This window comes from Desulfonatronum parangueonense (assembly GCF_054656975.1).
The window spans coordinates 2047672-2163014 of the sequence record NZ_BAAHXH010000003.1 but is presented as its reverse complement, the minus strand read 5'-3'; the positions used below and the strand labels follow the sequence as shown (position 1 = coordinate 2163014).

Genomic DNA, 115343 nt, shown 5'->3' with positions numbered 1-115343 from the left:
CTATCGAAAACAGTTTCTGGAAGACGTCAGCGGATGAGAGCAGATATCGACCATTGGTCGGGGCCATGGAAGAATCATTGGTAACTGCTCAAAAAGATCGGGCGACGAGGTTTCCTGTTCCCATCGACGCGGAGTTTCGTGACCAAGCTACAGGGGCCATATTCCAACCGGAACCTTACCCTGTGTGCGTTACACCGTTGCCGCACTGGGGTGCGGCGCTCCCAGGATTTATTCTGTTGATTGCCACAAGTTTTCGAGCAGTTACAATCATTGCATGTGGAGCGCAAAACGTTCGAGCCCCCGGCAGGCCGCGACCTGCCGGGGGCTCGAACGTTTGAGGTAGTGTAGACGATGGTTCGTGATTTTCCGCTCAAAGCCGGACACTATGTTGTGTATGCCTATCCTGTCTGGCGGCCTTGGTTTTCAAGCAGCCCGCGGAGCGACGGCTGTCTAAAACGGCGACAGCGGGTTCCTTCTTGGGAAAGGAGCGCCCGGATCAGTAATCAGTAATCCGCCCCCAATCCGTCGGCTGTGCGTCGAATTGCATTTTCCAGCGCCCGCTGCCCGGCGGCGATATCGCTGGTTCCCGCTTCAAAGGTTTCATATTCGGAGATATGGCCGGAGGACCAGATCAAGGAGCCGTCCACCATGCTGCGGAATTCCGTTTCCATGATGACAGTGGCGCGCTCACGCAGGGTTTGATCCTGCGCGCCGGAGAGTTCGGTGTCCGTGCTGTAGGCAATGATCCTCAAAATGACGGCGGCCTGGGCTTGTTCGCCGTCCACCCAGTTGATCATGGCGCGTCGGGTGAATTCGTCTCGAAATCTGGAGCGCAGATAGGGATCGATCCATGCCTCGAGTGTCGGATTATGCACTTCCTGAATGTAGATGTCCGTCACGTTCCGGGGCAAGGTGATGGGGGCGCTGGCGCTGAAATGATAGCCGCACCCTGCGATGAACAGGAGAAGGCCGATGATGGGAATGGCGAGGTTGCGCAACATGTGGTCGTCCTTTTGCGAGTTATGACTGTCTGAAACCGGTTTGTGCTGATTGATCATTTTGACCGGCTGCTCCGAGGAATCAATGGACTGATTGCTTGACGGCACGATCTAGAAGCTCAAGCCGAGCATATCCTCCAGGCCCTTGAGCGTAATTCGCAACTCAAAGCGGTCTTCGTCCGGAGTCTGGGAAACAAGGAAATTCAAAAAGTAGCATTGATGCACGAAGCCGACGCCGAATCGCTTTTCAATATCCTCTCTTGCCTGAAGATCTCTCTTCAAATCCGTGCTCAGAAACCAGCCCCGGGGGAGATTGATCAGGCCGCCAACCCGGAGAATCTCGCGCTTTTGCTGATTCTGGCGCCGGATGTCGTTGGTGACTTCGGACAGAAAATCAAAGCCGAAATAGGCCCAGCCCAGACCGGGATAATTGCCGCGGATAATGTGTTCATGCTCCGTAATCTTGTTGTCGTAGGGCGAATACCAGGACCTGTTCACCAGATCGACATAGCGGCCGGGCGAGAAGGTGACGTCCGTCCGAAGGTCCGTAAAGGGACGACGTTCGTATTGATCCAGCCGGTCGTCGCGTGTCGCCTCCTCGAAGTCATAGGCCTGATCGAAGCGAATGCGCAGGAAGTCCAGGTAGGTCGACCTGACGTGAATCCTGTCCCCAAGAGGTTCGTTGCCGTCAATCCCGGGACGTTCCACAACACGGTCCAACCGCCTGTTGAAGATGTTGTGCAAGGAATACGAGAGCAGATTGCGCTCGTTGATACGATCATCTCTTGTGAAAAAGGGATTGCTGTCCTGGTCCACATCGGGAATATACGAGTAGGACAGCTCGGGCTGGATCGTATGCTTCATCTTGGTCCACTGGGAATTGCCGATATTTTCCGCGACAGGCGAGACATTCCCGGGTGCTCCAAGATCATAGATTCCGAAAAGGGACGTAAAGGCATCCAGACGAAAGTCGGGGATGCCGCGCTCATGAAGATCCTTGGATTCGTTCACGCCTTCAGGCGAGTTTTCATGTCGTTCAATGGCGTAAAAGGTCTGTCGCCATCCGGCGCTGGGAGTCAGGGTTCCATAGGCGGTATTCCATGGCAGGCTCACGCGGGGCGCAATATCGACACGACCGCCCGTGGTGCCGAATTCGCGCCAAAAATAGACTGCCTGGTTGCGGGCTTCCAGTTCAAAGGGCGAAGTTCCAAGCTGGGTTTTATAGTAATCCAGATTCAGTTCCGGCAGGCGCTGCAATGTGGGATTTTCAGTAGAAGGCCGATTGTCCGTCCAGTAATCAAGGGCCTGTGTATAATGCATCCCGCCCCGGAATCCGAATTGGTTCCAGCTGCGGCTCAATTCAAAGGCATTGGTTCTTAAACGGGAGTCAATGTTGTCCATGCCGCGACCGAAATTCTGCAGCATGTTGTCATGGGTTCTTTGGTAGCCGGTGTAACCGTGCTTGAACTCGCGCAGGTAGTTCTGGTCGGAGACAATATCAACATCCAGTTTGGTTCTCCACAACGGGTTGAAAAGATAGCCGTCATGCTTGCCGCGGATCCAGTACCTGTTGCTGTTGGGTCTTGCCAGTCCGTCCCCCCGAAACTGCGGGTCCTCATCCGCCTCGGTGGGTGCAGTTTTCGAGTCGTGCAGCCAGTCGGCCTGCCAGACGCCTTTGGTGTCCAGATCGGTGAAATAGCGGTACTCAGCACCTGCCATTACGCCGCGTTTGCTCATCATGTTGGCGTAAAACGTGGCGTCTGTTTCCTCATCAATGGCCCAGTAATAGGGAAGGTTCAAGCCGGCGCCCAGGCGGGTGCTGTAGGAGGGCTCGGGAATCAGGAAACCGCTCTGGCGCTGGGTCTTCACCGGAAAAATCAGGTACGGGGAATACAGCACCGGCGTGTCCCTGATCTGAAAGCGGGTGTGCCACATGCGGGCATAACCGCCAGTGGTAACTTCCCCTTCACTGCTTCGGATGGACCACGCCGGAATCGGACCGTCGCAGGTGGTGATCTGCGCATCCCTGAAGGCGTACGTCTGTGCGCAACGCTTTTCCAGCAACTGGCCGCGGATATAGAAATGATCCTGGACCAGAAACATTTCGCCGTCCGTAACCCATCCGATATTTTGCTGCAGGTCGAAATCGGCTTCCTCGCCCACGAGAATGTCGCCGTCCCATTCAATTCTGACATTCCCGCTGAGATGGGCAAAACCGGTGTCCCGAAAGTATCGGATTGAGTCCGCCTGGATTCTGTTCAAGCCGTGGCGAATCACGACATTGCCCGTGGCCACGAATACCTGCTCTTGTCGCAGGCTTTCCACGTGATCCGCTTCCAATGTCCAGGGCTGATCCGGTTGGGTTGAAAATTCCTGCTGGAACAGCGATTGCGCCCCGGCAAGTTGGGGAATGGCAAGGAAAAGGAAGAGCAGGAGACAGATGATGCAGTGCATCCATCGGTCACGATGCGAGAGAAAGGATCCGGCTCGATGTGGACAGGGATGAGGTTTCGGCATGGGCGAAGGACTCCTTGGCGCAAACATGAAAAAAAGGCGCAAATATAAGGTAGCTGCTCAGCTCAAAGCGGAAAATGGATGGCTTTTCAAAAGGTGACAAGGACAACCTGGATTCACGCCTTCGTGGGAATGACTTTTCCAGTGCAGGCTCCTTGTCAGTCATACCCGCGAAGGCGGGTATCCAGCCTGTTTACTCGGATGAGCTGAAAAGTTGCATAATGAATTACTGAAGCAGAACTCCCTTAATCTCTTTCATCTATTGAGTAAAGAATACCCGTTGTATCAGCGAGCAAAAGCATACCGGCGCAGACAAGACGGCATGGATACGATTACTCGGCAAGATTTTTTGCCCGGCATCGTCCAATCGGGCGCATGCCATGATCAAATGGGCCGACGCATCAGGGCCCTGCTTTCAGGCGATCATGCCATGGAGGCACTCCGCCAATATCTTGTGACGCGGCATATGTCCATGCCGAAACGGTGAATGATGTTTCCGAAGGTCGAATGATGAATTGACTTCCGGTACGAGGTTCTTGTTTCCATGAGGGACATGGTTTAGAGAGATGTCACGTTTGTGTGGTCGTGGTCGAATCCGGGTGCTGTGTTGCCACAGCCAATGAATCAATACGCGTTGAAGGCATGGAGGCAAAGGTGAAGATGTTTCAAATGAATAGGGTGTGGTTGTTCCTCTTTCCGTTGCTCATTCTCGGGCTGATCAGTGCCGGTTGCGGCAAGAAAGGCTGGCCCGAACCGCAGGTCGACGAGGATCGCTTTCATTGGGGTCAGATCCAGCATCAGCGCCAAGGCGCATGCCTTGATGCCCGTGCCCTGGTACATGGAGCATCGAACAAACTGGGATTCGTGCACCTGGAGTGGATGCAACTGGAGTCCAACGAGGACTGCCCTGATTGTCCTTTTCAGCCCACAGGCCGAATTTTGTTGGGCGATGGATCCAGCGAATTCAAGCGTCAGAACGGCGTGATCCGGATATTGCTCTGTGAATGGGAACCGCATGCTTCCTATCGATGGCGGCTTGTCGGGATGAATGTGCATCGCGGACTGGGATCTGTCGAATCACCTGTCCAGTTTTCTCGGTGATCCGTAAGCAAGTCAGAGAAAGACCTGGGTGCCGGTTTTCGCCGGCATGACCTGTTCAGGACCGCCGCGCCCCGTGCGGCCCCTCATATCAAAAAGTAACTGCTCAAAAAAACTTGTGGCAATCAACGGTAAAATCCAGGGAGCGCCGCACCCCAGTGCGGCAGCGGTGTAACGCACTCAGGAAAAGTTCCGGCTGGAGCGTGGCCCCAGGAACTGAATCACGAAACTCCAGCCCGGCGACACTCCTTCACGGCAAACCTCACGCCCGACCTTTTTGAGCAGTTACATCAAAAACGCCCCGGTTCCAGTTGGAACCGGGGCGTTTTCACATTTGGAGGGAGGCCGAAATCAGAGGAATGGCAAATAGCGATCAAGCTCATACTGGGTGACCTGAATCCGATAATCGTCCCACTCCTTCTTTTTGTTTTCGATGAATTTGGAAAAGATATGTTCACCCAAAGCCTCCTTGAGCAGGGAGCTTTGTTCCATCACCGCCACTGCCTCCCCGAGGCTGCCCGGCAGCGCATCAATCTGATGAGCGGATCGCTCCGAGGTGGTCATTTCAAAAATGTCCTCTTCCACCGGATCCGGCAGCTTGTATCCTTCCTCCATGCCCTTGAGGCCGGCGGCGAGCATCACGGCGAAGGCCAGGTAGGGATTGCAGGCCGGGTCAGGAGAGCGCAGTTCCACGCGGGTGGCCACTTCCTTGCCCGGTTTGTACAGCGGAACCCGCACCAGGGACGAGCGATTGCGACGGGCCCAGGCCAGATAGACAGGAGCTTCATATCCCGGCACCAGGCGTTTGTAGGAATTGACCCACTGGTTGGTGACGGCGCAGAATTCCGGAGCGTGTTTGAGAAGTCCGGCGATGTAGCTTTTGCATTCCGCGCTGAGAAAATGCGCGTCATTGGCGTCGTAAAAGACGTTCCGGCCGTTCTTGAACAGTGACTGGTGCGTGTGCATGCCGCTGCCGTTCTGGCCGAAAATGGGTTTGGGCATGAAGGACGCGTAGCATCCGTGCCGACGGGAAATTTCCTTGCAAACAACCTTGTAGGTCACCGCGATGTCGGCCATTTGCAGGGCCTCGGCGTAGCGCAGGTCGATCTCGTGCTGGCTGGGGGCAACCTCGTGGTGACTATACTCCACCGTGATTCCCATCCTGTTCAAAGCGAAAATGATGTCCCGGCGGACATCATTGCCCAGATCGAGGGGCGGAGCATCAAAATAGCCTCCATGATCAATGATGGCGGGCTGCTTCGATGATTCAAAGAGGAAGAACTCCAGTTCCGGGCCGACATAGAACGTGTACCCTTTTTCCGCGGCTTTGCTCAAAATCCGTTTCAGCACATACCGGCTGTCGGCGACATAGGGTGTTCCGTCCGGATTCTTGATGTCGCAGAACATCCTGGCCACGGGGCGGTCCATCGGCCGCCAGGGAACAAGTTGAAACGTAGTCGGGTCCGGGATGGCGACCATATCGCTTTCATGGATTCTGGCGAAACCCAGGATAGACGATCCGTCAAACCCCATCCCTTCATCAAAGGCTCCCTCCAGCTCGCTGATGGTTATCTGGAAGCTTTTCAGCGTTCCAATGACATCCACAAACCAAAATTGAACAAAACTGACATTGTATTCGCGAACCGCCTTCATCACGTCGTCGGCATTCCGACAATTAAACACGGGCGAATCGATCATTGAAACCTCCAGATGTTAGAGTGGCGTGTCGAGAGCCTGACATTCAAGATTAAGGCCAACGCAGATGTGCTACAAGAGTCCGGCAATGCTTCGATGAACAAATTCTGGTCAAGTCAACAGGTCTGCCGAAAAATCACGGCAAAGCGGGACCTGTTTGATTGCAGTGAGGAATGCTGCTGAGTCGTTACTGAGAAAGAATTGAAATGTAACTGTTCAAAAAGGTTGGGCGATGATCTTTCCTGTGCAATGATTTCCACCGGCACGGAGTTTTGTGACCCAGCTACTGGAGCCGTGCTCCAGCCGGAACTTTGTCTGAGTGCGTCCCGCCGTTGCCGCACTGGGGTGCGGCGCCCCCTGGATTCCACCTGCTGATTGCCGCACGCTTTTGAGCTGTTGTAACTACTCAGCACAAGGTAATGCCGTTGCCGGAACAAGAGCGGACACAAATGTGCTAAAAATGTGCTGAGTAGTTGCGAGCAGTTACTGGTTATTTGCTGAAAAATTACGACCATTGATACAATTTTGTGAACTCGGGCATTGCACGGAGGCATTTTGTCGCCAAATTTGTCAATGGCCGAGTTTGGCGTCCGGCACACGCGAAGTGGTTCAACGTTCTCACTTTGAATCCGGCGAATCAGGAATGCCGAGTTTTTCCAGGGCGTCTGCCAGGGATTGCTCAAGTGCGTCGTCGGCGTGCAGGATGTGCGTGGCCGCGCACATGTAGAGCGGGCCACGCTGGATATTGCATTGCGTAAGTTCCTGTTCCAGCGGCAGGTCGGACAGGGGGGGGCGATCCTGCTGGGCGGCGGATGATGCCAAACGCTGGAGCAGTGTCGGGATCTTGGCCATCAGGTAGAAGGTCGTGCCGGACTGCTGAATTCGTTTCAGATTGTCCGGATCAAGGACGATACCGCCGCCTGTGGCGATAACCTGTCCTTTCTCATGACAAACTTCTTGCAAGACAGCGGATTCAAGGCGCCGAAAGGCTTCCCAACCTTCGGATGCAACAATGTCAGCAATGGTGCGGCCGGCTTTCCGGGTGACCATTTCATCGGTGTCCACGAAGGTCAGGCCCAGGCGCTGGGCCAGTAGCTTGCCCAGGGTGGACTTGCCGCTGCCGCGCAACCCCACCAGAAAAATGTTCTCGGTCCGCGGATCGAGAACCATGGTCTTTTTTCCGGAGTCTTGCCGGTGAACCATGGTCGCTCCGGAGTCGGCAATCGAAATTTTATCCTGGATGAATCTGCTCATACGGAAATGCTCCAATCCATGGGCATGGGATCGTCCAGCAAGGTGGTTTCGGAACATCTGCCGGGAAGGAGATGCAACGTCTTCTCGCCAACCTGAACGACCCTTTCCTCACCCTCGCGTCCGGAAATGGACACCCGCGCCCGGCCGTGTTCGAGTTCAACATCGTACCAGGTCCGTCGAAGCTGAAAACGGAAGGTCAGTTTCTGCCAGTGTTCCGGCAATCTGGGCTGGATGACCGGATGCGGACCTCCCAGGTGGAGCCCGGCGAAGCAGCGGAGGATGATATCCAGGGTGGCGGCCATCACTCCTGTATGAATGCCTTCCTTCGTGGTGCCGCCCTGGGTATCGTAGACGTCGCTTTTCATCGCTTCCACAAACCAGCGCCACGTGCCGGCATCGGAATGGATGTAGTAGGAAACCACGGCATGGACCACCTTGCTCAGGGTTGAGCCATGGCTGGTTCTCGGTTCATAGTAGTCGTAGTTTTTTTGTAGCAATTCCCGCGGATCATCCACCTCGTGGCCGAGTTCACGCAGGATGTGGGCCACCTCGTCCGGTTCCAGCAGGTAGTACATCATCAGTACGTCGGCCTGCTTGGCGACTTTGTAATGGTCCGGACTGTCGCCTTCGGCCTTGAGAATGCGGTCCATGCGGTGGATGTCGTAGTACCGCCGCCGATAGGCATCCCAGTCAAGCTCGTCCAGGTCCATGTAGCCGTCGAACTGGTGGATGATTCCTTCCGGAGTCATCAAGACGTTGAGTTTCCCGATCATGTCTCGCCACTTCTCGGTTTCCTCGATCCTGAAGTCGATCTGATCCTGAAGCTTTTTCAGGGTTGCGCCAGGGAGACGGTTCACAAGTTTCAAGGCCTGTTCCAGGAGCCAGACCACCATCACGTTGGTGTAGGCATTGTCCTTGAGGCCGGGCTCATCACTGCCGGGGAGTTCCTCGTGGAACTCGTCCGGGCCCATCACTCCTTCAATATGATATTTTCCGGTTGCAGGATCATGGGTGGCGATATCGGCCCAGAAGCGGGCGATCTCCAGAAGCATTTCCGCGCCGTAATCCCGCAGAAACTGTTCATCCTTGGCCAGTTCCACATACCTCCAGACATTGGCGAAGATGGCAATGGACACATGGCGCTGCCTGCGACTCAAGTCCGGATCCCAGGTCTTTCCCGCGGGATTGTAATGGATTTCCTGGGTTTCCTCGTCGCCTCCGTCGGCGGTCTGCCAGGGATACATGGCGCCCTTGAAGCCGTAGCTGCGGGCATATTCCCGCGCTCCATTCAGGCGGTGATAGCGATAGAGAAGCAGGGAGCGCGATATTTCCGGGAAGTGCAGATCGAAAAAAGGCAGGATGTAGATTTCATCCCAGAAGATGTGTCCGCGGTAGGCTTCGCCGTGCAGCCCCCGGGCCGGCATGCCGGTGAACAGCCGGCGATTGTGGGGGGAAGCCGTGACCAGCAGGTGGTAGATGTGCAGTCTGACGGTGCGCTGCACGAAACGGTCTCCCTGGATCCGGATGTCCGCCTTGTCCCAGAGCGCGGCCCAGGCCCGCTCATGGGCGCTCAGAATCTTGCCGAAGGACGTGTGCTTGTCGAGCAGCGTGGATGCGGCACTGCTCAGATCCTGCACGCCGTCCAGCGACGTGTAGACGGCGACGGTTTTTTCCAGGGCATAGGTCCGGTTTTCAAGGGCCTGAAACCGGAGTTCCTCACCGATTTCCGCATCGATCTTGAAAATGGAGCGCTCAGGAGTGAGTTTCTTGTTGTCCTCCAGGAGCCGGGTACGCGCTTCCATATGAATCTGATATCCGGATGCGCTGGTCTTGACCCGCAGGCTCAGCCCGTCGGAGGTCTTGCCGGAGTGGATCAGCTCCAGGTGTTTCGACGTCAGCTGGGAATACCTGGGCACGTTGGTGTTTTCGACGTTGCCGTCCAGACTGACGCGCATGGTGATGGGCGCGGAATAATTGATCGGCGTCAGTTCATAGCGCAACGCGCAAAGGTTCGGTTCGGCCATGCTGGCCAGTCGGCTGGACTGGATGCGGGTGATCAGGCCATGGACGTCGCGACAGATCATGGTCCGGTACAGCACGCCCCGGCGCAAATCCAGCTCCTGCTTGTAGCTGAGCAGTTCCATCTGCAACGGGCTGAGATACTTGCTGTTGCCGATCTTGAACTCCACGGGCAGCCAGTTCGGGCAGTTCACGAAATCATTGTTGAAAATTTCGCGACCGTGCACCATGCTCGGAACCCGGTTGAAGATGCCGGCCAGATAGGTGCCGGGATAATGATAAAAAGAGGCCCGCTCGCCCTCGAAACAGCCGCGGACCCCCATGTAGCCGTTGCCTACGGTGGTCAGCGTTTCGCGCAGTTTCTCGTCACCACGATCCAGGCCGGTATAGGAATGTTTCCAGCCGTCGTTTTGCAGGTCCTGCTCGAACCATTTGCGGATGTCTTCGGGACACGTCTCAGTGAGGTCGCCAAGTACCAGATCGGCCCCGAACTGGCGGAACATCTCCCCGTCGCCATTGGTGGCCAGGCCGATGATCATTCCGAAGTTTCCGGCCCGTCCGGCCCGAACCCCGGCCAGCGTATCATCCACAACGAGGCATTCGCCCGGGTAGCACCCCATGGCCCGGGCCGCCGCAAGCATCATGTCCGGTTGCGGTTTCTCCTTGAGGTTCTGCTCCTGAAGCATTTCCTCGTCCATGCGGACGTCGTACAATCCCTCAAGTCCGGCGAGTTTGAGTATGCAGTCGCAGTTCAGGCTGGAGGAGATGATTCCGATCAGAAAGCCTTCGTTCTTGAGCGATTTCAACAGCTCAACGGAAGCGTCGATGACTTTTGGGCCGTGAGTGTTCAGCAACTCCAGGAACAGGTCGTTCTTGCGCCGACCGAGCCCATGAATGGTCTGATCTTCCGCCTTGTCATCCGGCCTGCCGTAGGGAGGCTCGATGTTCCGGGACTTGAAGAAACTCAAGGCTCCTTCAAAGGCCGGTCTGCGTTCGAGGTGGTTCTTGTAGTCGCCCTGGGGATCAAAGGGGCGGAAGGGACGACCTTCTTTTTCGGCGTTGGATTCCAGAAAAGGATTAAGGGTTTCTTCCCAGGCTTTGGCGTGGAGATGGTCCGTGCTGGTGAGCACGCCCCCCAGATCGAAAATAGCAGCCTTCGGCTTCACACCGGTCATTGTTCCTCCCTGGTTTAACAGTGGTCGGCTTGATGTGGTCAGAAACAACGTCACGGTATCTTGGCGCGGTTTTCCCGCGCACAGACAGTTCACTGACGGCCGAATCCGTTGCATAGATCGGCAACCCGTTTGCAATGCAGATCCAGCATGGCGAGCCGCGCCATGGGCTCGGCGCGGAGTTGCCGATGTTTTTTGCGGCTATTCTGAGCAACGAAAAGACTCAGGTCAACCATATCGGCTCGTGTTTTCAAAATCTCCGGGTATCTATTCAACAAAATTCGAGAAGAAGATCTGGATAGGAGCGTTCACCGGTATGGCTGATGTGACACGGCTTGCTGCGACAAGTCATTCCGGCGAAAGCCGGAATCCAGTGCAGAAAAATGGTATTCAAGATAATTCGTAACTAGTCAACACATACTCTGTGGTCACTCGCCAGAACTGGATTCCGGCTTTCGCCGGAATGACGTATCATACCATGTCCTTTCCAAGTTAAGTCATACCGGCGAAGGCCGGTATCCAGTCTAATTTTCTCGGATGAGCTGAGTAGTTACCATAATTCAACATAATGTCCTGAACAGTAATCATTTCCGGATGATAAAGACACTCGGAACGGGAATTTCAGCGGAATCCCCTGGCGAAGCCAGGGCAATGCAAAGGTTGCCAGTCTGGCCGGTGATGGCCTATCGATCAGGCATCCGGGATGTTCATTTTGTCGGAACTTCTCAGCGCACCTGAAATGCTCTTTTTTCCGACAATCGGTATCGGTATCGCAAACGAGGTCGTGGCGGCGGCAAAATATGGATGTCCCCACATGGCTTTATTTAATGTCGATCCCGATAGCGATCCCACGACCCATCTCGATGCCGATGCCGACCCCGATACCGACCCCGATGCCGATACCGATGCCGACCCCGACCCCCATTCTTGATGCAAACCCGGCACACGGCATTATATTGATGGGTCGTTCTTTTGTAACTATTCAGCAAAATCCGCGAAAAAGATCTGGATACCGGCGTTCGCCGGTATGACTGTATAGATGCAGCTTGCCACGATAAGTCATTCCGGCGAAAGCCGGAATCCAGTGCAGATGAATGACCACCCTCCGGATGAATTGAATAGTTACAACCAGGTTAGCAATAGCGCCGGCGTTGGATGTTATGACTTATGCAGAACGGCTTGAAGCGACAAGTCTTTCCGGCGAACGCCGGAATCCAGTGCAGGTGAATGGCCAACCACCGGATGTTCTGAATAGTTACGTTCTTTTTTTGTAATGGAGGAACCGCTTTGTCCAGGACTATTGAACCACGCATGGTCTATGCTGACCAGCGTGGGCGAATTTTCGATCATCCCAGGCTGGGCATGACCTGCCGCGGCGGCTTGGAGATCCGTCAGCCACGACCCGAGGAACTGATTCCGCTACCGCAGGAGTGCGAGCTGTTTCTTTTGCCGGGAAGAAAAGCCATGGGCTGGGACAATGACCGGCAAGATGTCCAGGTTTCGGATCAAACCGCCGTGGCGGCCTTCGTTAGCCCCGGCCATACCCTGAGCGCTGTCTGCGCCTATGCGGCGGAAGCGGGGGCGCCGGTGTTGCCGCTGTTCGCCTATGGCGCCGTGGGCTTTGCCCGGGATCGCTTCTGGGTTTGCGCGAATAAGGTGGATCAGGATCCTCGGCAGCAGTTCTCCGGAATCGCTTCGCAGCGGATTCACGCCGGTGCGAAGCAGTGGCTGAAGACTTTCCCCGGCAATCGCCTGGTGCGCCATCTCGCCAATTGCGCGCTGGTTTCATCCTGCCCCGCGGCGCGCAATCTGGCCCTGGGTCGGTATGAGGCGCCTCTGCCCACATCGAGGACCTGCAATGCCCGCTGTCTGGGATGTCTTTCCCTGCAGCCCCGCGATTCGGGATTTCCGGCGACCCAGAACCGGATCGGATTTCGTCCGACCCCCGGGGAAGTCATCCAGGTTATGCAGCGCCATGGCCGGCGTGAGCCCAAGGCCATATTTTCTTTCGGGCAGGGGTGTGAAGGGGAGCCGCTGACCGAAGCCGACCTGATCGCCGAGGCGGTGCAGGGGTTTCGGAAGAGTGGAGGCGCGGGTACCGTCAATGTGAACACCAACGCCAGTTTGCCGAAGACGATTCCCCTGCTTGCCAAGGCCGGAGTCTCATCGATCAGGGTCAGCCTGAACAGTGCAATGGATGAAGCGTACCAGCGGTATTATCGACCCAAAGGCTACGCGTTCTCCGACGTGCGGGAAAGCATCCGTCAGGCCAAACAGACCGGGATGTTCGTTTCCCTGAACTATCTTTTCTTTCCCGGAATCAATGATACACGGCCTGAGCTGGAGGCGCTCACGGAACTGGTCCAAACCGAAAAGGTGGACTTCATCCAGTTGCGCAACATGAATCTCGATCCGGAACTGTATCTGGGACTGTACCCGGACATCAGGGAGGAAGCCCTGGGACTGCATACGTTCATGAACGAGGTGAAACGGCAAGCCCCATGGATTCGTTTCGGGTACTTCAATCCATATCTGGCGGAACGTTAAGCAGCTGTTCCACCAAGCCGTTTATCTTCTTGACTATTCGACAACGATACAATTGCCGATTTTTGGTATCGAAATCGGGGTCGGTATCGGTATCGGTATCGGTATCGGTATCGAAAGCGAAGCATGTGGAAGAGCATTCCAGTTTTTTCGCCCCCGATACCGATTACCGGAGGAAGGCACAGAGTAGAAGTGTCCTGAGCAGTTCCTTTTTTTATAACTGCTTCAATAGCTTGTGGCAATCAAGGGGGTACATGCTGGGAGCGCCGCACCCCAGTGCGGCAACGGAGTAACGCATTGATGACCAAGTTCCGGCTGGAGCTTGCCTCCATGAATTGGATCACGAAACGCAGCGCAAGTGGGAAAACTTGCACAGGAAATTTCATCGCCCGCCCTTTTAGAGCAGTTACTTTTCTTCCTGGTGAGCCATTTTTCGTGGAGCCTCCGTGGGCTCCACGTGTCAATCTTCAGCAGGGCTCAGAAGACGATCTGGACCTGCTCCCCGGTGCTGCCGTTGCGTTCGCGGAGTTCGCCGATCTGCCAGGCTTCATAATTCTGGGCATTGAGGCGGGAGATGATCTCCTCGGCGTGTTCCTTGGCCACGATCAGGAGAAACCCGATGCCGACGTTGAAGATCTGGTGCATTTCCTCCCAGGAAAGCCGCGCCGTCTGTTTGACCCAGAGGAAGTCCTGGGCCACGGGCCAGGAGCCGAACTGGATGGACGCGAGCAGCTGGCGGGGAATGATGCGGGGGATGTTGTCGTAGAAGCCGCCCCCGGTAACGTGAACCATGCCCTTGATGGGCAGGTCGCGCAGCAGGTTGAGCACGGGCTTGACGTAGATTTTGGTCGGACTGAGGAGGACGTCGGCCACGCTGCGCTGTGTGCCGGGAAACGTGTCCTGGCCCTGCAGTCCGGATTCGGCCAGCGCCTTGCGGACCAGGGAGTACCCGTTGGAATGAAAGCCCGACGAAGCCAAGCCAATGATCTGGTCGCCGGAAGAGGATCCGGAGCCGTCAATGATCTTTGTATTCTCGACGATCCCGACGCAAAAACCGGCCAAATCATACTCGCCGGGAGCATAGAAATCCGGCATTTCCGCTGTTTCGCCGCCAAGCAGGGCACATCCGGCCTCTTTGCAGCCCGCCGCGATGCCGGAAACCACCTGTTCCGCCTGTTCCAGGTTCAATTTTCCCGTGGCGAAATAGTCGAGAAAGAACATCGGCTTGGCGCCCTGGACGAGAATGTCGTTGACATTCATGGCCACCAGATCAATACCTATAGTTTCATGACGTTGAAAGGCACAGGCCAATTTGAGCTTGGTACCCACTCCGTCCGTGGATGCGACAAGGACAGGATCATTGAACTGGTTCATGTCGGGTTTGAACAGCCCGCCGAAGCCGCCGATATCGGAAACCACGCCTTTGATATGCGTGGAAGCGATGGCTTTCTTGATCCGGGAGACAAGTTGATTGCCGGCCTCGATGTCGACGCCTGCCTGCTGATAGGCTTTTGAACGGTGGGACATGGAACTGTGGCTCCTTGAAGTAATGGTCATGAATCAATAATCTTTATAACCTCAATACTCCGCCAACTCAAGGAAAATCATGAGCCGAGAAATGGAAGTGCGTTTTCAAAAGACAGAGGGAGCAGGTTTTGAAGAAAGGTTCAGGAATAGTTGCCATCGATTGTGGCCGCATCTCCTTTCTTTGCTGGTTGCCCTGTGCCTTCCCGGCCATTTGTTTACGGGATCCGTGTGGGCGGGGCAGACCGCGGGTATTGTTTCCGTCCAGACAGAGGGCGGCGTATACATCGGCCCGGGTATGAGATCCAATGACACCGTGATCCGAATCGGTCCATCCGGAGCTCAGGAAGGCAGGATTTACATGGACAGAAATCCCGGAACCGGAGATCGGATCTTCCATGTCGTTCCGCCCCCTGAGAGGGAGCAACCCCATGCCGTGATCTTCGGGCCGATGTGGATCTCTCCGGAGGTTGTCCTGCCTGTTCCAGGGTGTCCGGGAGATTTGCGAAAAAAACAGGGTGGTTTGAAGCATCCGGAAGTACATGGCAAGCCGAACCAATAAGTTTCAGCAAGGAGGTCGTATGGACTCGCCAATAGATGACAAAGCCATGCTTTGGAAGCCGTTGAAAGACAGCAAGGTCCATTGCCGGTTGTGCTCGCATTTTTGCGTCATTCCCGATGCAGGACGCGGGCTTTGCGGTGTGCGGGAAAACCGCGAAGGCGTTTTGTACACTCTGGTGCGCGACAAGGTGGCGGCGTTGCATCTGGATCCCGTGGAAAAAAAGCCGCTGTACCATTTTTATCCGGGCACAACGACACTGTCCCTGGGGACCATGGGCTGCAACCTCTCCTGTTCCTTTTGCCAGAATTTCAGCCTGTCCCAGCCGCCGCGGCAGGGCAAAGCCGTCAGGGGCGAGCGCGTCACGGCCGGGGAGGTCGTGGACGCGGCCGTCCGCGCCGCGGCATCAAGCATTTCCTATACCTATTCGGAGCCGACGATCTTCTTTGAGCTGGTTGTGGACGTCGCCGCCAAGTCCCATGAGAGAGGGTTGCAGAACATCATCGTCTCCAACGGCTTCCAGACCAAGGAATGTCTGGAGGTCTGGGGGCCGCTCATTGATGCCGCGAACATCGACCTGAAGGCCTTCACGGAAGACTTCTACAAGAATATTTGCGGCGCCGGCCTGAAACCGGTCCTGGACAACCTGAAGACCATCCACAATCTGGGCTGGTGGCTGGAGGTGACCACTCTGGTCATTCCCGGCCTGAACGACGATCCCGGCGAACTACGAGCCATGGCGGAGTTTATTCAGGGTGAGCTTGGGCCGGAGGTGCCGTGGCATTTGTCGCGGTTTCGTCCGGATCACGCCATGAACGACCGACCTCCGACTCCGCCGCAAACCCTGCGCAAGGCCTGGGAAATCGGCAAGCAGGCCGGCTTGCATCATGTCTATGTGGGCAATATTACCGGAGTCGCCGGGGAGCAGACCGATTGCCACGAATGCGGTGCGACGCTACTTCGCCGTTCCGGATTTGGTGTCCGAAACCTGGCGTTGGACAAAGGGGGGTGCCGAAACTGCGGCCGGAAGGCGGAGGGAAGGGGCATGGAGTCGATTTCTTTGGAGGGCACGACATGATCGTTGTCTACACCGGTGACGGCAAAGGCAAGACCTCGGCGGCCATGGGGCAGATCATGCGGGCAATGGGCCACGGCATGCGCGTGGCCTGCGCCCAGTTCATGAAGCGGGGAGGGGTTGCCGGGGAGCAGTCCGTCCTGGTCACCATGCTGGGGGAGGATTACCATGTCGGCGGATTAGGCTTCATGCGGGATCAGCGGGATTATTCCCGCCACCGCGATGCTGCACACGCGACCTTGAAATGGGCCGAGGGCCGACTTGCGGAACCGATTCAAATCCTGGTGCTGGATGAAATGCTCTACGCGCTGGGCGCAGGACTCATCGAGCAGCAAGAGGCGCAATCCCTGCTGGACGTCGCGAAAGCCAGGGAAATTCACCTGGTCCTGACCGGCCGGGGGCTACCCGACTGGCTGCGCGACCAGGCGGACCTGGTCACGGAACTGGTGGTCCTCAAGCACCCGTACAACCAGGGTCAGGCCGCCCTGCGGGGCATCGACTTCTGAGTCGCAAAAGAATTGAGATGTCCACGGTCCGATCAGGGAATTTTATAGATGCGTTTTTGCGTCTGTAACTATTCAGCACACGTTCTTTCTCCGGTAATCGGAATCGGGGTCGGGGTCGGAATCGATTTCGAAAACAATGGAGTGCCCTTCCACATGGCTTCGATCCCGATCCCGATCCCGATACCGACCCCGATTCCGAGCGAAACCCGACAACAGCATTGGTTTGCTGAGTAGTTACTTGCGTTTTTTTGTTTCGATTTTCGGAAAAAACTTGCTTGTTATGACATTATGAGTTAATTTCTGAGGTTTCGGGGCGTAGCGCAGTTTGGCAGCGCACCTGCCTTGGGAGCAGGGGGTCGGACGTTCAAATCGTCTCGCCCCGACCAGTGAAATCAAGGGGTTACGATGCAAATCGTGACCCCTTTTTTCGTGCACAGCATTGAGTTGGTACAGAAGCGGGGCCTTCTTTCTCCAAAATTATCCGACCCGCCGCCCATCCAGCGCGATCAAATTCCTTTCGGCCCGACTGAAGACCAAGCCAAGCTCATGGACGGTCATCCCGGATTGGCCTCGGTATTTCTCGCTGTAGCCCTTGGCCTGGATTTGCTCCAGAGCCGGATTGCCCTGGATTTTTGACTGTGACACGTGCTTTATTTCCATGACAAAGACTCTGTTTTCCAGAATCACGGTCAGGTCCGCCTGGCCCTGGTTGGTGATGTCCTCGGGGATGATTCGGGCGTTCAGGGAGGAGAAAAATGCGTAGAGCACCGAGGCGTAGTAGCCCTCGCAATCCAGCAGGTCGGTGTTGGTGACGTTGCGGTAGGGGATGGCCGCAAAGAGGCGGTGGATGATCCCGGCCAGGGCCGAGAGATCATTGACGGTGTCGGTCGAGACGAGGGCTTGATAGAGTTCCTCCTGCATGGAGAATTTGGGGGCGTCGATCCGCGTATAGCCGGTGATCAGAGCATCGCTTAACGCCAGGCGCACTTCCATGTTCGGGATGCGCAGCAGGTACAAAATCCTTTGCCGACGGCTAAAGCTCTCGGCGATGGTCAGGTACCCGGCCTGGAAGAGCAGTGTTTCGGGGGTGAGGGTGTCCACGTCAAAGGAGTTCAGGATTTCCTCGCCTACTTCGATCTGCTCCAGGTTCGGCAAAAAGTACCGTTTCTGCTGGAAGACCTTGATCAGAAAGCTCGGACTGCCGGTCTCGAACCAGTAGCTGCGGTAGACCTTGCCCTTTTGCAGAAAAAGCAGCACGTCAAAGGGATTGTAGACCGGTTCGCCCAGCCATTGATAGCCGTTATACCACCTGCGGAATTGTTCCAGGTCCACGTCGGCCAGATGGTCGGCAAAACTGTTTTCCAACTCCTGTTGAGTGTAGCCACAGATGGTTGCATAGCGCGGATCAATGGTCAGGTCATCCAGATTGTTCAGATCACTGAACAGACTGACCTTGGAGAATTTGCTGACCCCGGTCATGAAGATGCACTGGATGTGGGCGTCCTGGGGTTTCATCATGGAGTACAGGTTGCGCAGCCCCTTGCGCATTTCCCGCGCGACATCGGGATTTCCCAGATTGTCGAGGATGGGCTTGTCGTACTCGTCGATCAGGACCACAGCCCGGCGGCCGGTCTGAATATGGGCTTGGCTGATCAGATGCCCGAAACTGCCGGGAATGTCCTGGCCTGGGTCTTCCTTGATGCCCAGCAGGCGGGCGTTGTCCCGCAAGATGAGTCCAATGCGCCGGTCCAGCTCTTCCCGATTTCGGAGACTGCCTCCGCCGAAATCGATCTTGATCACCGGATGAACCGTTTCCCAGTCCCATTTGTCGTGGATGTACAGCCCCCGAAAGAGCGGCTCATTGGCTTCGAACAGTTGCTTGAGGGTGTCTAAAAACAGGGACTTTCCGAAGCGTCGGGGCCGGGAAAGAAAATAGCGGCCCGGTTTGAGGACCAGTTGGTGAACGTGCAAGGTTTTGTCCACATAGACGAAACCGTCGGTACGGATGGAGTCGAAGGTGTTGATGCCTACGGGTAAGTGCAGCATGGAGGCTCCTTTGTCCGGGTCCGGGTGGCGCGCAGGTGGAAGCAGGGGGTTCTTCAGCCTGCCTCGGCGCGGGTGAGAGGTCAAGAGCCGGTCCGCGGAGGAGGCGGTGTTACGAGCCTGTCCGGCCGTCGCGTCCCGCAAGGGCTGCGATGATGGTTTCGGCCATGTCCTCAATGGGTACGAGGCGTTCCGCCCCGCCCCGGAGATGGGCCTCCCGGGGCATGCCGAAGACCACGGATGTTCGCTCGTCCTGGGCGAAACAGCGCGCTCCGGCCCGGCGCATTCGCAGCAGGGCGTCAGCGCCGTCGGCGCCCATGCCGGTGAGTACCACGCCCACGGCGTTGGAGCCGACAAATTCGGCTACCGAATCGAACAAGGCTTCCACCGAGGGGCAGTGCCGGTTGATGGCCGGACCAGACGATACGTCGGCCAGATAGATGCCCCCGGATCGCCGGATCCGCAGATGGCTGCCGCCGGGGGCCACCAGGACCCGCCCCGGCATGATGCGATCTCCGCTTCTGGCTTCCCGGACCTCCATGGCGCTCAACGCGTTCAAACGTTCGGCAAAGGTGCGGGTGAATCCCTCCGGCATGTGCTGCACAACGACCGTCCCGGGAAAGGCGGCCGGCAGTCGCGACACGATTTCGCGAATGGCTTCGGTTCCGCCGGTGGAAGCGCCGATGGCCACCACCTTGTCCGTTGATTCGCTCAGGCTGTGCGCGACGATGCGGGGTGCGGGCCGTTCCGGTCGGCCTTGTTTCCATTGGCTGACATTGGCCCCGGCGGCGACTTTCACCTTGGCCCGCAGTTCGGCCATCATGGCATTGAGTCCGCGGGCGATATCGGCCTTGGGTTTGGCCACGAAATCCACGGCCCCGGCTTCCAGGGCGTCCATGGTGATTTGCTTGCCCTGTTCGGTCAGGGCGCTGACCATGACCACGGGCAAGGGATACTGGGGCATCAGCTTGCGCAGGAAGGACACGCCGTCCATTCTCGGCATCTCCACGTCCAGGGTCAGGACATCGGGGCGGAGTTGAATGATCATGTCCCGGGCCTGAAAAGGATCGACCGCGGCCCCGACCACTTCGATCGCAGGGTCTTCGGCCAGGCCCTGACGCAGTATTTCCCGCACCAGGGCCGAGTCGTCCACGATCAGGGTGCGAATTTTTCTATTCTTCATTCCTTTCTCCGATAGACTGCCGGCTGGATGTAGGCGAAGTCCGGATTGGTCCGGCCGATGGTTTCGGAGTGGCCGATCAGCAGATAACCGCCCGGCTCAAGGAACCGGGCGAACCGCCGGAGCAACGCCTGTCGCGCGGACAGGTCGAAATAGATCATCACGTTGCGGCAAAAGATCAGGTCAAAGGGTTGGCGAAAGGGAAAACGCTCGTTCATCAGGTTGAACCGCCGAAAAGTGATCTCGCGGCGCAACGGGCTCGCGACCTGCAGGCCGCCGTCCTGACGGCGGACAAAATACTTGCGCAGGATATGACGGGGAATGTTTTTTGCCTGCTCCGCGGGGTAGATGCCCAGCCTGGCCTTTTCCAGGGCTCTGGCGGAAATGTCCGTGGCCAGCAGTCCGGCATCCCATCGCGGGTACTCGGGCCCGAAATAATCGAGCATGGTGATCAGGATCGAATAGGGCTCTTCTCCGGTGGAGGCCGCGGCGCACCAGATTCTCAGATCCCGGTTTCCATTTTGATCTCCCCTGGCCTTCAGATGCGGGAGGATGGTTTCACGCAGAAACGTGAAATGATCCGCCTCTCGAAAAAAGAAGGTGTGATTGGTGGCAATGCGGTTGACCAGTTCGCCGAGGGTCTGGTCGCAGCCGCTGGATTCCAGGTGCCGACGATAGGCCCGGAAATCCGGAAGACCCATGTGTCGCAGCAGGCCCTGCAACCGTCCGATCAACAACGAACGCTTCTGGTCGGTCAGGTTGATCCCGAACCGGGACCGGATCAGGTCGCTGATGAAGCGGAAATCCTCTTCGCGCAACTCCAGGCAGGGAGGATGGCCTTTTCGCGAAACGCGCGATTCGGGGTGCTCGTGGTTCGCCTTCATTCCCGTCCGCCCTGCGCAGTGTCTGCCCAACGGCGGTGGTCCGGATACCAGTCCGTTGCGCGAACCCGCTCCACCTTGGCAACGACGGTTTCGCCCGTAGCGGAATGGAAGATCACCTTGCGCGCCCTGTTGCCGCCGACATCCTTGCCGACCAGAGGAATTCCCAGCCTCAAAAGCACTTCTTCGCCGACCCGCACGTTCCGTTCCGCAAGCTCGGGTTGGAAGCCCACGGCCTCCACCCGCTCGGCGCCGCCGTAGATCTGGGCTTCCATGGCTTCAGGACGGGAGCCCAGGTCCAAGAGCATCCGGGCCAGGGCCACGATGGCCGGCGCCGCAAACATGGCATTGGATACTCCGTTTTCGCGAACCGGAAGCAGGTAATGCCCCATTCCGCCACGGCCGGACTCCGGGTCAAACAGCGTCACCGCCACCCCGGAGGCCGCCACAACGGCCAGCCGGGTCGGTTCAAGAGGGACGCAGAGATGACCGGGAGGCAGAAAGCGGTGGTGGATTTGAATGGTGTGCATGGGCCGTTCTCCAGCAGTACAGCCTACTCCGCCATGGCTGCCAGCTCATCGTCACGCAGCAATCTGCTCACATCCAACAGGATCTTGACTGTCTCGCCGACCTTGCCCATCCCCAGAATATACCGGCTGTTCGCGGTCGGAGCCAGGCTCGGGGGCGGGGAGACGCTGCCGGGAGGGATTTCCCGGACCTCCTGGACCGTGTCCACGATCAGTCCGAACACGCTTCCGTTGATGTTCACCACGATGACGCACGTTCGTTCGTCGTAGTCCCGGGGCGGCATCTTGAAGCGCAGCCGAATGTCCAGAACCGGGATGACCTGGCCGCGGAGATTGATCACGCCGCGGACGAACTCCGGCATGTCCGGCACCTCGGTGATCTTCTGCAGACCCACGATCTCGGTCACATAGCGTATTTCGATCCCGTAATCCTCATGCCCGATGTGAAAGGTCAAATAGCGATGAGACAATGTGTCTTCATTCTCGTCCATGGTGTCGCGGGAAATATCAAAGGCTCCCATGATGGCCCCACCTCCGGTGTCGTGGTTGCGGCGTTGCTGCTCAGCCGGACCGTTTCCTCTCTCGCAAGGGTTTGCTGAAGGTAACTGTTCAGCTTCGTTCGGGCTTGTCTCGATTTTTCGGCCTCGCAACTCCTTCACCGGCTTCGTAACATCGAACCATTGCTCGAATAAACTCGAAATGGTGCTTCAGGCGTTTGGCAATGGTTCGATGAACGAATCCTGGCTCAGTCAGACAGGCGAGGCCGAAAAATCGAGACAAGCCCGAACATTCCGTGTCTGATCATGAAAAGTGCTGAGTAGTTACTGCTGAAGAGACACGGTGCGGCTAGAACTTCCCGAACTCCTCGTCGTCCAGCTTGATCTCCACTCCCGGATCGATCATGCCCGAGTGGCCCGATTGCAGGGATCGCCGGGTCGCCATGTCCCGTGACCGGGCATCGAAAGCCGAGCCGCCTCGGGACTGGGGCAAGGCCGGCGGCCGAATCGCACGGGAGGCTGGAAGCGCGACGTGATCGCCCAGCCGGAAGTGGGCCAGCATGTCCTGAAGCTCAAGAGCCTGGGCGGAGAGTTGTTGCGCGCTGGAAGCAGTCTGCTCGGCATGTGCGGAATTCTGCTGGGTCACGATGTCGATCTGCTCCAGGCCCTGGTTGATCTGGGACACGCCGAAGGATTGCTCCTTGCTGGCCGCGGCGATTTCGCCGACGATGTCCGCCGCCTTGGTTACGCCCTGGACGATTTCGTTCAGCACTTCCGCGGTCAGGTTGGCCAGCACCGCGCCATTGTCCACCTTGTTCCGGGAGGCCTCGATCAGCTCCGCGGTTTCCCGGGCCGCTCTGGCGCTGCGGGCCGCCAGATTGCGGACTTCCTCGGCCACCACGGCAAAGCCCTTGCCGTGACTCCCTGCCCGGGCCGCTTCCACCGCCGCGTTCAGGGCCAGCAGATTGGTCTGGAAGGCAATGTCGTCAATGGTCTTGATGATCTTGGCGATCTGCTGGCTGGAGGCATTGATTTCGGCCATGGCCGAGACCATGTCGCTCATCCTGGAGCTGCCTTTGGCCGCGGAATCCCGGGCGGAGGTGGCCAGTTGATTGGCCTGCTGGGCATTCTCCGCGGTCAGGGTGGCCTGGGAGTCGATTTCGGCCATGGAGGAGGTGATCTGCTCCAGGCTGGCCGCGGACTCGGTGGCTCCTTCGGAAAGGGACTGACTGGCCGCGGCGATCTGGGTCGACCCGGCTCCAACCTGCTGGGCTGCCTCATGCACGGCGGCCAGGGACTCGCTCATCTGGCGGACCATCTTTTCCATGGCCAGCCCCAGGGCGTCACGTTCCGAAAGCACGGCAACCTCGGATGTGAAGTCTCCCTCGGCGATCCGCTCGGCAATGCGCTGCTTCTCCCGCAGACTGGCAATCAGCCGGTTCAGCTCCATCGCTGTCCTGGCAATGTCGTCCGTGCCCTGGACGTCCATGGTCTTGCTCAAATCCCCGGCGGCCATGTCGCCGCAGATGGCACTCATCCTTCGCAAGGACATGCTGATGGCCCGCAGGACGAACAGTCCCAGAGCAACCGACGCGAGAACGGCCAGGGCCAGCAGGGCCAAGGTCGTGGTGAAATCCCGACTGCTCTGATCGACAAACCGGGTCGCCTGGCGCATGATCGCCTCCTGTTCCAGGTCGATGACCCGGCCCAGGGCTTCGATGTGGCGGGTAGCCAGGTCGTAAGTCTGGCGGTGGGTCATCGCGAACTCCTGCTCACCGTCGATCAGGGCCGCGGCCATGGTCGTGATTTCCATCCAGGATTCTCCGTCACGCGCATCATCCAGGCCCACCGCTGCTTCTCTGGCCAGGGCCAGGGCCGGGCTCTGCATGTTGGCCTCCACTGAATAGACCAGTCTGGCCACGAGGGTTCGCATGTCCTGATCCACGTCCTCCGGGGCGGTCACGCTCCGACCCAGGGCAGCCCGCAACAGCCCGGCGTTCTCCCTGGCCTCCTCCACGAGCATCAGGCTGGTCATCCGTTTGCCGAGCCCCCGGGCGGTCCGGGCTTCAGCGGTTTCGCCGGCCAGTTGCAAGGCGTCCCGGATGATGGACGTGTAACTCTCGATAATTTGTCCAGATTCCTGGGAGGCGTCAAAACCGCGTCTGGCGCTGCGTAGTTCAGCGATGATCCGTTCCGCGGCCCGGGGCGCGTCACTGGCAATGCCGGCTTCCCGGGCAAGCTCCTGGAATCTTGCAACAGCCGTGTCGGTCTGGGAGCGCTGTGCCAGGACATCCCCGCGATCCGCGCCTCCGGCAAGCGCCAGCACGGATACGCCCCGCTCGGTCTGGACTTCGCGGACCAGCGCCGAGGCGGAACCCAGGAATGAAATATTGCTGTGCATCTCCAGGAGGATTTCCCGGTTTTTCAGGGTGGAGAAGACGGACTGCCAGGACTGGATCACGAAAAAGGCTATGGGGATGAAAATAGCCAAGCCAAGCTTGATGCGGTAACTGAGGTGAAAAGTCATGACATCGCTCCATCACGTTAGGGGGGTGTTCATCGGGTGTCCGCCCATGCGGTCCTGCCAGTGACGTATTGTTATTCTCCACTCCGGGGCCGATCCTTGACCAGGCCGGGGATGTCCAGAATCAGGCTGATTTCCCCGTCGCCGAGGATGGTGCAGCCGGAAATGCCCGTGGATCGGCCCAGCAGTCCCGAGAGGCCCTTGATCACGGTTTCCTGCTGGCCGAGAATCTCGTCCGCGAACAGGGCGATGATCTCCCGGTCGCACTCCACCAGAATCAAAATCCCGTCCATCAGATTTCGGCTGTCCGGTTCCTTGCGAAAGCGTTCATGCAGACGCAGAACAGGGTGGAAATCGTCGCGGATGCGGACGCTTTCCAGCCCGTCCGGGGTGGTGATGATCCAGGATGGTTCCGGGCGCACGGATTCCCGGATGGCCTGGAGGGGGATGGTGTAGCGTGCCGTTCCCACCCGGACCAGCATGCCGTCGATGATGGCCAGGGTCAGGGGAATGCGCAGGATGAAGGTGCTGCCCTGGCCTGGACGGCTGCGGATGTCGATCTTGCCCTTGAGTTTTTCGATATTCCTTTTGACCACGTCCATGCCGACGCCCCGTCCGGAAACATCCGTGACCTGGTCGGCCGTGGAAAAGCCGGGCTCGAAGATCAGGCGGTAAACCCGCTCGTCACCCCAACCCTGGGCCTCTTCCCCTGCAAGGCCGTTCTCTTTGGCCTTGGCCAGAATCCGCTCCCGATCCAGGCCGCGGCCGTCGTCACTGATCAGGATCCAGACTTCCCCACCCTCATGCCGGCCTTCGAGGGTGATGGTCGCCTCCTCCGGCTTGCCATGGGACCGGCGCGACTCCGGCGGCTCAATGCCGTGATCCGCCGCATTGCGGATAATGTGTACCAGAGGATCGGCGATCTGTTCGATCAAGGTCTTGTCCACTTCTGTTTCCTCGCCGAGAAGCTGCAGGCGGATTATTTTGCCGGATTTCTGGGCCAGGTCGTGGACCAGGCGGATCATTTTGCGGAACGTTCCGGCCAGGGGAATCATCCGCGCGGACATGATCACGTCCTGCAGATCCCTGGAAACACGGCGGAGCATATGCGTGGCCCGTTCCAGGCTCTCGCTCTCCGTATGCATGACCACGGGATGCCGGGTGACCATGGCCTCGGCGATGACCAGTTCGCCCACGAGGTTGATCAGGGCGTCCAGCTTCTGGATATCCACCCGGATGTCCTGACGGGCGGGAACCTTGGCCGGAATGCCTTGAGTGGAAGTCCGCGATGCGGATTGGGAATCGGTGGAATCCGTCATGGCTGGAACGGCTTTCGGAATCGCATCCGGAGCCCTTTCCTGGCTCGAAGGGGCGTCCAAAGCCGAATCCGAGGAAAAATCCAGGGGAGTTTTCGAAGGAGCATCCAGGGACGTGTCAGGGGAATTTTTCAGGGACCGAATCGGAGACGTCACGGCAGCATCCGGAGAGTCATCCGGCGAGCCATCCGGAGAGCCATCCGGCGAACCGTCCAGCGGCACGGCCATGGTGTCGTCCAGCAGATCCAGGTACAGCTCATGGTTTGCAATTTCCCCGGTCCCGCCTTGGGCAATTCCATTGATCCCGGCTTTGAGCACGTCCAGCATCTTCAGCAACAGGCCGATCTTGCCGTGGGTCGGCTCGATGACGCCGCCGCGAATGGCGGCCAAGGCGTTTTCCATGCGATGGGTCAGCCGTTCCATGTCCGCGAAACCCATGAAGCCGCAATTGCCTTTCAGGCTGTGCAGGGCGCGAAAGGCCGCGGCCATGTCCTCTCCGCCTGCTTTATCCGTTGATTTCTCCAGGGCCAGCAGGGCCAGCTCGGCCGTTTCCAGGAATTCCTCGGCCTCCTGGACGAAAGATAGACGATGTGCCGGGCCGATGTCCGGTTGAGCCGCGGCGTGGGGTGCCGCGGCCGTTTCTTCCCGGTCATGTGCCTGGAGTGGCGCCGTGAGCGGTCCGGGCATGGCGTCCGGTGGGCCTTGCCTGGGTCTGGCGGAGGGAATGTCCGGTTCGTCCCCCAGGTCAATAATGATGGGTTGCTCATCAGCCGCGGTTTTTGCACGGCAGGGTGTCCTGGTCAGAAGGGAGATCAGGTCATGCAGGCGGCCTTTGATGGATTCACCCCTGCTTTCGGCGTCGGCGTCGGCATCGACATGGTTTTCCATGATTGCGGCCAGCAAAACGCGGATGTAGTCTATGGATTCGCAGAGGACCTGCACATGCTCGCCTTCCATGGAAGCCTTGCCCTTGCGGAACAGGTCCAGCAGGGTTTCGGCCTCGTGGGTGAGGGAGCTGATCTCGTTCAACCCGAGAAAGCTTGCCCCGCCTTTCATGGTGTGGAACAGGCGGAAGACGGCGTTCAGGGTCTCCGCGTCGACGCAGCGCAGATCCGTGCTTTGCGCCAGTTCGATCAGTTGCGGTTCGACCTCGTCCAGCAACTCGGATGTTTCGGCGACGAAATCATCCAGAATTTCCTTGTCCAGCATGCGGATGTCCTATGGCGTAGAGGTCAAGGGTTCGCTGTCTGTCGTTTGGCTCAGAAGAAAGCGGCAATTCTGACGGTAGAGCAGTTTCGAACGTTACACAGATTCCACCACGAAGAGCACGAAGGACACGAAGAATCAGGTTGCATCTTCGTATCCTCAGCCGTCCTCCGCCTCCAGCACAGCCTTGAGCCGGGCGAACTCCGTGGTCATGTTCGGTTGAATCGCACGAACGGCGGCCATGTTCCCGGCTCGGGCGGCTGTTTCCATGTTCTTGGCCACGGCCAGCAGGGCCTCTCCACTGATATTGGCGGCGGCTCCCCTGATGGCGTGAGCCAAATGAACAACCTGCTCGATGTTCTCGTTTTGCAGGGCCTGCTCCAGTTCCTTGAGGCGGCTTGCGGTGTTCTCCAGAAAGATGAGGCGTAGTTGGGCGACGATCTCGTGATTGTCACTCAGCCGTCGCATCAGGTCTGTTCGATTGAACACCAACGGAGTCCCTGAAGATGCAGCGGCACAGGGATCGTTTGTGGTCAGCGCTTCGTGAGCTTTCGGGGACGGCTGGCGGGATGCGATCTCAGGCATGTCATCCGGCGTAGCGATCCCGGCTCCAGTGTCCGATTCCAAGTCGAGGCGGCACAGCCATTTTGCCATCACCGCCCGGAGATCCTCCGGGCTCAAGGGCTTGGTCAGAAAGTCGTCCATGCCCGCGGCCAGGCATTGTTCCCGGTCCTCGGCCATGGCGTGGGCGGTCAGGGCGATGATCGGCACGCGTCTGGAGGGCTGTGAAGGTGAAGGCTGAGGGCCGGGACCGGAAACCTGAGGGGAAGATATTTGATCCCTGACCTCTGACCTCTGATCTCTGACCTCCACTTTCTGATCTTCCTCCGCGGCGCGAATGCGCCGTGTTGCCTCCAGTCCATCCATGATGGGCATCTGCACGTCCATCAGCACCAGGTCATAGGTTTGGTCTTGCAGGGCCTGAACGGCTTCCCGGCCGTTGGCGGTCACGTCGGCGCTTAGGCCCAGATTGCGCAGCATGGCCAGGGCCACCTCCTGGTTGGTGGGATTGTCCTCGGCCAGCAGGATCCGTGCTTCGGGAAAAGACATGGGAGCCATCCGCGATTCGGTCCGGGAATCCGTCGGCAGAGAGTCCGGGGGCGCTTCAGCATCGGCGACAGTCGCAAGTTCAACAGTGAACCAGAACGTGGATCCCTTGCCGACCTGACTGGAGGCGCCCACGGTGCCGCCCATCATTTCCGCCAACTGCCTGCTGATGGCCAACCCCAGACCGGTTCCTCCGAACTTGCGGGTAATGGAGGCGTCAACCTGAGTGAAATGCTGGAAGAGATGGCTGATCTTGTCTTCGGGAATGCCGATGCCCGTGTCCCGAACGGTGAAGCGAAGAAATGCGGTGTGCCGGGATGCCGGGATAGTTGAATCCCGCTTTCCAGTATCTTCTCTATTCTTTTCAATCCCGGCATTCCAGAATTCCAGCATCCCCGCATCTCCCCCGATCCTCTGAACACGTACCGCCACCTCTCCGGTTTCCGTGAACTTGATGGCATTGCCCACCAAATTGGTCAGGATCTGGCGGATCCGGGCCGGATCACCGACCAGCCGTTCCGGAACGCCGGGATCAGCTGAGCAGGTGAAGGCGATGCCCTTTTCTTCAGCCTTGAAGGCCATCATATTGCTGAAATCATTGAGCATGGATCGCAGGTTGAAGGGGATGGCGTCCAACTCCAGCCGGCCGGCTTCGATCTTGGATATATCCAGGATGTCGTTGATCAGGGCCAGCAGGGTCTCGCCGCTGAGCCGGGCCGTGTCCGCGTATCGGTGTTGGACCGGACTCAATTCCGTATCCAGCAGCAATCGGTTCATGCCGATCACCCCGTTCAGGGGCGTGCGGATCTCGTGGCTCATGTTGGCCAGGAATTCGCTCTTGGCCCGGGTGGCCTGTTCCGCGGAAAGCAGGGCGAAGTCCAGCTCCATGTTCTTCATTTCCAGCTCGTTGGCGTATTCCTGGAGCTTCATGGCGGCCTGCTTCTGCTCGGAAATGTCCCGGACCAGGGCCAGAATGCCGGATGCGCCTTCCACTTCCATCTTGCGAATGGAGATTTCCGCTTCATAGGTGGTGCCGTCCTTACGGAAATGGAGCATTCCGACAATGGTCGGATCGGCATCCAGGGGCAAGAATTGCCAAAGCTTCCGGACTGATTCGACTTGCGGATTCTTCGGATCGTGCAGGTCGAAAACGTTCATCCGCAGCAGTTCATCCCGGGAATATCCGCTCTGGGTGCAGGCTGCCCGGTTGACTTCCAGGAAATTGCCCTCCAGGTCATGGACAAACAGCATTTCCGTGATCTGGTCCACGATGGAGCGGTACTTGTGCTCGCTGACATGCAGCCGCTGCTCCGCTTCCTTGCGCTCGGTGATGTCCAGGGCCAGGCCGATTATTCCGATCACTGCACCTTCGTTGTCAGTGAGCTTCTGCTTGATGGTCTGGATGGTATGTTTCCGGCCATCCGTGAACGTGGCTTCTTCCACATTGTGTACAGGGCCATCGGAATGCAGGGCCTGCAGGTCTGATTGCCGGCAGGCCTGAAATTCTTCAGTGCTCATACTGGGCGAGGCAGATTGCAGACCGTAATCCTCCTCGCATTTGCGGTTGGCAAGCAGGAAGTTCTGCTCTTGATCAACCAGCCAGATGCCGATGGGCGCGTTGTCCAGGATGGCATTGAGCAGGGCATGCTGGCGGTGCTGTTCCTCCTCGGCCAGCTTTTGTTCGGTGACATTCAGGATGGCCCCATGCCAGAGCACGCTGCCGTCCGCTTCACGCTGGGGCGTGGAGCGGCCGGTAACCCAGATCATGCCCAGTTCCGGATGATTGACCCGGTACTCGCATTTCCAAGGCGACAGCCCTTCGGCGGATTCCTGGATGCTTTGCCGGACCCGCGCCAGATCGTCGGGATGCAGCCTCTGGAACACTTCGGAGCCGTCTTCGATCACGTCCTCCGGGGAGACGCCGTAAATTCCGCGAATTCCGGAACTGGTATAGGGAAAATGGGAACTGCCGTCAGGACGCAAGCGATATTGATAGATCATTCCCGGCAGATGTCTGGAAATCTGTTCCACTCGGGTCCAGGCTTCAAATTCCCGGCTTAGATCCCGGCAAATGCAGACCAGGCCGATGGTCTTGCCTTCCTTCGAGCGCAGGACCACCTTGGATTTGTCGATGAGCGTCCGTTTGCCGTCCGGGTAGTCAACCCACTCCGTGGTTTTGCTGGGCCGGCCGCTTTGCAGAATCTCCTGGTCCTGCCCCCTGTACAATGCGGCCATGTGGGAAGGAAAAAGTTCGTCGTCGGTCTTGCCGACAATGTCTTGCGCGGATCGACCGACCCGTCGTTCGAACTCTGGATTGCAGCCCAGGTAGACCCCGTTTCTGTCCTTGTAAAAGATGATGTCCGGTGACGAATCCAGAATGGCGTTGAGCAGCGTGGACTGTTCGCGCCAGGAATTGCGCATGTCCAGAAGCTGGCGGTTGCGCAGCCACAAGGCCACAGTGGCGGCGGTCAGGATGCTCAGGCCCAGAAACAGGGCCCAACCCGCCTGGCGATTGCGCTCCCGGAGCTCAGCCGTTTGCTTGAAAACCTGATCGGCCAAGGTTTCCTGTTGCAAGCGCAATGTCTCCAGTGCTTCGACACCCTCCGTGATGTCGTGAATGATGGAGAACAGGACAGTACGGCCCTGGATCGAAAACGGCCAGCTGGTGATCTTCACCGAGCGCAACTCGCCTCCGGCCAGACGATGCTCGAAGATGAAAGCGTTTTGTTGTTGCGTGACGGCCTGGTCCATCTGGTCCCGTACTTTATGAGCCGGCAGGATGTTGATGTCCTGAATGGACAGGGACCGCAATTCCAGCCCGGTATAGCCGTAGAACCGCTCCGCGGCCGCATTGGCGTCCAGGATTGCTCCGGTCTCCGCGTCAATGAGCAGCATCACCTCGGGATGTTCTTGAAAAAATCTGTAGGGAAACGCCGTTGCCCCATCCCCGGTCAGGTTCGGCAAATTTGGGTGTGGTTGGGCGGAAACAGGAACCGCAAGGCAGGAGAGGCAGAGCAACGTCAACAGAAGCGCGGTCATTGCCTGGCGGCGTATTCCATGGCGTGCAATTTCCCGCCAAGCGGTGTTCCGGGAATCGTTTACGGCTGTCGCGATGCGCCTGTGTCCTCGTTCTGAGCCGAAATGTGCTGTTTCCAGGGACTTCCAGGGTTGTTTCACGATCCGACCCCCGTCGCTTCCCGATCCGTCGCCAGGACGAGACGATTTCGTCCTTGCTGTTTTGCCTTGTATAGGGCGTCGTCGGCTCGCTTGAGCAGGTCGTCGGCGCTGGACGTATCGGATGCGAACGTCGCGGCGCCGATGCTGACGGTATAGGAAATGGACCCCCCCTGAACGTGAACCTGTTCCGCGGCAATGGTGTTCCGAAGTCGTTCGGCAATGACCTCCGCGCCGTGCACGCCGGTTTCCGGCAGGATCACGGCAAATTCTTCACCCCCGAAGCGTCCGGAAACGTCCGGCGTGCGCAGCGCCGAGTTGAGCATGCCCGCAAGATGCTCGAGGACCCTGTCGCCGGCGGCATGGCCGAAGCTGTCGTTGATGCATTTGAAGTGGTCAATGTCCAGCATCAGCAGGGTGAAGCCATGCCCGTAACGCCGGGCGCGCTCAATTTCCCGGTGCAGCAATTCCATGAACTTTCTGCGGTTCCACAGTCCGGTCAACTCATCGGTGGTAGCCAGGTAGCGCAGTCGGTCCTCGATCTGCTTGCGGTCCGTAAGATCCATGATATTGCCCACCACCCGGACAACGCGACTGCCCTCCCAGACCGGAGCGGCGGTCATGCGCACCCAGAGCCGGCGGTCGTCAATGCCGGTAAAGGGCATCTCCAGGTCAAAAGGATGGCCCTCCTGAATGCAGTGCTGGAGCGCGTCCCGAAATCTGCTGCCGTTTTCCGTTCCGCAACATTCCAGACATTGTTCCAGCAGGTGGGAGGAATCCGGACGGTTTGCCGGCTCCAGACCGTGGATGCGATAGGTTTCTTCGGTCCAGGACAAGGATTGGTCCACCACGTTCCATTCCCATCCGCCCACCCGGGCCAGTCGCTGCGTGGCGTTGAGCAGCCGCTCCCGTTCCAGCAAGGCCTGCTCGGCGCGGTGTCGGTCCGTGACATCCAGAAACATCAGGGCCAGCTGTCCGTTCTTGGGACGATAGGCCAGGATTTCGAACCGCTTGGAGAACTCCTCAAAATTGCTTTCATAGTGGATCGGCGTTCCCGTTTCCATCACCTCGATCAGGCGGTTCAAACAATCCTGGTCCAGGTTGGGCAGGACCTCGGTCATGGTCCGGCTGATGACGGCTTCACGGGTCAGCCCGGTCAGGGTTTCAAAGGCCGGATTGATTTCGACATATCGAAAATCGCAGGTCCGATTACGGGAGTCATAGATCGCCTCATACAGCGCAAAACCATTGAGCATGGCGCTGAACAGACTGCGATAGCGCTCCTCGGATTCGCGCAGGGCCTGTTCCGTGCGCCGAATGCGCAGGATCGCCTCGGTCCTGGCCAGGAGTTCGCGGGTGTCCAGGGGCTTGACCATGTATCCGTCCGCCCCGGCGAGCAGCCCCTGGGCCTGCTCCTCCGCTCCGGTCATCAGGCAGGACATCAGGATGACATAGGTGCCCGCCAGCTTCGGGTCCGATTTGATCTCCCGGCAGAAATCCCGCCCGTCGCCGTCCGGGAGCACGACATCCAGAAAAACAAGAGCCGGCGGTTCCATCCGGGCCGCGGCAAGCCCTTCGGCGCCGGCGCTGGATTTGCGAACAACATATCCGGCCTTGGCAAGAGCGTTTTCCAGGATCATCAAGACCATGGGGTCATCGTCGATGATCAGAATGGAGGGTGATGCAGCATCCGTGATGGTCATGCCGTCTCCTCTGCTCCAAAGGTAAGCGTCAGGTAAATCGTCGTACCCCGACCGGGTTCGCTTTCCACGGACATGGTTCCGCCCATGCGGCTCACCAGCCGTTGGGCCACGGTCAGTCCCAGCCCCGCACCTTCATACGGCCGGGTGGTGCTGCCGTCGCCCTGGGTGAATGGTTTGAAGATCCGCTTCAGGAGATCGTCCGGGATGCCCGGTCCGGTGTCCTGCACCGTGAACAGGACCCTGACGGTTCGTGAGTCTGCATTCCCTGAAGGAGTCTCCTCCGCCCTGCCGGGCGAACCCGGGGGGGAGTGAGGTTTTGGCTGAGGTTCCGGTTGAGGCTCGGGCACACGGGAAGGCGTCTCGGGAAGAGCGGTGTGGCCTTTTCCGTTCACCGTGTCCGCCGTGAGCAAAACCATGCCCTTGGTGGTGAATTTAACGGCATTGCCCACCAGGTTGAAGAGAATCTGTTCCAGTCCCATAACATTGCCCCGCATCCGGGGAAGACGTTTATTGATGTTGAGAACCAGACCGATCCCCTTGTTTCGACAGATCTCCTCAAACGTTTCGGAAATATTGCGAAACACGCCGTCTACCTTGAACAGGATCGGGTTTTCCACGAATTTTCCGGCCTCGATCCGGGAAAGGGTCAGAATGTCCGTGAGCAGATGGGTCAACCGGCGAGTGGATCCCTCGGCAAGGTTCAAATATTGTTGCTGCTCGTGATCCAGGGAGGTGATGCGCAACATCTGGAGCATGCCGTGAATGCCGTTCAAGGGCGTGCGAATTTCATGGCTCATGTTGGCCAGGAATTCACTTTTCTGGCGACTGGCCTCCTCCGCGGCCCGGCGGGCCTCAACCTGCGTCGAAATGTCCACGAAGCTCTCCAGCATGCAGGGTCGTTCATTGACCATCACCCGGCTGACGGTCTTCAGGATCGGCAGAGAGTCGCCGCTTGCGGTCAACAATTCGCATTCGGAGCGGTCCGCGTCCTGTCCGAGGACCATGATCGGGCACCTGCCCTTTTCACTCGGGCAGACGAACTCGTGGCAGACCTTGCCGATGATCTCGCCGCAGGATACCCCGGCCATGGCGCAGGCGGCGGGGTTTGCCTCGAGGATGGTGTAGGTTTCGGCATCAATGAGCAGGATGCCGCTGGGCAGGGAATCCAGGATGGTCCGCATTTCCGCGCGGCTGTTCTCCAGTTCCAGGCGGACCTTTCTGGCTTCGGTGATGTCGCGGAACACGGTGACCGACCCGACAATCTGGCCGTTTTCAACCACGGGGTTGGCCGTGACCTCAACGTGGATCAGTGTTCCGTCCTTGCGGCGGAAAATTTCCTGTCCCCGGAAAGGCCTGTTTTGCGACAAGGTTTGCAGAATCGGACACTGGCCGGTCATGAGGAGCGGTGGTTCGGTATGGGAATGGCTGTGGAACAATTCATGGCCGTTGGCCTGGATCAGTTCCTGCCCGGCGTAGCCCAGCAACTCCTCGGCCGCCGGATTGACGAAACTGATCAACCCCTGAGGATCGGACACGTACAGTCCCTCGCCGATGGTCCGGGTAATGGTCTGGAGGCGTTCCTTTTCCTGGATGGCTTTTCGGCGTAGCCCGTGCATGCGGAGAAAGGCTGCCGCAAGGAACAGCAGTAGAATAGTGGCCACGATAAGATTGACCTGGAAATGGCGCTGCATTGCGACCAGTTCCGGAGCTGGGCTGAAGGAGAGCAAAAACGCTGCGTTGCGGTTCTGGGTGTCCGGAATCGCGGTCAGGGTGGCCGCGAATCGACCATCCGGGCCATGGAGGGCGAAAGATCCGGATGTGCCGCTGTCCAGAACTTCTTCCAGCCCCGTGGTTTTGCTCAACCGGGGCATCAGCATGCGAGCGGTGGTGGAAAGCGGTGGGGGGGCATGGGGCAGTTCCCGGTGCGGATCTTCCTCGAACCAGAGCGGATGGACGGGGCTTGGAGCGTACAGACGCCGCTGTTCCTCGAAGAGCAGGTCATACACCAGAGGACCGTTGAGCAGAAAGGTGAATTCGCGACTCATGTCCAATTCGGCCATGGCCCGGCGCAGGGCCTCCAGGGGCTGGCTCAGTTCCACGCTGCCCAGATGCCGATCTTCAACCACGATGGGGAAGACGTTCCGGAACCCGGACACCACCTTTCCGGCTTCAAAACCATGAACCGAAATCAATTCCTGATTGGCGGTCCGAATGGAATAGCGTTCTTCCCAGAGGGAATCCCCGGAGTTCTGCGGGGCGTGAAAGCGGAGGAAACTGCGTCCGTCCGCGGTGTGAAAGTGCAGTTGCTGCACATCTCTGGAGGCGATCAGGGTCTCGTAGAACGGAAAGAGCAGGCGGTAAAGCCGCATTCGGGCTTCCGGAGCCCTGTCCGGATCTGCCTGAGCCATTTCCAGCAGGTTCAGCACCTTCGGCTGCATGAGGTATGAAATGAAGTAGGCCTGCATTCCGGTCTGATGACGCTGGAGCACGGATCGCCAGGCAATGTCCTGGGTCTGGGTGAGGGCCGTCAGAAAATGCGTCCGACTCTGGTTCCACTCATGGCGCAGATAGCCAAAAAGGCCCAGCCATATGACGATCACGACGGTTCCGATGATCCAGACCTGCCCGGAGGGAAATGTCAGGGGTCTGCCGAACATGCTTCCTCCAGAGAATTCTCGAACAGGGAAAACAGCGGTCCGTCACGGTCCCGGATGCTTGTCTGTCGGGTCAGCAGGACGTGCAGGCCGCAAAAGTCTTCCAGGTGGGCCGGGGTCATGCCCCAGCGGCCCAGCCCCACCCAATGGCGCAATGTCTCGGCCGGGATCGCGACAAGATCACGGGTCAGCTTCTCCAGGGTTTTCCGGTCCAAGGTGCGGCTGTTGGCCACGAAAACGAATTCAGGTAGCGGCTGGGTGCGCTCCAGGATGCGCAGCCCGATCTGGGCGTAGCTCTCGCCGTAGGACGCTCGCAACCCGCCCAGGGAGTATTCGCCGCGGATCACAGCCAGAGCCACGGCTTCGTGGCTCCCCAGATAGGCATGGGGCAGTTGGCCAAGGCTTTGTCCCATCTGCTCCAGAAGGATGGCCGTGGCCAGATATCCGCAGGTGGACAAGGGCTGGGTCAGGGCTATCGGCCCCTGATGCAAACTCAAATCCTCCGCTGTGTCCATGGCTGTGACCAGGGCGCAACTGTAGTCTGTCCTCCCGTCCCGGTTCCGAAAAAAAACCAGTGGTTCAGCCTGGGGAGCCATGCCCCGCAGGGTGACAAAGGGCAGCGGCCCCAATTGGACCAGATCAATTTCATCTTGAGCGAACAGCTCCAGGATGGTCGCATAATCCTGTTCATAACGAATCTGCACATTGCGCCCCAAGAGCATCGAAACGTGCTCCGCCAGGTTGCGGCTTTCGGCCACGACCCGTTCGGGATTGGTGAGCGGCAGCGGGGTGAATGTCAGGGGTGGGGCGGCATGTGCGAAGCACGGCGTGCCGAAGAAAAGCCACAAACATGTCAACAGAAGGGGCCATGACAATGGACTGGACCTAGAGGGAGCATCATGTCCGGCCTCGGCTTCGTACCCAAGACGCGTAACATTCCAGCTTCTCGCCCTGTCCTGGCACTCCCGGTGGGGCAGGCATGTGATCCGGAGGCAATATCGTGGTTGCTGTCGCATGATGTTATTCAAACCTCCTTCTCGGCCATTATGTCTACGGCGGCCTGTGCAGGGCCCAAATCTGCTCGTGTCCATAATGTCGCCGTATATGAGGCATTGTTGTGACAAACCGCAATGCCGACTCGACGACCGGCGATGCTTGCAGGGAAAAAGGCAGTGCTTGCCGGCTCAGTGCGAATTTGAATCCTGGAATATCGTTTGGCAGCGTTTGATTGTGAAATAAATATTTATACAATCATGCGGGGCTTCCGTCTGGATGCCCGCTTTTGTGGTATGACATTGTGGAAATGATTTGGCTCTTGCAGTATTATCGACGATGTTCGGATATCGGAGATCCAGGGCGTTTGATAGCCTGGAGTTTGCGAAGTAACGGAAAACGTCCAAAATTCATGTAATGCAAGGAGCGGAAAATAAGCAAGCGGAAGTGAAGAGCCGGGTGCGGATAACGTCTACAACCGATTTATTGATGTCGGAAAAGAGCAGGGCAGAGGGCGGAAGCCTGACTTTGGTGAATAGTACGAGCGGAGAATCATGCCTACGGACTGCCGCGGCCCAGGGCGGTATATTCATCTTGCGGCAAGAGGAGCCGCACCGGGGTGCGGCGGTCCCAAAAGCGAATACTTGTTGCAGCGGTCAGCCCTGCCAGTCTCCCATGTCCGGGGCTGAGCCGAAGCCAAGGGAGAGCAGAAAGCGTTCGTCTTCGCTCCATTTGGAGCGGATCTTAACCCACAGTTCCAGATAGACTTTGCCTTCCAGCAGTTCCTCCAGTTCCAGCCGGGCGCTCTGACCGATCTGCTTCAGGTTGCGGCCCTGTTTTCCGATGACCATGGCCTTGTGGCTGTCCCGCTCCACGAAGATCACCGCGTGAATCCTGGTCAGTCCGGGCTGGCTGGCGTCGTCCCAGTTCTCAATGTCCACGGCGGTGTGGTAGGGCAGTTCCTCGTGCAGGTTCAGGAACAGCTTTTCCCGGATGATTTCCGACGCCATGAACCGCAGGGGCACGGTGGACAGTTGATCCTCTGGGAAAAGTGGTAGCCCAGGAGGCAGGGCCGCGGCTATGCGGGTGATCAATGTTTCCACGTTCTCGCCGGTGGCGGCGGAAATGGGAAGGATTTCCGCTTCCGGCCAGATCCCGGCGATCTGCTCCATCAGGGGCAGCAGTTTCGCGCGGTCCTTGACCTTGTCGATCTTGTTCAACGCCACCAGCAAGGGGTGCGGCAGTCTGACCCTGGCGGAGCGCAGGGGCTGCAGGTCCTCCGGTAGGAGATGCGGCCGCTTGTCGTACAGGGCCGCGTCCAGGATGATCACCGCGGCGTCCGCCCGGGACAGGGCCTGCCACGCGGCCTTGAGCAGAAAGGAGTTCATCTTGCCCCGCAGACGGTGCAGCCCCGGCGTGTCCAGGAAGACGACCTGGAGACTGTCCCGGGTCAGGATCCCGGTGACCTGGTTGCGGGTGGTTTGCGGCTTGGGGCTGACAATGCTGACTTTCTGGCCCAGCACGGTATTGAGGAGGGTCGACTTCCCGGAATTCGGCGGCCCCAGCAGGGCTGCCCAGCCGGTATGGAAATCATTGGACTGAGGTGATTCCAGAGAGGTATCGCGGTCTTGGTCAATCATGGTGGAGTCTCTTGGGGTTTGTATTTGTGGCTTTCACTGGGCCGCCAGCCAGAGCAGTTCATCCAGCGTCGCGGCCATGCTGCCGAAAAGGCCGCCATGTCCCGGAAAGCGGCCGATGAGTTCCTTGCGTTGCTCGTGGAGACGGATTCGGGAATTGATCTGTGGCGAGTAGGAGGCCGTATGCATGGCCAGGCGCTCTCCGACCAGATAGGATTCCATTTTTTTGCGAAACAGACGCATCTGTTCCTGCAGTTCGTCGGCTGCCTGGTTCAAGCAGGTCTGGGCCCGCGGGTTGGGAGGCAGGGAGCGGATGGTTTGGACCTGGGCGTAGAGGGTCGTGAGCACGAAGCCCGGGATGCCCCGCCGCCAGCCCAGCAGCCAGGGGTAGCGCCAAAACAGCAGGAAGTGGCGCGTGCCCAGCCGGATGATCGATTCCAGATCCTCGGCCAGTCCGGCCAGACGCGGGTCGTTCCAGAGGACCTTCGTGCCTTTCAGATCCCATTCCGGTGCCGTCTTGGGTGTGGTCAAGGGTTGCCCCGAAAGCAAAGAAAGAATATGGCCCAGCCAGGAATTTGCCATTGGAGAGGCAGGGCTTTCCAGGTGCGCGTAACTGAGGATATACCGGCCTTGTCCCAGCGTGCCGGAAACCACGCAGGGTTCGCCCCGGATTAGTTCCGGGTCGAGATTGATGCCGTAGAGCTGTTCGCAGGAGACGCGCTCCTCCACGGCGATCTGCTCCAGGGGCAGGTCGGAAACCCAGAAATCCGGTCCCGGCTGAACGTAGGAAGCCAGAATCTCCACGCCGGGGCCTTGCGGGGCCGTGAACTGGGAGGGCCACCAGACGGGCAGGTGGATCAGCGGAGGGCAGTCCTCAGGGACCAGGGCATGCGGCCGCAACGGCGCCGCCGATACATAGCCGCTGAAGTTGGGCAGCCGTTCGGCCATGGGCTTGCGGCACAGAGGGCAGAGCGCCAGACCTTCGTTTTCCGGCAAGGCCAGCCCCGCGCCGCCGCAGATTCCGAGATAGGTTCCGCCGGCATGCAGGTAATCGTTTACGGCTCTACGGCCCTGGGATCCCAAGGCCAGGGCCTTGAGTCTTGCCCAGCCTCCAGGTACGAAGAGCGCGGCCGGGGGCGACTCCTGCAACAAGCCCCGCGCGATCTCGGCAGCCCGCACCAGTCGCAGCGGAACACGCCATGCGGCTAGGCACCGCCAGAGCAGAATGCCCCAGAACTGGGACTCGTCCCACAACATGTAAACAGGCCTCGGCTGTTCGCCGACAGAATGGGATTGATTCTTCAGCTCCATGTCGCATACGTATCAGGACCATCGGTCCGGGACAAGCAGACGCTCGCCGTCGACCGCGGCGGAGCGTAAAGTAGTTGTGCTGTCGTTTGTGAGAATTCGAAGAGCGCCATGTTAGAAATGCGAATGAAAATCGTGTAGGGGTTTCCGGAAGCCCCGCACTCCAGTGCGGCCCGGATTGGCGTGCAACACCCCAAGTGACGCGACAATTTCGCAACGTGCCGCACTGGGGTGGCCCGGGAGCGCCGCACCCCAGTGCGGCCCGGATTGATGTGCAACATCCCAAGTGACGCGACAATTTCGCAGCCTGCCGCACTGGGGTGCCAGCGCTCCCAGGGCGGCGACTTCACCGGAAGGCGCGGTCGCAGGTTGATGAGCATGACTACCAACGTAGGAGAGCAAGCATAATGAATGACACAAAACTGCCCAAGGGCTATGAACCCCGGGACGTGGAAGCCAAGTGGCTTGAATATTGGGAAGAGCAGGGCGTCTTCACCGCGCCGGCGCAGGCTGAGCGGCCGGCGTATTCCATGGTCATTCCGCCGCCCAACGTCACGGGCTCCCTGCACATGGGCCATGCCCTGAACCTGACCCTGCAGGACATCCTCTGCCGCTTTTACCGGCAGCAGGGCCATGACGTGCTCTGGGTTCCAGGGACGGACCATGCCGGGATCGCCACGCAGAACGTGGTGGAAAAGTCCCTGGCCGCCCAGGGCAAGAGCCGGGAGGAACTGGGCCGCGAGGCCTTCGTGGAGCGGGTCTGGGCCTGGAAGGAAGAATACGGCGGCAAGATCCTGAACCAGGTGCGCCGCCTGGGCGCCTCGGTGGACTGGTCGCGGCTGCGCTTCACCATGGACGACGGATTGTCCAGGGCGGTGCGGGAAGTTTTCGTGCGGCTGTACGAGGAAGGCCTGATCTACAAGGGCGACTACATCATCAACTGGTGCCCCCGCTGCCGGACGGCCCTGGCGGATCTGGAGGTGGAGCACGCCCAGGCCGAGGGCAAGCTGCACGCCATTCGCTATCCCCTGGCCGACGGCTCCGGAGATCTCACGGTGATGACCACCCGACCGGAAACCATGCTCGGCGATACCGCCGTGGCCGTGCATCCCGAGGACGAGCGCTTCGCGCACCTGGTGGGCAAGGAAGTCATTTTGCCCCTGGTGGGGCGCAAGCTGCCGATCATCGCGGACAGTTACGTGGACCGGGAATTCGGCACGGGATGTCTGAAGGTCACCCCGGCCCATGACATGAACGATTTTGAACTGGGGCGGCGGCACAACCTGGACGTGATCAAGGTCATCGACGACCAGGGCCGGATGAGTGCCGACGCGGGATCTGAATATGCCGGGCTGGACCGAATGGAGTGCCGCAAGCGCATCGTCCAGGACCTGGAGGAAAAGGGGTTCCTGGTCCGCGTGGAGGATCATCCGCACAGCGTCGGTCACTGCTACCGGTGCCGGGCCGTGATCGAGCCCTATGTCTCCAAGCAGTGGTTCGTGGCCGTGCAGCCCTTGGCAGCCAAGGCCCGCATGGCCGTGGAGGACGGACGGACGGAGATTCTGCCCCGGCAATGGGAGCGGACCTATTTTGACTGGCTGGACAACATTCGGGACTGGTGCATCTCCCGGCAGATCTGGTGGGGGCACCGCATTCCGGCGTGGACCTGCCAGGCCTGCGGCGAAATGATCGTGTCCCGCGACGATCCCAAAAGCTGCACCAAATGCTCCGGCAAGATTGTCCAGGAAAGCGACGTCCTGGACACCTGGTTCTCCTCGGCGCTGTGGCCGTTTTCTACACTGGGCTGGCCCGACGAGACGCCGGAACTGCGCAGCTACTATCCCACTTCGGTGCTGGTCACGGGGTTCGACATCCTCTTTTTCTGGGTTGCTCGGATGATGATGATGGGTCTGCATTTCCGTGAGGACGTGCCTTTCCGTCATGTCTACATCCACGCTTTGGTCCGGGACAGCGAAGGGCAGAAGATGAGCAAGTCCAAGGGCAACGTGATCGATCCGCTGACCATGGTCGATCAGTACGGCACGGACGCCCTGCGCATGACCCTGACGGCCATGGCCGCCATGGGCCGGGACATCAAGCTTTCGGAGGAGCGAATCCAGGGATACCGGTATTTCGTGAACAAGCTCTGGAACGCGGCCCGCTTCGCCCTGATCAACCTGCCTCCGGCGGAGTCCGCCACGGCGCTTCCGGCGTTGCCCGCTCCGGCGGAATTGGATGTGCGTCACCGCTGGATTCTGACCCGCCTGGAGCAGAACAAGCGGGATGTGGCCGCGGCCATCACCGAGTACCGGTTCAATGACGCGGCCATGGGCCTGTACCAGTTCGTCTGGCATGAACTCTGCGACTGGTATCTGGAAATGATCAAGCCGGATCTTTCCGCGGAAGAAGACAAGAACCGGGAAGACGCACAAGCCTGCCTGCATACCGTTTTGTCCGAGGTGCTGACCCTGCTGCATCCGATCATGCCCTTCGTTACCCAGGAGATCTGGAACTGCCTGCCGGGCATCAAGGAGCCCAACCTGGCAGCGGCGGCCTATCCGGTGCTGCGTCCGGAGCACGAGGACGAGCAGGTCCTGAGAGATATGGCCCTGATCCAGGAAATCGTGGTCAGTGTTCGCAATATCCGGTCCGAACTGAGCATTGGACCTTCCCTGAAGCTGACTGTTCTGGTCCGGGGTGCGGATGAGGCCGTCCTGCGCACCCTGGAGGCCAACCAGGACACGATCATTCACTTGGCACGGCTGGATAATTTTCAGATTGGGACGGAACTCACCCCGCCCAAGGCTTCCGCCAGTGCCGTGGTTCAGGGACTGGAAATCTTCGTGCCTCTGGCCGGAGCCGTGGATTTTCAGGCCGAGCTGGCCCGGCTGGAAAAGGAGCTGGCCAAGACCGCCAAGGATCTGGACATCGTCAGCCGCAAGGTGGCCAACGAGGACTTCATGGCCAAGGCCCCGGCCGAGGTGGTGGAAAAGGAACGCGCCAAGGCCAGGGATCTATCGGAAAAGCAATCCAAGCTGCTTGGACTGCGCACGCGGCTGCAGAGCCTGATGGAGTAGGTTCGCCGTTGCTGTCTGGAATGAAAGGACGTGCCGAGGCAGCTGCCCGGTTGGTTCAAGAAATACACTTCCGATAAGCGATGAGAGGCTTCATGGGGATGGTTGATTCGGAGGCAAGGCAACAAGACAAGTCATTCCCGCGCAGGCGGGAATCCAGGGATTGGCTTCTGGATTCTGGTGAGTAATTGAATGCCGAGTGAATACGATCAGGCAATCATCGCGAACGTCCGCCATAGTTTTCCGGACGTGCAGGCCGTGTATCTCTTCGGATCGCTGGGCACGGAATACGAACGGGAGGACAGCGACGCGGACATTGCCGTGTTGCTGCCCCCCGCCACGGCCAAAGCCTTGGGGAGTCTGGTCATGGCCGGATGCCGTTTCGACCTGGAGCGCGAGCTTGGACGAACGGTGGACCTGGTCAACCTGCGCTTGGCAAATACGGTTTTCCAGATGCGGGTGGTTGAAGAGGGACGGTTGCTTTTCGTTGCCGACCCATTTGCCGCGGCCACCTTTGAAATGCTGACCCTGTCCTTCTATCAGAAGCTCCAGCAGGAGCGGGCCGCCATCCTGGAACAGGTTGCAACCACGCAACGGGTGCTTTGACGCATGATCGACGACGTCGTCTTGAACAAGAAAGAGAGCATCGAGCGCTGTATCCGGCAGGTCAGGCGATACTACGCCCAGCCTTCCGGGCTGCCGTTTGACGAGGACTTTTTGAAACAGGATGCCATCGCCCTGAATCTGCAACGTGCAGCTGAACTCTGCATTGACCTGGCCAACCATGTGGTCCGGGTGAAGCGGCTTGGCATTCCCAGGCAAAGTCGTGACGGCTTCGACTTGTTGCGCCAGGCCGGCATCATACCGGAATCCCTGTCGCGCAACCTGCAAGCCATGGTCGGATTTCGCAATGTTTTGGTGCATGATTACCAGAAGCTTGATCTGAACATCATGCAGGACGTTATCAAGCATCGCCTGGGGGATTTCACGGAGTTCACGGTGCGGGTGATGGAGTGCGATTAAATCATAAATCAGGAGAACAAATGCCTAAAGTCTATCTGCTCGGCGCCGGTCCCGGCGATACGGAACTGATCACTCTCAAGGCCAAGCGCCTGCTGGAAACCGCGGACACGGTGGTCTACGATTATCTGGCCAATCCGCGGTTTCTGGACTGGTGTCGCCCGGACGCGGAGATCCTCTACGTGGGCAAGAAGGGTGGAGACCATACCCTGCCCCAGGATCAGATCAACGATCTGCTGGTGGAACGGGCCAAGGCCGGCAAGGTGGTGGCCCGGCTCAAGGGCGGTGATCCGTATGTTTTCGGCCGGGGCGCGGAGGAGGCCGAGGAACTGCTGGAGCACGGGATTGATTTCGAGGTCGTGCCCGGCGTAACCTCGGCCGTGGCCGCTCCGGCCTATGCCGGCATTCCCCTGACCCATCGCCGCTTTGCTTCTTCCGTCTCCTTCATCACCGGCCATGAAGACCCCACCAAGGCCGAGAGCGCCCACGACTGGGAAGCCCTGGCCCGAGGCACGAGCACCCTGGTTTTTTTCATGGGCGTGAAGAATCTCCCGGATATCGCGGCCAACCTGATCAAGGCCGGACGCCCCGGCACGACGCCGGCCGCCCTGGTGCGCTGGGGCACCACCTGCCGCCAGCAGTCCCTGATCTCCACCCTGGAGAACATCCCCCGGGAGGCCAAGGAACGCGGGTTCAAGCCTCCGTCGCTGCTCGTTGTGGGCGAGGTGGTTTCCCTGCACGACAAGCTGAACTGGTTCGAGGACCGGCCGTTGCTGGGCCGCGGGGTGGTGGTGACCCGGTCCCGGGAGCAGGCCAGCGAAGTGGTGGCCAATCTGGAAAGCCTGGGAGCCTGCTGCCACGAATTTCCGACCATTGCGGTGGAGCCCATGGAGGACGCCGCGCCGATCATGGACGCGGCTTCCCGGCTGAACCAGTACGACTGGGTGGTCTTCACATCGGTCAATGGGGTGCGGACCTTCTGGGACGTGCTGGAAGGCCATGGACTGGACGCCCGGGCCTTTGCCGGAGTCCGGGTGGCGGCCATTGGTCCGGCCACGGCCCAAGGGCTTGCCCAACGTGGCATCAAAGCAGACTTTGTTCCGGAAAAGTACATTGCCGAAGACATCGTCCAGGGACTTTTGGCCAGGGACGTTGCCGGAAAGCGGGTGCTCATCCCGCGAGCACAGGAAGCCCGGGAGGTGCTGCCCGAGGAACTGCTGCGCGCCGGGGCCCAGGTGGACGTGCTGCCCGTGTACCGGACCCTGCCGGTGGCCAAGGGCGCCGAGGATGTCGCGGCCGCGCTGGAAAGCGGAGAAATCCACTACATCACCTTCACCAGTTCCTCCACGGTGACCAACTTCTTCACGGCCATTGACGCTCAGCTGATCCAGAAACACCGCTCCGCGGTGCAACTGGTCTGCATCGGCCCGGTCACGGAGCGGACCCTGCAAAGCCACGGCTTTCAGGGCGACATCCAGCCCGAGGACTACACCATTCCAGCCATGGTCGAGGCGATCCTCGACCATGCCCGTGCGCAAAAGGCCGCGGCCTTATGACTCTGCCCCTGGGCGTGCTGATATCCGGAAGCGGGTCCAACCTGCAGGCTCTGATTGACCGCATGGAAGCCGGCGCGCTGGATGCGACCATCCGGATGGTCATCTCCAACAACCCCGCGGCCAAGGGCCTGAACCGGGCCAAACGCCACGGCATTCCGACTCTGGTTCTGCCCCACCAGGATTATTCGGACCGTCGCCAATACGACCTTGCCCTGACCCGGGCGCTTCAAGGCGCCGGAGTCCAGGCCGTGGCCCTGGCCGGATTCATGCGTCTCGTCGGTCCGGACCTGCTGGCCGCGTTCCCCTGGCGCGTACTGAACATCCATCCCGCGCTGCTGCCCTCGTTTCCCGGTCTGCACGCCCAGGAGCAGAGCGCGGCCTACGGCGTTCGCCTGGCCGGATGCACGGTTCATTTCGTGGACGAGAAGGTGGATCACGGCCCCGTGATCATCCAGGCCGCTGTCCCGGCCTTGCCCGGCGACACCGGAGACACCTTGGGCGAACGCATTTTGCGCCTGGAGCACCGCATCTATCCACAGGCCGTCCAGTGGCTTGCCCAGGGGCGGCTGGATGTCCAGGGCCGGCAGGTCCTGGTCCGGCCGAATGGTCATCCTCCGGCGGCCCTGGATTCGCTGCCGCCATGCCTGGTATATCCATCATTGGAAGAGGGGTTTTGAGAGACAACGCAAATGGTTGCACCATTTTGCCGGGAGACACTTTTCCGGATCAGGATTCCCTCTTGTGCTTGCCCGAATTCCCAAGAAACTTATATTTAATGCTGCATATGATTCTGTCATGAATTCGGAAGATTCATCCGTCTACCGATGATTATGCCGTTTCATGGATGCCGGGTTTGTCAATCCCGACCCAAGGAGGAGACGATGAGTTTTCAATTCGAACTCACCACCGCGGAGAAGGAGTATCTGCTGGAGTTGGCGCGGCTGAGCATTCTGCAATGCTTTGATGCCGGCGTGATCCTGCCGAAAAACGTCTCCGATAAGTTGAAAGAGCCGTATGGCGCGTTCGTGACCTTGAAAAAACAAGGCCAATTGAGGGGCTGCATCGGGCATATCGTCGGCGACCACCCCATAACCGAGACCATTGTCCAAATGGCCCAGTCCGCGGCCTTTCAGGATCCACGTTTTCCTCCCCTGGATCAGGAGGAGGTAGCTGAAATCGAAGTCGGCATATCCATTCTCAGCCCCCTGCGACCTTGCACTCCGGATGAGATCGTCCCTGGACGGCACGGGCTGCTGGTGCGCAGCGGCATGCACTCCGGGTTGCTGCTTCCGCAGGTGGCGGTGGAATATGGCTGGAACCGGGAAACTTTCCTCTCCCAGACGTGCCGCAAGGCCGGGATGGCGGCGGATTGCTGGCGGAAGGCCAATGTCGAGATCTTCTGCTTCGAGGCAGTGATCTTCTAGCCGTCGTGATCAGTGCATCTGCTCCTGCCGACGTAGCGTCGAGAATGCGTTATGTTTCGTCGACCATGATGCGCTGGTAACCTGCAACGTCGAAGAAGGACACGGCTTTGCCGCAGGGGATATTCTTGCTTGCATTTTTCCGCGTTCTGTTGTTAGGGAACTAAATCTTACAGGAAAGCTACAAGGCTATGTTTTCTCTGGGCGTTATTTCGGCAACTTCAAAACCAAACCAAGATCTTTGGATCCCATGCATCAAACGGCGTTTTCAACACACTGAAGTCGATGATGCGGTGCATGAAGGTCCTCTGACTACGAGTGCTGATTCAGGTAGCATTTTTTCATCGAGAGCCCTGACCCAACACCCGGAGTTACCCAATGCAGCTAGACAAAGCAGCAACGCCTTTGATTCTCGTGGTTGACGATGAATCCGTGAACAGGCTCATTCTGGAATCCAATCTCAAGAAATTCGAATTGCGGACCATTTCCGCATCCTCAGGTCAGGAGTGTCTGGAACTGGCTCGCAGGGAGAAGCCGGACCTGATCCTCTTGGACATCATCATGCCCGAAATGGATGGTTTCGAAACATGCCTGGCCCTCAAGAGCGAACAGGAATCAAGGGACATACCGGTCATTTTTCTCTCCGCTCTTACTGACAGCAGCATCAAGACCAAAGGTTTCGAGGCCGGGGGAGTCGATTATGTCAGCAAGCCCTTCGACTCCAGGGAACTGTTGGCCCGGGTGCGCACCCATTTGACCCTTCGCAACCAGGAAAAGCAGCTGCGACTGTATTCCGAAACGTTGGAGGACATGGTTGATGAGCGGACCAACAAGCTGAAGTCGGCTGAGAAGGAATTGCAGCGCAATTACGAAATGCAAACCGCTCTGAACCAGCTTTTGCAGCTTTCCCTGCAGGAACTGCCTTTGGAAAATCTGCTGCAGCAATGTCTGGAGAGTATTCTGGAAACGTCGTGGCTGGCATTGCAGAACAGGGGCTGCATATTTCTTCAGGAAGAGGCCGGCACACGATACAACATGTCTGCGCACAGTAACCTGCCGCCGATTATTCTGGATCGCTGCGCATCGATTTTACCTGGAGAATGCGCATGCGGGAAGGCCATCGAGGAACAAGAAATCATCGTTGTTCCGGATGACGCGCCGGCGCACAAGGCTCCGGCAAGCCTCATGCCTGATCCGCACAGTCATATTTGCGTACCGATCCGCTCCAAAGATTCGACCGTGGCCCTCATGAATCTCTACGCGGACAAAGGCCGCGGTTTAACGCAGCAGGATCTGGTTTTCCTGAAGGCCGTGGGCAGGACCCTGGCGCAGATTATTTTGTACAAGCGGACCGAACAACGGATTTTTCATCATGTGTACCACGAGCCGCTGACCAATCTGCCCAATCGTGCGGCCTTGCTGGATCGTTTGAACAAGGAAATCGAAAAGCTGCGCAGTGTCCCTGATTACAAATTTTCCCTGATCCTGGCCAACCTTGATCGCTTCAACCGGTTCAATGAAAGTCTGGGCTATGATCTGGGGGATAAGCTCATCCTTTCCAGCGCGCAGCGCATTCTGGTCAACCGGAAAGCGGAGGAGGAAGTCCTGCATCTCGGCGGCGACGGCTTTGCCGTTTTGATGAAGGATCTGAGCGAACCGGTTGCTCCCCTGCTCCTGGCGGAAAAAATTCTGGAGGCCCTCAAGCAGCCCCACCATCTGGACGACCAGGAACTCCAGACAACGGCATCCGCCGGAGTGGTCCTTTCCAATACGGGGTACGAACGGGCCGAGGATGTGCTGCGGGATGCGGACATTGCCCTGCACCAGGCCAAGAACAAGGGACGGGGCCGGTTTGAAGTGTTCAACTGCCTGATGCATCAAAAAGCCAGGCAGACCATGCAGATGTTCATGGATCTGCGCCTGGCGCTGCAGCGAAACGAATTCGTGCTGTTCTATCAACCCATCATCTGCCTGTCTTCCGGACGTGCCGAGGGGGTGGAAGCCCTCATTCGCTGGTTTCATCCCGCACAGGGGATGGTCAGCCCCGGCGAATTCATCCCTCTGGCCGAAGAAACCGGTTTGATTCTGCCCATCGGCCGATGGGTGCTTGAACGGGCTTGCCTGGACATGCTGCAGTTTGCCGAGGATCTGGGCTTTTCAGAACCAATGATGGTCAGCGTCAATCTTTCGGCAAAGCAATTTGCCCAGAAGGATTTGTTCGAACAGGTGGAGGCCATTCTCGAGTGTACGGGGTTTCCGCCGCAATGCCTGAAACTGGAGATCACGGAAAGCGTCATCATGGAGAACGCCGAGGCGGCCGTGCGCATTCTGGATCGCTTGAAAAAGCTGGGCATCAAGATTTCCATCGACGATTTTGGTACCGGCTACTCATCCCTGTCCTACCTGAATCGTTTCTCCGCAGACATTCTCAAGGTAGATCGCTCTTTCGTAAGCCGAATGCATTTGGGTGGAGAAAACCTGGAAATTGTCCGGACCATCGTCACCCTGGCCCAGGCCATGAAGATGATGGTTATCGCCGAAGGCGTGGAGACCAAGGAAGAAATGGATGCCCTGATCGCGCTCAAGTGCGAGTACGCTCAGGGCTATTATTTTGCCAAGCCGATGCCCCTGGACCAGCTTCGGGGCTCCCAGATGTTCGGTGAATCAGAGGATCGCAGAGGGCTCACAGCCGATAGACGCGGAAAACTCCCGGACCGTCGGGCGAGCAATGGCCGCCGGGCATCGGACTACTGCAAGGAAACCTGATTCGAAACACGACCAAGGGGGGCACATGCCGACAACCAAAGCCGTGGTTTTTGGTCTGTTTGTGGTTATCCTGACAACCTTGACCGGATGCGCCGCAAAGCACGCTCCGCCGCGTCCCGCCATTCCCGGCAGCGTTGCCGAGTCCATCATCCAGACCGCCATCGGCCAGACCGGACGAGCCTATGTCTGGGGAGGAAGCTCGCCGGAAGCGGGATTCGACTGCTCCGGACTCGTGACCTGGGTTTATGGGCAAAACGGCTTTCATCTGCCCCGGACCACCCGTGAGCAACTCCAGGAAGGGACGGCCATACCGCTGAACCAGCTTCAGGCCGCGGACCTGGTTTTCTTTCGCATCGGCAGGCGGGGTTCGTATCATGTGGGCATCGCCACAGGCCGCGGTACCTTCATTCACAGCCCCAAGCCGGGCAGCCGGGTACGCGAGGAGAGCCTCTTCGTCACCTACTGGCAGCAACGGCTGATCGGCGCCCGCAGAATCATTCCCGTCATGCAAGCCGCCGGGGAATAGCCGTCCACAGCATGGCCCTGGTCATCGGCCATGGTGGTATGCGGTTCCGACAGTGAATCGCTGAACACGGCCGTCAGCCTTCTCCATTCTCTCTTTTTCCCAGCGCCCAGTTCATCTGGCGGCAGACCCCCATCAAGACGTTGTATTCGTCCCGGTGCAGGCCCTTGCGGTGCCAGAAGCGGCGCAACCGGAGCATCCAGTAGTCCGGATTGTCTTGCGGGATGAAGTCGATTGTCGTGAGCAGCTTTTGCAACACGCTGAACAGCGCTTCCTGCTCCGCATGGGTTACATGGTCGGAGCGGGGCTTTATCGGCGTATCCTTCCGGTGCCTCCGGGCAGCCTGCAGGCATTCATAGAGCAGCACCAGCACTGCCTGGGCCAGGTTCAGGGAAACGCTGGATCGAGCGGTGGGAATGGAGATCAGGTGGCTGCAGGCCTCGATTTCCGCATTGGTCAATCCTCGATCTTCCGGGCCGAAAACCAGGGCCACCTCGTGGCCTTCCAGAAGCTGTTCGACGATCCGGGCGGCGGCCTGGGCCGGGGTGAGCAGCGTCTTGCGCCGCCCGCCCAGACGGGCCGTGGTTCCGTAGACCTGCGTGAAGGGGCCCAGGGCCTGGGAAAGATCCGGGACGGTCACGGCCTGTTCCAGAAGGTGTTCGGCATGCACAGTGGCCAGGGGCAGGGCCCGTTCATGGTCGTAATTGCGCGGATCCACCAGGATGATCCGCTTGCAGCCCATGTTCAGGCAGGCCCGGCCCACGGCGCCGACGTTTTCCGGATGCTTGGGGCGAAACAGGACCACGGCCAGTCGCTCCAGGAGATCGACGGCGGGATCTTCAGCCGGGGTCATGACCAGATGATGCGGCGCTTATACATTGAACCGGAACTCCACGATGTCGCCGTCCTTGACAATGTACTCCTTGCCTTCCAGCCGCAGCAGACCGCGTTCCTTGGCTGTCTTGAAGTTCTTGCAGGCAAGAAAATCCTCCCAGCCCAGCACCTCGGCCCGGATGAAGCCGCGCTGGATGTCCGAGTGGATCACGCCGGCGGCTTCCTGGGCGGGTTGCCCGGCTCGCAGAGGCCAAGCCCGGACTTCCTTTTCTCCGGCCGTGAGGAAGGTGATCAGCCCCAGCAGCTTGTAGACGCCGCCGACCACCAGATCCAGGGCGGACCGCTCCATGCCCAGGTCGCTCATGAAGGCCTGGCGCTCCTCCTGGTCCTGCAGCTCGGACAATTCCCGCTCCAGTCGAGCGGAAACCGCGATGTGCACCACGCCCTTGTTCTGTTCCTTGACCGATTCGGGAATGCTGAACTCCGCCAGCTTGTCCTCGCTCACGTTCCAGGCCCAGAGCACGGGCTTGGCCGAGAGAAACCGGAATCCCCGCAGTTTCGGCTGAGCCAGCAGGGCCTCGTTCTCGCGCAAAGGCAGTTGCCGGTCCAGATGCTCCTTGGCCTGGAGCAGGGCTGTTTCCTCTTCCGGATCGTGGAGGTGCTTGGCCTTTTTCTTGTCCTGGGCGATGCGCTCCAGGCGCTTCTCCACCACCGCCATGTCCGCGATGATGAAGTCCGTTTCCATGGCCTCCAGTTGTTCCCCGGCCAGGGCCCCGCCGGAAAAGCCGTCCAGCACGGCCAGCAGGCAGTCATGGGGCCGGACCTCGTTCAGCACCCGGTCGCCCAGGCCGCCGCCCTTGGCCCCGGCCGCGCCGGGCAGATCCAGAAGTTCAATCTCGGTGAAGGTTATTTTCGGTGGTTTGTACAGTTCGGCCAGGGGGGCCAGTCGCGGCTCCGGCACCTTGACCATGGCCCGGCCGGTCTGGGATGCCGCCGTGCCGGCCAGTGCCGCGAACAATTCGCTCTTGCCCGCTCCGGCAAAACCAATCAATGCTGTTTTCATGATCAACTCCGTAATGTTTGTGATGCAGATGCGGATTAGAGGCATCGGCAGGGATTGTCAAAGACTGGACGCAGGCCTGCCGGTAATGTCCGTTTTCTTGGATTCGACAAGCGGTTTGAAGATGGACCGGGCAAAGGGCACGGGGTGGGAATATGAACGCGCTTCTTGTGGAGGGACCGGGTAAGGCGTTACGAAAGGACCGTGCGTACAGCGGCTCGGGCGAAGAATGTCAGTTCAGGAAGCAGGATCGTCTCGGCGACGATCATCATTGTAAAATGTGAGGGTGATATCTTGGAAAAACGAGGATTACGAGGAATACCCCGTCTGGCACGGGCAGCGATTTGTTCGATGCAGGGACTGGGTTTTGCGTGGAAGAACCAGGAAGCGTTCCGCCTGGAAGTGCTCGCGGCCCTGGTATTGATTCCCTTGGCCTTCTGGTGGGGCGGCAATGCCGTGGAGCGGATTCTGCTCATCGGCAGCGTTGTACTGGTCATGATTGTTGAATTGCTCAACAGCGCCGTGGAAACCGTTGTGGACAGGATCGGCATGGAGGATAACGTCCTGTCCGGAATGGCCAAGGACATCAGCTCCGCGGCCGTCCTCCTGGCCCTGATCCTCGTTCCGGTGGTCTGGGGTTTGATACTGCTGGGGTGATCAGGGTTATCCCAAAGTAAGAATATTTCAGGTTCTTGTCCTTAAAATGCTTCCAGTCATGACCAGGATGGAACGGCTGTCTACCCCGCGGCGGAGCTTTTGGTACGGGAGGCCTGGGACGGAGAATGAAAAAAGTAGCGCAGACGTCGGCTGACGATCAGCGCCAGGAAGCGCATGGCGGTGGAAGGCCGCTGGTATGCGCGAGCCAGGGAGCAGCTGCGATTGAAGTAGTTCACCGGGATTTCGATTACCCGCTGTCGCTCCTGCAAAAGCTCGATGACCATCTCGGCCGAGAATTCGGGGCCCCTGGCGCTGAGGCGGTCCTGAACATTGACATAGGCTGATCGCCATATCGCCCGAAAGGTGCAGCCCACATCGGTGAGCCTGGCCTCCCGGTTCCACCAGAAGGTCTCCAACAGCTTGCCCAGAATAATGTTGGCCAAGCGAACCACCCCGCGCATGTGCGATCCCTGAACCACGAGTTTGCGGGTGGTCCGGGTGCCGATGACCATATCAGCCTCCCGCAGGTACGTTAACAGCTTGGCCGTGTCCCGGGCCGGAAAACTGTAGTCGGCCTCGGTCAGGATCAGGATGTCTCCATCCATTTGTCCCAAGGCGTACTTGATCTTCTCTCCGTACAGCACGTACTCCTTGGGACAGCGGATCACCCGCACGTCCGGATCGGTTATCTGCGCCTCCACCGAATTCTCGGCGGGGACTACCAGGTACACGGTATGGATTTCCTTGGCCTCACGGTATCGGTTCACGGTAAAGGCCAGGTTTTCCTCGTCTCCCTGGGCGTAGATCAGCAAATCGACCCGCTTCTCGTTGAACAGGCGACTGCGCTCGTTGAAGCGGGCTTGTTGCAGGGAGTCCCGGTCATTAATATTGACGTAGGTTCCTTCAAGCTCAAAATAGTCCAGCCGCTCACCCTGTTCCACCAGGCTTCCCAGGAAATTGACGAACTCCACGTATCCCGTCTTGGACCGGGCAAAGGCGTCCTCCAACAAGGGAGCAAGCCTGGGACTGAACAAAAAGGTTCCGCTCCCCATGATGTCGTTGTCGATGTGCTTCGGCTTTTCCACAAGGCCGGTGATGCGCTTGCCGTCCTTGTAAATGGCGTAGTTGCGCTCGATCAGGGACTGATCGTCCACTCGCTGCCCAGCGCAAACTCCCAGCGCGTCGCCCAGGTCGTAAGAGGCCAGTTCCGAATGGTTTGAGCCGAAATACGATTCGTCGCAAAGCATCATGCAAAAGGGGCCGTCCATGTATTTGCTGCCGAGGAAGACGGAATAGGCCAAACCTTTCTCCAGAGCCGTGTTCTCCACATAATGCAGGGAAACACCCAGTCGGGACCCGTCCCCGAAATATTTCCTGATTGTTTCTCCCAAATGGCCGATGACGATGGTGATCTCCGAGATGCCCATTTTGTCGCACATGATGCGGATGATCCGCTCAAGATTGGGCGTGCCGTTGATTTCCAACATTCCCTTATGAATATCGTGCGTGTACGGCCGTGCACGAACTCCCTTGCCGGCGGCGGGGATCAGACCCTTGAGTCCCATCCGTTACATTCCTCTTGTTTTGGTTCGAAGATAAAAGGCCATGATCAGCCACAAAAACTTTGTGGTTTCAGAAACGTGCTTCATTTTTGCTTTGCCGGTGGCTCGTTGCTCGAAGCGAACCGGGTAGTCGTGAATCATATACCCTCGGTTGGACAACCGGACCGCCAGTTCGAGCACGTGCTCGAAACCCTTGCGCTGGAACGTCATCCCCTGGATGCATTCGCGACGCAAAGCCTTGCAGCCGGTGTACAAGTCGGTGGTGTTTTGCTTAAAAAGCACGTTGAAGAGCATCGAAATGAGCTTGTTGCCGAACATCTTCACCGGGTTCATTCCGGCCTCTGAGGCATCGGCCTTGTTCAGCAGGCGGCTGGCATACACCACGTCGTGCTCTTGAAGCGCCGCCAGCAGGCCGGGAATGCATTCAGGAGGGTACTCGCAGTCCGCGTCGATGATCACGATTTGGGAAGCGGAAGTCCGGCGCATCCCATTGATCAGCGAGCCTCCGTAGCCTTCATTTTTCTCGTGCTCGATCAGTTGAACCCCTGGAAAGGAACGGATAATCGACACGCTGTCGTCCGTGGATGCATTGTCCACGAAAACCAGATTCATATCCACGCCCGTTCGGCGCACGCGTTCGAAAAACCTCGGCAGGGCCTCGGCTTCGTTAAGCACGGGGACAATTACGTCAACATCAGCCACCTTCATCCTCCTCGGAAAAGAATGAATCAAGTTTACATTTCGGGTAACTACTCAGCACTTTCAGAAGCGCTGGAGTCGCTGTTTACTTGTGCCCACAGGTAGCGGTTTTATATGAATATCACAAGGAACGGTCTTGAGGGCAATTTCTCCCCTTTCCAGCCAACGAAAATGGAGGTGTTCCGATGTTGCAGCTGAAATCTACGAACTTTACGGACATGAGCGAGATTCCCGTCAAACATACCTGCGATGGGGAGGATCTTTCTCCTGAGTTGTCCTGGAGCGGCGCTCCACCGGGCGTCAAAAGCTTCGTGTTGATCGTCGACGACCCGGATGCCCCGGACCCGCTTAATCCCCGGATGACCTGGGTTCACTGGATTCTGTACAACCTGCCGGCTGAATCGACGTCCCTGCCCGAAGGAGTGGGTGAAACAGATCTCCCGCAGGGAACGCTTCCCGGGCTCAACGACTGGAAAAAAACCGGGTACGGCGGCCCCTGTCCGCCGGTTGGCAGCCACCGCTACTTCCACAAGCTCTACGCATTGGACGTTGTCCTGCCGGACCTCAACAAGCCGCATAAAGCGGAGTTGGAGGAGGCCATGAAAGGACACGTTCTGGACAGCGCCGAGCTGGTCGGGGTGTATCAACGGCGGTAAGAAAATGGGTATGAACCCGGGAGCGGGCGCGCGTGCCGGATGGCGGTGGAGGGAGTTCAGGTGGACGATCAGTCTGTCGGCTGGAGTCGCAGGGACAATTCGCGCAATTTGTCCGAGAGCAGCAGAAACGTCTCGATTCGTTCGGGATGTCCATGGATGCGCCGCCAAAACCACTCGCTGAGGTAGAGCAGTTCGGCTTCGGTCAGTGCGGGCCTTGGGTCGCCCTCCTCGAAAACGGCTAGAAGATCCTGTCTGGCCTGTTCCCTGACGGCAATGGCCCGCATGATGCCCTGGGCCGCGGCATCGCGTTCCAGGCGTTCGTCCAGAATCCGGAGCTGATCTTCAGGCGCCTCTTGTTTGGCCCGTTCCAGTTCGGATTCGGCCTGCTGGTAGCGGGAGTGGGCGGCAAACGCAGAGGTCTGGCCCAGCAGCCACTGTTCCGTGAGCGAAATGGATTCGGGGTGCAGAGCGAACAGCTCCATGGCTTGGGCCAGAGCAGCGGCGGCGCCGGAGGCAAGGCGATAGAAATCCTGCTGTTCCGGAACCGTCAGCTCGCGATGTGCAAAAGTGTCGTCGGAGGCCGGAAATGCCCAGGTGGCGGATCGAAGGGCTTCGTCCAGAGCCTGTTCGAAAAAAGGATGAAAAATCATCCAGATGTTTTCTATGGCTTCCGGCTGGAGCAGATTGCTGAATATCTCCTCACGACCTTCCAGGAGTGACGGACTTTGGTGTTCCAACCCCACAAGGGCCATGCCGTAGCGCCGGTTCAAGCCGGAAAAATGGATCTGCAGGCGGCCGGTGGAGGAGGGATTCATTTCCGAGCCGGGTGGAAAGTATCCCGTGACGATCTGTTCGGCCAGATCGTCAAAAAATCCCATGGTGATATTTGTGAAGCCGATCAGCTCCGGTTCCGGTTCCGTTTCGTCAGGAACGTCCTCCGTGTCCTCAGGAATGACATCCCTTGGTTCGCTCACCTCTGGTTCAGGCTCCATCGGGAAGGGCGAAGGGGGCAGGAAAGCGAAGGGGGGAATCTGGTCCGGTTCCGTCGGGATGGAGGGAGCTTCAACAGTATCCGTGGGGGGCTGGTCCGCCGGCTCCCACAAAACGACCAGCACGGCGGCCAGGATAAGAATGCCTCCAATCACTACCAGCAGGGCTTTGCGCATGTCGCCTCTCCTGCACGTGAACGATCACTTCATGGCTTCATAAATCCGCATCGGGGGGATGTTCAACAGTTCGAACTCCGACTTCACCTGCTTGAAAAATTGCTTCAGATGTAAAAGCAGATGTTCGTCCTTCTGGTAGAATGTCTGGTAGGCCAGGAATTTTCCATTCTCAGCGAGGGTATCGTGGGTCTGCTGGATAATGTCCTGTCGGGTCTGCTGGTCGATGTAGGAGAAGGGGATTCCGGAAATGATGTAGTCCGGTTTGTTGGGCAACTGCCCGTTGACCAGAGCGCCGACATTCTCAGCACTGTCGTTGTACATGTGAATTCGCTGATCCCGGAATGATTTCTGGAGGCACTTGAACATGTCCTGGTTACGTTCGATGAGAACCAAATGTGCAGTGGGGTGCATCTTCTTCAGGAGGTACTCCGTAAAGACTCCTGATCCAGGACCGTATTCAACAATCACATTGGCTTTGGAAAAATCTATCTTCCTGCAAACCCGTTTCACGCCGAAGGGCGACGTGGGCGTGATGGAAGCGACGTTTCTGTCACGCAAAAAGCATTTGACGTAATTCATTGTACTCATGATATTTATGCGTCCATGGAAAGATGTGAATGAGCCGGCGAGAAATACCGGCGGAAAAGTGTATCATCCCGCGAAACAGGTACTGCCGGGCTGGGAAAAAACCCTGTTTTGCTTCGCGCCCGCAAATGCTATTGTGTTCATTCGGCATCCAAATGGCAAGCCCGAACATGAAAAATGTCGACGAGTCAGGATCTGGAAAACAGGTTCATGGCGGCATTTCTTTTTTCAAATCGGCCGTTAAGCGCTTTGGATTTGGGCACAACGCGTTTTTGATAAACACCATGACTGAAGAAAATCGTACGGCCTGCCTCCGTGAGCCCGCGCTGCTCATCTCCAAATTGAACTGCCAATTCGTCGGATTGTCATCTCAGACAGGTACTTATGGATGATATTGTGTTTTTGACTTTCATGTCAAAGAATGTTTTTCTTTGATTTTGGCAACTATTCAGCACATCCGGTGTTTGATCATTCACCTGTAATGGATTCCGGCTTTTGCCGGAAATGACTTGTGGCGCAAACCCGTTTTCATATCAGTCATGCCGGTGAACGCCGGTGCTAACGATATTCGGTTCTTCTTTTCAAATTTGACTGAATTGATGGTTTACTGGGAGAGCATGTTCTGACGCATCGAAGATCTGGGGTGATGAGGTGAACAACATATCGAGTATTGCCGATGAGATGGCAACGGAAATTCTTACAGAAGCCGCAGATACGTTTTTCGGTCAACGCAAAACCCTTGAAGAAAATCTTGCGCGCTTCAACTCCAGGGTGGAGCAGCTTGAAAGCGTGGGAAAACAGGCCCTGCAGATGCAAGGCGTGTTGCATGGAATCCTGTTGAACGAGACGGTAACGCAAGAATTTTACAGGACGTTGGAGCTTCCTGAACCCGAAACCGTGGAGAGTCTCCCGGCGGAGCTGGTGGCCCGGCACGTTTTCCGCCAAAGAGCTTGGACACTGCGCGGCAGATTCACCAAGCTGCTTTTGACCGTCTATAGGCAAACCCAGACCACTGTTGACGAATACCTGTACGGAAGCTACCGGGATGACCCCGAGCATCCCAAAAGAAAAATCGCCGTAACAGGATATAATAAACTGTTGGAATGGGCGGATGAGTTGAACAGGAACATCAACAAGCTGAATACGGAGCAGTCTGCAAGCGAAGTGTTGCATTTCGTCAAGGGCCTGGATAGGGAGACCTGCGCCATGGAAAAGGCCGCCGGAGCATCATGCGAAATGGGACGGGACAGGGGGATGCTGTTTTCGTGTATTGATGTTGCTTCACTGGGGTTGCCGAACTTGCCTGAATATCCTCGACTCCAGCGCGTGGAACCGCAACTGCGTCGATTCGCCCAGGACACCTGCGCAAATTGCGGCCCTGAAGTGGCGGCGCTGTTCAAGGAGTTGGGACGATATTGGCGGAAATAATCTTAACAGAACGTGTCTGATACAGGGAGGGGGCGTGACTGCTTTGAACAAGCGCAAGGGAATCATTCTCGCCGGCGGCTCGGGGACGCGGCTGTATCCGCTGACCAGAGCGGTGAGCAAGCAGCTGATGGCCGTGTACGACAAGCCGATGATCTATTATCCGTTAAGTGTGATGATGCTGGCCGGCATCCGGGAGATCCTCGTGGTCTCCACACCCGAGGACGGACCGGCTTTTTCAACTTTGCTGGGCGACGGATCGCAGTGGGGTTTGCGGCTGCAATATGCGACCCAACCTGAACCCGGCGGCATTGCCCAGGCGTTTCTGATTGGACGTGAATTTCTGGCCGGACAACCTTGCGCCTTGATCCTAGGAGACAATATTTTTTACGGCCATGGACTGACCGAGAAGCTGCGCCGGGCCATGACAACGGAAAAGGGCGCCACGGTTTTCGGGTACTGGGTCAGCGATCCCGAACGCTACGGCGTGGTGGATTTCGATGATAGCGGAAGGGCCGTCAGCATCGAAGAAAAGCCGACCAATCCTAAATCCAACTGGGCGGTCACCGGGCTGTATTTTTACGATCAGCAGGTCGTGGAGATTGCCTCCGGGCTGAAGCCTTCGCCGCGCGGAGAGTTGGAGATCACGGATGTGAACATGGTCTATCTGCACCAGGGTGAACTGCAGGTGGAGTGCCTCGGCAGAGGGCATGCCTGGCTGGATACGGGAACCCACGCCTCTCTGCTCCAGGCAGGCAATTTCGTGCAGACCATGGAGGAACGCCAAGGCTTGAAAATCGCTTGTCCCGAGGAAATCGCCTACGCCAATGGCTGGATCAGCGCGGAGGATGTCTTGAGTCTTGCCAGGCCGTTGCGCAAGAGCGGCTATGGGAACTATCTGGAGGCGCTTGTGCGGCGGGATCCGTTTACATTGGAAAGGGTGGCGAGCTAATGAACGTTATTGAAACGCCTCTTGCCGGGGTACTGCTGATCACCCCTCGCGCCTTCGGCGATGCCCGAGGTTTTTTTCTGGAGACATATCAGGCCGATCGCTATGCAGAGGCCGGGATTCATGCCGCATTTGTCCAGGACAACCATTCCCGGTCCAGCCGCGGCGTACTGCGCGGTCTGCACTACCAGATCGGCAGGCCCCAGGGAAAGCTGGTCATGGTGACGCGCGGAGCGGTTTTTGACGTTGCCGTGGACATCCGGAAAGGCTCTTCGACCTTTGGTCGGTGGTACGGCGTGGAACTCAGCGACGCCAATCATATGCAGCTGTACGTGCCACCGGGCTTTGCCCATGGATTCTGCGTGCTCTCGGAAACGGCGGACTTTCTCTACAAGTGCACCGAATATTATGCTCCGGAAGCCGAACGGGCCATCATTTGGAACGACCCGAACATCGGCATCGACTGGCCCATCGTTGAACCGAGCCTTTCGGCCAAGGACGCTGCCGCACCGCAACTGAAGGATGTGCCGTCGGAAGATCTTTTCTGAAGCCGTTGCACAGATGAAATCCAAAGGCCGGAACGCGTCAGCGTTCCGGCCTTTTTTTATTAATCCGCTCCAATGCAAATCCTCACCATCACGACTATCGAATAATCTGATGGAAAAGAACAATGCCCATTGGTGAAAACGATTGGACGGAATTCCGAAAAGTGGGATATGAAATGTCGCGACAAGTTCAATGATGTTTCAGCAATACGTCCTGGTTTCGTAACAGCTCAAGTAAAACGGCAACCAACGCAATGCAACTCTACTTCACCTGTCCCGTTCTGGCTTCCGGATTCTGGTCCGAGCAGTGGAGCGTTGGCCGGGATCTGCGCGTGGAAGGTTCCGCGGAGGGGGAAAGGCGTCTGTCCGGAACGGTCACCGTACCCTGCCCATACTGCAAGGCTGCGCATACATATCGGCCGGATGAACTGCCCTGCCCGCTCGAGGCCGCGCCGGAGAACGGAGCGTAGCGGTGCAACAATACATGCCGTTTTGTGCGGAAATTGCGAAAACATGACAACGTCACTTCGACCTTCAACCAGTACAAAGGAGTAGATGCATGTCTCGGGCTGTGAAGAACATTTTTGCCACGACCATCGGCATCATTGCCGTGGGCTCGGTCATCGGCGTGCTGGCCTCTTTTCTGCAAAACATGGGCAACCCGGCGAACATGGGCATTTGCGTTGCCTGCTTCGGGCGCGATATCGCCGGGTCCGTCGGCATGCACCGGGCCGCGGTGGTGCAGTACCTGCGGCCCGAAATTCTGGGGTTTGTCCTGGGTTCCTTTGGAGCAGCGCTGATGTTCAAGGAATTCAAGCCCACAGGCGGATCCGCGCCGTTGACCAGATTCGTGCTGGGCATGATCGCCATGATCGGCGCCCTGGTCTTTCTGGGCTGTCCCTGGCGGGCTATCCTGCGACTGGCCGGCGGCGACGGCAATGCCCTGTTCGGCCTGGCCGGGTTGGCGGCCGGGGTCTGGATCGGGACGCTGTTCTTCAAGCAGGGCTTCAATCTGGGCCGTAGCCAGATCCAGAGCTGGAGCGCGGGGTTGATGCTGCCTCTGGTCATGGTCGGACTGCTGGCGCTGCGCCTGATCTATCCGCCCATTGACGGCGAAGCGCAAAGCGGCGTGCTCTGGTATTCCCTCAGCGGACCCGGAGCGGCATATGCGCCCTTTGCACTGGCCATGGGCGCGGGCCTGGGGATCGGCTTTTTGGCCCAACGTAGCCGGTTTTGTACCATGGGCGCCATCCGCGACGTGCTGCTGTTCCGGCAGTGGTACCTGATGTTCGGTCTCATCGCCCTGCTTGTCGCGGCCTGGGTCGCTAATCTGTTTCTGGGTCAGTTCAATCCGGGCTTTGAAGGACAGCCCGTGGCTCATACCCAATGGTACTGGAATTTCGCCGGCATGGCCGTGGCCGGTTTGGCCTTTGCCCTGGCGGGAGGATGTCCCGGCCGCCAGCTGTTCATGTCCGGCGAAGGCAACAGCGATGCCGGGATCTTTGCCCTGGGGCTGATCGTGGGCGCAGCTGTGGCCCATAATTTCGGCTTGGCCAGTTCACCGGCGGGGATCGGTCCCAACGGCATGGCCGCGGTGATTATTGGATTTGCAGTTCTGTTGTTCATCGGTGTATCCAACTGCAAGCGATCCTGAAGGAGGATGTCGGATCATGACGCAAGTAATTGACGCACGTGGTTTTTCCTGTCCCCAGCCGGTGCTCCTGGCGGTCAACGCCATGGACAAGGCCGGGAGCGGAGCATTGGAAGTGCTGGTGGACAATGAAGCCAGCCGGGAAAATGTCGGCCGGGCAGCTCGCGGCAAAGGCTGGGGTGTCGAGGTTAATGAAGAGCCGGAGGGCGACTTTCGTCTGATTTTGCAAAAACAATGAATTATCTTAAGAAATTTTTCCACGGGATTACAAAAAAGAAAAAGGAGCGCGGCGTCTCGGAGAAAGGGCTGTTGCTGTACCACAGCACCGCCGAGGTGATCCGCGCCGAAACCCTGCTCAAGGAGGCCGGATTCGAGGTTGCGGTGAAAGGCCCGCCACCGGATTTGCGCCAAGGCTGCGACATGGTGATCGAGTTTCCATTGCTCCAGGAGATGCGAATCCGCGGGCTTCTGGAGGAGGCAGGCCTCGGCCCGTTGCGCGTGGCCGCGGCCCAGGATCATCTGCTGGAGCCGGTTTCCCTCTACCACGTCAAGGATTTCGGGGACCATCTGATGGTTCGGGCAGCGAACATGAAGATCACCCTGGACAAGAGGGATCGCCGGATCGTGAACGTCTCCGGCGGCGGATGCCCGGATGTGCCCTACCTCGCGGAAATGATCGTGGGAAAGACCCTGGAGGACGCGCCCGAGCCGCGCTCCCTGGGCCGGACCTTGTGCGGGTACTCCCTGCAACTTGCTTTCAATGAGATGCGCCGCCAATGTCCTGGTTGATCGCAGGCAGCGTGCCCCGGGCCGACTTCCCGCTGGTCTGGGGGGAGTACCGGCTGCAAGACAACGTGCTCGAAATCGGCGGGCAGAGGGTGAACGTGGCCCGGGGCACACCGGCCTTGATGGCTGTGGCCGCGGTCTGCGCGGAAGTGCTGGGCATGGAAACGCCGGAAGCGCTGCTGGCAGGCGATGTCGGCACGGGCGACGGCAGTCGTGCGTTGTACCAGCACCTGGCGGAGAATGTGGAACGTGCCGCGGGAAAAGGGATCACGTTCCATTATCTGCTCCCGGACATCTACTGGCACAATCAGGTTCTGTGGGGGCTGGAAGCGCTGTCTCCCGCTCCTCTTCTGGTCGCGGACGCCGGGTTCATGTACGCAGCCAAGATGAGCGGATTCGCCGGGCATTACGATCTGTTCACCCCGGATGCCGGGGAGATGGCCTTTCTGGCCGACGAGGCGGCGCCGCATCCGTTCTATACCCGGGGCTTTCTGCTCCAGGAAGAGGAGCGGGTGCCGGAGCTGATCGGGCTGGCCTATGCCGGAGAAAATGCGGCCAGGCACCTGCTGGTCAAGGGCAAGCGGGATTATGTTGTCGCCGCAGGGAAGATTGTCGCCGAAATCGATGCCCCGGACGTACCGGCCATGGAACCCATCGGCGGCACAGGAGACAGCCTGACCGGTCTGGTCACGGCCCTGCTGGCTTCGGGTCAGGAGATGACCAAGGCCTGCCGTACGTCGGCCCTGGCCAATCGCTACCTCGGCCTGTACGCCCAGCCGTCTCCAGCCCATGGAATTGCCGATCTGCTGCCCTTCCTGCCCAAGGCTCTGGAGCGGGCTTTGGTGGAAGCGGGAGAGTGAAGGACATGCGTTTACAATCGACTATCTTTTGATTCCGATCAAATTGCAGATTCAAGGCAACTGTATGATGGTCCCAGGCAAGAGGATCTCGGTTCAGCTTTCGCAAGAAAAGTATTCTGGTGCATCCAGTGTGGTTGGCCGGAACATAGGACCTGAATGCTTCAGACACAGGGACGATGAGGTGGATTTTTTGACAGCACAGCTTGCACGGCACGCCGGTGAGAAAAAAAAAGACTCGCGGAGCTTGGCTTGATATCAACTCAGTAGATGCATGCATCCAGAATAGCCAGGACTTCCGTCAATACTTCATTGGGAGCTTTTTCGATAAACCTTGCAGATCTGGATCGAAAATCTACTGACTTGACCTGTTCAACCATGATGAAGCCGGTCAGCATGCAGTTCGTCGGAATGGGAACATGGAAGGGATAGGGGTTGCGTTTTGTATTCGTCAGTGGGCAGACGATGGCTAATCCGGTGCTGCGATTGAACGTCTCTTTGCTGACAACAAGGGCCGACCGTCGCCCCTTTTGTTCATGACCTGACTGCGGATCAAAAGTAAGGGCAATGAAATCGCCTTGTCTGGGCACATGAGGAGACAATTTACCAAGTCTCCTTGCCGACAGGCTCCCCCCAGAATGTTTCCTGAGGCTTGCTATCCTCCGGAATTTGCGACACCAGATCTTCGATGCGGTATTTCCCGCGAATTGATCTCACGGGAGAAATGACGATGACATTATCTTTTACGGAAACGTCAACTTCATCACCTACGTTGATCTGAACATCATCAAGTACATTTTTTGGCAGACGCAAACCCTGACTATTTCCCCATTTCTGTACTTTTGTCAGCATATTTTGCCTCCTTGAAAAGGATATCCCATGGATATCCTCGGCCCTATCCGTTTGTCAAAATACATCTGCGACTGTTTAGGGCTTGGTAAAGTACTCTGCCGATGCCTGAAACCCTATTCCGCCTTATCCGGTTCCGCGGCTGTCTTGCTCTTTCTGGTCGCTTTGGGCTTGGCTTTTGCGGTTTTGGCCGCCTTGGTCGTTGTGGACTTGGCAGTTGTTTTTGACTTGGCCGCGGGAGTCTTTTTGGCTGGCTTTTCCTTTACCGGCGTGGGTTCGGAAAAGTCCGGGAGCGGTCCTTCCGTCTCTTCGGGAGCTTCTGCCACCTGGATGAAGTGGCGGCATTCCTTGACCGGGCAGGAGAGGTAGTTGCCGCGTTTCTCCGTGTACCGGCGCAGCATGATCGGAAAGTCGCACTTGGGGCAGGGCTGGGCCACGGGAGGTGCGGGCAGGGCCGTGGTGCATTCCGGATAGCGGCTACAGGAAAAGAACATCTTGCCGAACCGGGAACTGCGCTCCACCAGATCGCCGGTGCAGCCTTCGGCGGGGCAGGGCACGCCCGTGGAATAGGACTTTGTGTACTTGCACTTGGGGTAGGCCGCGCAGGCGTAGAAGCGGCTTCCGGTTCGCGCCTTCTTGAGCACCACGTCGCCGCCGCAGTCCGGACAGGTGCCCACCTTGACCAGTTCTTCCTTGGGCAGCTTCTCGATGGTCTTGATCTTGCCGCTGTCGTCCCGGGTGAAGTTGCCGGTGAACGAGCAGTCGGGATAGCCGGAACAGGCCAGGAAGGCGCCGGCCTTGCCGAACTTGACCATCAGGGGCTTGGTGCAGTCCGGGCAGGGCATGCTGGCGTCGATGCCGCCCTTGACCGCGGCCATGTCCTTTTTGGCCTTGTCCAGCACGGGATAAAAATCCCCGGTGAAGTTGCGCATCAACTGGACCCAGTCCTGCCGTCCTTCGGCCACCTGGTCCAGGGACTCCTCCATCTGGGCCGTGAAATCCACATCCATGAGCCGGGTGAAATGCTCGGCAAGCTGGTCGGTGACCACGTAACCAAGTTCCATGGGAATGAACTGGCGCTCCACCTGGGTCACGTACTCCCGGTCCAGCAGGGTCGAGATGATCTGGGCATAGGTGGAGGGGCGGCCGATGCCCTTCTCCTCCAACTCGCGGATCAGGGAGGCCTCGCTGTAGCGCGGCGGAGGCTGCGTGAATTTCTGCTCCTTGAGCACTTCCTGTAGGGCGAGGCGCTGTTCCGGAGTCAGCGGCGGCAGTTCCTGACTCTTCTCGGCCTCGGCTCCGCCGTAAACCGTGAGGTAGCCGGGAAAGATCAGCCGCTCGCCCTTGACCCGCCACTGGGTCTGGTCCGCGGCCACGGTGACCGTGGTGTCCCAGAACCGGGCCGGTGTCATCTGCGAGGCCACGAAGCGCGACCAGATCAGCTTGTAGAGCTGATACATGTCCCTGGGAAGATAGGATTGCACCATTTCCGGAGTGATGGTCACGTCCACGGGGCGGATGGCTTCGTGGGCCTCCTGGGCAGACTTGCGGGACTTGAAATATCGCTCCTGTTCGGGGCAGTAGTCCGGGCCGTATTTGTTCAAGATCAGCTCCCGGACTTCCTTGATGGCGTCCGGAGAAATGCGCACCGAGTCGGTCCGCATGTAGGTGATCAGGGCCTGGATTCCCCGGTCGCCGAGTTCCACGCCCTCGTAGAGGCGCTGGGCCAGGGACATGGTCCGCTTGGCCGGATAGGAAAAGCGCCGGCTGGCTTCCTGCTGCAGGGTGGAAGTAATGAAGGGCGGACCGGACTGGCGCTGGCGCTCCTTTTCATCCACGGACTCGACAATAAAGGATGCGTTGGTAACCGCCACTTCCAGTTCCCGGGCCTGTTCCGCGGAGCCGATGTCCGGCTTCTTGCCGGAAACCTTCCACAGGTCGGCCTCGATCACGACCCCGGAGTCGGTTTCCAGCTTGACCTTGAAGACCCAGTATTCCTTGGGCTCGAAAATCTGGCGCTCCCGCTCCCGGTCCACGATCAGCCGCAGGGCCACGGACTGAACCCGGCCGGCGGAGATGCCGCGCTTGACCTTCTGCCAGAGCAAAGGGGAGAGCTTGTAGCCCACCAGCCGGTCCAGAACCCGGCGGGCCTGCTGGGCATTGAACAGGTCCAGGTTCAGGGTCCGGGGATGTTCCAGGGCCTCACGCACTGCCCGCGGGGTGATCTCGTTGAACTGGATGCGCTTGATGCGCGGATTGGCGTCCTTGATCAGCTCGGCCACGTGCCAGGCAATGGCCTCGCCCTCCCGATCCGGGTCCGGCGCGAGATAAATCTGATCCGCCTGAGCGGCCAGCTTCTTGAGCTGGGAGACTACCTTCTGCTTGCCGGGAATGATCTCGTAGTCCGGAGCGAAATCCGCTTCCTCGTCCACGCCCAGAACCTTTTTTGGCAGATCACGCACGTGCCCGACGGAAGAGCCGACCTCATAGCCTGGGCCAAGGAACTTCTTGATGGTCTTCACCTTGGCCGGTGATTCAACGATGATGAGATTTTTGTTCATAATGATGAGGGCAAATACTCATCCCTCGGCGGCATGGCAAGCCCTTGGCTGGAAGACAGCAGGACAACTTCGTCCCTGATGATCTCCGCACTCGCATCAGTATTATTAATCGAAATCGCAATCGAAATCGAAATCGTAGTCGATTATTTTCATCATCTCCGTGATTTCGCCAAGCTCGATATGATGCTCGATTTCGATTTCGATTTCGATAAAGATAAATTATCCATATGCAAAGACAGGGAGACGGAATACAGGAAGCAGGTGGGGAGAGGCTTGGGTGACAGGGGGGCGAAGAGGGGGTAGGAACGAACGGAAGTTTGGATGGGGTTGTATGTTGTTGCCATCATTCACGTCATACGGAGCAGGGTCATGAAAATATTGATTACCGGGGCCGCCGGGTTCATCGGCTTCCATACGGTTCTGCGCCTGCTTGAGCAGGGGCATGAGGTGGTGGGGCTGGATAATATCAACGACTATTATGATGTTCGGGTCAAGTACGGGAGGCTGGAGCATTCGGGAATCGATCCGGCACGTATTGCCATGAACCAGCCGGTGCAGAGTGCAAAACATCCCGGATACCGTTTCGTACGCCTGGAACTGGAAAATGCCGCCGAAGTGATGAATCTTTTCGCTAGGGAGAAGTTTGACCGGGTGATGCACTACGCGGCCCAAGCGGGAGTGCGCTATAGTCTGACCAATCCCCATGCCTACATGCAGAGCAATTTCGTGGCCTTCCTGAATCTGCTCGAAGCCTGCCGCCATCATCCCGTGGCCCATTTTGCCTTTGCATCCAGCTCTTCCGTGTATGGCCTGAATCAGACCATGCCCTTTTCCGTACGCCACAACGTGGACCATCCCATCAGCCTGTACGCGGCCAGCAAGAAGTCCAACGAACTCATGGCCCACACCTACAGCTACCTTTACGGCCTGCCCTGCACGGGGCTGCGCTTCTTCACCGTGTACGGGCCGTGGGGGCGACCGGACATGGCGCTGTTTCTGTTCACCAAAGCCATTCTCGAAGACCGGCCCATCGACGTGTTCAACCACGGCCGGATGCAACGTGATTTCACCTATGTGGACGACATCGTGGAAGGGGTCGTCCGGGTGATCCACCATGCTCCCCAGGGCAATCCGGAATGGAACGGGAAGTCTCCGGACCCATCGTCCTCGCCCGCGCCCTGGAAGGTCTACAACATCGGCAATTCCGAAAAGGTGGAACTGATGGAGTTCATCGAGGCGTTGGAGGAATCCCTGGGCAAAAAGGCCCGGATGAATCTCCTCCCCCTGCAGCCCGGCGACGTGCCGGCCACCTGGGCGGACACCACAGACTTGGCCGAGGATCTGGACTACAAGCCGAACACCCCGGTCCGTGTGGGCATCCAACGGTTCGTGGACTGGTATCGGGAGTTCTTCAAGGTTTGAGCGGAGCGGGCGGTTCAATGCCAAAAATACGTTCAACCGGATGAACAAATAATTTCATGGAGTCTGTATGGCTGAATCTTGCGATCTTCTTGTGGTCGGCGCCGGGCCGGCCGGGTATGCCGCGGCTTTGGAGGCTGCTTCGCTGGGGCGGGACGTGGTGCTGGTGGAGAAGAACCTGCTGGGGGGAACCTGCCTGAACTGGGGGTGCATCCCCACGAAACTTTTTCTCGGAGCCACCCAGGCCATTGCCGAGATCCGGGCCCAGTCCCGGCTGCGACTGGGTGCGGGTGATTTCGCCGTGGACATGGCCGCGTTGCAGAAGCGCAAGACCTCGCTGTTGAATGCCACCAGACAGGCCATGATCAAGACCCTGCAGGCCGCGGGCGTGCGGCTGGTCATGGGGCGGGCCGAGTTGCATGATCCGGAGCATGTTCTGATCCACACCGTCGACCAGGGTGAAACCCGAATCCGCTTTCAGCGCCTGATCCTGGCCCTGGGCTCGGTTCCGAGCTGGCCGCCGCTGTTGCAGCCGGACGGAAAAAACGTGCTCACCTCCTATCATGTCCTGGACCTGGAGCAGGTTCCCAAAACACTGGCCGTGGTCGGGGCCGGGGCCATCGGCCTGGAAATGGCCCAGTTCTTTCAGCGCATGGGCTCCAGAATCACCTTGATCGAGGCGATGGAACGCATCGCGCCTTCGGAGGACCCGGAGATCTGCGCGCAGCTGGCCTCCATGCTCAAACGGCTGGGCATGGACGTCCTGGCAGGTACGGCCGTTACCGGGCTGGAGCGGGGGGAAGACCTGGTCCGGATTCAGCTGAGCGGGGAGCGGCATCTGGATGCCCGCAAGGTGCTTGTGGCCGTGGGCCGCAGGCCCAACAACCGTTTTCCCGGTCTTGAGAAGGCAATACCGGGGCATGCCGGCGCCGCGACAAGGCTGGAGACGGATGCCCACCTGCGGCTGACCGAACGGATCTACGCGGTGGGAGACTGCAACGGCCGCGTTCTGCTGGCCCACGCCGCCGAGGACCAAGGCCGATTCGCGGCCCGGCATGCCGCGGGAGCGGTCCAAAGGCCATATGCGCCGGGCGCGATCCCTTTTTGCATGTACGGCGATCCCGAGGTCTTCCGGGTCGGGCCGACACCTGATGAGGCGGTGCGCAGCGGTCTGGAATGCACGGTGTCCCGAGCAATGCTGGCCGCCAACCCGGTAGCCCAGGCCGCGGGCGCGCCCCATGGCTTGGTCAAGGTCCTGTGGAGCGGCCCGAAGGTGATCGGGATCAGCGCCGTGGGCCACGGCGTCTTGCATCTGACGGCCGCTGCAACGATCATGGTCGATCAGGGCTGGACAAAAGAGCAGTCGGAACAAATGATCTTCGCCCATCCGACCCTGGACGAGACGCTGAGACAGGCGCTGCTTGCGCCGCTGGAAGCCGTGCAGGGAAGCGGTTTATGGGCGTGAGGGTGAGCGAGCGGTTTGATGGATGGGGTTAAGGCAATTTTTCAGCCAAGACTTTTACAAGATGTTTTCTTACCTTTTTTGCAAGTTCCAGAGCAAATAATGCCTCTGACTTTGTAACTTCGTCATCAATGCCGGGATAGCGTGTCGTTACGGCGAAGGGCGTCAGTTGTTCCGCTTCATGTAGTACGGAAAAAATGTCTTCGCCGCAGAGCTGTAACAATTTTCTGATATTATGGGTATACGGAAAGTCAATGTTGTGGAAGACGAGATAAGCCTTGATGCATTTCTCTGCACATTGCTGAGCATGATATGCTATCAATCGATAGGGACAACTACTTGAAAGTTGCAATGCATGCTCTGCCAGGCGGAGATCTTCTTCAGCAAAAGTGATCCATTTTCGAGATTTAGCGGAGAGAACCTCAGGGGCGCTCATAAATGATCCGGCCTTGATCGACTGCGTGTTTGGCTATGGTGCCAGGAATGTTTTTTTCACTTTCATATTCATTTGGAGTAAGTATCAAAACATCAACGGCATGTTGCACATTGTCGAGCAGCCTGTTCATCTGGACCATCATTTGTCTTCGCTTGCCCTGAATATCGGTTATGACAAGCAGATCAACATCACTTTTTTCATCCGCGGCTCCTGTGGCCTGGGAACCAAAAAGAATGATTTTGGTAAGCGGAAATTGAGAACTCAGGGTGTTCCTGATTGTTTCCAGTTCATTGTCCGAAATGGTGACCGGCATCATGCGCCTCGTTTCAAATATTCATGTTGCCATGATCGGGATCATGGAGGATTTCTCAATCTGCTGAACTTAGCTTCGTTTTTCTCGCATGGGTCAAGTAAATTGTCAATTTTGTCTGAATCTTCTCTTGGGGCATGGATCGGTGTTCAGCCGTACCTTGGTCGGTCCACCTGCCCGAAACGCATAATGAGCCATAATATTTTGGAGGGATATGGATGTTTCAGACGATTTCACCGCTGATCCTGGCGTCCGGTTCGCCGCGGCGCCGGGAGTTGCTGGTCGGGTTGGGGATTTCTTTTGCCGTGCATCCAGCCGTGGAGCCGGAGCCGATGTTCGTGGCTGGGGATTGTCCGGAGGAGCATGCAATGGAAGCTGCCCGGTGCAAGGCCCGGGAGGTGGCGGTCGCGTATCCGGAGGCTGTGGTTCTGGCCGCGGACACCATTGTAGTCGTGGACGGGGACGTGCTGGGGAAGCCGGAGAATGCCGCCGTGGCCGTGGAAATGCTGCAACGTCTGGCTGGCCGTGAACATGTGGTGATCACGGGATGCTGCCTGCGGTTGCATGCAGGGAAACTCGAGCACTGCTTTGCCGTGCGGACCAAGGTCTGGATGCACGACTACGGCAGGGATGTTCTGGCGGCCTATGCCGCCACCGGCGAACCGCTGGACAAGGCCGGCGCCTACGGCATTCAGGAACGCGCAGGCTTTCTGGTCGAGAGAATCGAAGGCTCGTATACCAATGTTGTCGGTCTGCCATTGGCGGAAACCATGAGGTTGCTGTTGGATCAGGGCATCATCGAGCCGCAACGCATGCAGTGCAAGCGTGCGACGCATAGTTCGGGCTGATCTGCCGCGAACCCCGCAAACACCTTTCGCGCTCTTGATTCGGTTGAGGATATGCTGGTACTGGTCCGGACAACATATGGCCGAACAAATTCAGGCAAGATGAAATGATGTCGCCAAAACCCCACCAGGCCGGACCATCCAATATAAAAATGCATAGTTCTCCAAAGACAGCCGACATCCTCAGTTTTTCCGAGCACGGTTCCTTCTTTCACCAGGTCGCGGCAGTTATGGCGAGTCTTCTTCTTGTCATGTTGGTGCTGTGCATTCCGGCGAGTGCCTTCACAGAGGATTTGCCGCCCGTCCGTTCCGCCGCGGAAGTCGATTACCCGCCCTTTTCCATTGTCGACGAAGCCGGTCGTGTCGGCGGATTTTCCGTTGAATTGCTGCGGGCCGCCCTGACGGCCATGGGCCGTGACGTCACCTTCCGGACCGGGCCATGGGCCGAAGTCATGGGCTGGCTCGAACAGGGTGAAGTCCAGGTCCTGCCCCTGGTGGGCCGGACCCCGGAGCGCGAGCGGATCTTCGACTTCACGGTCCCCTACATGTCCCTGCACGGGGCCATCGTTGTCCGGGACGAAAACGACGATATTCGTCGCCTGGAAGATCTCGAGGGGCGGGATGTCGCCGTGATGCGGGGCGACAACGCCGAAGAGTTTCTGCGCCGGGAAGAGCGCGGCATCACGATCCACACCACGGACACCTTTCAGCAGGCTCTCCTGGAACTGTCGCAAGGCCGTCATGATGCCGTGGTCATCCAGAGGCTTGTGGCCTTGCGCCTGATCCAGGAAGCGGGGTTGGAGAATCTGCGTATCGTCCACACTCCCGTGCACGGATTTCGCCAAGATTTCTGTTTTGCCGTCAAAAAGGGGAACAGCGCCATGCTGGCCCTGTTGAACGAGGGTTTGGCGCTGGTCATCGCGGAAGGAACGCATCGGCGGCTGCATTCCCGGTGGTTCGCCGCCCTGGAGCTGCCTCCCAACCGGCGCATCCTGATGGGCGGGGACCACAACTTCCCGCCCTTCGAGTTCCTGGATGACAACGGCCGCCCGACCGGATTCAACATCGAACTTGCCAGAGCCATAGCTCACGAGATGGGCTTCGACCTGGACATCCGTCTCGGGCCGTGGGCGGGGATGGTTCAAAGGCTCGAGTACGGCGAAATCGATGTCCTGAGCATGTTCTATTCGGTTGAGCGGGAACGGTTGTTCGATTTCACCCTGCCGTTCATGGTCAATCACTATGTCAGCGTGATGCGCCGTGGCGAAGGCGAACCGCCGGCCACGTTCAGTGATCTTGCGGACAAGGGCATCGTGGTCCAGAAAGGCGACATCATGCACGACATTCTCGTGGAGCAGGGGCTGGAATCCCGGCTTACGCTCGTTGAGACCCAGGAGGACGTGCTGCGGGAGCTTGCCGAAGGAAAGCACGACATCGCCATAGTTCTCAGGATCGCCGCACTGCACTTTATCAATGCCCAGGGATGGACCAATCTGGAAATGGGCGGGCACTCCTTCCTGAGCAAGGACTATGCGTATGCCGTTCCCAAAGGGCATTCGGCTCTCTTGGCTCAGTTCAACGAGGGCTTGCAGGTCTTGCGGGAGAGCGGGGAATATCGGCGGATCCATGAAGAGTGGCTGGGCGTTTACGAAGAGCAGTCGTATGTCGAGTCGTTGCGGAACCTGTTCGTGGTGCTCGTGCCAATGCTTCTCCTGTTGCTCGGGTTCTTTTTGTGGTCCTGGTCCCTGCGGCGACAGGTCCGGATCCGGACCCGGCAGCTCCAGGAAAGCGAGCAGAAGTACCGCTCTTTTTTTGAAAACAGCCTCGATGCCATCATCCTGTCCAGCACCGACGGCAAGGTTTTCTCCGCCAACCCGTCGGCTTGCGCCATGTTCGGTTGCGGCGAAGCGGAAATTGTCACGGCCGACCGAGAGGGTCTGGTGGAAACGACGAATCCGGTGCTTGCTGGCCTGCTGGACCAGTTGCGCGAACAGGGCAAGGTCCGGGGGGAGTGGACGCTCCTGCGCAACGATGGATCGCCGTTTTCGGCGGAAGTGAGTCTGGCCTTGTTCCAGGACAGCCACGGCATGTCCAACGCCAGCATGATCATTCGTGACATTACCGAGCGCAAGCAGGCTGAAGCAGCCTTGTTCCGCGCCAAGGAGCAGGCCGAGGAGGCCAACAGGGCCAAGAGCGAATTCCTGGCCAACATGTCCCATGAGCTGCGCACGCCGCTGAACGGTATCATCGGCATGATGCAGCTTATGAAGACCACGAACCTGGATGCGGAACAGGCACAGTACGTGACCCTGGCCATGAAATCCTCAGACCGGCTGGCCCGGCTCCTGACGGACCTGCTGGACATCTCCAAAATCGAGGCGGGAAAAATGGAAGTTCGGGAAGTGGAGTTCAGCATTCCGGAACTGATGGCCTCCGTCTCGGAGCTGTTCACGGTCACGGCCATGGAAAAAGGGATTGATTTGGACTGGAGCATCGATCCTTCACTGCCGCGGAGAGTCATCGGCGATGAAATGCGGATTCGACAGATTCTCTTCAATCTGGTGGGCAATGCCGTCAAATTCACCAGCAAGGGAAAGGTGCAGGTCCACCTGGAGCCCCTTTCCCTGAACAACTGCATGAAGCCGCGGGTGCTGATCACGGTCGAGGATACGGGCATCGGCATCCCTGATGAGAAACTGGCTAATCTCTTCAAGCCGTTCTCCCAGGTGGATGCCTCGTATACCCGCAGTTTTCAGGGCGCCGGCCTTGGCCTGGCCATAGTCAGGCGCCTGCTGGAACTGATGAACGGCAATATCTGCGTGGATAGCGTTTTCGGCGAGAGAACGGCCATGCATGTCGTCCTGCCGCTCAAGTTGCCGACTGGGAGTCGTGCCGGGCAAGCAGAACCCTGATAGTTGCCGGCGGAAAATCCAGGACGGATGAAGATCATGTGGTGATTCCGGAATGTCATAAGGTCCGCAAGGAGCCGCCATCTATGCCATCACATCAACACGAAATCGAATCGACAGAGCCGGGTTCGATTATCCCTGTTTCGGGAGAGTCAGAATCATCCGGAAAATTTCTCTTGAGAGACCTGACCGAGCAGACAATCCTCCGGCAGGCCGCACTGGCCGGGGCACTTGTCAACGCACGGGGCGACCTGTTGTATCTTCATGGGCAGATGGGCCGGTATCTGGAACCGGTTTGCAGTGCGAGCGGCGTGAGCAACATCCTGAAAATGGCCCGCCCGGGATTGCGCGTTGATTTGGCTTCAGTTCTGCGTCAGGCGGACCTGAATCGGAGAAGCGTGCATGTCCGCGCGTTGAGGGTTCAGTTGAACAACAGCGTGAAGACGGTCCATTTGACGGTCCATCCCGTTGTCACGGAGTTCCTGTCCCGACATGTTACGAAATCTGCTGCAAACCCCGAATCACGTCTGTTCCTGGTCCTTGTCGAACCGGTGCGTGATCTGGAAGACGCAGGAAAGCATTCATCCAGCAAGTTTTTGAAGACGGAAAATGTTGAAGGCTTGGGCGTAGATAATTCAATGGAATGGGAGGCCAGAGTCTGGGTTGCCGTTGTTCAGCAGCAATTGGAGGAAATGGAGATAAAATACCGGAATGTCTTGACGGAACTGCAACGAACAAAGGCCGAACTGAAATCCTCTTTCGAGGAAATGGCTTCCGTCAACCAGGAACTGCAATACGCCAACGACCTGTTGAGGGCCTCAAAGAAAGAGCTGGAGTCGACCAACACTCAATTGCACATTTTAATTGCCAAACTGACCAGGGTCAATAACGATATGAACAACATGTTTGCCGGGACCGGCGTGGGCACGTTGTTCGTGGACATGCAGCTCCGCATTATGAGCTTTACTCCTCCCACAGCAAAGATCATCAATCTCATCCAGGAGGATATAGGGCGTTCCGTTGCGCATATTGCCACAAATCTGGTTGGCAATGGCAACCTGGTGGCGGATATCCGGGAGGTCATGGCTACTTGTGTGTCCCGGGAGATGGAGGTGCGGACACATGCAGGCAACTGGTATTTGATGATCATTCACCCGTATAACACTTTGGACCACAGAATCGAGGGCGTGGTAATTTCGTTCGTGGAAATCACGAGACGCAAGCAGGCGGAAAATGCATTGCGTGAGAATGAGCAACGATATCGACTATTGGCTGATCATGCGAGTCTTTTTGTCTATAAGATGAATAATATGGAAGGTCGTTACGAGTACGTCAGTTCATCTGCAACCAGTATCATCGGGTACGATCCGCAGGACCTGTACAACAACCCAAGGCTCATTGAGGAAGCGATTCATCCGGAATCAAGGAACTTTCTGGAGGAACAGTGGAGGAGTATTCAAGAGGGAAAAGAGCCTGATTGTTTTGAGTATCAAATCATTGGGAAAGATGGCAAAACTCGCTGGCTGCATCAGATAAACCATTTTCAAAAAGACCAGGATGGCAATATTATCGGGAACTTTGGGACAATTCGCGACATAAGCGAGCAGAAGCATGTCGAACTGGCACTCAGGGAGAGCGAGGAGAAATATCGTCTCCTGTTTAAGTCCATGCCGCTCGGTGTCGTCTATCTGGATTCCAACGGGTTCGTCGCCTCGGCAAACCCGGCTGCGGAGCGAATACTTGGGCTTTCCGCACACCAGATGGTCGGCATGTCAGTCGTGGATCCGCATTGGAAGATGATGACCGAAGGGGGGGTGCCGGTTCCGCCCTCGGAATATCCCGGCGTCGTGGCCTTGAGAACCGGCAAGTCTGTCGGCCCCATGATCAGGTATGTGTTTCACCCCATAAGGAACAGGCATGTCCGGCTGTCCATCACGGCCATGCCTGTTTTCAGGCCCGGAACAGAACATCCTTTTCTGACCTACATTTGCTTTGAAGAAGCTGCGAGTCATTCCTCAAAGCATGCCCCCGAAGCCTTCAGAGCATCCCATATTCAAGTTCATCCCGGATCCTGATTCAGCTCATCCGGATTCCTTCCAAGTCAGCCATGCCTCCCGGGCGCGCTGGGCCTGTATGGCCTTGCGTTTTGCCTTTTTCCCTCGGGCCTTGAGTTCCGGCATCAGGCCGAAGTTGACGTTGGAGGGCTGGAAGTTTTTGGTTGGCGTTTGCAGGTGTTGGAGGAGGGCTCCCAGGGCGGTTTCCCGGGGGGGCGGGGTCAGGGAGCGTCCCTGCAGGCGTGCGACGAGGGCGTGACCCAGCCAGAGGCCGCAGGCCGCGGATTCGACATAGCCTTCCACGCCGGTGATCTGGCCGGCCAGGAATACTCCAGGGCGGACCCGCAGTTCCAGGTCGGGCGTCAGGGTTTGCGGGGCGTTGACGTAGGTGTTGCGGTGCATGCTGCCCAGGCGCAGGAATTCAGCCTGACCCAGGCCGGGAATGAGCCGGAAGATCCGTTCCTGCTCCGGGTAGGCCAGTTTGGTCTGGAAGCCCACCAGGTTGAAGGCGGTCTTGTCCAGGTTCTCGGCCCGGAGTTGAACCACGGCAAAAGGCTGGGCATTGGTATGCGGATCAACCAGCCCAACCGGCTTGAGGGGGCCGAAGGCCATGGTCATCTCCCCGCGCTCGGCCAGGGTCTCGATGGGCAGGCAAGCCTCGAAGTGGATGGTCTTCTCGAACTCCCGGGCCGCGACCTTGCGTGCGCCCAGCAGTTCGGCATGGAAGCGGCGATAGGTCTCCTCGTCCAGGGGGCAGTTCAGATAGTCATGCTCGTCCGGGTTGTAGCGCGACCCCCAGAATGCAATGGACATGTCCACGGATTCCGCTGCGACAATGGGCGCAATGGCATCGTAAAAATAGAGGTGATCCCCTCCCACGACACGTCGCAGATCCTCGGCCAACTCCTCCCCGGCCAGGGGGCCGGCGGCGATGACCGTCAGATCCGCCCCGGCAAGGCGTGGATCGTCCAAAGATCGGACTTCCTCACGGACCAGGGTGATCAGCGGTTCATCCTGGATGCGTCGCGTGATCCACTGCGCGAACAGCTCCCGGTCCACGGCCAGGGCCTTGCCCGCGGGAACGCGGGTTGCCCGGGCCGCTGCCATGACCAGGCTGTCCAGTTCCGACATTTCCTGCTTGAGCAGCCCCACCGCGGCTTCCGGTTCATCGGAGCGCAGGGAGTTGGAGCAGACCAGCTCGGCCAGGTCGGAACTGGAATGGGCCGGAGAAAAGCGCAGGGGCTTCATCTCGAAGAGCCGGACCGCCATGCCGGCGCGGGCCAGTTGCCAGGCGCACTCGCACCCGGCCAGTCCGGCTCCGACAACCGCAACGGTTGGGGAGGGATTGGTTGGTATTATTGGCATTTTTTGTGGGTGTTGGTTTATTGGGTTTGTTGGGTTTGTGGGTTATTCGTGGTGGTATTTTTCCATTGTTCCGTCCGGATCGACCTGCTTGCAGGTCCATGATCCGGGTCGGATCTGGTAGCGGGAGACGATCCAGCTTTCGTGGTCGATGCTGTCCACATGGCCCTGCCCGTGCTCAGCCAGGGCCGAGGCGATCAAATCTAAATCCGGCTCCATGTCGAGGTATTTGCCTTCGTATTCCACTTCCAGGCGGTCATTGCCGTGCCAGACAAAGACGTCCGGATCAAGTTCGCGTTGCAGGCTCTTCTGCTTTTCCTGGTCAAATCCCTGAAAATGGCCATAAATGCGCATAGGAAATTTCATGGGCTCCTCATGCTGGATGAAGTGTTACGTGGAGTTAAAATCCCGCCAGGAGACCGGCAATCGGACGAGTTTTTTGGCCTTGTTCTGGAAAAGGACGTAGCCCTTGTCACATCCGTACAGGTAGAGGTCCCGGGTGATGGCCACGTCGTCCCGGCAATAGGCGATGATCTTGTCGACTTGGCCCAGCTTCCACCATTGCAGGGCGTCCATGCCGTTGGCTGACTTTTGGGCGTTCAGGGTGTGCCGGGCCAAGTGGTCCAGGGACAGTCTGTATCCCAGACGGTCATGGACCACTCTGAGCATGTCCAGGGTGGGCAGACCCTGGAAGTTGAACTCCACGCAGCCGCGCAGCACCTTGTAGTCGAAGTTGAGGATGTTGAAGCCGACCACCAGATCGACCTGGCGCAGCTTTTCCACCAGCTTCGGGATGTCCTGTTGCAGATAGTCAATGAAGGCGTCCTCGCGTGAATCATACAGCACGGCACAGCTCACGCCCATCTGGGCGACATTGCCCCACCCGCCGACTTCCTGGGCGGAACAGCAGGTTTCGATGTCCAGAACCGCGAAATGCCTGGTTTTGCGGCTTCTTGCACGGATGGCGTCTTGTGGGGTGATAGCCACGGGAGAGGGTGAAGTACAAAGGAGAGACGCCGTTGGTTTCGGAATGGTCTGAGCAGACTCGCCAGGATATCCGGTCCAATTTTCTCTGCATGTCGGGATAGCCTGCCCCTGCCCCTGTCCCTGCCCCGCCTCAGTCGTGCACGTTTTCATGCAGTCAGTTTTTCGGCAGCTGTGGAGATTGTAGGCGGAAGTCTGGGGCTGGGTGCCCGCCGTTGGTTGCGGAGGGCCTGGAATACTTGCTCGCGGAGCACGATCACGCAGGGCGTCCAGCACGGCCAAGGCGGCTTGCTTGTCGATGGGCCGGTTGCCGGAGCCGCATCGGGGGGAGTGGACGCAGGCCGGGCATCCGTTCTCGCAGGAGCAACCGGTCACGGCCTCCAGGGTGCGCAGGAGCATGGTTTCGGCCTGGGCATAAGCCTGGCGGGTCAGGCCGATGCCGCCGGGGATGCCGTCATAGACGAAGACCGCCGCGGATTGCAGGTCCTCGTGCAGGGGCGTGGAGATGCCGCCAAGGTCGTTGCGGTCCGTGAGGATGAGCAGGGGCAGAATGCCGATGCAGGCATGCTCCAGGGCGTGGATGCCGCCCATGAAATGCATCTGGCGGTTTTCCAATTTGTGGCGGACGCTTTCAGGGATGACCAGCCAGATGCCTTCGGTTTCGAAAACCTGCTCCGGCAGGTCCAACTCCACCACCTTGAGCAGGTTATGGCCCCGCAGGGCGCGGCGTTCGTAGGCCGGATAGCGCTGGGTGATCTCCAGGCGGCCGAAATGGATGGTCGTGTTCCAGATCGACTTGCCGGAATAAGTCTCCAGAATGCGGGTTGTCTTCTCGCTGCGGATGCGGGTGAAATAGTTGACCTTGGCCGGAAGCACGAAAACCGAGGCCGTCTCCAGATCCAGACGTTCCACAAGATAGGTCCGGCCCTGGTGCAGATAGATGGCTCCGGGGTGCGTTTCGGTGAAGGCCCGGTGCCAGTCCATGATCCCGATCTGTTCCCCGGTTTCGCCGTGGAAAATGAGCAGGCTCCTGCCGCTGCCGCGCAGGCTGACTTCCCGGTGCGGCGCATCCTCAGGGCAGATGTACTTGCGCCCGTCCGTGGTGCGCAACAGTCTGCCGCTTCGCAGCAGCGCGGCGACGCGATCCCGGGCATGGCTTTCTTGAATCAACGGCTCATCCGGATCCAGGGGCAGGTCGGCCGCGGCGCAGAGCAGGTGCTGGTCCATGATGGCCGGGTTCATGGGATTGAGCACCGCGGCTTCGGGCGGGCTGGAAAAGAAGACGTCCGGATGGCGCATGAAAAACTTGTCCAGGGGGTTTTCATGGCCCAGCAGGGCCACGGCGGATTCCCGGCCGCCCCGGCCCACCCGCCCGGCGCGCTGCCAAGTGGCCATGATCGATCCCGGATAGCCCACCAGGATGCACAGATCCAGATCCCCGATGTCGATCCCCAGTTCCAGGGCGCTGGTGCTGATCACCGCCAGGGTCCGGCCCGAAGCCAGGTCGGCCTCGATCCGGCGGCGCTCCCGGGGCAGGAATCCGGCCCGGTACACGCTGATCCTGTCCTTGAACTCCTTCAGGCGCTGGCCGGACCAGATGCCCAGGAGTTCGGTCATCTTGCGCGAGCCGGTATAGATGATCGTGCGCAGACCCTGGAGCAGGGCCTGTTCCAGGAGCACCAGGGCAGTCAGGGACGGGCCTTCGGCGGCGTCCAGGAAAACGAAATGCTTGCGGCCCCGGGGGGCGGAACTTTCGGAGATCAGGTCCGCATCCCGCCCGGTGAGTTCACGGGTCAGCTCCAGGGGATTGTGGATGGTTGCCGAGCAGCAGACATAGGCGGGGCGGGCGCCGTAGTGGGCGCAGATGCGCTCCAGCCGCCGGAAAACCCAGGCCATGTGCGAGCCCATCACTCCGCGGTAGACGTGGACCTCGTCGATGACCACGAAGCGCAGGTTGCGGAAGAAATCCCGCCAGCGATGGTGATGGGCCAGGATGCCCAGGTGGAGCATGTCCGGGTTGGTGATCAGGATCCGGGGCGGATCGCGCCGGATACGATCCCGGACCTGATTGTCCGTGTCCCCGTCGTAGATGGCCATGGTGGGCCGCCTGTCCGGGGGCAGGCCGCCGATCATCTCGCGCAGCGTATTGTGCTGGTCCTGGGCCAGGGCCTTGAGCGGGAAAAGGTAAAGGGCCCTGGCCTGCCGATCCCGGACCAGCGTCTCCATGACCGGCAGGTTGTAGATCAGGCTCTTGCCGCTGGCCGTGGGCGTGGCCACCACCACGTCCCGGCCCTCACGGATCCGGGCCATGGCGTCGGCCTGGTGGGCATACTTGCGTGTAACCCCAAGCGAGGCCAAGCAATTTAATAATTCTTCCGGACAATCCTGGTTCGCAGTCGCGTATTCGGGCTGCTGTGCGGGAAGGATCTGGTGATGGACAAGGCACTGGGCCGGTAGTCGCTCGGAATGACGCAAGCCCTGGATGAATAATTCGACGGGAGTGGCGACGGTCACGGAATAGTGGACATCCCGGCGAACCTGGGTTCGTGCAGGGGCAGGAGGATGTCGGCCAGGCCCTTGACCCGCAGCATCTGGTCGTATGCCAGGCAGGGGTTGATGTTCGTGCCGGGCGGGATGACCTCCATTTCCATGGCTTTCACGGACTGGGGCGGGTTCAGGTTCTCGTCGATGACGCAGAAGCCGGTGATGGCCGCCCGGCCGGCCTCGGTGTCCACGAGCACGGTCAGGCCGCCTTCGGTGTGGGCCGGGGTGTGCATCACGGAGATGCCGGGGAGAATTTCCCGGTCTTCGGCGACAACCTGGATTTTGCCGGCCTCTTCCACTTCCTCGATGAACTCCTCGTTGTAGCGATAGTCCAGGGGATGGGGGGCATGGATGCGTTCGAGTTCCTTGGCATGGGCGTAAAACACGGCGTTCACGCATTTATAGTCGTTTTCGCAGTGGTCATTGTGGAGATGGGTGTGGATGACGATGTCGATGTCTTCCGGTTTCAGGCCGAACTGGGCCAGCCCGTCCTCGAAGGTATGGATTCTGCCGCCGATGGCGTTTTCCCGGTCCTCGGACTGAACCGGACTCATTTCCCCCGTGTCGACGAGAACTTTTGGCTGTGATCCGGGAACCAGGGGTTCCAGGTACCAGACATAGATCGGGATGGTGTAGGGACTGCCGTGGGCGTGTTGGTAGGTCATCATTCCCTGGTCGAAAACCTTGGAACCGACGACTATGGGATGGATGCGCCAGAGGACTTTGTCATTCATGATCTGACCTCCTGAAAAGCAGGAAAATAATGCGTGCACCAGGAAAGCGTTCCGCATGCACATGAAGTTCTTGTACGCTTGAATGCGGCTGCGGGCAAATGCGCCAAAAGTCGCTCTTGCGATGCATCGCCAAGGGCTTATACTTGGGCCATGCAAAATTTACATCAGGATTCGAATCCCTTTGCACCGGACAGCGGCATGGCCCAAGAACTTTTCAGCGCCGAGGAACTGGACCGCTATGCGGACGTATTGATCTGGGCCGCCGAACTGTCCCGGGGCCAACCCTTCAAGACCAGCGAGACGATTCTCATCGAATATGATCTGCTGGCCCGGAGGTTGGTTGAGACACTCTATACCAGGATCCTGGAGCGGGGTCTGGTGCCGGTGCAGCATCAGCGGGCCACCGCAACGATGGAACTCAGTTATTTGAGCAATGCCAACAACAAACGCCTGCATGTCCTGGCGCCCGGAGAACTGGAGCGCAAGGGCGGCGTGAACGGATTGATCCGGATCCTTGCTCCCCAGTCGTTGACTCACCTGGAAACCATCGCTCCTGAACTGCTGGCCCGGCGTGAGTCCGCCAGGGCACGGCTGCGCGAGATGCTTTTTTTTCGGGAAGTTGCCCATCTTATGGGTCGGACCGTGGCTGTCTATCCCACTCCGGCTCTGGCTGACGCCGCGGGCTTGTCCCTGCTTGATTATGCCGCCCAGATTCGTAAGGCATGCATGCTCGGCAGTGATGATCCGGTACGGGATTGGAAGCGGTATTTGCGCAAGCAGGCGGAAACCCTGGCTTGGCTTAACGGGTTGAGCATCAAGCGACTGAAGGTGCAATCCCGCAGTGTAGACCTGAGCCTGCACCTGGGCGCGCACAGGCAATGGGTCGGGTTGACCGGGCGCAACATCCCGAGTTTCGAGATTTATACCTCACCGGACTGTCGGCTCACTGAAGGGGTCTTTCGGACGGATCAGGTGCTGTATGTAGGCGGTGTTCCCGTGGAAAACGTCCGCCTGACTTTTCTGCAAGGACGGGTGGTCCGGGTCGAGGCTCAAGGCGGTGCGGAGAGATTGCGCCGGTTCATGGCTTTGGACGACGGCGCCTGGCGGGTTGGAGAATTCTCCCTGACCAGCAGGGACCACTCCACCATTCATGGATACATGGCCACGACGCTCTATGATGAGAATATCGGGGGCATGTCCGGCAACTGCCACATCGCCCTGGGTGCAAGCCATCCGGATGCCTACGCCGGTGCGCCCGCGGATTTCACGCATTTTCGGCGGCTGGAACTGGGCTTCAACGAATCCACCCAGCACTGGGATCTGGTGAATACGGAGCCGAAGCGGGTCACGGCAATTTTGAACGATGGCTCCAAAAAGGTGATCTACGCGGACGGAGTATTCACGGACTGAGCCTTTTTCAGACGTTCCTCCCGGATGATGGTCAGAGCGATGTCCAGATCATACAAGGCCAATGGCGATGCACCCTTGCCCGCATACATGGCGGCGGCCTTTTCAATGGCCTCGTAGGGCAGCCAGTCGTGCTTTTCCCACACCTGGGGCTGTTCCGCGTGCCATAACCGGAATTCCACTTTTCCGGCCCGTTCACGGACGTACATGCGTTCTTTCTTGTTGGTCGGCGTCGGGTAATAATACAATCCTCGTGCATCCTGCATAAAAATCCTCTCCTTGGCGGTACTGCTCAGCTTGGGCCGGAAAAAGCAGCTTTCTTGAATTGGGACAAGCATGACCTGAATTTCCGCATTCGCGGGAATGACTTGTTTTATTATGTCGTCTCCAAGTCAGTCATACCTGCGGAGGCGGATATCCAGTTCGTTTTACTCATGAGCTGAATCGTGATTCTTGGCGTTGCGGAAAATGCACTATCCGAAGGCCGGCTCATGGGCAAGGGCCCAACGTTCAAAAGCCCCTCAAGAAGGGGCTTTTGAACGTTGCGGGAAAGTCGCTGATGTAAACTGCTACGCGAAGTGCGGGTTGCCTTGATTTGCCGCCTCGCAAACTCCTTCGCCGGCTTCGTAACGCCGAATAATTGCTCGTGCGTGGCTACTCTGCATAATGATGTTGCCGAGTTTGGTGTCGGAATAGGTATCGGGGTCGTATCGAAAGCGAAGCCATGCACATCCCAATGTTATCGGAACCGATTCCGACCCCGACCCCGAAATCCGGATGAAAGGCGCAGTGCTGAGTCGTTACCTGCTGATTAGATTACGTAGACTTTGGAGCCTGCAAGCATCGATCAGCTTTTTTCGACTCAGAGAGGCGCCAGGGGAGATTGATGCTGATCCGGCATGCGTCCCGGTCGTTCTCCGGGCATGCGGCCAGGCTGCATTCGATCCGGCCGATCTCCCGTCAATTCATCAGGCTGCTCTCCGGGCATGCGGCCGGGTTGGTCGCCAGGCATGCGGCCAGGCTGCTCACCCGGCATGCGGCCAGGCTGTTCATCTGGAAGCTGTCCAGGACTTTCTCCCGGGGACTGGCCCGGATGATCGCCCGGCAAGCGGCCGGGGCTTTCACTTGGCGTTTGGCCGGGAAGCTGGTCAGGTTGACGCTCTGGCTGTGGATCGGTCAACTGACTCAACAATGAAGCCGACTTCAGTTCATCCGTCAGGCCAGACCGAGGCTCGCCCTCGTGCTCAAGCTCGCCCGGGGTTTGGCGTGGTTCCCGAGGCACCTCGCCTGATCGTTCACCGGACTGATCTCCCGGACGCAGTCCAGGTTCATGTCCGGGCTGTTGCTGACCAGGCTGGAATCCAGGCTGCTGCCCGGGTTGATGGGCGGGTTGCTCTCCCGGAGCACCGGGCTCGATGGGCTCGCCCGGCTGTGTTTCTGGTTGTTCACGGAGTTCGTGCACGGGCGGTCCTTCTCCGGGTTCGGCGATCGGTTCTTCCTCTGGTGAAGGACCGCAAGCCGTGATCATGGCCAGAGCCAGACCGAATACCAACGCGGCATAAAGATTTTTTTTGTGCATCATGATTCAACCTCCTGAAGTCTTATTGAATTTCCTGCAGCTTCGCGATGAGCCTCTCACGAAGTTCCAGGTCCGTCTGCACCGCTTCCATGACCTGATTATAGGCAGTCAAAGTCAGATCATTGTCCTGAATTGCTTCCACCATGGCCGAACCAGCCTGTTCATGCAGGCGCTGGGAAGCCTCCGGGTCAGTCACGTCGGCCAGGGATTCTTGAAGCTCCACGCGGATCTCGTAAATTTCCGCATACGCCGCGGCGACTTTTTCCAGCTGCTCATCGCTGAACTCCTGGTTCTGTTCGGATTGCTGCGGTGTCGTAGTTTGCTGCGGTTGGTTTTCCTGATTGTTCTGGGCATGAACATTGAATCCAAGTGCCACCGCGAGCAGAACGATCAGTCCCAAAACAGTCATGATGGTAATGAACTTTCTCATAGTGATTATCCTCCTCCTGGAATTTGTCCGCGTGCTATTTGAAGTGTAGGACTCCTAGACTGAGCGTCAAGCGAAGGGATGCCCAGAAAACCCGTGTTTCAGCTCATCCGAGTAAAAGCGGACGAGGTACCCTCCTTCGAGGGCATGACTGACCCGAAGCCGGCAAGCCACCCGTGAGGGGGGAATCCCAGGTCATGCTTGTCGCAAGTTTTGGAAAGCCGAACCATTTCCCGCTCTGAAGCTGAGGAGTTTTGCTTCTGCAAAAGTAACTACTCAGCTCATCCGAGAAAAATCGGACTGGGTACCGACCTTCGCCGGTATGACTTAACTTGGAAAGGACGTGGTATGATACGTCATTCCGGCGAAAGCCGGAATCCAGCTCTGGCGAGTGACCACCGAGTATGTGCTGAGTAGTTACCTGCAAAAGTTGTTGAAGCAGTTGCCGATCATTGAAGAGTTTCTGTCTCGCGCGGCTTGCCAATCTTTGGTTTGATCTTATCTGAGCATTCACAGCGCAAAAAGAGCGATATGAACCAAAACAAGCTGACAGGAGCTGAATGAAATGCCTACTTTTGTAAATCCCGATAAATGTGATGGCTGCAAGGGCGGCGAAAAGACCGCCTGCATGTATATCTGCCCCAACGATCTGATGATCCTCGACGCGCAGGAAATGAAAGCGTTCAATCAAGAGCCGGATGCCTGCTGGGAGTGCTATTCATGTGTCAAGATCTGCCCCCAGGGCGCTATTGAAGCACGCCCCTACGCGGATTTCGCGCCCATGGGCGGCACCAGCATCCCCTTGCGCAGCGGGGACGCCATCATGTGGACCATCAAGTTCCGCAATGGAAACATCAAGCGCTTCAAGTTTCCCATCCGGACCACCGCTGAAGGCTCCATCAAGCCGTACGAAGGCAAGCCGGAACCAGGTGATCTGGAAAATGAACTACTCTTCACTGAGACCGAGTTGAAGAAGCCCGGCGAAGCTGTGAACAAGCAATATGAGTTCAAAGATGCCGAGCTGACCCAGTGCTGGTTTGAGCCTACCTGTGAGCCCGGCAACAGATAAGTTAGTTGTCGCACTGCCAAGATTATTGTAGTCTGAGAAATTGGAGCAATGATTATACTTTAAACAAGGTCCGATGAACGTGGTTCTGGTTTGACCTTGGATTCATCAACGAGAAGACATGCGAGGAGAGCAGGAAAATGGCTGAACAACGTTGTTGCCCGCATTGCGGAGTAACCTTGACGCCAACCATTGGCCCACCGGATTCCGGATGGGGTGAATTGCTGGTGTGTGAAAATAATGAATGCGTGATTTTCAGCGGCTCCAAGACGGATATCCGCTACAAGCCCAGTGACTCGCCCCTGGGGTGCCGTTATGCCGAGGATGTGGAAGGCGGTTACAAGTCCTTCAACATGCTCGCTTTTCGCGGCATGTAGAATGCATTGATCTTGCGCTGAAAACTCCCCGGGAACGTTGTTCTCGGGGAGTTTTTTTTGTATTGTCAGGCCATGGAACATACCCCCTCCACCCCCTGGCTGGAATGGTCCCGGGAGATTCAGGCCCTGAGTCAGACCGGGCTGGCCTTTGCCCAGACCCACTATGAACGCGTCCGCTACCACCGCCTGCTGGAACTGGCTTCGGAAATGGTTGCCAGTCGAACCTGCTTGAATCCTGATGAAATTCTGCGCACCTTCCAGGTGCAGCCGGGATATGCCACCGTCAAGGTGGACGTGCGCGGCGCAGTGGTTCATGACGACAGAATTCTGCTTGTGCGCGAACGGACTGACGGCCGGTGGGCCATGCCCGGAGGTTGGGCCGACGTGGGGGAATACCCGTCGGTGATGATCGCCCGGGAGATCCAGGAGGAAAGCGGATATGAAGCCAAACCGATCCGAGTTGTCGGCGTGTACGACGCCAATCGAGCCGGCCGGCCCATGGAATTCTTCCATGCCTACAAGGTGATATTTCTCTGTGAGCTGACCGGTGGCGCCGCGGCAAGCAGCGACGAAACCTCGGAGGTCGGCTTCTTCCCCTTTGACGACCTGCCCCCGCTTTCCGAGCACCGGACCAACAAGACGCACCTGCTGGAGGTCCGCCGGCACCTGGCTGATCCCACCCGCCCCGCGGCCTTTGATTGATTCAAGCTTGCGAGAGGTTATGAATTTCTCCTATAAGGCCAAGTCAGGAGCAGCTGCGACATGGATTCACGAATGACCTGGACGGCCGGGAGCCTTTGCTGCCTGCTGCTGGCTTTGACGCTAATCGGTGCGGCGGGATGTTCGGGCAAGAATCCCCACTACGATCCTGAAAAACCCCATCACACTCCTTCCGGATTCCAGAACAACTATCCCCATGGATGGCCCAGTCGGCTTGATTTTTGGAAATGGTTCGTCCAACGTCGAATGGATGGACTGCCCAGGGAGCCTTCCCTGGAACTGGCGCCGGTAGCGGCGGATCTGGCTTACATTCAGGGAAATCGCTCCGAAGCCGCCGCCACCTGGATCGGCCATGCCACGGTGTTGATGCAGATGGGCGGCCTGAACATTCTTACGGATCCGCATTTTTCCGAACGGGCCTCACCCGTCCAGTGGGCCGGTCCCAAGCGGTGGCAGGCGCCGGGGGTAAGCTTGGCAGAGTTGCCGCGCATTGACCTGGTGCTCATTTCGCACAGCCACTACGACCACCTGGATCTGGGATCGGTGCGCGCCCTGGCCGCCCAGGAGGGCGGTTCGCCGCTGTTCATGGTTCCCCTGGGATTGAAGCAGTGGTTTTATCGCAATGTGCCGGACGCCAGGGGCCGTGTTGCGGACCTGGATTGGTGGGATCGCCGGTACATCGGCAAGGATGCTTCCGGACGTGCCGAACTCGGGGAAGCACCCTCCGCCGGCATCGTGCATTTCGTTCCGGCGCAACACTGGTCGCAGCGTACTCTTTGGGACAGGAACCGGACCTTGTGGGGGGGGTGGGTGATGGAGCAAACGGATTTCGTCTTCTATTTTGCAGGGGACATGGGATATTCCCAGGATACCAAGGACATCGGCGATCGCTTCGGAGGCTTTGATCTCGCGGCCATTCCCGTGGGCGCTTATGAACCGCGCTGGTTCATGCACAACCAGCACATCAATCCGGAGGAAGCCGTTTTGGTGCACAACGACGTCTTGGCGCGCCACTCCCTGGGCATCCACTGGGGCACCTTTCACGGGATCACGGATGAACCCCTGGATCAGCCCATTGCCGATCTGGCCGAGGCACTGGAAAAGCACGGCTTGACGGAGTCGGACTTTTTCCTGCTGCGCCACGGGGAGACATGGCGATTGGAATGAAATGCGGGGGAGCGTGTGGGATGGTTTGAAACAGGTTGGCAGTTGACCGTAGACGTATGTCTTGAGCAACCCCATGCGGATGCATGGCCTGCCGTAGGGGCGGTTCGCGAACCGCCCCCCTACACACCGGCTGTATTTCCGTCAGAATGAACCACCCCGGCGTGTTTACGCCGCAAGTAGGGGCGGTTCGCGAACCGCCCCTACTTTCCCACCGGTGCCACATAGATCGCAAATTCTTCTTCACCATCAAGTTCGATGAGTTTGTCCATCTCCTCCTGGTCGTAGGCGGCCACGGCGCAGGTTCCCGCGCCGATGGACTCGCAGGCCAGATAGAGATTCTGGCAGACATGGCCCACGTCCATGAGGATCACCCGATGCGCGGTCAAGCCGTACCGCCATTCCATGCGATAGGGAATGCAGGCCCAGACAAATGTAGCCGCGGCATTGCCGACGAACTGCTGACCATATGCCGCCCGGGCCAGAGAGCGTTCCATGTCGGCAACCTCACGAACAAGGACGATTTCGTGTTCCACGGGCAGGTAGCGGTACAGCGCCGGCGGAACTCGTTCCACGTCGCGGATAAAGATATAGGTTTCAAAGCTGTGCCTGGCGCCTGCGGAAGGGACGGTACGCAGAGCCGAGCCCCGGCCAAGCATCTGGCGAATCCCCTGGGTAGTCCAAAGCAGAAAGGACAACTCCTCAAGACTCAACCCCGAACCTGAAAAATTGCGGCGGCTTTTACGCTGGGCAATGGCCTCGATCAGATGCATGCTGCCCAGCTCGGAGGGCCAGTCGCTCGGCCCGGGTAGCGAAATGCGAGGCGCTTCCGGATCAGCCGGTTTCTGCAGCGGTGGAGCAGGAATCCCTTTGTTCTGATGGGTTTGCGAGAAATCGGTCTGCTTGCGCAGCACGTCGGTCAGAAAAAGGCGGTGGGCGCGCAACCTGTCGTCAAGCATTGATTTCCTCCTTAACCGGCGTTTCTTCCAAAGCAAAGAACTGCTTGAGCATCAACCAGAGCCGTTCTTCCAGCTCGTCCAGCCCTCTGGCCTGCAGGGCGGAGATCAGGAGCAGGTTCCGTCCGTCGTGTTCGGCCCGTTCCCGCAACTCGGCCAGACGTTCTTCCGGCCAAAGATCAATCTTGTTCACCACCCAGAGCTGCTGTTTTTGTCCCAAGGCCGGATCAAAGCTGCCGAGTTCTTCATTGAGCAGGACAAAGCCGGCCCATGGGTCGTCCTCCAGGGAAATCTCCTCCACGCTGAGCACGTGCAGCAGGAAGCGTGTCCGCTCCACGTGCTTGAGGAACTTGTGTCCCAGGCCTCGGCCTTCATGGGCCCCGCTGACCAGGCCCGGAATGTCGGCCAGGATCAGTTTTTCGCCGTGTTCTCCCTGCATCACGCCCAGGTTGGGGCTGAGGGTGGTGAAGGGGTAGGGCGCGATCTTGGGCCGAGCCGCTGAAAGCGCGGAAATAAGGGTGGATTTCCCGGCATTTGGCAGTCCGATAATGCCTACGTCGGCCAGGATCTTCAGCTCCAGACGGATCCGCTTCTCTTCCCCCGCTTCGCCGGGCTGGGCAAAGCGTGGCGTGCGCATGGTGGCGGACTTGAAATGGGTATTGCCTTTGCCGCCGCGTCCGCCCTTGACCAGATGAACGGTCTGGCCTTCGACGGCCAGATCCGCAAGCAACTGCTTTTCGCCGTCCTCGTCCATTTCATACAGCTGGGTTCCCACAGGAACGTCGACGACCAGATCTTCCGCCTTGGCCCCCGTCTTTTCCCGGCCCGAACCGGGTTGTCCGTTCCGGGCTTCATAAAGACGCTTCAGGCGGAAGTCGTAAAGGGACAACAGCTTGGAGTTCCCCCGAAAGATCACGTCCCCGCCCTTGCCGCCGTCGCCGCCATCCGGCCCGCCTTTGGGGATGTATTTCTCCCGGCGAAATGAAACGCACCCGTGACCGCCATGGCCCGAGCGTACCGTTATTTCTGCTTCATCTACGAATCTCATGGTATTTCCGTATTGGACATTAAATGGTTGGTTGGCGGTTCGACGTGGGAAGGGTATTTAGGGCAATTCTACAATGGGGATGGTCGAGGCAGCATGTTGTCCGACGCAGGCCATGTCGTCGCCGGGGTGCTTGCATGTAACGTCAGCGAGCGCGAGCCGTCATGATATCCCGTAGATCCAGAGGTTCACCTCTGGACGGGTCACGGACAAGTGTCAGTGCGTCTTTGGGGCATTTGCCGACACAGACGCCGCACCCCATGCACTGCATGGCGTCCAGGACATATTTTTCACCGAGCCGGCGGATGGCGTGGAACTGGCAATTTTTGGCGCAAAGGCCGCACTGGATGCACCGGTCCTCCTCCTTGACGCCGACATATCCGGATGACGCCAGCATGGGCGTCCCGTTGCGTTGGGCGTTCATGGCTCCGCAGCAGCAGGCGCAGCAGTTGCAGATGGCGTAGAAACGACCGAGCATGACGTCCTTGAAAAAAGCATGGTGTACATGGCCCCGTTCATGTTCAGCCTGGAGGATGTCCTGGGCCTCCTGCCGACTGATCCAGCGGGCCTTGTCCGGATGGTGCTCGGCAATGAAGCTCGCAAAGGGTTCCCCGACAATCAGGCAGACATCCCGGGGGAGGCACGGCTTGGCGCTGGAGCTGCGGCAGGGACACTGCAGGGCCACAATTCGGTCCGGATGCTGCAGGACAATGTCCCTGGCCGTTGCATAGGGAATGATCTGCTCCAGGTCTCCAAGATCAATGTCCCGATTCACAGTGACCAGCTGCCTGGCGTGCTCCAGGTGAAGCACCTTGCCGTGGTACGTGTCGGCAAAGCTGACCTTGCGCCTTTGTTTGTCTGGAAGGGCCGTGTTTCTTGATTTCCGGAACAGGGCCGCCAAAGGTCTGAGAACCCGAACCGCGGGATGGCGTCCGGTGCCTATGGAAATATACAGCTCCGGCCAGCGTCCATATACATAGCCGTGCAGCCAGTTCCACGCGGAGTAGTTGGGTCGGGTCGTGAACTGCTCGTGAAAAGAACGGGTTGAGGGCTTGAGCAATCGGGAAAGCAGCTTGGATATGGCCATGGAGTCTTCAGGCTGTGTCTTTGGTTCCAGTGTATGTAAATGCATCAGCGTGCATTTTGTAAAATCGTCCCATGTCCGTGGCGATGGATTTGCCGCAGGGGCAGACCAGCATGCCGTCACGCTCCAGGATGTCGAACCGTTTGCTGATCCTGGCTTTGTGGCAACGCAGAACTTTTCCGGGGCCGATCTTTTTGTATTTCAAAAGCTTACATTTGCAGCCGGAACATTTGATCGTCAACACGCTGATTCGATTCAGGCGCAGGCCGGTGAACAGGATTAATGTGGGGACGAAGTCAGGGAGTGCCGGAATCCTCGGGCTCGAAGGAAACTTCGACCACCAAGGAACCTTCGGCCGTTGTGAAGGGAATGGCCAGAATGGGTGAGGAAGTGATGTGGCTGATCTTGTGCCCTTTTCCAACAACCACCACGGGGGTGGAGGCTTTCAGTTTCATTCCCTGTTTGACCAGATCCTGTCTGGCCTGCCCGGCGATCATGTTCGTCAACTCTCCTACGGCATCCGCGATATCGTCGTTGATGGTCGAGTAGCTTTCAGCCAGCATGTTGTTAACGATTGTAAGTATGACCGGTTCTTCCAGGGTCAAGGACATGACTCCGTCCGCGGAACCGGAAAAGCCTATGGAGCCGGTGACGTCGCCGACGGCTGAGCGGTTCCGGTTGATGTACGGCTTGCCGGGGGTGACATTGACCGATGCCATCATGCCCAGGACGCCGACCACGGCGTCCAGAAAAGGATTGATGAAAGAGACGTCGTAGCGCACAGCCATGAAAAGATGAGAAAGACGGCGGCTAGAGCAGGGCAGCCGTGATCTCTTCAAAGTGCCGATCGTGCAGTTTCATCAGCGAGGTGAGAGCATAGGGATCAAGCCCGAGCAGTTGCCAGTCTTCCCGGGTCATTCCAGGCAGAGCATAGAGCCCGCCGGAGGAAATTTCCGCGACATTGGCCATGATGTCGGCGAGCTGGACAACGGCTGCGCCTTTGCGGTCAACGGCAAGCTCCGGATGGTGATGATGCGCTATAAGGTCTTTCAAGGCTGAAGGAAAACCCCATTCCTCGAGAAGAAGCCTGCCCACGTCGGCATGATTATATTCCAGGATCGTATTCTCCGCCTCCACCAGCGGCACCATGTCCGTGCGGGCAAGAAGCAGGGCTTCCACGGAGGCGTAGGCCATGTTCTTGAAAATCACCAAGCGTCCCACATCATGGAGGAGCCCGGCTGTAAAGTATCGCTCCGAAGGCAATCCGAGTTTCAGGGCGATCAAATTCGCGAAAACGGCGCACCGCAGGGAGTGCCGCCAGAAAGTCCGCATATCCATGAGTTCCGGCGGAATGTTCTTGAAATAGTTGATCGTTGAAATCCCCAAGGCCAGGGTGGAGATTTCCTGGACGCCAACGAGTGAGACTGCCCGGGATACGGAATCGATGGTGGAGGAAAAGCCGAAGAAAGGACTGTTGACCAGTTTGAGCAACTTCGCGGAAAATCCAATGTCCGTGTTGACGACGTTGGCGATGTCCTGAGCCGAGCTTTTGGGGTTGTCCAGAACCTCCCGAATCTTGAAGTAGATGTCCGGAAACGAGGCCAGGCCCACCTCGTGACGGACAATTTCCGTTGCATTGCCGATGTCCTTGATGAAAAGATCCGACAGGTGCTCGACGTTCTTGGCCCGCAGGGCGCTTTCACAGGGAACCTCCCAGCCCGTTGAAATGGAGCGGGCGGTACGGTCCACGGCAATGTGGAAGAGTTCACTGAATGCTTCGTGATCAGGGTCGACATAGATGAAAAAGTTCCGGGCATGCAGTTCCGCCTGACGCGACGACTCTGTTTCAAGATCCATTTCCACGGGCAGTCGAACGGATACGGCGCTGAGTCCGAACTCCTTGAGAAGTCGAATCTGTTCTTCGCCCAACAAGACTCCCGATTCCAGAAATGTTGTTCCATCCACGCCGGGTATTTTCCTGGCCAGAATCATTCCCGGAACAAGATATTCCGTGCATACCCTGATCACACCCAACCTCCGTTCATATGAGAACAAAGCGCGGACCGCATCACGCAACCTTCCTGTACACGATGCCCCCGGGCTTGATCAGGGGCTTGAATGCACGGGAGATCTTGTGAATCGTCTCCGAGTGGCCGAGCACCAGATAACCTCCGGGTAAAAGATTGTCGTAAAAGCCAGAGATGACTTTTTGTTTCATCTGATCGTCAAAATAGATGATCACATTACGACAAAATATGATATGCGATCGCGGAATGCGCTTCGGGGCCAGCTTGTCGTTCAGATTGATCAAACCCAGGGAGACAAGTTTTTTCACTTTGGGATGGATTCGGTATCCGCTGGGTTCCTTGATGAAATACCGATTCATGATATCCTTGGGAGTGGTGCGCAGGGAATGTTCCCCATACAGACCAGCCTGCGCCTTGGCGATCATGTCCGGGGAGAGATCGTTGGCCGTGATGCGGACCTTCCAGCCAAGAATGGACATCCGTAACGCCTCGTGCAGCATGATGCCCAGAGTGTAGGGCTCTTCGCCGGAGGAACAGCCCGCGGACCAGATGTGCAGGGATTTGTCGTCGGATTGTTCGCGTTCCCGGATCACCTCTTTGAGCACGTTGGCTTCAAAGACTTCCAATTGCTTGACGTCGCGGAAAAAACTGGTTTCATTCGTGGTAATCTTGGAGAGGAAAAATTTCAGTTCCTCGTTCTTATTCGGACCGTGTCGCAAAAGCAGGGCGTATTCCTTGTAGCTGCGCAGCCCCAGATCAAGAAGTCGTGGGCCAAGACGGTTTTCCAGAAGATACTTGCGGCGTTCCGGTATATCTATTCCAGCAAGATCATAGATGAACCGCCGCAGTTCAGTGAACTCGTCGGCGCTGATGGGCGGCGTTTGGCGCAGAGTCAAGGGGCTTGATGTGCTTGGAGCCATTTGGCCTTTTCTCGAAATGGTGTGTGGCGTGAGGTGGGTCTCACGTGCGAAACGATGGGTGATTCTCTAGCAAAAGAGTATGTAAAAGAAAAGCGGTAACTATTCAGCACATACTCTGTGGTCACTCGCCAGAACTGGATTCCGGCTTTCGCCGGAATGACGTATCGTACCACGTCCTTTCAAGTTAAGTCATACCGGCGAAGGCCGGTATCCAGCCCGATTTTTCCCGGATGAGCTGAGTAGTTACGAAAAGCAGTGCAAAAAAAAAGTGCGACCATGAAGGCCGCACTTGAATGTACACGATCATGCAGCATGTTCGTGTTCAAGAATGGGTATGAAGTTACATTGTCGCTGAATCCGCCGGAACGATGTTGATCCTGGTTTTTACTTTGCGTTGGCGGGTGTAGCGTTCGAATTCAACAACGCCGTCCGTCAGGGCGAACAAGGTGTAGTCGCGGCCCATACCGACATTCTTGCCGGGATGGAACTTGGTGCCCAGCTGACGGACCAGGATGTTCCCGGCCAGGACCTGCTGTCCACCGAAACGCTTGACGCCGCGTCGCTGACCAGCACTGTCGCGACCATTTCTGGAGCTGCCTCCAGCTTTTTTATGTGCCATTGTAATCCTCCGTGGTTATGCCTGGATGGACTTGACCATGATTTTCGTAAATTCTTGCCGATGTCCCTGCTTCTTCCTGGAATCCTTGCGCCGCCAAAACCGAAAGACGATAATTTTCTTGTCTCGTCCATGCTCCAGGACTTCACAAGCCACCTTGGCGTCGGACACGTAGGGTTGTCCGGCCATGGCCTCGCTCTCATTGCCAACAAGCAGAACCTTGTCCAGGAGGACCTCAGCGCCGGGTTCGGCGTGAATGCGGTCCACCTTGAGGCTTACTCCCTCTTCCATGCGGTATTGTTTGCCGCCTGACTCTACGATTGCATATCTCATTATCGGCCTCCCAAATGCAGAAACAGCTCTCATATGCGAAATTCTTTTGAATCGTCAAGCGAATTTTTCATTCCCGACAGGTAACTACTCAGCTGAGGTCCAGGTTGCTTTGATTTTGCGGCCTCGCCAACTCCTTCGCCGGCTTCGTAACACCGAACCATTGCATGAATAAACAACACTCGTGCTCCAGGAGTCCGGCAATGGTTCGGTGAACGAATCCTGGCTCAGTCAAACAGGCGAGGCCGCAAAATCAAAGCAACCCGGACCACCCCTGCTTCAACTGCTGAATAGTTATCCCGATAGGTCAGGCCCTGGCCAGTACGAGCAGGTCCACGGACGCGGCTTCAGCCCGGAGCAGCGTCCTGGCGGCGGCATGCGCCGTGGCTCCTGTAGTCAGAATGTCGTCGACCAGAAGAATCGTTCGGCCGTGAACGGCTGCCTTGTCGGCCTGGAATGCCCCCTTCAGGTTCTGCATGCGCTGTGCTCGCGGCAAGGTGTGCTGGGCGGGGGTGTTGCGAATCCTGCTCAAGGCGGTGACGCTCAAGCTGCCGAAACCACCATGGGAGATGCCTCTGGCCAGTTCCAGGCTCTGGTTGAAACCGCGGGTGCGAAGCTTCCGGGGGTGGAGGGGAATGGGAATGATCAGGTCGTGGGAGGTTGCCGCCCCGTTCTGGAGCGAAAGGCGCAGTAAATCTTGCAACAACCGGCCCAGCCCGAGCTGGGCCTGGAACTTGAACCGCAGGACCATTGATTTCAGCAGATCATTGTATGGACCGTAGAAAAAGACATTGTCCCAGGGAGGCGGAGAAAGACGGCAATCAATGCACAGCGTCGGAGGCCCGGAGTCAACCTCGTACAGCTTCCCGCATCGCGGGCAATATCCTGTGATTCGCTGAACAAGCCTTGTTCGGCAGACGGCGCAGACATGGAGCTGGGTTGCGGACGTCTGGTCGGAAGATGGTTCATCTTTCAGTGCTCCGCAGACAGGACACCTTTTGTTCAGCGCTGGAAAACATTCCTGGACAAGCCGCGTTAGGCGGCTCAAAGAGAGGATGGCGAGCTGAAGCGGAGTCCGCCCCGGCGGCTCACTTATGTGGAAAGCTGCGTCCATGCACGAGAGCCGGCTGAGATCAATGTTTCCCGTGCGCCGGAGTGCTCACGCAGGTCGTTGACGTTGTCAATGCCGCGGAACACATGTTGTTCCTGGATATGAAAGTTAAAGGTTTTCAGGAAATACTTGAGGGTCAGCAAGGCGCCTTCAAAGAGGCGTTCGCCTTGGGGCCGACCGGCTACGAGGTTGATGATCGCAGGTCTGGCCGCAAGTTTTTGCAACACCGGGTCCTGGTTCTCCTTGCGCAGGTAATAGGATTGGCTGCGGTCGATCCAGGCCTTGAACTGGGCGGGAAGATGATAAAAATAGATGGGAGACGCGATGAAGATGCTCGGGGCGGCAAGCAACGCCTGAAACAGTTTCGCGCTTTGGTCCTGACCGGTAAGGTAGCACTCACCTCGAGGATCCTGGGCGCAGCGGATACAGCCCTGGCAGGGATGGATGGAAAATTCTCTCAAAAAAAAGAGCTGACAGCGACCCCCGGCCTGACGGATTCCTTCCCGGAAAAAGGCCGCTGCGTCATCGCTGTTGCCGCCGCTTCGAGGGCTGCAGGAGAAAATCGCTGGAGATGAAAAGTCGCCCATGGCGTATGGGGCGAAATCGTTCAAGGAGGGGCGGGAATCCGTCATGTCCTTGTTCCTCTGCGTCCGCGGCTAGTCTTCAAAGTATGGGTTTGTCAGCTGTTCTTCCCGAACGGTGGTGGCGGGGCCGTGTCCGGGGTAGACCGTGGTTTCCGGAGGCAAGGCGAAAAGCTGCGAGCGGACAGCATGAAGCAATGTCTCCATGTCGCCGCCGAAAAAATCGGTCCTTCCAATGGAACCGGCAAACAGGACGTCCCCGACGAAAACGGCCTTGAGGTCCGGAAAATAGTAGGAAAGGCTGCCCGGACTGTGTCCCGGGGTGGGCAGGATTTTGCACTGCAGGCCGATGAATTCCGACTCTCCCTCGCTGATGGTCTCGTATTCAAAGGAGTCCACCTTGGGCAGGCCCATGTAGTTGCCGCTGCCCAGACCGCTGGCCAACAGCGGCACGTCTTTTTCCGGAACGCGAATGGGGGCCTTGGTGGCGAGATGCAGGGCCTGGTTGCCGTAAAGATGGTCAAAGTGGAGATGCGTGTTCAGGATCTCCTGGATCCGGAGATTGTTGGACGACGCAAAACGAAGCACGGATTCCGGGGCGCCGCCGGGATCAACGACAAGAGCCTGCCCCTGGTTGGCGACAAGATAACAGTTGGTTTGCAGTGGACCCAGCGGGAATGTTTGTATGGCCGACATTATAAAGCCTCCAGTAAAAGTTCTTCCAGGGGGCGGCGGGATGATGCGCCAGGATGGGCCGGATGGCCGAGGGCGATGACCGCCATGATTCGGTATTCGTCAGGGTTCAGATTCAGAGCCTGGATCACCTGCTCCTCCTGATTGATGATTTCTCCAAGCCAGACGCCGCCCAGGCCCAGGCCGTGAATGGCCAGGAGCATGTTCTGGATGCAGGCGCCCGCGGCCTGATGATCCTTGCCTTCATGATACACGGCCGGCTTGTGCAGGAACACGGCGATGAGCGCGCCGGCATTGCGGACAATGGCTGCGTACTTGGTCAAACCGGCCAGGGCTTCCTGCCGCGGATCGTTCTTGCGGATGGCCAGAAACCGCCATGGTTGATTGTTCAGTCCGCTGGGGGCCCAGCGTCCGGCATCCAGGATGCGTCGCAGGTGCTCCGAGTCCACGGGCTGGTCCGTGAATTTTCGGACACTGCGCCGTTGGTGCAGGGCTTCAAATATGGTTGGTTCGGGTTGAGGCATCTGATCGTCCTCCTGAAGCTTCGTGCCGGCAGGTTATGGGAAGGTTTCCGACTGCCGCCAAATTATTGCGTAACTCCTCAGTCTTCCGTCGGTGTAACTCCTCAGCTCATCCTTGAAAAATCGGACTGGATACCGGCCTTCGCCGGTATGACTTAACTTGGAAAGGACGTGGTATGTATGATGCGTCATTCCGGCGAAAGCCGGAATCCAGCTCTGGCGAGTGACCACGGAGTATGTGCTGAAAGTTACCCGTCGGTTATGCCAGTGAAGGCGGGTATCCAGTCTTTTCGGCACTGTTTGAGCTGCGTGGGTCCATTATTTTTTCTTGCGATTCTCCTGGATTTTTTGGGCCGTGTAAGCGGCCAGCAGACCGCAGATAATGCCGTAAAACAAGGCCCTGCCGACATCTACGCCGAACCAGGTTGCCATCAGGCCAATGGAACCGCCGACAATCGCACCGCGCAGAACAGGCGGCAGTCCTTTTTGAGATTCGTTTGACATTAGTTCACCATCCTCTTTTGGGTCACGAATACAATCCTAAGCACAAAGTGGCAAGGCAGCGTAACAGCCCAGGTCTATCCCGCCTGATATGATGGCAAGCTGAGAGGGTTCTTGACCAAACACGGTTCCTGGTTGACTATGGAATCTTTTAGCCTTTAGTTACCATGGACTTCAGGAAGGGATAGGATGAAGGACTAGGCCGGTTTCTGACCATGATTTTCTTCGTCCGAATCTTTTTAGCTGTCTCGCAAGTTACCACTCCGTTAATAATTCGCTGTTCAAGGATAACCAATTTTTTTCATGAAACAAAATACGCCGACCATTCACCTGGCTGCTCCCGACATGAAACAGGCCTCCTCTCCTCCAGATGACGTCGAAACATCTCAAAATCATCGTTTGGCGAATTTTCTTTTCGAAGTGGGCATGCTTCGCAAGACGCCGCGTTCTGGATATCAGTTTCTCGGTTCCGGACAGGAAAACGTTGCCGAACATTCCTTTCGGACCACGGTCATCGCCTACGTACTGGCTTCGCTGACCGAAGGGGCGGATCTTTTGCGGACCATGGGCATGGCCTTGTTCCATGATCTGCACGAGACGCGCATCGGCGACTTCAACTATGTCAACAGGATCTACAATTCCCGCAAGACGCTGCTCGCAATGGAGCATGCCCTGCATGGGACGGGCCTGGATGACATCATGCAGTGGTGGCAGGAGTTGGAAGCGACAGAGAGTCTGGAATCCCGGCTCGTTCACGATGCGGACCAGCTTGACCTGATATTGAATCTGAAGCAAGAGCAGGACCTGGGAAACCCATATGCAGCAAAGTGGCTCGAATGCGCGCTACCTCGACTGCATACGGAACTGGCTCGCGACCTGGCCGCCGTAATCATGCGCACGGACCATACGGACTGGTGGTTCAAGGGGCCGGATCCTTCCTGGTGGCGCAAGGGACACAATCCGGATTCTTGCGAAGGGACGGAACAAGTCTCATGCGTGCCGAAGCCGCACTGAGTATGGCGAGTAGGCGGCCGATCCAGGATCCATTACGGTCCAGGAAGGATCCGGGCGCGATCCGAAAACTTGGTGTGCTTTCGAAGTTGCCGCCGTCATTTCATGTTGTTTCTCCGACTCCACTTAGGTTTTGAAAACGTAAAAAATATGAGCCGGGTATGACCAGTATCGTCGCAGCCATTGGCGGCTTGTTCATCAGCGTCTCCCGGGACAGCGGGCGAATGATGCTGTTGTTTCTGGAGTCCATGTCCTGGCTGTTTAGTCCGCCATGGCGCTGGCGACTTTTTTTCAAGCAGATGGAATTCATCGGCGTGAATTCCGTCTTCGTCGTCGCCCTGACGTCCCTGTTCACAGGCATGGTTCTGGCTTTGCAAACATATTACGCTTTTCGAATGTTTTCCGCTGAAACCCTGGTCGGCGCCACGGTCGCTTTGTCCATGGCCCGCGAACTCGGGCCGGTGATCACGGCCTTGATGGTCACCGGCAGGGCCGGATCGGCCATTGCCGCCGAGATCGGGACCATGCGCGTCACGGAGCAGGTGGACGCGCTGTCGGTGATGGCCATCAATCCTGTTCAATATCTTGTTTTGCCGCGGATCATGGCCGGAGTGATCATGGTTCCGTTGCTTACGGCATTGTCCGTTTTCATCGGCGTTTTCGGAGGATACTTGGTGGGAGTGCAATTGTTGGGAATCCACGGCGGCATATTCATGAACAAGGTATATGAATTCGTCACGTTGAGCGACTTGTACAACGGCTTGATCAAGGCGGCCTGCTTCGGTTTGATTCTCACTCTGGTGGGATGTTACAAGGGATTCTACACCAGCGGCGGCGCCGAGGGCGTTGGACGGGCCACTACCCAGGCTGTGGTTCTCGCGTCGGTGCTGATCTTGACCAGCGACTACGTGCTCACGGCATTGATGATGTAGCCATGACCATGGAACCGATTATCGAACTGTGTAATGTGCGGAAGAGTTTCGGCCGCGAGCACGTGCTGCGTGATCTCAGTCTGGCCATTGCCAAGGATTCGGTGAGCGTGATCATCGGCCGCAGCGGCGGAGGCAAAAGCGTACTGCTCAAGCACATCATCGGCTTGATGCGTCCTGACCAGGGACAGGTGATCATCGACGGTCAGGACATTGCCCGGATGAGTGAACGCGAGATGGCGCCCGTCCGGCGCAAGTTCGGGATGCTGTTCCAGGAGTCGGCCTTGTTCGATTCGATGAACGTGGAGGAAAACGTCGCCTTCCCTCTGTTTGAACACACCCGCAAGAGCCGAAGCGAAGTCATGGATATCGTGGCCCAAAAGCTGGCCGCGGTGGGTCTGAAGGAAATGGGCCACAAGATGTCGTCGGAGCTTTCCGGCGGGATGCGTAAACGGGTCGGTTTGGCCCGAGCCTTGGCCCTGGAGCCGAAAATCGTGTTGTTCGACGAGCCGACATCGGGCCTCGATCCCGTCATGGCCGCCACGATCAACGAACTGATCGTGCGCACCCAGGCCGAGTTTCATGCCACCTGCGTGGTGATCAGCCATGATATTCCCGCGGCCATGAGTACCGGCCACGAGTTGTTCATGCTGTTTGAAGGCAAAATTATCGCCCAGGGCACGCCGGATGAGATCAGGCAATGGGATGATCCCGTGGTCCAACAGTTCATTCACGGACGCGCCGAAGGTCCGATCAGCATCGTCTAACGTTCCTATTGTTCATAATACATATGTGGAGAAAGCGTGACACCCGGAGCTGAAATAAAAGTTGGCGTTTTTGTCCTGATCGCATGCGCGGCCCTGGCCTACATGACGCTGAGAGTTGGTACGGGAGTGTTCCTGCCGGGCGATACATACGAGGTGGATGTCCTTTTCGACAACGTATCCGGATTGCGGACCAATTCTCCCGTGGAGATCGCCGGCATCGACGTCGGTCTGGTGGATTCCATTGCACTGGACGGCCATCAAGCCAGGGTGACTCTGCAACTGCGCTCGCATGTCCGTCTTCATTCCGATGCGGTGGCCACGATCCGGACGCGCGGCGTGCTGGGAGACAAGTTCGTGGAAATACAACCTGGCGGCGAGCCTTTTCCCGTGGTCGAAGACGGAGGGCGCATCGCCAGGGGAGCTACGCCGGCAGATATGGATCAGATGTTCACCAAGGTGGGCGACATTGCCGACGACATCCGCGTCGTTTCCCGCAGCGCCGCCAATGTTTTCGGCGGCCCCCAAGGCGAGCAGGATCTGCGTTTGGCCTTTGAAAGTCTGCGCGACGCAGCCATGGGGTTGAATGCCATGGTCCAGGCCAATGCGGAAAGCGTGGACTTCATTGTGCGCAATTTTCGGGATTTCTCCGCTGATATGCGGGATATCGCCGGGACGAACAGGGAAGGCATTGACCGCATCGTGGCCAATCTGGAGACAGCCTCCGGGCAACTGCAGACAACGCTGCAACAGGCGGGCGACGTGCTGGCACGCCTCGAAACCGGGGAAGGTCCTCTTGCCAAGATGATCAATGATCCGGAGATGGGCCAGGACCTGCAGGGGACCATGGCCTCTCTGGAGAGCATCTCCCGCAAGATTGACGAGGGCCAAGGCACCCTGGGCAGGCTGATCAACGAGGATACGACAGCCCAGGAACTGGATCGGGCCCTGGAAGGCATAAACAGGTTCCTGGCCAAGCAGGATCAGTTCCAAACCTCTGTGGACTTTACCAGCGAGTACCTGGCGCGTCACGGCGAAACCAGATCGGCGTTGACCTTACGGCTGCAACCCGCCGAGGACAAATATTACCTGCTCTCCGTTGTGGACAGCCCCCAGGGGCGGCGGGAAAAGAAGGAAACCCTCACCGAGCGGTGGATCAACGGAGAGCGGACCACAATTCGGGAAATTGAGGACAGGTACTATCAAAGCAAGATCACCTTCTCCGCCCAGCTGGCCAAGCGCTGGGACAACCTGGTCCTGCGCGGCGGGCTGTTCGAAAGCACCGGCGGGGTCGGGGTGGACTACTATCTCTGGGACGATCGTCTGCAACTGCTTTTTGAAGCGTATGACTTCGACAAGGACGTCAATCCCCATCTCAAGGCCGGCGCCAAGCTCTATTTCCTGCGCAATTTCTACGCCAGTCTCGGCATGGACGATTTTGCCCGCAGCGATCGGCGATCCTTCTATGCCGGGCTGGGATTCTACTTCACGGATGAAGACCTGAAATACCTGCTGACCAGCGTGCCTGTTCCGAATCTGTAAACCTGAATGCACGTTTCCCTGTCGGGCTCCGTCAGGGCTTACTTGCTGAAGACCGTGCTCAATGCGGGCAAATACCGTAAGCGGGAGAAATTGATGAAACGAAAAAAAAATATTGCTGAACAACCCAATGAAAGTGAATCTTTGATTCGGGTATATGCTCCCTTGTTTCTGGCCACGGCTGCGGCCCTGCTGCTGAGCCTTGAATATTGGCTGCAACAGGCAGGATATCAGGGGTTGTGTCCTACGGCCGGATGTGCCGTGGTCGGCACCTATGTCAAATACGGCGAGATCACCTTCATCGGCATGGGCGTGGTTTTTTTCTGGATTCTGGCCGGCCTGTTGTTCCTGAGCAAGCGACTGGACAAGGGGTGGCTATGGATGCTCGCGGCAACCGTGTTGACCGCCGGATTGGCTTTTGACGGAGGAATTCTGGGTTTCCAGCACTTCGGAATCCAGGAAACCTGCATTCTCTGTTATGCAGTGGGAATCGCCCTGTTCCTGATTCTTTTCGCCTACGGCTGGATGCGGCGCTCTCTTGCCGCCGTGGTCATGGGCGTTGCCGTGTGGAGCGCGGCCTTCGCCTCCCAGGCGATGTTCATCTTTCCGGATAGAACCCCGGATTTGCGGGAGACCGTTCTGACGTCCTGGCGTGCATCAGACCAGCCCGGGCCGCAACTGTACTATTTTTTCAGCCTGCACTGCCCGTTCTGCACGCATGTCCTGAGCAGCCTGGCCGCGCATCCGCCCCAGGGGGGAGAGTGGCACCTGGTTCCCCTGGATACCCAGCCGGCAGACCAGCGCAAATTGGCCGCACTTCTGGACCATCCCCTCGTCGCGACAAATCCTTTTCAGGCCCTCCTGGACGTGGAGCGTGAACCGGTTCCGGACATGGAAATCCTGCCTGAAGCCGTCGCGGCCGCAACAAATGGCGCAGTGTTTCTGCGCAACAGCGGATACCGGGGAGTGCCGTTGCTGATCGTTCAGGAAACCCCGACCAGACGGGTGACATTGCAGGGTCGAGATCCGATTCTGAATTACCTGCTGGAAAAAAGGTTGGTCCCGTTCCGATTGTTCTTTTGAAACGCGATATGGTCCGGTAATTGCCGGCAACAAAAAAACAGGCCCGGAGGTTTCTCTCCGGGCCTGTTTTTTTTGTATTCATGCCTCAAGCCACTGGCTTTATCTAGACATCCAGCAGCATTTCGAGATCGTTGCGGGTGATGTTCTTCCAGACGTCCTGGCCGGGGATGATGGATTCGGCCACGTTGCGTTTCTGTTCCTGCAGCTTGAGAATCTTTTCTTCCACGGTGTTTTCGCAGATCATCTTGTAGGCAAAAACCTGCTTGGTCTGACCGATGCGGTGCGTCCGGTCGATGGCCTGGCTTTCCACGGCAGGGTTCCACCACGGGTCGTAATGGATGACGTAGTCCGCGGACGTCAGGTTCAGCCCGGTACCGCCGGCTTTGAGGGAAATCAGGAAGAGGCGGATCGAGTCGTCGTTGTTGAACTTGTCCACCTGCTCGAAGCGGTCCTTGCTGGATCCGTCCAGGTAGGTGAAGGGGATGTCGGTGGTCTGCAGCCAGCCGCGGATGATGTGCAGCATCTGGACGAACTGGGAGAAGACCAGCACCTTGTGGCCGTCCTCGACGATTCCGGTGGTCAGGTCCTTGAAGGCCTCGAACTTGCCGGAATTGATGTTCGTGCTCACGCCGGGCATGTCCAGACGCAGCAGTCTGGGATGACAGCAGATCTGGCGCAGCTTGAGCAGGGCGTCGAGAATGGACATCTGGCTCTTGGCCATGCCCTGTTCGTCGATGTTCTTCAGAACCTGATCCTTGAGCTTTCTGGCCACGGCCGTATACAGTTCCATCTGCTCGTCTTCCAGGGCGCAGTAGTAGACGTTCTCCACCTTGGGCGGCAGATCCTTGGCCACGTCGGCCTTCTTGCGGCGCAGGATGAAGGGCTTGACCCGCAGCTTGAGCTGTTCCAGGGATTCCTCGTCTCCGTCGCGGATGGGCCGGACGAATCCACTGTGGAAGGCATGCTGGGAACCGAGAAAGCCGGGCATCAGGAATTCGAACAAGGACCACAGTTCCAACAGGTTGTTCTCAATGGGCGTGCCGGAGAGGCAGAGCCGGAACCGGGCATTGAGCCGGCGGACCGATCTGGCGGTGATGGTGTTGGGGTTCTTGATGTTCTGGGCCTCGTCCAGGATGATGCTGTTGAACTCGTATTTCAACAACTCGTCCATGTCACGGCGGAGCAGGGCATACGTGGTGATGACCAGGTCCGATTTTTCAATCTGCTTGAACAATGGTTCACGATTGATGCCGTAGATCAGCAGCCGCCGCAGCTTGGGCAGAAATTTCTGGGCTTCCCGGTCCCAGTTGGGCAGGACGGACGTGGGCACGACGATCAGGTTCGGCCCTTCGTGCTTGTTGTTGATCATGTGCTGGATGAAGGCCAGGGTCTGCACGGTCTTGCCCAGACCCATCTCATCCGCGAGAATGCCGCCGAAACCATACTTGCGCAGGAAGTTGAGGTAGCTCAGGCCCTGGATCTGATAGGGCCGCAGGTCCGCCTGCAGGTCCTTGGGCACGCCGATCTGTTCAATGCTCTCAAAGTCCTGCAGCTTGATCCGAAGTTCCTGCCAGAAGCCGTCGGTGGTGGTTTCGGGAAGATCCTCCAGAATCTTGTCCAGGACCGGAGCCTCGAACTGCTTGAACTTGCGCTTGATGGGCTTGTCCGGATCGATCCCCAAGGTTTCCAAACGATGCCCCAGGGTCTTCAGCCATGATTCCGGAAGCCGGGTGTACGAGCCGTCCTTGAGCTGGACATAGCGTTTGCCCTGGGTCCATGCTTTCCAGATTTTGTCGATGGGAACCCGCTCGCCGTCGTAGTCCACGGAGATGTCCAGGTTGAACCATTTGTCCTCGGCCTTTTCTTCCTTGGTCTCCAGGATCGCGACCACTTCGGGATTGGCCAGGCGGACCTTGTAGCGCTTCAACCCCTGCTCGCCGAACATGCGATATTCCTGAATCATCTCCGGGTAGGCATCCAGAAGGAAGGTAATGGCGTCCTCCGGCTCCAGGAACCACATCTCCGGGCTTCTGGCCTGGAAATTCATGGTGGACAGCTTGTTGATCAGCGCCGATTCCTTCTCCTGCTCCCGGCGCAGAAGATAGGCTTTTCCGCCAACCTGGTAGCTGCCGGTCTGCAGATCCGGATTAGGTGCGTCCAGGGTCACTTCGCCGTGTTCCGTTACGTAGGTGTTCTGGATTTGCAGGGTCAGGAAGCTTCCTTCCTCGTCCATGAACAATTTGGGGTCATAGGTGGCTGGTACGAATATCGGCTGCATCCGCTCCAGGAAGTCTTCCTGGTCAATCAGATCCGACGAGGGGATCTTGGTCCAGACCCGATCCAGAAACTCGGCGATGTCGCCATGGGGGACAATGGGCTGCTGTTCCACCAGGTCCTGGACGAGTTGCGGATCCAGTCCGGTCTGAACGGGAAGGAACTGCTGCCGCCAGCAAACCCAGAGCGGGAACTGACCGTAAAAGTAGAGTTCCTGACCGGAGATGGAAAAGGGAGTTTTGCCTTCCCTGCCGAGAAGCAGATCGAAATTCAGACCATCCTCGGAGAGCTTCGGCCGGACCTGCAGGCGCAGGGTCTTGCTTTCCACGCGTACCGGTTGTTCCGTGTCCTCCCAGCGCAGATAGTATTCATTTTTGACCCCCCACAGGAACCATGTCAAAAGGCCTTGAGGAATGTCGACCCGGTGGCCGTAGTATTCCAGGTGCTGCCCGATCTGCTCCGCGATCTGCGGCAGTTCCGGCGAGAGGTCGGCCCATTCAGGGTTGCGGATCAATTGTTCCAGAGTGACCGGAACCATGACCTGGGAAATGCCCGATTTGTTCTGGCGGGCCCGGAAAAAGGCCACCTGCAGTCGTTTCGGCTCGGGAAAAAACTGCATGATGAAGTATTGCTTGCCCGGTTCCGGCTCCACGTCCATGGCGAAGAATTGACGGAACGTCTTGCGCCACTCGGTTCTTGGCTTGGGCATGTCCTCTTGATTGTCGCTTTGCAATGAGGATAGAAGATGGAGTGCCGTGGCCGCGACATGCCTGCAAACGCCGGAGAAGGAGTCCGGGCAGTTGCAGAAGTAGTTCGTGGTGGGATTCTTGAGGTTGATCCCGAGTTCGGCATTGTAGATCTGGAAATCGTCCGTTTGGAATTGGCCGGAAATGTCCCAGTGGTCATTCATTTTTTTTAAGGAAATCTTGTGGGCGCCGTCTTCCGAGATCAGAGATTGTGCTCCGGATGCGATGTATTCCGGGATATTCTCCTGAATGAAGCGCTGCAAGGCATTGCTCACTTCAATTTCTTCGTTCCGGTTCATTTTTGTTATAGAATCCGTCATAAACCTAATGTTCCTTGTAAAATTTCGATCATGGCCTGGTCATTCGAACAAGGTCCTGATTCGAGAATTGGTCCATTTAATCAAATCCACGGATTCTCGCAAGAGGCATAAGAAATTTTGGAAAGCTGATGGTTGGAACTGCTCAGCGTTTCTGGGTCATGCCGGACTGAACTGACTCGTTGTTGTTCCGAAAGCGTAGCCCTCAATTGAGGTTCCCGCACTTCAAGTGACCGGTCATATTTTGATGACGGATCCTGCCTCAATCAAATAAATGAGACCGTAAATCAAGGCAAAACGGACAAATCACGCGAGATGAGAATTGCTGACAATCTCGCAAATCAAGGGGAATCGGTCTCAAGTGAATAATTGCTTTTTTTGTGAACAGGCAGAGCCATGATTCGTATCCATGAAATTTTGGATAAAGTGTCCGGCTACATGTCCGAAGAGGACATGAACGTGATTCAGAAGGCGTATGTTTTTTCCGCCGCGGCGCATGCCGGGCAGACGCGCCTTTCCGGCGAGCCGTACCTTTTCCATCCTCTTGAAGTTGCCAATTCGCTTGCTGAAATGAAGCTGGACAAGGCTTCCATTGCCGCGGGTCTGCTCCATGACACCGTAGAGGACACCAAGGTCACGGTGAAGGAAATCGCCACGGAATTCGGGGACGACGTGGCGAAAATCGTCGCCGGAACCACCAAGATCAGCAAGATGAGCTTTCATTCCAAGGAGGAAGCCCAGGCCGAGAATATCCGGAAAATGATCCTGGCCATGGCCGACGACATCCGGGTCCTGATGGTCAAATTGGCGGATCGATTGCACAACATGCGTACCCTGGAGTTTCAAAAGAACATCAAGCAGCGACTGATCGCCAAGGAAACCCTGGACATCTACGCGCCATTGGCCAACAGGCTGGGGCTGTATCGCGTCAAGGTTCAGTTGGAAGATCTCAGCTTGCGGTATTTGAAGCCGGACATCTATCAGCAAATTGCCAACGGCGTCCAGCAACATCAAAGCGTGGGGCAGGAATACATCAGCAAGGTCCACAACATGATCGAAGAGTTGTTGCGGACCAACAAGATATCCGGCCGGGTCAAGGGGCGGATCAAGCACATTTACAGCATCTACCACAAGATGCTCCAGCAGGGCCTGAACCTGGATCAGGTATATGACCTGATCGCGTTTCGGACCATCGTGGGGTCAATCAAGGACTGCTATGCCGTCCTGGGGTTGGTCCATTCCTTGTGGAAACCGGTTCCGGGCCGATTCAAAGACTACATCTCCATGCCCAAGAAGAACATGTATCAGAGTCTGCATACAACCGTCTTCGGGCCGGATGGAGAACGCATCGAAATTCAAATTCGCACCGAAGACATGAACCGTCTGGCGGAGTATGGCGTTGCCGCTCATTGGCAATACAAGGAGGGAGGCAAGGGCAAGGACCGGGACGCGGACCGTTTCTCCTGGCTGCGCCAAATTCTGGACTGGCAGCAGGATCTCGAGAATCCTCGAGAATTCATGGCCTCTCTGCGCATCGACCTGTTCCAGGACGAGGTGTACGTATTCACGCCCCGTGGCGACGTGAAGGAACTGCCAGAAGGCGCCACGCCCGTGGATTTCGCCTATCTGGTGCATACCGAAGTGGGCAACCACTGCAACGGAGCCCGGGTCAACGGCCGACTGGTTCCGTTATCTACACCGCTGCACAACGGGGACACGGTGGAGATCATCACCGACCCCGGACGCCATCCCAGCAAAGACTGGCTGAAGTTCGTCAAGACGGCCAAGGCCAAGGCCAGGATCAAGCACTGGGTCCGGACGGAGGAGCGCGACAGGAGCATTGCCTTTGCCAGGGAGATTCTGGAAAAGGAAGGGCGAAAGGTCGGCGTGAATATGGCCAAGGCCCTGAAGGACGGTCGATTCGACAAGGTTGTGGAGGAACTGTCCTTCAAGACTCGCGAGGATCTCTTGACCGCCGTGGGCTATGCCCGGCTGACGCCCAGGCAGGTGCTGCACCGGATGCTGCCCACTGAGGAGCAGGCTCCCGAAGTACGGAGCGAAGCTCCTGCTTTGCCACATGAGCCGCCCAAACCGACCAAATCCAGGGGGATCAGCATCAAGGGCGTGGACGACGTCCTGGTGCAGTTCGCCAAGTGCTGCAATCCTCTTCCGGGAGATCCCATCGTCGGATTCATCAGCCGGGGACGCGGCGCCATCGTGCATACGGTGGATTGTCCAAATGTGGCCTATCTGGAACCGGAACGGATGCTGGACGTCTTCTGGGAGGGCGAGCCGGCAAAATCTTTCCCTGCAAAGATACGGATCATCTGCCTGAACGAACCCGGCGTGCTTGGAGAAATCAGCATGCTCATGGCCAAGGAGGCCATGAATATCGATTCCGGCTCATTCAGTTCCAGGCCGGACGGGAAGACGGAAATGCTGTTCCACGTGGAGGTCCGGGACTCCGCCCATCTGTACGGCGTAATCGAAAAGCTCAGCAAGCTGGATTCGGTGGTTGAGGTGATCCGCCTGACGGAGCAGTAATGATTGAGGACGGAATTTAACTCCTCATTCATTTGCGCTCCACATAAAGTAGCCAATCCGTATCCGAAGTCGCAATCGCAATCGAAATCGAAATCGAAAACGCAATCGCAATCGGCATCGTCCAGTAATGCTTTTTCTCGAGTAACTATCAGCAAAGTCTCAGAAAAAGACCTGGATAGGGCCTACGCCGGTATGGCTGATGTTGAAAGGGGTTGCTCCAATATGTCATTCCGGCGAAAGCCGGAATCCAGTGCGGTTTATGACCAAATGGATGATGTGCTGAGTAGTTGTTGTCTCGATTTCGATTTAGATTGCGATTGCGAGTCCATTGCGATTGTTATCTTGGAGCTGTTTCGGCGGGACGTAGATCAGAACTTCTGGAGAACTTTATAATCCGCGACTGTATCCACGTCTTGGAGTACCCCCGGGTCGTCCACCTCCACCAAACGAAGGCGGGCCTCGGGGTGTTCCAGGAGCAACCGTGCTCCCGTATCTCCTTGCAGGTCCATCACCCGAGAAAACCAGAGTTGAGGAATGCAGACGGGATTGCCGCGCTTCCCATTATGGCACGGTGCGATAAAGCTTTCGGGATGAGTCCGGAACATGGCGGTCAATGCTTTAAGAGTGTCATGGCGAACCAGAGGCTGATCTCCCAGGAAAACAAGTGCTCCGGCGATGTCGGATTCTAGGGCGGCCAGTCCGGTCCGCAAACTACGGGATTGTCCTTCATGCCAGTCCTTGGCATGGACAATTCGCAGGCGCACATCGATTCCGTTCAGCACTGTCGTGATCTGTCGTGCGTTGCTGCCCACCACGGCCAGAACAGGATCGCAAACCGCCAGGGCCTTGCGCACCACGTGGGCGAGAAGAGGATTGCCTCGGAACGGCAAGAGCAACTTGGTCCCCTCTTCACCGCCCATGCGCCGTCCGGCTCCGGCAGCCAGGACTATCCCGGCAATCTTGATGTTTTTCCGCCACATATCGATTCCATCAGGTAGTTGTTGCCAATTTCCTGGTAACTGCTCAAAAAGATCTGGCGACGAGGTTTTCTGTGCAACGATCCCATGGACGCGGAGTGTTGTGTCCAAGCCACGGGGGCCATATTCCAGCCGGAACTTTGCCCTTTGTGCGTTACCCCGTTGCCGCACTGGGGTGCGGCGCTCCCAGGATTTATCCTCTTGACTGCCAAAAGTTTTTGAGCAGTTACATTTCCTGACCCCAAACACCGGAGCCGTAAATGAATCTTTTGATCCGTGGAGCAACCGTGGTCAACGCGAATTGTTCGGCTCGGGCCGACGTGTCCATCCGCAATGGAAAAGTCGTGGGCGTGGGCGCCGATCTCGAAGTTTTGCCGGAAACCAAGGTGGTCGACGCCGGCGGATTGCTGGCACTGCCCGGCGGCATTGATCCGCATACCCACCTGGACATGCCCATCGCAGGTACCCGGACAGCCGACGATTTCGAGCAGGGCGGACGGGCCGCTTTGGCCGGTGGGACCACCATGATCATTGATTTTGCCATTCCCCGCCAGGGGCAGTCCTTTCTGGAGGCATACGACCGCTGGATGGATTTCGCCCGCACGGCCACCTGCGACTATTCGTTCCACATGGCCGTGACCTGGTACGACGAGAGTGTGGCCCGTGAAATGGGCGTTTTGGCCCATGAGCGCGGGGTGAATTCCTTCAAGCATTATATGGCCTACAAGGGTACGGTGATGCTCGACCCGGAGCGGATGCTGGACAGTTTTGCCCGGGCCGCCGAACTGGGCTGCATCTGCACCGTGCACGCGGAAAATGCCGAAATCATCCCTTTTCTGCAACGCAGGTTTTTGGCTGAAGGGATCACCCACCCCAGAGCGCATCCCCTCTGCCATCCAGCCTATGGGGAGGCCGAAGCGACTCAGCGGGCCATTGCCCTGGCCGAAGCGGCCAATGTTCCGCTGTACGTCGTGCACCTCTCCTGCTCCCAGGCCCTGGACGCGGTTGTGGCGGCCAGGAGTCGGGGGCTGCCCGTGTTTGCCGAGTGCCTTGGCGGCCACCTGGCCGTGGATGAAGCGGCTTATGAACAGGAGGATCCGGTTCTGGCGGCGCGGTACGTCATGAGTCCGCCTTTCCGGTCGGCCCGGGACCGGGCCGCGCTGTGGAAGGGACTGGCTATGGGCGATATCCAGGTCACAGCCAGCGATAACTGTTCCTTCACGGATGCCCAGCGGGCAAACGGCTTGACGGACTTCACCAAACTGCTCAACGGAACCCCGGGGCTGGAAGACAGGATGCGGGTGGTCTGGGACGGTGGCGTGGCCAAGAGGCTTCTGACTCCGGAGCAGTTTGTGGCCGTGACATCAACCAATGCAGCCCGCCTCTTCAATATCTATCCGCGCAAGGGCTGCATCCGCCCGGGCGCTGATGCGGACATCGTGCTTTGGGATCCTGATGCCCTGCATACGGTGAGCGCCCGGACCCATCATCATGCGGTTGATTTCAGCGTTTTCGAGGGCATGACCTTCCGGGGCGCTCCGGTGGCCACCTTTCTGGCAGGAGTTGAAGTGTGCCGGGAGGGGCGGGTCTGTGCCGAACCGGGTACCGGCCGCCATATTCCGCGGCCGGTCCTTCATTCCGGCTTCGGGGGCATTATGGACATGCTCCCACGGGATTGAACCGCCTGCAAAGGACGCCACTCTTGCCATGGCAGAAAAAAGATCTATTGATGATCTTCCCTGACAAGAGACACAAGTTTGCTTGATCGTCGTGACACGCGCGACGCAACCTTTGAACCCAATGCATGGGTGAGCAAAGAAGGAGAAAGTGGCAAGGATCCATGAACAGAGTTTGATTTCATTGGAAGTGCAACTGGAGTGGCAGAGCCGGGAGGCTCGGCATCAAGAGCTATACCTGGCCAGACGAGTCAATCTCTGGCGGGACATCTTTCCGTCGAGGATGCGAGAGGCTTTGTTGAACAGGGAGATTGGCGGCATAGTACGCCTGGAGTATGCAGCCGGAGAGGCTGTTCCGGGTTATGACCCAAAGCTTGTCCATCGGGTACCTCGTTCCCAATTTGCGCGTCAACAGATCCGCGGCCGCCTGATTTCTCTGCTGAAAGGCCGCCATTATCCCAGGGGGATGCTGGGAAGTTTGCCCGGAGTATTTCCTCAGAATTACCTGCCCGGTCGGATCATCGACCTGGATGATGCAACCATGACCGTCAACCTGAACCATCCCCTGGCTGGATACGATCTGTCAGTACAGGCCAAGATTCTGGACGTGGCGGACAAGGTGACCGAAACAGGCGGTCGCTTGACCTGCTGGATGGAAGAGTGGGCGGACAATGGTCCAGGCATGCAGGCCAGGCACCAAGGCCAGCCCACGCAGTTCGGCACGCCGGACGGCCTACGCCGCACGGACGAAACCGACGACGCCCAGTTCTACAAGGAACCGAGGATGGTCGGCCATCTTGACAGCCAGGCTGGCGAATTCCTGAAAGGGGTCTATGAAGGTGCGCTTCCGGAACAGGCCAAGGTTCTGGACCTGATGAGCAGCATGCAGTCCCACCTGCCTGACAATCCAGCCCTGCACGTGACCGGCCTCGGGATGAACGCCGCGGAGATGAGCGCCAATCCTCGACTTGCGGAGCACCGCGTCCACGACCTGAACGCAGACCCGGTTCTGCCTTTTGCGGATGGAAGTTTCGATGCGGTTGTCTGCAGCCTATCTGTTGAATATCTGGTTCGGCCCCAAGAAGTGCTCAACGAGTGCGCACGCGTGCTGCGACCGGGTGGAAAGCTGCTTGTTGGCTTCTCCAACCGCTGGTTTCCGGACAAGGCCGTTTCGTTGTGGATGGATCTGCACGAATTTGAACGAATGGGGCTCGTCCTGGACCATTTTCTTGCCGCCCAAGCCTTTCAGGACCTCCAGACCGTCAGCATCCGAAACTGGTGGCGGCCCGAGGACGATCCGCACATCAACACCACGACCACCAGCGATCCGGTCTATGTGGTCATGGGTACAAAAAGCTGATGGCTCAGATAGACGAAGATATCAGAATCGGCACTGCCTAAACACTGCTGAGGCAAATAAACGGGGGGCAACCTCCGGCCTCGGCAGTTTTTCGATTATGAATAACGATTCCCGATCCATGGGCCCCTGTCCCATCTGCGGGCGAGCCATGCATGACGGTCCCAGCGTGGACCGTCATCACTGGAAGCCTAAATCCCGCGGCGGCTCCAAGGCCGATCCGGTACATAGGATCTGCCATACCAAGGTGCACGGTCTTTTCTCCGAGCGGGAACTGGCCGCTTCCTACTCGAATCCCGAGCAGTTGCGGGATCACCCGGAAATGCGCAAGTTCATCAACTGGGTCCGGCGCATGCCCGCGGAATACGTCGGCAAGAATCATCCGCCACGCCGGTGCCGCTGACGGAGCGTCAGGATCGCGTTGGTCGCCGGCCGACAAGCAAGATAGATTGAGCCGGCGCGTTCGATATCCGCATAACCCAAATATCGAAACACGCCGGCTCCTGTTGCTCTCTGCAGCCGTCCAACATTCCCCGACAGCTGCTCAACTCGGAAAACCTTGCTCTAATACTCCGTGATCAGGTCAGGTCGAAACGGTCCAGGTTCATGACCTTGTTCCAGGCAGCGACAAAGTCTTGCACGAACTTTTCCTGCGCGTCGTCCTGCGCATAGACCTCGGCCAGGGCGCGCAAGCGCGAGTTGGAGCCAAAAACCAGGTCCACGCGGGTGCCGGTCCACTTCAGTTCGCCTGTCGTGCGGTCACGACCTTCGAAGGTGTCTCCGGCGTCGGACGTGGGCTTCCACGCGGTGCCCATGTCCAGCAGGTTGACGAAGAAGTCATTGGAGAGGGTTCCGGGCCGCGTCGTAAACACTCCGTGCTTCGATCCCCCAAAGTTCGCGCCCAGGACGCGCAATCCGCCCACGAGCACCGTCATTTCCGGCGCACTCAATGTCAAAAGCTGCGCCCTGTCCACCAGCATTTCCTCGGCGGAGACCGTATACATCTTGGGCTGGTAGTTGCGAAAACCGTCG

100 protein-coding genes and 1 tRNA gene (1 of these 101 running past the window's edge) are annotated in these 115343 nt (G+C 58.0%); 48 read left to right on the top strand and 53 right to left on the bottom strand.

Annotated elements, in window-relative coordinates; translation table 11 throughout:
- Nucleotides 1-503 precede the first annotated feature (503 nt).
- A complete protein-coding gene (gene lptE / locus ACYQ15_RS09915; protein WP_459937351.1) occupies nucleotides 504-1106 on the bottom strand; it encodes an LPS assembly lipoprotein LptE in 603 nt (200 codons plus the stop codon).
- Nucleotides 1107-1109: 3 nt separating this feature from the next.
- Nucleotides 1110-3515 carry an LPS-assembly protein LptD gene (locus ACYQ15_RS09910; RefSeq protein ID WP_459937350.1) on the bottom strand — a complete coding sequence of 802 codons (2406 nt, stop codon included), beginning with the start codon at nucleotides 3513-3515 and terminating at the stop codon, nucleotides 1110-1112.
- Nucleotides 3516-4181: 666 nt separating this feature from the next.
- Between ACYQ15_RS09910 and ACYQ15_RS09905 the strand changes: the two genes are divergently transcribed.
- On the top strand, nucleotides 4182-4613 hold the full coding sequence (locus tag ACYQ15_RS09905; protein WP_459937349.1) for a hypothetical protein: 432 nt from the start codon (nucleotides 4182-4184) through the stop codon (nucleotides 4611-4613).
- A gap of 348 nt (nucleotides 4614-4961) precedes the next feature.
- Here the strand turns inward: ACYQ15_RS09905 and ACYQ15_RS09900 are convergent, their stop codons facing one another.
- The 3 genes from ACYQ15_RS09900 to ACYQ15_RS09890 form a co-directional block, all read right to left on the bottom strand.
- Nucleotides 4962-6308: a glutamine synthetase family protein gene (locus ACYQ15_RS09900; protein WP_459937348.1), complete on the bottom strand. Its 1347-nt coding sequence runs from the start codon at nucleotides 6306-6308 to the stop codon at nucleotides 4962-4964.
- A 615-nt stretch (nucleotides 6309-6923) separates the two neighbouring features.
- Nucleotides 6924-7559, bottom strand: a complete 636-nt coding sequence (aroL, locus tag ACYQ15_RS09895) for a shikimate kinase AroL (RefSeq protein WP_459937347.1) — start codon at nucleotides 7557-7559, stop codon at nucleotides 6924-6926.
- On the bottom strand, nucleotides 7556-10753 hold the full coding sequence (locus ACYQ15_RS09890) for an HAD-IA family hydrolase (protein ID WP_459937346.1): 3198 nt from the start codon (nucleotides 10751-10753) through the stop codon (nucleotides 7556-7558). Before ACYQ15_RS09890 ends, aroL begins: the two co-directional genes overlap by 4 nt.
- A gap of 709 nt (nucleotides 10754-11462) precedes the next feature.
- Here ACYQ15_RS09890 and ACYQ15_RS09885 point away from each other — a divergent pair.
- Together ACYQ15_RS09885 and ACYQ15_RS09880 are read left to right on the top strand one after the other, a co-directional pair.
- A complete protein-coding gene (locus ACYQ15_RS09885; protein ID WP_459937345.1) occupies nucleotides 11463-11681 on the top strand; it encodes a hypothetical protein in 219 nt (72 codons plus the stop codon).
- A gap of 380 nt (nucleotides 11682-12061) precedes the next feature.
- A complete protein-coding gene (locus ACYQ15_RS09880) occupies nucleotides 12062-13297 on the top strand; it encodes a radical SAM family protein (RefSeq protein WP_459939569.1) in 1236 nt (411 codons plus the stop codon).
- A gap of 474 nt (nucleotides 13298-13771) precedes the next feature.
- On the opposite strand, the gene purM is transcribed toward ACYQ15_RS09880, so the two are convergent.
- Nucleotides 13772-14821: a phosphoribosylformylglycinamidine cyclo-ligase gene (gene purM / locus ACYQ15_RS09875; protein ID WP_459937344.1), complete on the bottom strand. Its 1050-nt coding sequence runs from the start codon at nucleotides 14819-14821 to the stop codon at nucleotides 13772-13774.
- Nucleotides 14822-15179: 358 nt separating this feature from the next.
- On the opposite strand from purM, the gene ACYQ15_RS09870 reads away from it, so the two are divergent.
- From ACYQ15_RS09870 to ACYQ15_RS09855, 4 genes are all read left to right on the top strand, one after another.
- Nucleotides 15180-15380, top strand: a complete 201-nt coding sequence (locus ACYQ15_RS09870) for a hypothetical protein (protein WP_459937343.1) — start codon at nucleotides 15180-15182, stop codon at nucleotides 15378-15380.
- Between the two features lie 19 nt (nucleotides 15381-15399).
- A complete protein-coding gene (amrS, locus tag ACYQ15_RS09865) occupies nucleotides 15400-16455 on the top strand; it encodes an AmmeMemoRadiSam system radical SAM enzyme (protein WP_459937342.1) in 1056 nt (351 codons plus the stop codon).
- Nucleotides 16452-16958: a cob(I)yrinic acid a,c-diamide adenosyltransferase gene (locus tag ACYQ15_RS09860; RefSeq protein WP_459937341.1), complete on the top strand. Its 507-nt coding sequence runs from the start codon at nucleotides 16452-16454 to the stop codon at nucleotides 16956-16958. Before amrS ends, ACYQ15_RS09860 begins: the two co-directional genes overlap by 4 nt.
- 309 nt (nucleotides 16959-17267) lie before the next feature.
- A tRNA-Pro gene (locus ACYQ15_RS09855) sits at nucleotides 17268-17344 on the top strand.
- Between the two features lie 91 nt (nucleotides 17345-17435).
- On the opposite strand, the gene ACYQ15_RS09850 is transcribed toward ACYQ15_RS09855, so the two are convergent.
- The 13 genes from ACYQ15_RS09850 to ACYQ15_RS09790 form a co-directional block, all read right to left on the bottom strand.
- Nucleotides 17436-19004 (bottom strand): ATP-binding protein, encoded by a 1569-nt coding sequence (locus tag ACYQ15_RS09850; protein ID WP_459937340.1) that lies wholly within the window; start codon nucleotides 19002-19004, stop codon nucleotides 17436-17438.
- A 109-nt stretch (nucleotides 19005-19113) separates the two neighbouring features.
- Nucleotides 19114-20184, bottom strand: coding sequence for a protein-glutamate methylesterase/protein-glutamine glutaminase (locus ACYQ15_RS09845; RefSeq protein ID WP_459937339.1), 1071 nt, complete (start codon nucleotides 20182-20184; stop codon nucleotides 19114-19116).
- Nucleotides 20181-21065, bottom strand: a complete 885-nt coding sequence (locus ACYQ15_RS09840; RefSeq protein ID WP_459937338.1) for a CheR family methyltransferase — start codon at nucleotides 21063-21065, stop codon at nucleotides 20181-20183. Before ACYQ15_RS09840 ends, ACYQ15_RS09845 begins: the two co-directional genes overlap by 4 nt.
- Nucleotides 21062-21592: a chemotaxis protein CheD gene (locus ACYQ15_RS09835; protein WP_459937337.1), complete on the bottom strand. Its 531-nt coding sequence runs from the start codon at nucleotides 21590-21592 to the stop codon at nucleotides 21062-21064. The genes ACYQ15_RS09840 and ACYQ15_RS09835 overlap by 4 nt, the downstream gene beginning before the upstream one ends.
- Nucleotides 21593-21615: 23 nt before the next feature.
- Nucleotides 21616-22110: a chemotaxis protein CheW gene (locus ACYQ15_RS09830; protein ID WP_459937336.1), complete on the bottom strand. Its 495-nt coding sequence runs from the start codon at nucleotides 22108-22110 to the stop codon at nucleotides 21616-21618.
- Between the two features lie 325 nt (nucleotides 22111-22435).
- Nucleotides 22436-24613 carry a methyl-accepting chemotaxis protein gene (locus tag ACYQ15_RS09825; RefSeq protein ID WP_459937335.1) on the bottom strand — a complete coding sequence of 726 codons (2178 nt, stop codon included), beginning with the start codon at nucleotides 24611-24613 and terminating at the stop codon, nucleotides 22436-22438.
- A gap of 71 nt (nucleotides 24614-24684) precedes the next feature.
- Nucleotides 24685-27135 carry a chemotaxis protein CheA gene (locus ACYQ15_RS09820; protein ID WP_459937334.1) on the bottom strand — a complete coding sequence of 817 codons (2451 nt, stop codon included), beginning with the start codon at nucleotides 27133-27135 and terminating at the stop codon, nucleotides 24685-24687.
- 156 nt (nucleotides 27136-27291) lie between these two features.
- Nucleotides 27292-31416 carry a PAS domain S-box protein gene (locus ACYQ15_RS09815; protein ID WP_459937333.1) on the bottom strand — a complete coding sequence of 1375 codons (4125 nt, stop codon included), beginning with the start codon at nucleotides 31414-31416 and terminating at the stop codon, nucleotides 27292-27294.
- A complete protein-coding gene (locus ACYQ15_RS09810) occupies nucleotides 31413-33116 on the bottom strand; it encodes a GGDEF domain-containing response regulator (protein WP_459937332.1) in 1704 nt (567 codons plus the stop codon). Before ACYQ15_RS09810 ends, ACYQ15_RS09815 begins: the two co-directional genes overlap by 4 nt.
- A complete protein-coding gene (locus tag ACYQ15_RS09805) occupies nucleotides 33113-35773 on the bottom strand; it encodes a PAS domain S-box protein (RefSeq protein WP_459937331.1) in 2661 nt (886 codons plus the stop codon). The genes ACYQ15_RS09810 and ACYQ15_RS09805 overlap by 4 nt, the downstream gene beginning before the upstream one ends.
- Nucleotides 35755-36786, bottom strand: coding sequence for a PhnD/SsuA/transferrin family substrate-binding protein (locus tag ACYQ15_RS09800; RefSeq protein ID WP_459937330.1), 1032 nt, complete (start codon nucleotides 36784-36786; stop codon nucleotides 35755-35757). Before ACYQ15_RS09800 ends, ACYQ15_RS09805 begins: the two co-directional genes overlap by 19 nt.
- 633 nt (nucleotides 36787-37419) lie before the next feature.
- On the bottom strand, nucleotides 37420-38403 hold the full coding sequence (era, locus tag ACYQ15_RS09795; RefSeq protein WP_459937329.1) for a GTPase Era: 984 nt from the start codon (nucleotides 38401-38403) through the stop codon (nucleotides 37420-37422).
- A gap of 33 nt (nucleotides 38404-38436) precedes the next feature.
- On the bottom strand, nucleotides 38437-39657 hold the full coding sequence (locus ACYQ15_RS09790) for a biotin--protein ligase (RefSeq protein ID WP_459937328.1): 1221 nt from the start codon (nucleotides 39655-39657) through the stop codon (nucleotides 38437-38439).
- Nucleotides 39658-40115: 458 nt separating this feature from the next.
- On the opposite strand from ACYQ15_RS09790, the gene ACYQ15_RS09785 reads away from it, so the two are divergent.
- The 8 genes from ACYQ15_RS09785 (at nucleotide 40116) to ACYQ15_RS09750 (ending at nucleotide 50071) form a co-directional block, all read left to right on the top strand.
- On the top strand, nucleotides 40116-42785 hold the full coding sequence (locus ACYQ15_RS09785) for a valine--tRNA ligase (protein ID WP_459937327.1): 2670 nt from the start codon (nucleotides 40116-40118) through the stop codon (nucleotides 42783-42785).
- Nucleotides 42786-42974: 189 nt separating this feature from the next.
- The gene (mntA, locus tag ACYQ15_RS09780) at nucleotides 42975-43388 is read left to right on the top strand and encodes a type VII toxin-antitoxin system MntA family adenylyltransferase antitoxin (RefSeq protein WP_459937326.1); all 414 of its coding nucleotides are present in this window, start codon (nucleotides 42975-42977) and stop codon (nucleotides 43386-43388) included.
- 3 nt (nucleotides 43389-43391) lie between these two features.
- On the top strand, nucleotides 43392-43805 hold the full coding sequence (gene hepT / locus ACYQ15_RS09775) for a type VII toxin-antitoxin system HepT family RNase toxin (RefSeq protein ID WP_459937325.1): 414 nt from the start codon (nucleotides 43392-43394) through the stop codon (nucleotides 43803-43805).
- Nucleotides 43806-43825: 20 nt separating this feature from the next.
- The gene (cobA, locus tag ACYQ15_RS09770; RefSeq protein ID WP_459937324.1) at nucleotides 43826-45358 is read left to right on the top strand and encodes a uroporphyrinogen-III C-methyltransferase; all 1533 of its coding nucleotides are present in this window, start codon (nucleotides 43826-43828) and stop codon (nucleotides 45356-45358) included.
- A complete protein-coding gene (purN, locus tag ACYQ15_RS09765; RefSeq protein ID WP_459937323.1) occupies nucleotides 45355-46035 on the top strand; it encodes a phosphoribosylglycinamide formyltransferase in 681 nt (226 codons plus the stop codon). The genes cobA and purN overlap by 4 nt, the downstream gene beginning before the upstream one ends.
- Before the next feature lie 204 nt (nucleotides 46036-46239).
- Nucleotides 46240-46782 carry an AmmeMemoRadiSam system protein A gene (gene amrA / locus ACYQ15_RS09760; RefSeq protein WP_459937322.1) on the top strand — a complete coding sequence of 181 codons (543 nt, stop codon included), beginning with the start codon at nucleotides 46240-46242 and terminating at the stop codon, nucleotides 46780-46782.
- Between the two features lie 375 nt (nucleotides 46783-47157).
- A complete protein-coding gene (locus ACYQ15_RS09755) occupies nucleotides 47158-49545 on the top strand; it encodes an EAL domain-containing protein (protein WP_459937321.1) in 2388 nt (795 codons plus the stop codon).
- A gap of 25 nt (nucleotides 49546-49570) precedes the next feature.
- A complete protein-coding gene (locus ACYQ15_RS09750; protein WP_459937320.1) occupies nucleotides 49571-50071 on the top strand; it encodes a C40 family peptidase in 501 nt (166 codons plus the stop codon).
- A gap of 73 nt (nucleotides 50072-50144) precedes the next feature.
- Here ACYQ15_RS09750 and ACYQ15_RS09745 read toward each other — a convergent pair whose 3' ends face one another.
- Both ACYQ15_RS09745 and ACYQ15_RS09740 read right to left on the bottom strand, forming a co-directional pair.
- Nucleotides 50145-50921, bottom strand: coding sequence for an RNA methyltransferase (locus tag ACYQ15_RS09745; RefSeq protein ID WP_459937319.1), 777 nt, complete (start codon nucleotides 50919-50921; stop codon nucleotides 50145-50147).
- An 18-nt stretch (nucleotides 50922-50939) separates the two neighbouring features.
- Nucleotides 50940-51965 (bottom strand): DUF933 domain-containing protein, encoded by a 1026-nt coding sequence (locus ACYQ15_RS09740; RefSeq protein ID WP_459937318.1) that lies wholly within the window; start codon nucleotides 51963-51965, stop codon nucleotides 50940-50942.
- Between the two features lie 348 nt (nucleotides 51966-52313).
- Here ACYQ15_RS09740 and ACYQ15_RS09735 point away from each other — a divergent pair, with 348 nt between their 5' ends.
- Nucleotides 52314-52619, top strand: a complete 306-nt coding sequence (locus ACYQ15_RS09735; RefSeq protein ID WP_459937317.1) for a diacylglycerol kinase — start codon at nucleotides 52314-52316, stop codon at nucleotides 52617-52619.
- Nucleotides 52620-52699: 80 nt separating this feature from the next.
- Here the strand turns inward: ACYQ15_RS09735 and ACYQ15_RS09730 are convergent, their stop codons facing one another.
- Complete coding sequence (locus ACYQ15_RS09730) at nucleotides 52700-54184, bottom strand: sugar phosphate nucleotidyltransferase (RefSeq protein ID WP_459937316.1); 1485 nt, start codon at nucleotides 54182-54184, stop codon at nucleotides 52700-52702.
- 3 nt (nucleotides 54185-54187) lie between these two features.
- Nucleotides 54188-54883, bottom strand: a complete 696-nt coding sequence (locus ACYQ15_RS09725) for a glycosyltransferase family 2 protein (protein WP_459937315.1) — start codon at nucleotides 54881-54883, stop codon at nucleotides 54188-54190.
- Between the two features lie 182 nt (nucleotides 54884-55065).
- On the opposite strand from ACYQ15_RS09725, the gene ACYQ15_RS09720 reads away from it, so the two are divergent.
- Nucleotides 55066-55536: a YbhB/YbcL family Raf kinase inhibitor-like protein gene (locus ACYQ15_RS09720; protein ID WP_459937314.1), complete on the top strand. Its 471-nt coding sequence runs from the start codon at nucleotides 55066-55068 to the stop codon at nucleotides 55534-55536.
- A gap of 68 nt (nucleotides 55537-55604) precedes the next feature.
- On the opposite strand, the gene ACYQ15_RS09715 is transcribed toward ACYQ15_RS09720, so the two are convergent.
- Together ACYQ15_RS09715 and ACYQ15_RS09710 are read right to left on the bottom strand one after the other, a co-directional pair.
- On the bottom strand, nucleotides 55605-56702 hold the full coding sequence (locus ACYQ15_RS09715) for a hypothetical protein (RefSeq protein ID WP_459937313.1): 1098 nt from the start codon (nucleotides 56700-56702) through the stop codon (nucleotides 55605-55607).
- A gap of 24 nt (nucleotides 56703-56726) precedes the next feature.
- Nucleotides 56727-57290, bottom strand: a complete 564-nt coding sequence (locus ACYQ15_RS09710; protein ID WP_459937312.1) for a class I SAM-dependent methyltransferase — start codon at nucleotides 57288-57290, stop codon at nucleotides 56727-56729.
- A gap of 29 nt (nucleotides 57291-57319) precedes the next feature.
- Here ACYQ15_RS09710 and ACYQ15_RS09705 point away from each other — a divergent pair, with 29 nt between their 5' ends.
- The 9 genes from ACYQ15_RS09705 (at nucleotide 57320) to ACYQ15_RS09665 (ending at nucleotide 63503) form a co-directional block, all read left to right on the top strand.
- Nucleotides 57320-57679 (top strand): hypothetical protein, encoded by a 360-nt coding sequence (locus tag ACYQ15_RS09705; protein ID WP_459937311.1) that lies wholly within the window; start codon nucleotides 57320-57322, stop codon nucleotides 57677-57679.
- 259 nt (nucleotides 57680-57938) lie between these two features.
- On the top strand, nucleotides 57939-58715 hold the full coding sequence (locus ACYQ15_RS09700) for a hypothetical protein (RefSeq protein WP_459937310.1): 777 nt from the start codon (nucleotides 57939-57941) through the stop codon (nucleotides 58713-58715).
- 43 nt (nucleotides 58716-58758) lie between these two features.
- Nucleotides 58759-59664, top strand: coding sequence for a glucose-1-phosphate thymidylyltransferase RfbA (gene rfbA, locus ACYQ15_RS09695; protein ID WP_459939568.1), 906 nt, complete (start codon nucleotides 58759-58761; stop codon nucleotides 59662-59664).
- Nucleotides 59664-60209 carry a dTDP-4-dehydrorhamnose 3,5-epimerase gene (gene rfbC / locus ACYQ15_RS09690; protein ID WP_459937309.1) on the top strand — a complete coding sequence of 182 codons (546 nt, stop codon included), beginning with the start codon at nucleotides 59664-59666 and terminating at the stop codon, nucleotides 60207-60209. Before rfbA ends, rfbC begins: the two co-directional genes overlap by 1 nt.
- 251 nt (nucleotides 60210-60460) lie before the next feature.
- On the top strand, nucleotides 60461-60676 hold the full coding sequence (locus ACYQ15_RS09685; RefSeq protein WP_459937308.1) for a hypothetical protein: 216 nt from the start codon (nucleotides 60461-60463) through the stop codon (nucleotides 60674-60676).
- Between the two features lie 89 nt (nucleotides 60677-60765).
- The gene (gene yedE / locus ACYQ15_RS09680; protein WP_459937307.1) at nucleotides 60766-61860 is read left to right on the top strand and encodes a YedE family putative selenium transporter; all 1095 of its coding nucleotides are present in this window, start codon (nucleotides 60766-60768) and stop codon (nucleotides 61858-61860) included.
- Nucleotides 61861-61876: 16 nt separating this feature from the next.
- Nucleotides 61877-62095: a sulfurtransferase TusA family protein gene (locus ACYQ15_RS09675; protein ID WP_459937306.1), complete on the top strand. Its 219-nt coding sequence runs from the start codon at nucleotides 61877-61879 to the stop codon at nucleotides 62093-62095.
- On the top strand, nucleotides 62092-62646 hold the full coding sequence (locus ACYQ15_RS09670; RefSeq protein WP_459937305.1) for a putative Se/S carrier protein: 555 nt from the start codon (nucleotides 62092-62094) through the stop codon (nucleotides 62644-62646). The genes ACYQ15_RS09675 and ACYQ15_RS09670 overlap by 4 nt, the downstream gene beginning before the upstream one ends.
- On the top strand, nucleotides 62634-63503 hold the full coding sequence (locus ACYQ15_RS09665; protein WP_459937304.1) for an NAD(P)H-hydrate dehydratase: 870 nt from the start codon (nucleotides 62634-62636) through the stop codon (nucleotides 63501-63503). The genes ACYQ15_RS09670 and ACYQ15_RS09665 overlap by 13 nt, the downstream gene beginning before the upstream one ends.
- A gap of 260 nt (nucleotides 63504-63763) precedes the next feature.
- On the opposite strand, the gene ACYQ15_RS09660 is transcribed toward ACYQ15_RS09665, so the two are convergent.
- From ACYQ15_RS09660 to topA, 3 genes are all read right to left on the bottom strand, one after another.
- The gene (locus ACYQ15_RS09660) at nucleotides 63764-64102 is read right to left on the bottom strand and encodes a type II toxin-antitoxin system PemK/MazF family toxin (RefSeq protein WP_459937303.1); all 339 of its coding nucleotides are present in this window, start codon (nucleotides 64100-64102) and stop codon (nucleotides 63764-63766) included.
- A 1-nt stretch (nucleotide 64103) separates the two neighbouring features.
- Nucleotides 64104-64352 carry an AbrB/MazE/SpoVT family DNA-binding domain-containing protein gene (locus ACYQ15_RS09655; RefSeq protein WP_459937302.1) on the bottom strand — a complete coding sequence of 83 codons (249 nt, stop codon included), beginning with the start codon at nucleotides 64350-64352 and terminating at the stop codon, nucleotides 64104-64106.
- A 113-nt stretch (nucleotides 64353-64465) separates the two neighbouring features.
- The gene (topA, locus tag ACYQ15_RS09650; protein WP_459937301.1) at nucleotides 64466-66910 is read right to left on the bottom strand and encodes a type I DNA topoisomerase; all 2445 of its coding nucleotides are present in this window, start codon (nucleotides 66908-66910) and stop codon (nucleotides 64466-64468) included.
- A gap of 78 nt (nucleotides 66911-66988) precedes the next feature.
- On the opposite strand from topA, the gene ACYQ15_RS09645 reads away from it, so the two are divergent.
- From ACYQ15_RS09645 to ACYQ15_RS09635, 3 genes are all read left to right on the top strand, one after another.
- On the top strand, nucleotides 66989-67213 hold the full coding sequence (locus ACYQ15_RS09645; protein WP_459937300.1) for a hypothetical protein: 225 nt from the start codon (nucleotides 66989-66991) through the stop codon (nucleotides 67211-67213).
- 66 nt (nucleotides 67214-67279) lie between these two features.
- Nucleotides 67280-68332, top strand: a complete 1053-nt coding sequence (locus tag ACYQ15_RS09640) for an NAD-dependent epimerase (protein WP_459937299.1) — start codon at nucleotides 67280-67282, stop codon at nucleotides 68330-68332.
- A 67-nt stretch (nucleotides 68333-68399) separates the two neighbouring features.
- Nucleotides 68400-69794: a dihydrolipoyl dehydrogenase family protein gene (locus tag ACYQ15_RS09635; RefSeq protein WP_459937298.1), complete on the top strand. Its 1395-nt coding sequence runs from the start codon at nucleotides 68400-68402 to the stop codon at nucleotides 69792-69794.
- A gap of 28 nt (nucleotides 69795-69822) precedes the next feature.
- Here the strand turns inward: ACYQ15_RS09635 and ACYQ15_RS09630 are convergent, their stop codons facing one another.
- Together ACYQ15_RS09630 and ACYQ15_RS09625 are read right to left on the bottom strand one after the other, a co-directional pair.
- The gene (locus ACYQ15_RS09630; RefSeq protein WP_459937297.1) at nucleotides 69823-70227 is read right to left on the bottom strand and encodes a HEPN domain-containing protein; all 405 of its coding nucleotides are present in this window, start codon (nucleotides 70225-70227) and stop codon (nucleotides 69823-69825) included.
- Nucleotides 70214-70543: a nucleotidyltransferase domain-containing protein gene (locus tag ACYQ15_RS09625; protein ID WP_459937296.1), complete on the bottom strand. Its 330-nt coding sequence runs from the start codon at nucleotides 70541-70543 to the stop codon at nucleotides 70214-70216. Before ACYQ15_RS09625 ends, ACYQ15_RS09630 begins: the two co-directional genes overlap by 14 nt.
- 212 nt (nucleotides 70544-70755) lie before the next feature.
- Here ACYQ15_RS09625 and ACYQ15_RS09620 point away from each other — a divergent pair, with 212 nt between their 5' ends.
- From ACYQ15_RS09620 to ACYQ15_RS09610, 3 genes are all read left to right on the top strand, one after another.
- Nucleotides 70756-71385 carry a Maf family protein gene (locus ACYQ15_RS09620; RefSeq protein ID WP_459937295.1) on the top strand — a complete coding sequence of 210 codons (630 nt, stop codon included), beginning with the start codon at nucleotides 70756-70758 and terminating at the stop codon, nucleotides 71383-71385.
- Between the two features lie 149 nt (nucleotides 71386-71534).
- Complete coding sequence (locus ACYQ15_RS09615; RefSeq protein WP_459937294.1) at nucleotides 71535-74294, top strand: transporter substrate-binding domain-containing protein; 2760 nt, start codon at nucleotides 71535-71537, stop codon at nucleotides 74292-74294.
- A gap of 764 nt (nucleotides 74295-75058) precedes the next feature.
- Nucleotides 75059-76366: a PAS domain S-box protein gene (locus tag ACYQ15_RS09610; protein ID WP_459937293.1), complete on the top strand. Its 1308-nt coding sequence runs from the start codon at nucleotides 75059-75061 to the stop codon at nucleotides 76364-76366.
- Nucleotides 76367-76372: 6 nt separating this feature from the next.
- Here ACYQ15_RS09610 and trmFO read toward each other — a convergent pair whose 3' ends face one another.
- The 4 genes from trmFO to ACYQ15_RS09590 are packed head-to-tail and all read right to left on the bottom strand — an operon-like array spanning nucleotide 76373 to nucleotide 81969.
- On the bottom strand, nucleotides 76373-77710 hold the full coding sequence (trmFO, locus tag ACYQ15_RS09605; RefSeq protein WP_459937292.1) for a methylenetetrahydrofolate--tRNA-(uracil(54)-C(5))-methyltransferase (FADH(2)-oxidizing) TrmFO: 1338 nt from the start codon (nucleotides 77708-77710) through the stop codon (nucleotides 76373-76375).
- 42 nt (nucleotides 77711-77752) lie between these two features.
- Nucleotides 77753-78073 carry a hypothetical protein gene (locus ACYQ15_RS09600; RefSeq protein WP_459937291.1) on the bottom strand — a complete coding sequence of 107 codons (321 nt, stop codon included), beginning with the start codon at nucleotides 78071-78073 and terminating at the stop codon, nucleotides 77753-77755.
- Nucleotides 78074-78097: 24 nt separating this feature from the next.
- Nucleotides 78098-81205: a DEAD/DEAH box helicase gene (locus ACYQ15_RS09595; protein ID WP_459937290.1), complete on the bottom strand. Its 3108-nt coding sequence runs from the start codon at nucleotides 81203-81205 to the stop codon at nucleotides 78098-78100.
- The gene (locus tag ACYQ15_RS09590; protein ID WP_459937289.1) at nucleotides 81202-81969 is read right to left on the bottom strand and encodes an N-acyl homoserine lactonase family protein; all 768 of its coding nucleotides are present in this window, start codon (nucleotides 81967-81969) and stop codon (nucleotides 81202-81204) included. Before ACYQ15_RS09590 ends, ACYQ15_RS09595 begins: the two co-directional genes overlap by 4 nt.
- Before the next feature lie 198 nt (nucleotides 81970-82167).
- On the opposite strand from ACYQ15_RS09590, the gene ACYQ15_RS09585 reads away from it, so the two are divergent.
- Nucleotides 82168-83379, top strand: a complete 1212-nt coding sequence (locus tag ACYQ15_RS09585) for an aminopeptidase (RefSeq protein WP_459937288.1) — start codon at nucleotides 82168-82170, stop codon at nucleotides 83377-83379.
- Here the strand turns inward: ACYQ15_RS09585 and ACYQ15_RS09580 are convergent.
- Nucleotides 83352-83642, bottom strand: coding sequence for a hypothetical protein (locus ACYQ15_RS09580; protein ID WP_459937287.1), 291 nt, complete (start codon nucleotides 83640-83642; stop codon nucleotides 83352-83354). The two genes, ACYQ15_RS09585 and ACYQ15_RS09580, sit on opposite strands and share 28 nt — an antisense overlap.
- A 620-nt stretch (nucleotides 83643-84262) precedes the next feature.
- On the opposite strand from ACYQ15_RS09580, the gene ACYQ15_RS09575 reads away from it, so the two are divergent.
- Nucleotides 84263-84571, top strand: a complete 309-nt coding sequence (locus ACYQ15_RS09575; protein WP_459937286.1) for a hypothetical protein — start codon at nucleotides 84263-84265, stop codon at nucleotides 84569-84571.
- A 20-nt stretch (nucleotides 84572-84591) separates the two neighbouring features.
- Here ACYQ15_RS09575 and ACYQ15_RS09570 read toward each other — a convergent pair whose 3' ends face one another.
- Both ACYQ15_RS09570 and ACYQ15_RS09565 read right to left on the bottom strand, forming a co-directional pair.
- Complete coding sequence (locus tag ACYQ15_RS09570) at nucleotides 84592-84825, bottom strand: hypothetical protein (protein ID WP_459937285.1); 234 nt, start codon at nucleotides 84823-84825, stop codon at nucleotides 84592-84594.
- A 152-nt stretch (nucleotides 84826-84977) separates the two neighbouring features.
- On the bottom strand, nucleotides 84978-85385 hold the full coding sequence (locus ACYQ15_RS09565) for a DUF4168 domain-containing protein (RefSeq protein ID WP_459937284.1): 408 nt from the start codon (nucleotides 85383-85385) through the stop codon (nucleotides 84978-84980).
- Nucleotides 85386-85947: 562 nt separating this feature from the next.
- Here ACYQ15_RS09565 and aprB point away from each other — a divergent pair.
- The 4 genes from aprB to ACYQ15_RS09545 all read left to right on the top strand — a co-directional run bounded on the left by aprB (nucleotide 85948) and on the right by ACYQ15_RS09545 (nucleotide 88712).
- Nucleotides 85948-86451: an adenylyl-sulfate reductase subunit beta gene (aprB, locus tag ACYQ15_RS09560; protein ID WP_459937283.1), complete on the top strand. Its 504-nt coding sequence runs from the start codon at nucleotides 85948-85950 to the stop codon at nucleotides 86449-86451.
- A gap of 137 nt (nucleotides 86452-86588) precedes the next feature.
- On the top strand, nucleotides 86589-86825 hold the full coding sequence (locus tag ACYQ15_RS09555; RefSeq protein WP_459937282.1) for a hypothetical protein: 237 nt from the start codon (nucleotides 86589-86591) through the stop codon (nucleotides 86823-86825).
- A 72-nt stretch (nucleotides 86826-86897) separates the two neighbouring features.
- Entirely contained in the window at nucleotides 86898-87527 is a 630-nt protein-coding gene (locus tag ACYQ15_RS09550) for an NUDIX hydrolase (RefSeq protein WP_459937281.1), read from the top strand.
- A gap of 60 nt (nucleotides 87528-87587) precedes the next feature.
- Complete coding sequence (locus ACYQ15_RS09545; RefSeq protein WP_459937280.1) at nucleotides 87588-88712, top strand: MBL fold metallo-hydrolase; 1125 nt, start codon at nucleotides 87588-87590, stop codon at nucleotides 88710-88712.
- Between the two features lie 200 nt (nucleotides 88713-88912).
- On the opposite strand, the gene ACYQ15_RS09540 is transcribed toward ACYQ15_RS09545, so the two are convergent.
- The 3 genes from ACYQ15_RS09540 to ACYQ15_RS09530 all read right to left on the bottom strand — a co-directional run bounded on the left by ACYQ15_RS09540 (nucleotide 88913) and on the right by ACYQ15_RS09530 (nucleotide 91797).
- Nucleotides 88913-89668, bottom strand: coding sequence for a SagB/ThcOx family dehydrogenase (locus ACYQ15_RS09540; RefSeq protein WP_459937279.1), 756 nt, complete (start codon nucleotides 89666-89668; stop codon nucleotides 88913-88915).
- Nucleotides 89661-90713 carry a GTPase ObgE gene (gene obgE / locus ACYQ15_RS09535; RefSeq protein ID WP_459937278.1) on the bottom strand — a complete coding sequence of 351 codons (1053 nt, stop codon included), beginning with the start codon at nucleotides 90711-90713 and terminating at the stop codon, nucleotides 89661-89663. The genes ACYQ15_RS09540 and obgE overlap by 8 nt, the downstream gene beginning before the upstream one ends.
- Before the next feature lie 142 nt (nucleotides 90714-90855).
- Complete coding sequence (locus tag ACYQ15_RS09530; protein WP_459937277.1) at nucleotides 90856-91797, bottom strand: 4Fe-4S binding protein; 942 nt, start codon at nucleotides 91795-91797, stop codon at nucleotides 90856-90858.
- On the opposite strand from ACYQ15_RS09530, the gene ACYQ15_RS09525 reads away from it, so the two are divergent.
- On the top strand, nucleotides 91784-92077 hold the full coding sequence (locus ACYQ15_RS09525; RefSeq protein ID WP_459937276.1) for a hypothetical protein: 294 nt from the start codon (nucleotides 91784-91786) through the stop codon (nucleotides 92075-92077). The two genes, ACYQ15_RS09530 and ACYQ15_RS09525, sit on opposite strands and share 14 nt — an antisense overlap.
- Before the next feature lie 13 nt (nucleotides 92078-92090).
- Here ACYQ15_RS09525 and ACYQ15_RS09520 read toward each other — a convergent pair whose 3' ends face one another.
- The 10 genes from ACYQ15_RS09520 to ACYQ15_RS09475 form a co-directional block, all read right to left on the bottom strand.
- Entirely contained in the window at nucleotides 92091-92582 is a 492-nt protein-coding gene (locus tag ACYQ15_RS09520; protein WP_459937275.1) for a chemotaxis protein CheX, read from the bottom strand.
- A 22-nt stretch (nucleotides 92583-92604) separates the two neighbouring features.
- Nucleotides 92605-93822, bottom strand: a complete 1218-nt coding sequence (locus ACYQ15_RS09515) for an HDOD domain-containing protein (protein ID WP_459937274.1) — start codon at nucleotides 93820-93822, stop codon at nucleotides 92605-92607.
- A gap of 40 nt (nucleotides 93823-93862) precedes the next feature.
- Nucleotides 93863-94741, bottom strand: coding sequence for a CheR family methyltransferase (locus tag ACYQ15_RS09510; protein ID WP_459937273.1), 879 nt, complete (start codon nucleotides 94739-94741; stop codon nucleotides 93863-93865).
- A 340-nt stretch (nucleotides 94742-95081) separates the two neighbouring features.
- On the bottom strand, nucleotides 95082-95360 hold the full coding sequence (gene rpmA, locus ACYQ15_RS09505; RefSeq protein WP_459937272.1) for a 50S ribosomal protein L27: 279 nt from the start codon (nucleotides 95358-95360) through the stop codon (nucleotides 95082-95084).
- Nucleotides 95361-95375: 15 nt separating this feature from the next.
- Nucleotides 95376-95690 (bottom strand): 50S ribosomal protein L21, encoded by a 315-nt coding sequence (rplU, locus tag ACYQ15_RS09500; protein ID WP_092123212.1) that lies wholly within the window; start codon nucleotides 95688-95690, stop codon nucleotides 95376-95378.
- Between the two features lie 304 nt (nucleotides 95691-95994).
- Nucleotides 95995-96801, bottom strand: coding sequence for a ComFC family protein (locus ACYQ15_RS09495; RefSeq protein WP_459937271.1), 807 nt, complete (start codon nucleotides 96799-96801; stop codon nucleotides 95995-95997).
- On the bottom strand, nucleotides 96780-97430 hold the full coding sequence (locus ACYQ15_RS09490; RefSeq protein WP_459937270.1) for a flavodoxin family protein: 651 nt from the start codon (nucleotides 97428-97430) through the stop codon (nucleotides 96780-96782). The genes ACYQ15_RS09495 and ACYQ15_RS09490 overlap by 22 nt, the downstream gene beginning before the upstream one ends.
- A gap of 24 nt (nucleotides 97431-97454) precedes the next feature.
- A complete protein-coding gene (locus tag ACYQ15_RS09485) occupies nucleotides 97455-98075 on the bottom strand; it encodes an MBL fold metallo-hydrolase (protein ID WP_459937269.1) in 621 nt (206 codons plus the stop codon).
- Entirely contained in the window at nucleotides 98075-98596 is a 522-nt protein-coding gene (locus tag ACYQ15_RS09480) for a nitroreductase family protein (protein ID WP_459937268.1), read from the bottom strand. Before ACYQ15_RS09480 ends, ACYQ15_RS09485 begins: the two co-directional genes overlap by 1 nt.
- Before the next feature lie 315 nt (nucleotides 98597-98911).
- Nucleotides 98912-99097, bottom strand: a complete 186-nt coding sequence (locus tag ACYQ15_RS09475; RefSeq protein ID WP_459937267.1) for a hypothetical protein — start codon at nucleotides 99095-99097, stop codon at nucleotides 98912-98914.
- Between the two features lie 342 nt (nucleotides 99098-99439).
- On the opposite strand from ACYQ15_RS09475, the gene ACYQ15_RS09470 reads away from it, so the two are divergent.
- The 5 genes from ACYQ15_RS09470 (at nucleotide 99440) to ACYQ15_RS09450 (ending at nucleotide 104420) form a co-directional block, all read left to right on the top strand.
- The gene (locus ACYQ15_RS09470) at nucleotides 99440-100108 is read left to right on the top strand and encodes an HD domain-containing protein (RefSeq protein ID WP_459939567.1); all 669 of its coding nucleotides are present in this window, start codon (nucleotides 99440-99442) and stop codon (nucleotides 100106-100108) included.
- Between the two features lie 158 nt (nucleotides 100109-100266).
- Entirely contained in the window at nucleotides 100267-101037 is a 771-nt protein-coding gene (locus ACYQ15_RS09465) for an MlaE family ABC transporter permease (RefSeq protein ID WP_459937266.1), read from the top strand.
- A 2-nt stretch (nucleotides 101038-101039) separates the two neighbouring features.
- A complete protein-coding gene (locus ACYQ15_RS09460; protein WP_459937265.1) occupies nucleotides 101040-101801 on the top strand; it encodes an ABC transporter ATP-binding protein in 762 nt (253 codons plus the stop codon).
- A gap of 36 nt (nucleotides 101802-101837) precedes the next feature.
- On the top strand, nucleotides 101838-103340 hold the full coding sequence (locus tag ACYQ15_RS09455) for an MlaD family protein (protein ID WP_459937264.1): 1503 nt from the start codon (nucleotides 101838-101840) through the stop codon (nucleotides 103338-103340).
- A gap of 93 nt (nucleotides 103341-103433) precedes the next feature.
- Complete coding sequence (locus ACYQ15_RS09450) at nucleotides 103434-104420, top strand: hypothetical protein (RefSeq protein ID WP_459937263.1); 987 nt, start codon at nucleotides 103434-103436, stop codon at nucleotides 104418-104420.
- Nucleotides 104421-104523: 103 nt separating this feature from the next.
- Here ACYQ15_RS09450 and ACYQ15_RS09445 read toward each other — a convergent pair whose 3' ends face one another.
- On the bottom strand, nucleotides 104524-107739 hold the full coding sequence (locus ACYQ15_RS09445; RefSeq protein ID WP_459939566.1) for a DEAD/DEAH box helicase: 3216 nt from the start codon (nucleotides 107737-107739) through the stop codon (nucleotides 104524-104526).
- Nucleotides 107740-108153: 414 nt separating this feature from the next.
- Between ACYQ15_RS09445 and ACYQ15_RS09440 the strand changes: the two genes are divergently transcribed.
- Nucleotides 108154-110301 carry a RelA/SpoT family protein gene (locus ACYQ15_RS09440; protein WP_459937262.1) on the top strand — a complete coding sequence of 716 codons (2148 nt, stop codon included), beginning with the start codon at nucleotides 108154-108156 and terminating at the stop codon, nucleotides 110299-110301.
- 368 nt (nucleotides 110302-110669) lie between these two features.
- On the opposite strand, the gene ACYQ15_RS09435 is transcribed toward ACYQ15_RS09440, so the two are convergent.
- The gene (locus ACYQ15_RS09435; RefSeq protein ID WP_459937261.1) at nucleotides 110670-111281 is read right to left on the bottom strand and encodes a nucleotidyltransferase family protein; all 612 of its coding nucleotides are present in this window, start codon (nucleotides 111279-111281) and stop codon (nucleotides 110670-110672) included.
- Between the two features lie 257 nt (nucleotides 111282-111538).
- Between ACYQ15_RS09435 and hydA the strand changes: the two genes are divergently transcribed.
- From hydA to ACYQ15_RS09420, 3 genes are all read left to right on the top strand, one after another.
- Nucleotides 111539-112957 carry a dihydropyrimidinase gene (gene hydA, locus ACYQ15_RS09430; protein ID WP_459937260.1) on the top strand — a complete coding sequence of 473 codons (1419 nt, stop codon included), beginning with the start codon at nucleotides 111539-111541 and terminating at the stop codon, nucleotides 112955-112957.
- A gap of 148 nt (nucleotides 112958-113105) precedes the next feature.
- A complete protein-coding gene (locus tag ACYQ15_RS09425; RefSeq protein ID WP_459937259.1) occupies nucleotides 113106-114314 on the top strand; it encodes a methyltransferase domain-containing protein in 1209 nt (402 codons plus the stop codon).
- 97 nt (nucleotides 114315-114411) lie between these two features.
- A complete protein-coding gene (locus tag ACYQ15_RS09420) occupies nucleotides 114412-114714 on the top strand; it encodes a hypothetical protein (RefSeq protein WP_459937258.1) in 303 nt (100 codons plus the stop codon).
- Between the two features lie 175 nt (nucleotides 114715-114889).
- Here ACYQ15_RS09420 and katG read toward each other — a convergent pair whose 3' ends face one another.
- On the bottom strand, nucleotides 114890-115343 hold the 3' end of the coding sequence (gene katG / locus ACYQ15_RS09415) for a catalase/peroxidase HPI (protein ID WP_459937257.1). Its footprint extends 1742 nt past the window's final position; the window shows 454 of its 2196 coding nt (coding positions 1743-2196); the start codon falls outside the window, past its right edge; the stop codon is at nucleotides 114890-114892.

Coding starts and splice junctions, on each gene's coding strand:
- ACYQ15_RS09910 (WP_459937350.1), bottom strand. CDS start 3,515: ATGCCGAAACCTCATCCCTGTCCACATCGAGCCGGATCCTTTCTCTCG.
- ACYQ15_RS09905 (WP_459937349.1), top strand. CDS start 4,182: ATGAATAGGGTGTGGTTGTTCCTCTTTCCGTTGCTCATTCTCGGGCTG.
- ACYQ15_RS09900 (WP_459937348.1), bottom strand. CDS start 6,308: ATGATCGATTCGCCCGTGTTTAATTGTCGGAATGCCGACGACGTGATG.
- aroL (WP_459937347.1), bottom strand. CDS start 7,559: ATGAGCAGATTCATCCAGGATAAAATTTCGATTGCCGACTCCGGAGCG.
- ACYQ15_RS09890 (WP_459937346.1), bottom strand. CDS start 10,753: ATGACCGGTGTGAAGCCGAAGGCTGCTATTTTCGATCTGGGGGGCGTG.
- ACYQ15_RS09880 (WP_459939569.1), top strand. CDS start 12,062: ATGGTCTATGCTGACCAGCGTGGGCGAATTTTCGATCATCCCAGGCTG.
- purM (WP_459937344.1), bottom strand. CDS start 14,821: ATGTCCCACCGTTCAAAAGCCTATCAGCAGGCAGGCGTCGACATCGAG.
- ACYQ15_RS09870 (WP_459937343.1), top strand. CDS start 15,180: ATGGACAGAAATCCCGGAACCGGAGATCGGATCTTCCATGTCGTTCCG.
- amrS (WP_459937342.1), top strand. CDS start 15,400: ATGGACTCGCCAATAGATGACAAAGCCATGCTTTGGAAGCCGTTGAAA.
- ACYQ15_RS09860 (WP_459937341.1), top strand. CDS start 16,452: ATGATCGTTGTCTACACCGGTGACGGCAAAGGCAAGACCTCGGCGGCC.
- ACYQ15_RS09850 (WP_459937340.1), bottom strand. CDS start 19,004: ATGCTGCACTTACCCGTAGGCATCAACACCTTCGACTCCATCCGTACC.
- ACYQ15_RS09845 (WP_459937339.1), bottom strand. CDS start 20,184: ATGAAGAATAGAAAAATTCGCACCCTGATCGTGGACGACTCGGCCCTG.
- ACYQ15_RS09840 (WP_459937338.1), bottom strand. CDS start 21,065: ATGAAGGCGAACCACGAGCACCCCGAATCGCGCGTTTCGCGAAAAGGC.
- ACYQ15_RS09835 (WP_459937337.1), bottom strand. CDS start 21,592: ATGCACACCATTCAAATCCACCACCGCTTTCTGCCTCCCGGTCATCTC.
- ACYQ15_RS09830 (WP_459937336.1), bottom strand. CDS start 22,110: ATGGGAGCCTTTGATATTTCCCGCGACACCATGGACGAGAATGAAGAC.
- ACYQ15_RS09825 (WP_459937335.1), bottom strand. CDS start 24,613: ATGACTTTTCACCTCAGTTACCGCATCAAGCTTGGCTTGGCTATTTTC.
- ACYQ15_RS09820 (WP_459937334.1), bottom strand. CDS start 27,135: ATGCTGGACAAGGAAATTCTGGATGATTTCGTCGCCGAAACATCCGAG.
- ACYQ15_RS09810 (WP_459937332.1), bottom strand. CDS start 33,116: ATGACCATCACGGATGCTGCATCACCCTCCATTCTGATCATCGACGAT.
- ACYQ15_RS09805 (WP_459937331.1), bottom strand. CDS start 35,773: ATGTTCGGCAGACCCCTGACATTTCCCTCCGGGCAGGTCTGGATCATC.
- ACYQ15_RS09800 (WP_459937330.1), bottom strand. CDS start 36,786: ATGCGACAGCAACCACGATATTGCCTCCGGATCACATGCCTGCCCCAC.
- era (WP_459937329.1), bottom strand. CDS start 38,403: ATGATTGACCAAGACCGCGATACCTCTCTGGAATCACCTCAGTCCAAT.
- ACYQ15_RS09790 (WP_459937328.1), bottom strand. CDS start 39,657: ATGTTGTGGGACGAGTCCCAGTTCTGGGGCATTCTGCTCTGGCGGTGC.
- ACYQ15_RS09785 (WP_459937327.1), top strand. CDS start 40,116: ATGAATGACACAAAACTGCCCAAGGGCTATGAACCCCGGGACGTGGAA.
- mntA (WP_459937326.1), top strand. CDS start 42,975: ATGCCGAGTGAATACGATCAGGCAATCATCGCGAACGTCCGCCATAGT.
- hepT (WP_459937325.1), top strand. CDS start 43,392: ATGATCGACGACGTCGTCTTGAACAAGAAAGAGAGCATCGAGCGCTGT.
- cobA (WP_459937324.1), top strand. CDS start 43,826: ATGCCTAAAGTCTATCTGCTCGGCGCCGGTCCCGGCGATACGGAACTG.
- purN (WP_459937323.1), top strand. CDS start 45,355: ATGACTCTGCCCCTGGGCGTGCTGATATCCGGAAGCGGGTCCAACCTG.
- amrA (WP_459937322.1), top strand. CDS start 46,240: ATGAGTTTTCAATTCGAACTCACCACCGCGGAGAAGGAGTATCTGCTG.
- ACYQ15_RS09755 (WP_459937321.1), top strand. CDS start 47,158: ATGCAGCTAGACAAAGCAGCAACGCCTTTGATTCTCGTGGTTGACGAT.
- ACYQ15_RS09750 (WP_459937320.1), top strand. CDS start 49,571: ATGCCGACAACCAAAGCCGTGGTTTTTGGTCTGTTTGTGGTTATCCTG.
- ACYQ15_RS09745 (WP_459937319.1), bottom strand. CDS start 50,921: ATGACCCCGGCTGAAGATCCCGCCGTCGATCTCCTGGAGCGACTGGCC.
- ACYQ15_RS09740 (WP_459937318.1), bottom strand. CDS start 51,965: ATGAAAACAGCATTGATTGGTTTTGCCGGAGCGGGCAAGAGCGAATTG.
- ACYQ15_RS09735 (WP_459937317.1), top strand. CDS start 52,314: ATGCAGGGACTGGGTTTTGCGTGGAAGAACCAGGAAGCGTTCCGCCTG.
- ACYQ15_RS09730 (WP_459937316.1), bottom strand. CDS start 54,184: ATGGGACTCAAGGGTCTGATCCCCGCCGCCGGCAAGGGAGTTCGTGCA.
- ACYQ15_RS09720 (WP_459937314.1), top strand. CDS start 55,066: ATGTTGCAGCTGAAATCTACGAACTTTACGGACATGAGCGAGATTCCC.
- ACYQ15_RS09715 (WP_459937313.1), bottom strand. CDS start 56,702: ATGCGCAAAGCCCTGCTGGTAGTGATTGGAGGCATTCTTATCCTGGCC.
- ACYQ15_RS09710 (WP_459937312.1), bottom strand. CDS start 57,290: ATGAGTACAATGAATTACGTCAAATGCTTTTTGCGTGACAGAAACGTC.
- ACYQ15_RS09705 (WP_459937311.1), top strand. CDS start 57,320: ATGAGCCGGCGAGAAATACCGGCGGAAAAGTGTATCATCCCGCGAAAC.
- rfbC (WP_459937309.1), top strand. CDS start 59,664: ATGAACGTTATTGAAACGCCTCTTGCCGGGGTACTGCTGATCACCCCT.
- ACYQ15_RS09685 (WP_459937308.1), top strand. CDS start 60,461: ATGCAACTCTACTTCACCTGTCCCGTTCTGGCTTCCGGATTCTGGTCC.
- yedE (WP_459937307.1), top strand. CDS start 60,766: ATGTCTCGGGCTGTGAAGAACATTTTTGCCACGACCATCGGCATCATT.
- ACYQ15_RS09675 (WP_459937306.1), top strand. CDS start 61,877: ATGACGCAAGTAATTGACGCACGTGGTTTTTCCTGTCCCCAGCCGGTG.
- ACYQ15_RS09670 (WP_459937305.1), top strand. CDS start 62,092: ATGAATTATCTTAAGAAATTTTTCCACGGGATTACAAAAAAGAAAAAG.
- ACYQ15_RS09665 (WP_459937304.1), top strand. CDS start 62,634: ATGTCCTGGTTGATCGCAGGCAGCGTGCCCCGGGCCGACTTCCCGCTG.
- ACYQ15_RS09655 (WP_459937302.1), bottom strand. CDS start 64,352: ATGCTGACAAAAGTACAGAAATGGGGAAATAGTCAGGGTTTGCGTCTG.
- topA (WP_459937301.1), bottom strand. CDS start 66,910: ATGAACAAAAATCTCATCATCGTTGAATCACCGGCCAAGGTGAAGACC.
- ACYQ15_RS09645 (WP_459937300.1), top strand. CDS start 66,989: ATGATCTCCGCACTCGCATCAGTATTATTAATCGAAATCGCAATCGAA.
- ACYQ15_RS09640 (WP_459937299.1), top strand. CDS start 67,280: ATGAAAATATTGATTACCGGGGCCGCCGGGTTCATCGGCTTCCATACG.
- ACYQ15_RS09635 (WP_459937298.1), top strand. CDS start 68,400: ATGGCTGAATCTTGCGATCTTCTTGTGGTCGGCGCCGGGCCGGCCGGG.
- ACYQ15_RS09630 (WP_459937297.1), bottom strand. CDS start 70,227: ATGAGCGCCCCTGAGGTTCTCTCCGCTAAATCTCGAAAATGGATCACT.
- ACYQ15_RS09625 (WP_459937296.1), bottom strand. CDS start 70,543: ATGATGCCGGTCACCATTTCGGACAATGAACTGGAAACAATCAGGAAC.
- ACYQ15_RS09620 (WP_459937295.1), top strand. CDS start 70,756: ATGTTTCAGACGATTTCACCGCTGATCCTGGCGTCCGGTTCGCCGCGG.
- ACYQ15_RS09615 (WP_459937294.1), top strand. CDS start 71,535: ATGCATAGTTCTCCAAAGACAGCCGACATCCTCAGTTTTTCCGAGCAC.
- ACYQ15_RS09610 (WP_459937293.1), top strand. CDS start 75,059: ATGGCTTCCGTCAACCAGGAACTGCAATACGCCAACGACCTGTTGAGG.
- trmFO (WP_459937292.1), bottom strand. CDS start 77,710: ATGCCAATAATACCAACCAATCCCTCCCCAACCGTTGCGGTTGTCGGA.
- ACYQ15_RS09600 (WP_459937291.1), bottom strand. CDS start 78,073: ATGAAATTTCCTATGCGCATTTATGGCCATTTTCAGGGATTTGACCAG.
- ACYQ15_RS09590 (WP_459937289.1), bottom strand. CDS start 81,969: ATGAATGACAAAGTCCTCTGGCGCATCCATCCCATAGTCGTCGGTTCC.
- ACYQ15_RS09585 (WP_459937288.1), top strand. CDS start 82,168: ATGGCCCAAGAACTTTTCAGCGCCGAGGAACTGGACCGCTATGCGGAC.
- ACYQ15_RS09580 (WP_459937287.1), bottom strand. CDS start 83,642: ATGCAGGATGCACGAGGATTGTATTATTACCCGACGCCGACCAACAAG.
- ACYQ15_RS09575 (WP_459937286.1), top strand. CDS start 84,263: ATGCTGATCCGGCATGCGTCCCGGTCGTTCTCCGGGCATGCGGCCAGG.
- ACYQ15_RS09565 (WP_459937284.1), bottom strand. CDS start 85,385: ATGAGAAAGTTCATTACCATCATGACTGTTTTGGGACTGATCGTTCTG.
- aprB (WP_459937283.1), top strand. CDS start 85,948: ATGCCTACTTTTGTAAATCCCGATAAATGTGATGGCTGCAAGGGCGGC.
- ACYQ15_RS09555 (WP_459937282.1), top strand. CDS start 86,589: ATGGCTGAACAACGTTGTTGCCCGCATTGCGGAGTAACCTTGACGCCA.
- ACYQ15_RS09550 (WP_459937281.1), top strand. CDS start 86,898: ATGGAACATACCCCCTCCACCCCCTGGCTGGAATGGTCCCGGGAGATT.
- ACYQ15_RS09545 (WP_459937280.1), top strand. CDS start 87,588: ATGGATTCACGAATGACCTGGACGGCCGGGAGCCTTTGCTGCCTGCTG.
- ACYQ15_RS09540 (WP_459937279.1), bottom strand. CDS start 89,668: ATGCTTGACGACAGGTTGCGCGCCCACCGCCTTTTTCTGACCGACGTG.
- obgE (WP_459937278.1), bottom strand. CDS start 90,713: ATGAGATTCGTAGATGAAGCAGAAATAACGGTACGCTCGGGCCATGGC.
- ACYQ15_RS09530 (WP_459937277.1), bottom strand. CDS start 91,797: ATGGCCATATCCAAGCTGCTTTCCCGATTGCTCAAGCCCTCAACCCGT.
- ACYQ15_RS09520 (WP_459937275.1), bottom strand. CDS start 92,582: ATGGCTGTGCGCTACGACGTCTCTTTCATCAATCCTTTTCTGGACGCC.
- ACYQ15_RS09510 (WP_459937273.1), bottom strand. CDS start 94,741: ATGGCTCCAAGCACATCAAGCCCCTTGACTCTGCGCCAAACGCCGCCC.
- rpmA (WP_459937272.1), bottom strand. CDS start 95,360: ATGGCACATAAAAAAGCTGGAGGCAGCTCCAGAAATGGTCGCGACAGT.
- rplU (WP_092123212.1), bottom strand. CDS start 95,690: ATGAGATATGCAATCGTAGAGTCAGGCGGCAAACAATACCGCATGGAA.
- ACYQ15_RS09495 (WP_459937271.1), bottom strand. CDS start 96,801: ATGGACGCAGCTTTCCACATAAGTGAGCCGCCGGGGCGGACTCCGCTT.
- ACYQ15_RS09490 (WP_459937270.1), bottom strand. CDS start 97,430: ATGACGGATTCCCGCCCCTCCTTGAACGATTTCGCCCCATACGCCATG.
- ACYQ15_RS09485 (WP_459937269.1), bottom strand. CDS start 98,075: ATGTCGGCCATACAAACATTCCCGCTGGGTCCACTGCAAACCAACTGT.
- ACYQ15_RS09480 (WP_459937268.1), bottom strand. CDS start 98,596: ATGCCTCAACCCGAACCAACCATATTTGAAGCCCTGCACCAACGGCGC.
- ACYQ15_RS09475 (WP_459937267.1), bottom strand. CDS start 99,097: ATGTCAAACGAATCTCAAAAAGGACTGCCGCCTGTTCTGCGCGGTGCG.
- ACYQ15_RS09470 (WP_459939567.1), top strand. CDS start 99,440: ATGAAACAGGCCTCCTCTCCTCCAGATGACGTCGAAACATCTCAAAAT.
- ACYQ15_RS09465 (WP_459937266.1), top strand. CDS start 100,267: ATGACCAGTATCGTCGCAGCCATTGGCGGCTTGTTCATCAGCGTCTCC.
- ACYQ15_RS09460 (WP_459937265.1), top strand. CDS start 101,040: ATGACCATGGAACCGATTATCGAACTGTGTAATGTGCGGAAGAGTTTC.
- ACYQ15_RS09450 (WP_459937263.1), top strand. CDS start 103,434: ATGAAACGAAAAAAAAATATTGCTGAACAACCCAATGAAAGTGAATCT.
- ACYQ15_RS09445 (WP_459939566.1), bottom strand. CDS start 107,739: ATGAACCGGAACGAAGAAATTGAAGTGAGCAATGCCTTGCAGCGCTTC.
- ACYQ15_RS09440 (WP_459937262.1), top strand. CDS start 108,154: ATGATTCGTATCCATGAAATTTTGGATAAAGTGTCCGGCTACATGTCC.
- ACYQ15_RS09435 (WP_459937261.1), bottom strand. CDS start 111,281: ATGTGGCGGAAAAACATCAAGATTGCCGGGATAGTCCTGGCTGCCGGA.
- hydA (WP_459937260.1), top strand. CDS start 111,539: ATGAATCTTTTGATCCGTGGAGCAACCGTGGTCAACGCGAATTGTTCG.
- ACYQ15_RS09420 (WP_459937258.1), top strand. CDS start 114,412: ATGAATAACGATTCCCGATCCATGGGCCCCTGTCCCATCTGCGGGCGA.